The organism is Caulobacter sp. Root655 (genome assembly GCF_001427665.1).
In the GTDB taxonomy this organism is placed as follows: domain Bacteria; phylum Pseudomonadota; class Alphaproteobacteria; order Caulobacterales; family Caulobacteraceae; genus Caulobacter.
Window position 1 is genome coordinate 282,253 of record NZ_LMHC01000001.1, and the last position, 114,078, is coordinate 396,330.

The following is a 114,078-nucleotide window of genomic DNA, read 5'->3' on the forward strand; positions in this document are numbered from 1 at the left end:
TTCGTCGTGCATGCGCGGGCCGATGATCGTGCCGATCCCGCTGAAGGTGACGCCGTCGTTCTCGTCCTGGAAGGCTTCGGGAATGAAGCGATTCCAGAGCCAGGCGTTGACGTCGTCGCCGAAATTGCCGTGCGGATCCTGATAGTAGAAAAGCTTCATGACCCTATCCGTTAGGCGAGGCGGCGACCGGCGCGGTCGCGCGGCGGCGTTGCAGGAGTTCTTTGGCCAGGGTGGCCATGTCGGCGACGAAGCCGCGCCAGACGCCCAACCGGTCGCCCGCGAACAGGGCGCCGAAATAGACGATCGCGCCGACGCCCGCCACAGCGGCGATGCGCGCCAGCAGCGGCCAGTCGGCCGAGACCCGGCCGCAGGCGAAGCAGGCCGCGGCCATGATGGCGGTCGCGGCGAGGGGCGGGGTGATGCGGGCCAGGAACGGCCGCGCCTCCACGCCGAGCGAGCGGTTCATGATCACCAGGTTGATGATGGCGAACAGGTAGATGCGGGCCACATGGGCCACGACCACGGCCAGCAGGCTGAACTGCGCCGCGACACCGATGACGATGATGGTGAAGGCGGTCTGCCAGAGGGCCTGCGACCGGATCGCCTGGGTGCGCCCCTGGACGATCATCACCGGGCCGAAGATCAGGCCCAGGCATCCGCCCAGCGCCGAAAGACTCAGCAGCGAGAGCACCGACGCCGACTCCGCCCACTTCGCTCCCGCCATCAGCAGGACCACGTCCTTGGACAGCAGGCTGATCCCCACGAACAGCGGCGCGGTGGAGAGGAAGATCAGCTCGACATACCGCAGATAGGCGTTGCGCAGGGCGACGGGCGCTTCGCTGAGGCGCGAGAGCGAGCTGATCGCCACCGAGGTGATCGGGGTGACAACCAGTTGCAGCGCGAATTCGTAAAGCCGCCAGGCGACGCGCGACACGCCCAGGGTCACGACGCCCAGGAAGAAGGCGACGTTGAAGTCGACGATGCGGCCGTTGGCGATCTGCAGCGTGTTGCTGATGGTCACGTCGAGCCCGGTCCGCAGCAGGCGCGGGCATTCGGCGCGTTCGAACACCCGGCTCGGCTTCCAGGGCTGGGCGATCCACACCGCGGCCGTGTAGGTGACGGTGTAGACCAGCTTCTGCGCGGCCAGGGCGAAGACGCCGTAGCCGAGGCTGGCCAGGATCACCGCCGCGACCGCGCCCAGCAGGGTGGCGACGACGTTGCGGACGGCGATGCCCTTGTAGCGGAAGTCGCGCCGGAGGATGGCCTCGTTCACCTGGCCCAGGTTCTGGATCAGCGGCACGGCCGCCAGCATCAGCAGCACCAGGGCGATGACCGGGGTCTTGCTGACGGCGGCGAACGGATAGGCCGTGCCCCCGACCAGGGCGAGGATCGCCACGCCGATGGTCGTCAGGATCCAGAAGGCGGTCGAGAGGGTCTTCTGGTCGTCCGAGCCCTTCTGCAGCAGAGCCTCCACCTGGCCGAAACGGCCAAACAGCGTCAGCAGGTCGATGAAGGCGGCCGCCAGGGCCATGACGCCGAAGTCGCGGGGCGACAGGATGCGCGCCAGGTAGAGGAACGTGCCCAGAGAGACGGCCAGCTGTCCGCCGTTGCCGACGACCGTCCAGAGCGAGTTGAAGAAGGCGGAACGCTTGAGCATGGGCTGTCCTACGCGGCCCGCTTCACGTCTGCCGCGGGGGCCAGGGCGTTGGCGAGCTTCCGCTTGAGCATGTCGACGGCGGCCATGGCAAGGTCGGGCTGCAGGGTCACGGCCTTGAGCGCGCCGCCGAAGTCGCGGTCGCTGATCGCCACCCGCACGTCGTGCAGGCCGGCCAGGCGGCTCATCAATTGCTTGCGCGCGCGCAGGCTGGCGGCCGCCTGGGCGGACAGCTTGTCGCCGTATCGCTCGACGATCACGTCCGACAGAAGGGCCTGGGCGCGCAGGTGCTCGCCGCCGGCCCGGCTGAGCGAGCCCTCGCGGCGGCGATAGACGTAGCCGGCGAAGGCGCAGGCCACGAACCGGGGCCGGTCGACCAGGGCGTCGGCGTAGAGCAGGAAGTCCTCGCCGGTCTTGAAGCGCGGGTCGAACCGCAGGTTCAGCGCGCGCACAAGATCGGCGCGGAACATCGGCTTCATGTAGCCGGGGCTGAGCCAGCGGCCGAACTTGGCGGCTTCGGCGAAATAGAGTTCCGGAGTGACCTGCGTCGGGTCCTCGTGGATGAACCCGAAGGCCAGCTGCGTCGAGGACGTGGCGGGAAAGGCGCAGACCTGCTGGTTGTCGACCACCACGGCCGCGTCGGCCGCCAGCGCCGTCGCCAGAAGCCGTTCCAGACGCGTGGGCCTATAGAGGTCGTCGGCGTCGAGCAGGGTGATCCAGTCACCGGAGGCCACGGCCAGGCCCGCGTTGCGAGCGCCCGACGCGCCGAGGTTCTCGGGGAGGAACACCGGTTTGACGCGGGGGTCGCCGGCGGCGGCCTGGGCGATGATCGCGACCGAATCGTCCGTCGAGCGGTCGTCCACCACGATGCATTCGACATCGGCATGGCTTTGGGCCAATGCTGAAGCTATAGCATCACCGATGAACGCCTCGGCGTTATAGCAAGGGATGACGATGGATATCTTCGTCAACGTCGGTTCCCCAAAACACTAAAGACGCGCCGACCTTACTTGGCGCGACGCACGGATGACCTATCACGCGTTCGCCCGCTAGGGGCGAGGCGCGGTCATTTCACACCAGGCAATCATCAAATCGCCTTATCGCGGCCCAAGGCGCCTCCATTGAAGGCGCCCGATCCCCACCGCTCGCGAGCCTTGTCGTAGGGTGACCGCTGGAGCCGTCCGCGTCGGGGGAATATCACGACGAAGGAGATCGAATTATGACAAGGGCGGGCGACCCTGTTCCATCGGTCCGCGAGATCATCCGGCTCGGGCGCCTTTAGGCGTAGAATGAACGGTACCACTCGGCGAATCGCTCAAGGCCCTGGGTGAGCTTGACCTTGGGCCTGTAGCCGGTGAGGGCGTGCAGCTTGGAGATGTCGGCGTAGGTGGCCGTGACGTCGCCGGGCTGCATGGGGCGCATGACCTTGACCGCCTCGCGGCCCAGGGCCTCTTCCAGGGTCGAGATCATCTCCATCAACCCGACGGGGTCGTTGTCGCCGATGTTGTAGATCTCGTGCCCGCCCGCGGCCGGCGGGTGGTCGAGCACCCCGACGACGCCATCGACGATGTCGTCGATATAGGTGAAGTCGCGGGCCATCCGGCCCTGGCCAAAGACCTCGATCGGCTGGCCGGCGAGAATCTTCTGGGTGAAGCTGAAATAGGCCATGTCTGGCCGGCCCCACGGTCCATAGACCGTGAAGAACCGCAGGCCCGACATCGGGAAGCCGTAGAGCTTGGCGTAGCTGATGCTCATCAGTTCGTTGGCCCGCTTGGTGGCCGCGTACAGCGACACCGGCTCGTCGACCGGGTCGGTCTCCTTGAAGCCCGCGCCAGGCTCGCCGTCGAGCGACTGGAGACGGTCGCCATAGACCGAGCTGGACGAGGCGTAGACCAGGTGGGTGACGCCGTTGCGCCGCGCGGCCTCCAGCACCGACAGGTGGCCGGCCAGGTTCGAGCGCTCGTAGGCGAAGGGGTTGTCGATCGAGTAGCGCACGCCGGCCTGGGCGGCCAGGTGGACGATCCGCTTGGCGCCGCTGTCGTGGACCAGCGCCTCGAAGGCCGCGCCGTCGGCGATGTCCATGCGGACCATGGTGAAGCCCGGACGGGCCTCCAGCCGCGCCGCCCGCGCCGCTTTCAGCGCCGGGTCGTAATAGTCGGTGAACACGTCGACCCCGATGACGGTCTCGCCCCGGTCGAGCAGGCGGTGAGCGACATGGGCCCCGACGAAGCCGGCGGCGCCGGTGATGATAACGGTCATGGCTCGCCGTCTGTACCCCTGACGCTCAGCCGCGTCCAATGCTGGCGTCCGTGAGCCGATGGATCACCGACGTGTCAGGATCACGGCCTGGGTCTCGGCGCTGACGGTGTCCAGGCTTCCCTGCAGGGGTTTGGCGTCGGCGCAGGTGTCGGTCCAGCGCGAGTCGGCCGTCTTGCCCAGTTCCACCAGTTCGGTCGTGCTGACGATGAAGAACCGCTCGCGACGGGTATTGTGGGTCAGCAGGATGTAGCGGCCGCAGACCCAGGCCTGGTCGACACCCCGGTTGACCGCCTGGTCGGCCAGGATGACGCGGGCGTCCGGGTGGCGGCGTTCGAGCGAGCGCTGGGCCACGCCCGAAAGCGCCGCCGGGACCGGATCGCTCGGGAGCGTTTCCGCCACCTCAGCCGGTGGCACAGCGACTTCCCGGGCCGGCCCGCAAGCGGTGGTCACCAGGCAAAGCAGGGCTGTGGCGGGGATGAGGCGGTGAAGCACGGCTGCGCTCGTAGGATGAGAGTCACAGTATAGCTTGAATAGAGGCTACGGCATAGCTTTCCGGGAAGGTGTTTTCATCACGAAAAGGGGCCTGGCGTCGCCGCCAGGCCCCTCCGTCGTCGCGTGGGCGCGGCGTTTAGGCGGCGGCCTTGGTCTTGACGCCGAAGCGGCTGTAGAAGGTCTCGCCCTTGGCGGCCATGTCGCGCAGGAGCTGGGGCGGGGCGAACCGCGCGCCGTACTTCTGGGCCAGGGCGTCGCAGGCCTCGACGAACTTGGCCACGCCGACGCCGTCGATCAGGCTGACCGGGCCGCCGGTCCAGGGCGCGAAGCCCCAGCCCAGGATGGCCCCGACGTCGGCTTCACGCGGGTCGGTGATCACGCCTTCCTCGAAGCAGCGGGCGGCTTCCACGGCCTGGCGGTAGAGCAGCCGGGTGCGGATCTCCTCGATGCCAGCCTTGTCGACTTCGGCGATCTTCACCGGCGCGAGGTCGGCCAGGCCCTTCCACAGGACCTTGGGGCCGCTCTCCGGATAGTCGTAGAAGCCCTTGCCGTTCTTGCGGCCGTAGCGGCCCTCGCCCTCGACCATCTTCTCGATGATCGTGGTGAAGGGGCGCTCCTCGTACTTGTCGCCGAGGTCCTTCTTGGTCTGCTGGGCGATCTTGTAGGAGAGGTCCAGCGCGACGTCGTCGTGCATCTCCAGCGGACCGCGCGGCATGCCGGTGGCCCGGCCGACATTGTCGATGATGGCCGGGGCGTAGCCGTCGGACAGCAGCTCCATGCCTTCCTGCACGAACGTGCCGAAGCAGCGCGACGTGTAGAAACCGCGGCTGTCGTTGACGACGATCGGGGTCTTTTTGATCTTCAGGACGTAGTCGATCGACTTGGCCAAGGCCTCCTGCGAGGTTTCTTCGCCCATGATCAGCTCGACCAGGCCCATCTTGTCGACCGGCGAGAAGAAGTGGATGCCGATGAACGAGGCGGGACGCACGCTGGCCTTGGCCAGGCCGGTGATCGGCAGGGTCGAGGTGTTGGAGCCGAAGATCGCGGTGTCGGCCAGCTGGGCCTCGGCCAGCTTGGTGACCGACGCCTTGACGTCGCGGTTCTCGAACACCGCCTCGACGACCAGGTCGCTGCCCTTGACGTTGGCGTAGTCGGCGGTCGGGTGGATCAGGGCCAGGATGCCCTCGCCCTTTTCCTTGGTCATCTTGCCGCGCGAGACGGCCTTGTTGACCAGGGCCTCGGCGTAGCCCTTGCCCTTGTCGGCGGCTTCTTGCGTCTGGTCGATCAGCACGGTCTCGATGCCGGCCATGGCTTGGACATAGGCGATGCCCGCGCCCATCATGCCGGCGCCCAGCACGGCGACCTTCTTGACGTCGTAGTGCGGCACGCCGGCCGGGCGGCCCGAGCCTTTGCCCAGTTCCTGCAGGCTGAGGAACAGGGTGCGGATCATGCCCTTGGCCTGGGGCGACATCAGGGTCTTGAGGAAGTAGCGGGTCTCGATGCGGATGGCCGCGTCGAACGGCACCTGCAGGCCCTCATAGACGGCCTTCATGATGTTCAGCTGGGCGGGATAGTTGCCATAGGTCTGCTTGCGCAGCATGGCGTTGCCCATGACGAACACCTGGCTGCCGCCAGCCGTGTAGGGACCGCCGCCGGGCAGCTTGAAGTCTTTCTTGTCCCACGGCGCGACCGGGTCGCCCTTGGTCTTGACCCAGGTCTTGGCCGCCTCGATCAGCTGATCGGCGGGGACGACCTCATGCACGACCTTGAAGCCCAGGGCTTCGGCCGGCTTCATCGACTTGCCTTCCAGCAAGAACGGGGCCGCCGCCATCACGCCCATCAGGCGGGTCAGGCGCTGGGTGCCGCCGCCGCCGGGCAGCAGGCCGACCTTGGCTTCCGGCAGCGACAACTGGATCTTCGGGTTGTCGGCCACCACGCGGTAGTGGCAGGCCAGGGTCATTTCCAGGCCGCCGCCCATGGCCAGGCCGTTGATCGCCGCGGCGATCGGCTTGCCGCCGGTCTCCAGGGCGCGGAACGCCTTGTTCAGCGCGAAGCCGGCGTCGAACGCCGCCTTCAGGTCGCCGCCGCCGATCCCGCCTTCACTGCCGCCCAGTTCGCCGAGGTCGGCGCCAGCGCAGAAGCCGGTGGTCTTGCCCGAGGTCAGGACGGCGCCCTTGATGGCGTCGTTGGTCTTGATGGCCTCGACCACCTCGCCGATCTCGCGGATCACCGAGGCGGTCAGGGTGTTCATCGTCCGGCCGGGCACGTCGAAGGTGACCAGGGCGATCCCGTCGCCGTCGACCTCGATCTTGAAGTTTTCCATCGGAATTTCCTTTGAATTTCCGTTGTCATCCCGGCCGAAGCGGAGCGGAGAGCCGGGACCCAGGGGCAGTGCGCACCGCCCCTGGGTCCCGGACAGCGCTGCGCGCTTCCGGGATGACAACCCTTGTTGCTATCAGACGCGTTCGATGACGGTGGCGGTGCCCATGCCGGCCCCGACGCACAGGGTGATCAGGGCGGTCTCCTTGTCGGAGCGCTCCAGCTCATCCAGCATGGTGCTGACCAGCATCGCGCCGGTGGCGCCCAGCGGATGGCCCATGGCGATGGCGCCGCCGTTCACGTTCATCTTGTCGTGCGGGATGTTCAGGGCCTGCATCATGCGCAGGACGACGGCGGCGAAGGCTTCGTTCAGCTCGTAGAGGTCGATGTCGCCGACCGCCATGCCCAGGCGCCCCAGCAGCTTCTCGGTGACCAGCGACGGGCCGGTCAGCATGATCGACGGCTCCGAACCGATCGAGGCCATGCCCTTGATGCGGCCGCGAGCCTTGAGGCCCAGGGCTTCGCCCATTTCCTTGGTGCCGATCAGCACGCCGGCCGCGCCATCGACGATGCCCGAGCTGTTGCCGGCGTGGTGGACATGGTTGACCTTCTCCACCTGCGGATAGCGCTGCTGCGCCACGGCGTCGAAGGCCATCTCGCCCATGCCGGCGAACGAGGCGTTCAGCGAGGCCAGGGTCTGCATGGTGGTGTTGCCGCGCACGGTTTCGTCGTGGTCCAGGATGGTCAGGCCCAGCTGGTCCTTGACCGAGATCACCGATTTCTTGAACCGGCCGTCGGCCCACGAGGCGGCGGCCCGCTTCTGGCTTTCCACGGCGTAGGCGTCGACGTCGTCGCGAGAGAAGCCGTAGAGGGTGGCGATCAGGTCGGCGCTGACGCCCTGCGGGGTGAAGTAGGTCTTGAAGGCCGAAGACGGGTCGGTCGGCCAGGCGCCGCCGTCGCTGCCCATCGGCACGCGGCTCATGCTCTCGACGCCGCCGCCGATCGCCAGGTTGGCTTCGCCCGACATAACCTTGGCCGCGGCCATGTTCACGGCTTCCAGGCCCGAGGCGCAGAAGCGGTTGATCTGCACGCCGGCGACGCTCTCGGCGTAGTCGGCGGTCAGCACGGCGGTGCGGGCCACGTCGGCGCCCTGCTCGCCCACCGGCGAGACGCAGCCCAGGACGACGTCGTCGACCTTGGAGGTGTCCAGGCCATTGCGGTCGCGGAGGTTCTCGAGAACCTGGGTGGCCAGGGACAGGGCGGTGATCTCGTGCAGAGACCCGTCCTTCTTGCCCTTGCCGCGCGGGGTGCGCACGGCGTCAAAGATGTAAGCGTCGGCCATTTGATGGCTCCTTCCTGCGTAGGCTTGGATGGTTCGTTAACCAAAAAGGCGTCTGTTTCCGGTGGCTTGGAGAACAGGACGATGACGGCAGCTGAGCGCTCGACGGACGCGGCCCACCCGGTGGTGAGCGACTTCATCGCGCGCGGCTATCATGTGTTCGAGGGTGGTGTGGATCCGGCGACGGCCGGCGATCTGCTGGCCAAGATCCGGGCTCTGCGGACCTTCGATACGGACCTCTTCCTCGGCGAGGCCGAGTTCGACGCCGACCCGCAATATATCGGGGTCAATCCCGCGCCCGGCCGCAACCTGCTGGAGCGGTTCGAGGCCGAGCTGGCCTTCGTCGAGAACGACCCGGCCATCGTTTCGGCCCTGACCGCCCTGCTGGGCGAGAGCTACGAGATCCTGCTCAAGAAACTGATCTGCGGCGTGCCGGCCAGTGTCGTGCCCGACTGGCTGAAGACCCGCATCGCCGGCAACCCGGTCAACAACCTGGGCGCCTATGTGAAGGCCCCGTTCCGGGACATCACCTATTTCTACGGCATCGACTTCCACCAGGACCTGATCGACTACAAGGACCGGGAAGCCGACTTCATCACCCTGTACATCTACCTGCACGACGTCGGCGCGCATGACGCGCCGCTGTTCCTGCTGGAGGACAGCCACAAGCTGGGCGGGACGCTGTTCCCGCACGACCTGGCCAAGAACGACGGTGGTTGGCTGTATCGCGACGGGCGGGGCAATGCGGTCCAGACCCGGCAGCACCTGCTGACCGGCCAGACCGGCTACGCGGCCATGTGGCACGCCTGCACCCTGCACGGCACCCAGCCCGACGCCGCCGACAACGAGCGCCTGAGCCTGCGCTACCTGATCGCCCGCAAGCCAGGCGTTCCCGCCCCGGGCATGGACGCCGTCAACGCCACCCTGCTGGGCCCGCTCAGCCTGGAGGCCACGCGCCAGGACCTGGACGCGCGCGGGGCGGCCCAGATCAAGGCGAACAGCGTCAACAAGGCCTGAGGCGCGGGTCATTTTTTCCACGGCCCGATCGGCGCGTGAGCCGTTTGCGCGCAGGACAGGCCGCGCGCGCCGGACTTGGCGCTGTAGGTGACGCGGTAGCCGAACTCCGGCGCGGCCAGCTTGCAGGCGGTGAAGCCCGGCGTGGTGACCGACAGCGACCAGTCGGCGACCTTCGAGCGCAGCAGGGTGATGCACCGGGGCGAGCCCGCCGTCAGCGGCGTCTCGAAATCGCCCGGGAACTTCGAGCCCGGCTTCTTGCCCACCAGCTTGCCCGAGAAGAACAGCGGCCGCCGCCCTTCGGGGCGAACGCAGACGACCGCCGCTCGGGCGTCCTGAGGGGGAGCATCGGCCAGCATGATCATCACAGCGTCCTCGCGATCAGCAGTTTCATGATCTCGTTGGTGCCGCCGTAGATGCGCTGCACGCGGCTGTCGCGGTACATCCGGGCGATCGGATATTCGTTCATGAAGCCATAGCCGCCGAACAGCTGCAGGCAGCGGTCGACGATCTTGTTCTCCAGGTCGCTGACCCAGTACTTGGCCATCGAGGCGGTGGCGGCGTCGAGCTTGCCGGCCAGGTGCTGCTCGATGCAGTGGTTGACGAACACCTTGGCGACGGTCGCCTCGGTCTTGCATTCGGCCAGCACGAACTGGGTGTTCTGGAAGTCGATGATCGCCTTGCCGAACGCCTTGCGCTGCTTGACGTAGTCGATGGTCAGCTCCAGGGCCCGCTCGATGGTGGCCATGCCCTGGACGGCGATGTTCAGCCGCTCCTGGGGCAGCTGGCCCATCAGCTGGAAGAAGCCCTGGCCCTCGTCGGAGCCCAGCAGGTTCTCGGTCGGCGCCTTGACGTCGTTGAAGAACAGCTCGGACGTGTCTTGGGCCTCGTGGCCCAGTTTGTCGAGGTTGCGGCCGCGCTCGAAGCCTTCGGCTCCGTCGGTCTCGACCACCAGCAGCGAGACACCACGCGCCCCGAGAGTCGTATCGGTCTTGGCGACCACGATGATCAGGTTGGCGGTCTGGCCGTTGGTGATGAAGGTCTTTGAACCATTGATCACGTACTGGTTGCCGGCCTGTTTGGCGGTGGTCTTGACCCCCTGCAGGTCCGAGCCCGCGCCTGGCTCGGTCATGGCGATGGCCCCGACCAGCTCGCCGGTGCAGAGCCTGGGCAGCCAGCGCTGCTTCTGCTCTTCCGTGCCGTAGTGCAGAATGTAGGGGGCGACGATAGCGTTGTGCAGGCTGATGCCGAAGCCGTCGACGCCCTTCAGGCCCAACTGCTCCATCAGCACGGCCTCGTGGCGATAGTCGCCGCCGGCCCCGCCGTATTCTTCCGGCAGGGAAAGGCCCAGTAGCCCGGCCTCCCCCGCCTTGTTCCACATGGCCCGGTCGACGATGTGGTTCTTGCGCCACGTCGCCACCACGGCCTCGGGGGCGTGCTCGTCGAAGAACTTGCCGACCGCGTCCTCGAAGATCGCGATGTCTTCCTCGGCCATGAAGGCCGGCTTTTCGACGTTGAGCACGCCCATGGTCAGAAGGCCTCCGCGGGCAGGGCCATCAGGGTGGCCGAACCGGTCTTCAGTTTGGCCAGGTGGGCGCCAGCGTCGGGCAGCACGCGCTCGATGAAGTAGCGGGCGGTGACGATCTTGGTCGAATAGAACGGGTCGGACGAGCCGGCCGCGATCTTGGCGTTGGCGGCCTTGACCATCAGCGTCCACATGTAGGCCAGGCCCGTCAGGCCGAACAGGTGCATGTAGTCGGTCGAGGCGGCGCCGGCGTTGTCGGGGTTCTGCAGGCCGTTCTGCATCAGCCACATGGTGCCGTCCTGCAGCTGGGCCTTCACCCCGGCCAGGGCCTCGACGAACGGCTTGAGGGCCTCGTCGCTGTCGTTCTCGCCGATGAACTGGTCGATTTCCTGGAAGAAGGTCATCACGCCGCGGCCACCCTTGGAGGCCAGCTTGCGGCCCACCAGGTCCAGCGCCTGGATGCCGTTCGTGCCCTCGTAGATCAGGGCGATGCGGACGTCGCGCAGGTATTGGCTGGCCGGGAAGTGCTCGGTGAAGCCGCTGCCGCCGTGCACCTGCATGGCGTCAGAGCAGATCTTGAAGCCCTTGTCGGTCAGGTAGCCTTTCAGCACCGGCGTCATCAGGCCCATATAGTCCTCGGCCTTGGTGCGGGTGGCCTCGTCCGGGTGATGGTGGGCCAGGTCGCCGTGCAGGGCGGTCCAGAACAGGAAGGCGCGACCGCCTTCGATCAGGGCCTTGCTCTCCAGCAGCATGCGACGCACGTCCGGGTGGACGATGATCGGGTCGGCCGGGCCGTCCGGGCTCTTCGGGCCGGTCAGCGAGCGGCCCTGCAGGCGGTCCTTGGCGAAGGCGGCGGCGGCCTGGTAGGCGGCCTCGGCCTGGGCGACGCCCTGCAGGCCGACGCCAATGCGGGCCTCGTTCATCATCACGAACATCAGCTTCAGGCCGCTGTTCTCTTCGCCGATCAACCAGCCCTTGGCGTCCTCGTACTGCATGACGCAGGTGGCGTTGCCGTGGATGCCCATCTTCTCTTCGAGGCCGACGCACTTGGCGCCCTCGTTGCGGTCGCCGACCGAGCCGTCTTCCTTGGGCAGGAACTTGGGCACGATGAACAGGCTGATGCCCTTGACGCCGGCCGGGGCGCCCTCGATGCGGGCCAGCACCAGGTGGACGATGTTGTCGGCCATGTCGTGCTCGCCGGCCGAGATCCAGATCTTCTGGCCGGTGATGCGATAGCTGCCGTCGGCCTGCGGAACCGCCTTGGTGCGCAGCAGGCCCAGGTCCGTGCCGCAATGCGGCTCGGTCAGGTTCATGGTGCCGGTCCACTCGCCCGAGACCATCTTGGGCAGGTAGAGGTTCTTCTGCTCGTCGCTGCCGCCGGTGTGGATGGCCGAATAGGCGCCGTGCGCCAGGCCCGGATACATCGAGAAGGCCATGTTGGCCGACGAGCTCATCTCGCTGAAGGCCAGGTTGACGACGTGCGGCAGGCCCTGGCCGCCATAGGTCGGGTCCGAACCCAGGCCGGTCCAGCCGCCTTCGCACAGTTGCTTGTAGGCTTCCTTGAAGCCGTCCGGCGTCTTGACCGTGAAGTCCTTGTTCCAGACGCAGCCCTGCTTGTCGCCGACGGGGTTCAGCGGGGCCAGCACCTCACCGGTGAACTGGGCGGCGGCGTCGAGAATCTGCTCGACCGTCTCGAACGGCGCGTCGGCGAAGCCGGGCAGGTTGCCGTGCTGATCGATGTTGAGCACGTCGCGCAGGATGAAGGCGTGTTCGCGAACGGGCGGCTGGTAGGTCATGGATCAGTCCTGGTCAGGCGGGGGTCGGGGAGGGAGAGGGGCTCTCGCCCGCTTCGCCGTCCGGCGAAAGCGGGCGAAGGGCGGGTTATTTCCCGAGGGCGGCGTCGGCGTGACCGTCGAGCCGGGCGCGCAGCACCTGGTCGTAGTCAGCGGCGCGGGGCAGCAGGTCGGGGCGGATCTCGGCCAGGCGCCGCTCGAGGCGGGCGCAGGCTTCGCGCAGTTCGATCAGGGCGCCGTCGATGTCCTCGCGCTGCTGCTCCAGCGCCGTGGCGCGTTCGCGGAACTTCTTCAGCGAACGGGCCATCTGGGCCGCGCCGTCGTCGTTCTCGTCATAGAGGTCGAGCAGTTCGCGGATTTCCGACAACGACAGGCCCACGCGCTTGCCGCGCAGGATCAGCTGCAGGCGGACGCGGTCCTTGTGGGAATAGACGCGGTTGAGGCCCTCGCGGGCCGGGGTCAACAGACCCTTGTCTTCATAAAAGCGCAGCGCGCGCGGCGTGGCTTTGAACTCGTTGCACAACTGGCGGATTGTAAAGGTGCGCTCTGGACGTCGCAGGTCGGCCAACATCGAAACCCTCCCTGGGCAGGCCCGACTTCTGCGGACGGGCCGGTTGGTTATCGTCGATCACCATATGCTCGCGACAAACCGCCGTCAACGTTTACGTAAACGTCAACTTGATCGGAGTCGCTTAGGTTTACTTTCCTAGGGCCGAGGCATATTTTCCGTAGGCCCATCGTCCTGGGGCCAGCGCCAGGAAATCGCCATGTCGTCGCTCTCGCACACCGAAATCTGGACCGCGATCGACGCCCTGGCCAAGCGCTTCGACATGAGTCCGTCGGCCATGGCCAGGATGGCGGGGCTGGATCCGACCAGCTTCAACCGCTCCAAGCGCGGCGACGGCGATAACCGCCCGCGCTGGCCCTCGACCGAGAGCCTGGCCAAGGTTCTGGAAGCCACCGGGGTGGGGTTTTCGGAGTTCGCGGCCCTGACCGAGCGGGCGCGGCCGCCCAGTCCGCGCGCCGTGCCGCTGATCGGCTTCGCCCAGGCCGAGGCGCCCGGGATGTTCGACGAGGCCGGCGCGCCAGTCGGCGAGGGTTGGGACGAGATCGATTTCCCGGGTCAGGGCGAGGACGGGGTCTATGCCCTGGAGATCACCGGCGACGCCCTGGCCCCGGTCTATCGCGACGGCGACCGCGTCCTGGTCTCGCCGTCGGTCGAGCCGCGACGCGGTGACCGGGTGGTGGTCAAGACCACGGGCGGCGAATTGCTGGTCAAGGAACTGGCGCGGGTCACGGCCCGCAGCGTCGAGCTGGCCTCTCTGACGCCGGGCGGCCAGGATCGCACGCTGGACCTGGCCGAGGTGGTGTGGATCGCCCGCATCCTCTGGGCCAGCCAGTAGGCTCGCGGGCTATCAGATCCTAGGTGCGGGGGCAGTCGGCGTGCTTGCTCTGCAGCCAGGCGGTCAGGTCGCCCTCCCAAGGGGCGTCGCACGAGATGTCGACGCGATAGGAGTGCCAGGTGTCGTTGTGCGCCGCCTCGATGTGGGCCGAGGGGAACTGGGACGCCAACTCGCCGAGCAACGTGTCGAATTCCGAGCGATCTGACGGGCGGAGGGTGAAGCAAGCCATCGGTCTAACCTTGGTTCTGATGACCACAGACTAGACGCTCAATTACGAGCAGACCCTTAACCGCCAGTTCAGACTTCGTTCATCTGTTGAGGCATGGTGTCGCGGGGGCCGATCAGCCAGCCAGCGCGCCGGCCACCACTTCGCGCGCGGCGGCCTGCACTTCGCGCAGATGGTCCGGGCCGAGAAACGACTCCGCGTAGATCTTGTAGACGTCCTCGGTGCCCGACGGGCGGGCGGCGAACCAGGCGTTCTCGGTCACCACCTTGAGGCCGCCGATCGCCTCGTCGTTGCCGGGGGCCCGGGTCAGGATGTGCTGGATCGGCTCGCCCGCCAGCTGGCTGGCGGTGACGTCGGCGGGGCTCAGCGAACCCAGGCGGGCCTTCTCCTCGCGCGAGGCCGGGGCGTCGACGCGGGCATAGGCGGGCGCGCCGTGCTCGGCGGTGAGTTCCGCATAGGCCTGGCTGGGGCTGCGTCCGGTGACGCCCTGGATCTCGGCGGCCAGCAGGCCCAGCAGCAGGCCGTCCTTGTCGGTGGTCCAGACGCTTCCGTCGTGGCGCAGGAACGACGCGCCGGCCGATTCCTCGCCGCCGAAGCCGACGCCGCCGTCCAGCAGGCCGGGGACGAAGTGCTTGAAGCCGACCGGCGTTTCCAGCAGGCGGCGGCCCAGCTTGGCGACCACGCGGTCGATCATCGACGACGACACCAGGGTCTTGCCGACGGCGACGTCGGCGGCCCACCGCGGCCGATGGCTGAACAGATAGGCGATGGCCACGGCCAGGTAGTGGTTGGGGTTCATCAGCCCGGCGTCCGGGGTGACGATCCCGTGGCGGTCGGCGTCGGCGTCGTTGCCGATCGCGATGTCGAAGGCGCCGCCGCCCTGCATGGTGCGGATCAGGTTGGCCATGGCGCTGGCCGACGAGCAGTCCATGCGGATCTTGCCGTCGGTGTCGAGCGGCATGAACGCCCAGCGCGGATCGACCCGGTCGTTGACCACGGTCAGGTCCAGCCGGTGGCGGTCGGCGATCTCGCCCCAATAGGCGACGCTGGCGCCGCCCAGCGGATCGGCCGCGATCTTCACGCCGGCCGACCGGATGGCGTCCAGGTCCAGCACGCTGGGCAGGTCGTCGACGTAGTGGGCCAGGAAGTCGTACTCGCCGACCGTGGCGCGGGCTCGCTCGAACGGCACGCGACGCACGCCGTTCAGGCCGTCCCTCAGCAATTGGTTGGCCCGCGCCGCGATTGGCGTGGTGGCGTCCGAGCCGGCAGGGCCGCCAGTGGGGGGGTTGTACTTGAAGCCGCCGTCGCGGGGCGGGTTGTGCGACGGGGTGATCAGGATGCCGTCGGACGATCCCGGGGCGGCGCGGTTATGCCTGAGGATGGCGTGCGACACCGCCGGGGTCGGGGTGTAGCCGTCGCGCGAATCGACCAGCACCTCGACCCCATTGCCGACCAGCACCTCCAGCGTCGTGCGCCAGGCGGGTTCGGACAGTCCGTGGGTGTCGCGGCCGATGAACAGCGGGCCTGTGATCCCCGCGCTGGCGCGGTGCTCGACGATCGCCTGGGTGATGGCCAGGATGTGGTTCTCGTTGAACGCCCCGTCGAGGCTGGAGCCCCGGTGGCCTGAGGTGCCGAACACCACCTTCTGATTGACGTCGGAAACGTCGGGCTGGATGTCGCGATAGGCGGCGATCAAGGCGGCCAGGTCGACAAGGTCTTCGGGACGGGCCTGGAGGCCGGCGTGGCTATGCATGTCTTGACCCTACTCAGCACTCAAGTGTGGTGGCAACGCCGGCCGCATGGCCCGGCGCCGCAACAGCGATGTAGCCGCGAAATGCGTCATTCTTCCGAGACGCTGAATCCGCATGGACGATTTGAAGCCAGACGCCGTGCGTCCTTCGAGGCCCGCCTTCGGCGCGCACCTCAGGATGAGGAGCGCTGTTGCCGAAGTCCTCATCCTGAGGCGCCCTCCAGAGGAGGGCCTCGAAGGACGCAAGACGGTTCCGCTTCACGTCCGCCCCACCGACCATTGCCCTAGGCGGCCAGCTTCTCCTCGATCAGGGCGATCGTGCGGTCCAGGCCGAAGATCGCCGCGAACGAGCCGAAGCGCGGACCCTGGCTCTGGCCCAGCAGCACCTCGTAGAGGGCCTGGAACCAGGCGCGCAGCGGGTCGAATTCGTGGTCCTTGCCGACCGCGAACACCTCGTTCTGGATCAGCTCGGCGTCCTGGCAGCCGGCCGGCAGGGCCCTGAGGCGCGCCAGCAGGTCGACGATTGCGGCGCGCTCCTTGTCGTCCGGGGCGCGGAAGGTCTTCGAGGGCTTCACGAAGTCCTCGTAGTAGTTGATCGCATAGCCGGCCAGGCGGTCCAGCAGCGGATGGCTCTCCGGCGTCGCGCCGCCGACATAGCGGCCCAGGAACCCCCAGAGGATGTCCTTGGTCGAGGCGTCGGCGGCCGAGACCAGGTTCAGCATCAGGCTGAACGACACCGGCGAGCCCTGCTCGGGCGGCTGGCCGGAGTGGACGTGCCAGGCGGGGTTGTCGACCTGCTTGGCCGGCTCCTGCTTTTGGTAGGCGTCCAGCTGTTGCAGATACTCGTCCGTCGCCTTGGGGATGACGTCGAAATAGAGCTTCTTGGCCGATTTCGGGCTCTGGAACATGTAGTAGGACAGGCTCTCCGGCGCGCCATAGCGCAGCCAGTCTTCCATGGTCAGGCCGTTGCCCTTGGTCTTGGAGATCTTCTGGTTGTTCTCGTCCATGAAGAGCTCGTAGTGGAACCCTTCGGGCGGCGAGCCGCCCAGGACCTTGCAGACCTGATTGGACAGGCGGACGCTGTCGATCAGGTCCTTGCCGCTCATCTCGTAGTCGACGCCCAGGGCCGTCCAGCGCATCGCCCAGTCGGGCCGCCACTGCATCTTGACGCCGCCGCCGGTCACCGGGACCTCGGTCAGCTGGCCGTCCTCGTCGCGGAACACGATCGTGCCCTTGGCGACGTTGCGTTCAAGGGTCGGGACCTGCAGCACCTTGCCGGTCCTGGGGCTGATCGGCAGGAACGGCGAATAGGTCGCCCGGCGCTCCTCGCCCAGCGAGGGCAGCATGATCTTCTGGATGGCGTCAAAACGCTCCAGGGCGATCAACAGGGTCTCGTCGAACCGGCCGCCGCGATAGCAGTCGGTCGAGGACACGAACTCGTAGTCGAAGCCGAAGCCGTCGAGAAAGGCCCGCAGGCGGGCGTTGTTGTGGTGGCCGAAGCTCTCGTGCTCGCCGTAGGGGTCGCGGACCACGGTCAGCGGCTTGTCGAGGTCGGGGATCATGACCTCGCCATTGGGCACATTCGGCGGAATCTTGCGCAGGCCGTCCATGTCGTCGCTGAACGAGATCAGGCGCGTGGGGATGGCATTGTCGGTCAGGGCGCGGAACGCCGCGCGGACCATGGTCGTGCGCGCCACCTCGCCGAAGGTGCCCATGTGCGGCAGGCCCGACGGGCCGTAGCCGGTCTCCAGCACCACCGGTTTGCGCAGGGCTTCCAGGGTCTTGACCGCTTCGTCGGTCTTGCCGGCGTTGATCAGGGTCGAGGCGAAGTCGCGCTCGGTGTCGGTCAGGCGCAGACGCAGGGTGCGGGCGAGCAGGGCGCGCGCCTGCTCGAACGGCCAGGCGCGAGCGTCGCGGGCGAGGGGGGAGAGGCCTTGGAACATGGGGGCGGTATAGGGGGAACCGGCGGCGGAGGCTAGGTTCGGGGAAGGAAAGGCGGTTGGACGAGGATGGGCGCGCCTCAGAACGCCGCGCTGAACACCGTGCCGTCCGGCATCAGGGCCGCACGCTTCACGCCGTCGGATGCGAAGGGCATGCTGACATTGCCGTCCCGGTCGACCGCGATCAGCCCGCCGTCCCCGCCCAGGGCCGCGACCCCGGCGATCGCCGCCGCCGCCGCGCTCTCAAGGCTCTCGCCGCCGAACCGCATGCGGTGGGCGATCTGCACGGCCACCGCCGTGCGGATGAAATATTCGCCCTGGCCGGTGCAGGAGACCGCCGCGTGGTCGTCAGCCCAGGCTCCGGCCCCGATGATCGGCGAATCCCCAACTCGACCAGGAAGTTTTCCGAACACCCCCGCCGTCGAGGTCGCCGCCGCCAGCCGGCCCTCGGCGTCGCGGACCACGCAGCCGACGGTGCCGGTGGGAAGTTCCGGCGGATGGTTGGACTCGAAAGCCCCCGCCTGGGTGAACCAGCTTCCGGGGTCTTCGATCTCCTTCAGCCCTTGCGAGCGTGCGAAGGCCATTGCCCCCTCGCCGGCCAGCATCACGTGAGGCGTCTTTTCCATCACCGCCCGGGCTGCCAGGATCGGGCTCTCGAAGCCCTGCAGGGCGGCGATCGAGCCGGCACGGCCGGTGGTCCCGTCCATCAGGCAGGCGTCCAGTTCATAGGCGCCGGCGGCGTTGGGCGAGGCGCCCTTGCCGGCGATGTAGAGGCCGCTGGCCTCCAGGGCGACGACGGTCTCGACGGCGACGTCCAGGGCGCTGGCCCCCGCCGCCAGCCGGTCACGAGCCGCCTCGACCAGGCCGCGCATGTGGGCGATCTCGACGCCGTAGTCGTGACCCGGGGCGGAGCCGGCGCCGCCGTGCAGGGCGAGACTAAAACGTTTGTTTGACATTCCGCTTCCTTGGTCCGGCGCCCTGCGCTAGCGTCCGCGCTCTTAAAGACAAAAGACGGGAGAAGCGAGATGAAGGCGGTGCTCAGCAAGGCGGTCGGCGGACCCGAGACCCTGGTGCTGGAGGAGCTTCCCGACCCCGTCGCCGGCCCCGGCCAGGTGGTGCTGGCGGTCAAGGCCTGCGGCGTCAACTATCCCGACGTGCTGATCATCGAGGACAAGTACCAGTTCAAGCCGCAGCGCCCGTTCGCGCCCGGCGGCGAGGTGTCCGGCGTGGTCGAGTCGCTGGGCGAGGGCGTCACCACCCTGAAGGTCGGCCAGCGGGTGCTGGCCTCGAGCGGCCACGGCGGCATGGCCGAGAAGCTGCTGGTCGACGCCGTGCGCTGCACGCCGATCCCCGACTCCATGCCCTTCGACGAGGCCGCCGCCTTCATCCTGACCTACGGCACTTCGTACTACGCCCTGAAGGACCGCGGCCAGCTGAAGGCCGGCGAGACCGTGCTGGTGCTGGGCGCGGCCGGCGGTGTCGGCCTGGCGGCCGTCGAACTGGCCAAGGCGGCTGGAGCGCGGGTCATCGCGGCGGCTTCCAGCCAGGAGAAAGTCGACCTGGCCATCGCCCACGGCGCCGACGCCGGGGTGGTCTATCCGCGCGGCCCGTTCGACAAGGACGGCCAGAAGGCGTTGGCCAACCTGATCAAGGAGGCCTGCGGCCCCAATGGCTGGGACGTGGCCTATGACGCGGTCGGCGGCGACTATTCGGAGGCCACCATCCGGGCCGCCGGCTGGAACGGCCGTTTCCTGGTCATCGGCTTTCCGTCGGGCATCCCGAAGATCCCGCTGAACCTGACCCTGCTGAAGTCCTGCGACATCCGCGGGGTGTTCTGGGGCGCTTCGGTGGCCCGCGAGCCCAAGCTGCACGTCCAGAACGTCAAGGACCTGATGGGCCTGTACGCCGAGGGCAAGATCAGGCCGCACGTGTCCGAGCGCTTTCCCCTGGCCAAGGCCGGCGACGCCATCGCCCATCTGGCCAGCCGCAAGGCGATGGGCAAGGTCGTGGTGGTCAACGACTAGGGACGGGGATGAGATTGGGGACGCACACTCACGGCAATGCCGTGGTCTACCTGGCTGAGACGGTGCCCTGAGTGTGTGTCCCTTGTCGTCCAATAATGGTGAACAGTCTATAAACCAAGAATTCAAGGTTAAATCCTGCTAAGGATCCTTATTGGCAAACACATAACGCTGTTGCTCTAAAAGCTGTCCTTCGAATAGTCGGAGGCGGCGTTCAGATGTTCCTACCCGCACGCGACGCGTTCTCTCCCGAGGCGCGTCGACCTTTTCGCATGAGCCGGCGTCCCGAAGAGCGGGTGCGGGTTCTGGGCGGCGCGATGGACCTTGTCCGGCCGGAGGAGGTTTTCCATTTCGTGGCGGGCAAGATCGCCGCGCGTGAAGGGGCGATCGTCGCCAACCACAACCTCCACAGCCTCTATCTGATCCGCAAGGACGAGAAGATCGCCGAATTCTACCAGCGGTCGGACCTGATCGAGGTCGACTCGGTGCCGCTGATCTTCTGGGCGCGCATCGTCGGCCGGGCCAGCCGGCGGTTCCATCGCTGCACCTATCTCGACTGGCGCGACGCTTTCTGGGAGCGCGCGATCGCCGAGAACTGGAAGGTGTTCTTCGTCGGCGGCGCGCCGGGCGTCGGCGAGAAGGCCGTCGAGCGCATCCAGGCCGACTGGCCGGGCGCCCAGATCCAGACTCACCACGGCTATTTCGACGTCGCGCAGGGGGTGGCGGAGAACCAGGCGGTGGTCGAGGCGATCCAGGCCTACAAGCCCGACATCGTGCTGGTCGGCATGGGTATGCCGCGCCAGGAGGTCTGGGTCCTGGAGAACCAGGCCCAACTGGGGCCCTGCGTGACCTTCACGGTCGGCGGAGCCTTCGACTACGAGGCCGGCGTCCAGCGCCCCTCGCCCCGCTGGATGGGGCAGGTGGGTATGGAGTGGCTGTTCCGGCTGATGGTCGATCCGCAGCGCTTGTTCACCCGCTACTGCCTGGAACCGTGGCACCTGATGGGTCCGGCCCTGCATGACTTGCGAAAAGCCCTTGTGAGACAGGTGGTTTCTCGTAAGGCTCCCGACACCGCTAGCGTGGAATATACGCGTGCGGCCGATTTGGCGCGCTCTGACAGTCTGGGGGGACGATGAGCTTGAATATCTATTTGCCGCCGCCGACCGTGAAGGTCGAGCGTCCGGGCATCCTGCAACGTGTCGCGGCGATCCTTGGCTTGGCCGGTCTGATCCTGGCCTGGGCCGTGCTGCTGCTGCCCTGCGCGCTCTGGCTGCTGGCCAGCCTGGTGGTCAACCGCCTGACGACGACGCCCGTTCGCCAGCAGGCTCGCCAACAAGCCTGAACGTTGTTCACTTATCCCTAGCCAGGCGCGCTCCGGCGCGCCAGGATGGCCGCGCCTAGCGTAGCGGCCCGATCCCAGAGGCCGCGCCGGGCTATGGGAGCGACGCATGACGGGACGTCTGGACGGCAAGGTTGCGGTGATCACCGGCGGATGTTCGGGCATCGGACTGGGGGCGGTCGAACTGTTCGTGGCGCAAGGCGCGCGCGTCGTGGCGGCCGACCTGCAGGCCGAGAAGGGCGCGATCCTGGAACGGCGCTTCCCCGACAAGGTCCGGTTCTCGCGCTGCGACGTCACCGACGAGGCCCAGATCGCCGCGACCATGGCCCTGGCCCAGGAGGCCTTTGGCGGCCTCGACATCCTGTTCAACAACGCTGGCCACGGCGGCGCGCCCAACGGCGTGGCCGACATGACCGCCGAGGGATGGGACGCCACCTTCGCCCTGCTGCTGCGCGGCCCGGTGCTGGGCATGAAGCACGCCCTGCCGCTGATGCTGGCGCGCGGCGGCGGCAGCATCATCAACACCGCCTCGATCGCCGGCCTGCAGGCGGGGTTCGGGCCGCTGGCCTATTCCACCGCCAAGTGCGCGGTGATCCACCTGAGCCGCTGCGCGGCGGCCGAGCTGTCGCCGCAGAAGATCCGGGTCAACGCCATCTGCCCGGGCCTGATCGCCACCTCGATCTTCGGGGCCTCGATGGGCCTGCCGCGCGAGGTCGCCGACCAGATGGCCGCCCGCGTCGCCGAGGTCGGGCCCAAGATCCAGCCGGTCCCCAAGTCCGGCCTGCCCGAGGACATCGCCCGCGCCGCCCTCTACCTGGCCAGCGACGACTCCGAGTTCGTCACCGGCACGCACATCGTGGTCGACGGCGGCCTGACCATCGGCGGCCGCAGCAGCTGGGATTCCACGGCGCCGTCGCCGCTGCTGTCGGCGATGGGCATCACTCCCGAGCAGGCCGAGCAGATGCGGGCGGCGGTGATCGCCTCGCAAGCCCACGCATGACGGCGACTCCCCCCATCATGGCCAAGTCGTGAGCCTGCTGGCCGCGAGGCGCGGGTTCGGGGCCCGGCTGACCCCCAATCTGCGCGGCGCGCTGTGGATGCTGGCCTCGGCGGTGCTGTTCACCGCCATGACCACGCTGATCAAGTATCTGGGGGCGGGCTATCCGGCCGCGCTGCAGACCTTCTATCGCCAGTTGGCCGGGGTGATCGTGCTGCTGCCCCTGGTGGCGCGCGACTGGCGCGGGGCGTTGCGCACCACGCGCCCGGGCATCCTGATCTTCCGCTCCAGCGCCGGCGTGCTGGCGATGATCCTGGCCTTCTATGCCTATCAGGAACTGCCGCTGGCCGACGCCAACGCCCTGTCGTTCACTCGCACTCTGTGGCTCGTCCCGCTGGCGGCCCTGGTGCTGCGCGAGCCGCTGGGCCCGATGCGGATCGCCGCCGCCGGGGTCGGCTTCGTCGGCGTGCTGATCATGCTCAAGCCGGGCGGCGATGGCGCCCACTGGCTGGGCTGGCCGCAGGCGGCGGCCCTGGCCTCGGCCCTGCTGTTCGCCCTGACCATCACCGGCATGAAGGTGATGACCCGCGACCACTCGCCCTTCACCCTGCTGGTCTACGCGGCGGGGCTGGGCCTGGTGTTCTCGATCCCGCCAGCCCTGTTCGTCTGGCGCTGGCCCAACTGGCCCGACCTGGGCCTGCTGGCCCTGATGGGGGTGATCGGCACCCTGACCCAGGGCTGCTACATCAAAGGCATGGAGGCCGGCGAGGCGGCGGTGATGGCGCCCATCGACTATACCCGCCTGGTGTTCGCGGTGGCCGCCGGCTTCCTGCTGTTCCACGAGACGCCCAGTCCGGCCGTGCTGGCGGGCGCGGCCGTCGTCGTGGCCTCGACCCTCTATATCAGCGTGCGCGAGCACCGGCTGTCGCGCCTCAAGGCGGCGGCCGAGCCGCCGCCCTAGGCTGACAAGCGGCCGCGAATGTCGTCATCAACCTGTCCATATCGTCCCGTAACAGGGGCGGGGACCAAAGATGTCGGTCGTCGCGTCGCGCGCGGGCTTGACCTCGGCGGCCATTGGCGGCACGGCGGTTTGGCGATCCCGGGATTCATCGTTCGCGCGGCGACGTACGATGGCGGTCTCTTCGGCGCCGCCAAGAAGTCCGCGAATCGGGGGAGGGGAAGGATCGGGCGGGCCTTGAGCGCGCCCTTCTCGACGACGATCATTCGACCACGGATGGAGACCTTCTGATGCAGACCGTATTGGTGGCCGGCGGCGCCGGCTATGTCGGATCGCACACCTGCCTGCGCCTGGCGCAGGAGGGCTTCCTGCCCGTGGTGTTCGACGACCTGTCCAACGGTCACCGCGAGCACGTGCAATGGGGCCCCCTCGAGCAGGGCGACATCCGCGACGGCGCGCGCCTGGACGCGGTGTTCGCCGCCCACAAGCCGGTGGCCGTGCTGCACTTCGCCGCCAGCATCGAGGTGGGGGAATCCACCAAGAACCCGGGCAAGTTCTTCGACAACAACGTCGGCGGGGCGATCTCGCTGATCGAGGCGACCCGGCGCGCCGGCGTCGAGGCCCTGGTGTTCTCCTCGACCTGCGCCACCTTCGGCGATCCGATCGGCCTGCCGATGGCCGAGGACCACCCGCAGAACCCGCTCAATCCCTACGGCCGCAGCAAGCTGATGGTCGAACAGGCCTTGGCCGACTATGCGCGCTATGTGGGCTTCCGCAGCGTGGCCCTGCGCTACTTCAACGCCGCCGGGGCCGATCCCGAAGGCCGCATCGGCGAGTGGCACGAGCCCGAGACCCACGCCATCCCCCTGGCCATCGACGTGGCCCTGGGGCGTCGGGAGCATTTCACGATCTTCGGCGACGACTACGACACCCGCGACGGCACCGCCGTGCGCGACTACGTCCACGTGCTCGACCTGGCCGACGCCCACGTCCTGGCCCTGCGCCACCTGCTGGGCGGCGGCGAGGCGGCGATGTTCAACCTGGGCACGGGGCACGGCACGACCGTCCGCGAGATGATCGCCGGCGTCGAGCGGGTGTCGGGCCGGTCCCTGCCGGTGGTCAACGCCCCCCGGCGGCTGGGCGACGCGCCGGTGCTGGTGGGCGACAACGCCCTGGCCCGCCAACGCCTGGGCTGGGCGCCGACCCGCGACCTGGACGCCATCCTGGGCAGCGCCTGGCGCTGGCACTCCGGGCGCGCGAGCCAGGTTGCAACCCCAGCGGTCGCACGCCGATAGCGCGCATTTCGCGAAACGCTTTTTTTGCACCTTCACCGTTATTGCTAGCAGGAACTCCCTGGGGGACCTGCGTGTGTTGAAGGTTTTGACCTGCCTGACGACGGAGCATGACCTTCGTCTGGTCGTCGTCGCCGGCCTGATCTGTTTCGCCGCGTGCTTCACGGCGTTTCGGCTCTATTCACGCATGCGCGGCGCCACGGGCGTGGTGCGGGCCGCCTGGCTGCTGCTGACCGGCCTGGTGTCGGGATCGGGCGTCTGGGCCACCCACTTCATCGCCATGGTCGCCTACGATCCCGGCCTGAAGACCGGCTACAGCCCCAGCGGCACCCTGCTGTCGCTGATGATCTCGGTGATGTTCATGGCCGGCGGCTTCGCCGTGGCCTCGGCCCAGCGCACTCGCACCAACGACTTCGCCGGCGGCCTGATCCTGGGCATGGGCATCGCGGCGATGCACTACACCGGCATGTCGGCCTTCGTGACCCAGGGCTTCGTGCAGTGGGAACAGGCCACCGTGGCGGCTTCGGTGCTGCTGGGCGTCTGCGGCGCCGCCCTGGCCCTGACCGTGGGCGGACGCGCCCGCACCCTACTCAAGCAGCTCGGCGGCGGCGCGATCCTGACGGTCGGCGTCTGCGCCCTGCACTTCGTCGGCATGGGCGCGATCACCATCGTCCCCGACCCCGCCATCGTCGTGCCCGAGCAGATGCTGTCGGGCGCCATCCTGACGCTGGCGGTGACCTCCATCACCGGCATGATCATCCTCGGCGGCCTGGGCGCCGTGGCCATCGAATCCCAGACCAGCCGCTCGGCTCTGGACCGTATCCGCCGCCTGGCCAACGCTGCCTATGAAGGCATCATCGTCGTCCAGGACGGCCTCATCAACGACGCCAACGCCGCCTTCTGCGAGCTGGCCGGGGTCGAACTGGACACCTTGCTGGGCACGCCGGTCTCGAACCTGCTGACCTTCGACACCGAAGCCCCGACCCGCGAGGGCGTGCGTCGCGAAGGCGCGCTGCAACCGGTCGACGGCGGACGGCAGATCCCCATCGAGGTGTTCTCCCGCCTGATGGACGACGGCGCGCGTCGCGAGACCTCGGGCCTCACCGTCCTGGCGGTCCGTGACCTGCGCGAGCGCCGCTCGGCCGAGGAGAAGATCCGCTACCTGGCCGAACATGACGGCCTGACCGGCCTGCCCAACCGCAACTCGTTGCAATCGCGCCTGGCCGCGGCCTTGGACCGGGTCGAGGCTTCGGGCGAGAGCCTGTCGCTGGTCTGCATCGACCTGGACCATTTCAAGGAAGCCAACGACCTGCACGGTCACCTGGCGGGCGACGCCCTGCTGGTCGAGACCGCTCGCCGTCTGCAGGATTCGGTGACCGCGCCGTCCTTCGCCGCCCGTCTGGGTGGCGACGAGTTCATCGTCGTCCAGATCGCCGCCGGCGACCAGCCGGGCGCGGCCGCCGAACTGGCCGGCCACCTGCTCGAGGCGTTGTCGGTTCCCGCTTCCTACGAAGGCCAGGAGCTGGCCATGGGCGCCAGCCTGGGGGTCTCGCTGTTCCCCGACGACGGTCGCACCGCCGAAGCCCTGTTGGCCAACGCCGACATGGCGCTCTATCGCGCCAAGGAAAGCGGCCGCGGCGCCTATCGCTTCTTCAAGCGCGAGATGGACGAGTCGATCCGCGAGCGCCGGACCATGGCGCGGGAGTTGCGCCAGTCGATCATCGATGAGGATCTGGTCGTCCATTACCAGCCGTTGGCCACGGCCTCGGACGGCGTGGTCTGCGGCTTCGAGGCCCTGGTGCGCTGGAACCACCCGGTGCGCGGCATGATCCCGCCGCTGGAGTTCATTCCGATCGCCGAGGAAAACGGCCTGATCACCCAGCTGGGCGAGTGGGTGCTGCGTCGCGCCTGCGCCGACGCCGTCACCTGGGAGCGTCCGCTGCGCATCGCCGTCAACCTGTCGCCGCTGCAGCTGAACCAGCCCAACCTGTCGACCGTCGTGCACGAAATCCTGATCCAGACGGGGCTGGCCCCCAAGCGGCTGGAGCTCGAGGTCACCGAGAGCGCCCTGTTCAAGGACTATCAGCGGGCGCTCGACAACCTGCGCCGGCTGAAGGCGTTGGGCGTGCGCATCGCCATGGACGACTTCGGCACCGGCTTCTCGTCACTGTCGACCTTGCAGTCGTTCCCGTTCGACAAGATCAAGATCGACAAGAGCTTCGTCGAGAACATCCACCGCCACGACCGGGCGACGGTGATCGTCCGGGCCGTGCTGGGCCTGGGCCGCAGCCTGGACATCCCGTGCGTCGCCGAGGGCGTCGAGACCCAGGAACAGATCGACTTCCTGCGCGGCGAGGATTGCGCCGAACTGCAGGGCTACGCGATCGGCCGCCCGGCCCCGGTCGACACCCTGTCGGCCTGGACCCTGGCTAGCGTGGCCGCCGCCGCACCCAAGAAACGCAAGGCGGCTTCGACCAAGACGGAAGAGGTCCCGGCGAAAGAGGCCAAGGCGGCCGACCGCGACGCGGCTTGAGCAGCGGCCTGCGCTAATAGCCTGTCATCCCGGATCGTCCCTTCGGGCCGTCCGGAATGACATCGATAGCGGCGGTCGCGCCTACCGCCGCCGCGTCAGTCCGCCCAGGACGCCGCGCATGATCTCGCGACCGGCCTGGCTGGCCAGGGTGCGCAGCAACGACTTGGCGAAGGTCTCGCCCATCGACTGACGACTCGAGGCGCGGGGCTTGGGCGCGGCGCGGGCGGCCTGGGCCGCCTCGCGTTCACGAACCTTTTCCGCCGCCGCGTCCTGGCGCTCCAGCTCGGCCTGGTCGGCGGCCGCGTCGGCCTGCTGCTGGACCTGGGCCGCGCGGCCCTGCAGCGTCTCGTAGGCCGAGGCGCGGTCCAGGGTGGTGTCGTAGAGGCCGGCGACCGGGCTCTTGGCGATCAGGGCGACGCGCTCCTCGGGGGTCAGCGGACCCAGGCGCGAGGCCGGCGGGCGGATCAAGGTCTTCTGCACCACGCAGGGCGCGCCCTTGGCGTCCAGGGTCGAGACCAGGGCCTCGCCGACCCCCAGGGCCTGGATGGTCTCGGCGGTGTCGAAGCCGGGATTGACCCGGAACGACTGGGCCGCCGCTCGGAGCCCCTTCTGGTCGGCGGGGGTGTAGGCGCGCAGGGCGTGCTGGACGCGCGCGCCCAGTTGGCCCAGCACCGCGTCGGGGATGTCGGCCGGGTTCTGGGTGACGAAATAGATGCCCACGCCCTTGGAGCGGATCAGCCGCACGACCTGCTCGATCTTCTCCAGCAGCGGCTTCTCGGCGTCGTTGAACAGCAGGTGGGCCTCGTCGAAGAAGAACACCAGCTTGGGTTTGTCCGGGTCGCCGATCTCGGGCAGTTCCTCGAACAGCTCCGACAACAGCCACAGCAGGAAGGTGGAATAGAGCTTGGGCGACTGGATCAGCGTGTCGGCGGCCAGGATGTTCACATAGCCGCGGCCGGCCGCGTCGGTGCGCATGAGGTCGGTCAGCTTCAGGGCCGGCTCGCCGAAGAAGTTCTCGGCCCCCTGGCTTTGCAGGGTCAGCAGCTTGCGCTGGATCGAGCCGACCGTGGCCGGGGCGACGTTGCCGTACTGGGTGCCGATGTCGGCGGCGTGGTCGGCGACGTATTTCAGCGCCGCCTGCAGGTCCTTGAGGTCCAAAAGCAGCAGGCCGTCCTTGTCGGCGACGTGGAAGACCACGGTCAGCACGCCCTCCTGCACGTCGTTCAGTTCCAGCAGCCGCGACAGCAGCACCGGGCCCATCTCGGAGATGGTGGTGCGGATCGGGTGGCCCTTCTGGCCGAACAGGTCCCAGAACATGGTCGGCGGCGCGGCCGGGGTCAGGGCCAGGTCCATCGAGGCGGCGCGGGCCAGCATCTTCTCGTTCGGCGCGCCCAGGGCGGCGATGCCCGAAAGGTCGCCCTTCACGTCGGCGGCGAACACCGGCACCCCGGCGTCGGAAAAGGCCTGGGCCATGATCTGCAGGGTCACGGTCTTGCCCGTGCCCGTCGCCCCGGCCACCACGCCGTGGCGGTTGGACCGGTCAAGCCGCTGGGTCACGGCCCCTTCGCCGAGCCCGATCAGGATTTCGCCTTCGCCGATCACCAGGGTCATACGCAACGTCCTTCATATTGAGGGTGTAACCGTAGCCTCGGCCTTGCGCCGCGCCAATCGCGTCGCGCAAAGTGGCGCAAGTCTTTTACAGACCTTTCAAGAGAGATACCGCCGATGTCCATTTCGCCCTCGATCACCGGCCGCAACGCCCTGGTGTTCCTGGCGGTCGTCGCCGGGGGGGCCGCGCTGTACTGGATGCGCGGAATCCTCACGCCCCTGGCCATGGCGGTGTTCCTGGCGGTGATGATCGACAGCTTCGCCCGGGTCCTGCTGCAACGCGTGCCGCGCTTCCCCAAGGACCTGGCCCTGCCCAGCGCCATCCTGCTGTCGATCGCCATGTTCGGCCTGTCGGTCTGGGTGGTGACGGCCAATGGCGCCAGCTTCGTCGGGCAGATGCGCGACTACGCGCCGCGCCTCAACGACGTGATCGCCCAGGTCGCCTCGCTGGTCGGGGTCAAGGTGGCGCCGACCATCGGCGACCTGATCAACCAGCTCAATCCGACCCGCTACGCCGGGGCGGCCGCCCAGAGCCTGCAGAACTTCGCCTCCAACGCGGTGCTGGTCCTGATCTATCTGGGTTTCATCATCGCTTCGCGGCGCGGCTTCAGCCGCAAGATCGTGGCCCTCTACCCCCACCACGCCGAGCGCGACGGGGCCATGCAGCTGTTCCAGCGCATCCGCAACGGCATCGAGCAGTACCTGTGGATCCAGACCGTCACCGGCCTGATCATCGCCGTCGCCGCCTGGGCGGTGATGATGCTGGTCGGCCTGGACAACGCCATGTTCTGGGCCTTCCTGATCTTCATCGCCGCCTATATCCCCATACTCGGCGGGGCGATCGGCTGCATCCTGCCGCCGCTGTTCGCCTTGGTGCAGTTCCCCCACAGCTTCTGGCCGGCCGTGATCCTGTTCGCCGCGCTCGAGGTCATCTATTTCGTGGTCGGCAACGTGATCCTGCCGCGCATGCAGGGCGACACCCTGAACATGGACCCGACGGTGGTGCTGCTGTCGCTGGCGGTCTGGGGCGCCCTGTGGGGCGTCACCGGCATGTTCCTGTCGACGCCGCTGACCGTGGCGGTGATGCTGATCCTGGCCCAGTTCGACGGCACGCGCTGGATCGCCATCCTGTTGTCGGAGGACGGGGACCCCAGCGGCGCGGCCCTGGACACCCCTCCGCCGGGCGCGGCGCCAAAAAAGCGCGGCGTTCGGGCGGCTTCTCGACAGAACTCGATCAAGGGGACTTAACATCCCAAATGGCCTTCCTATCTAGGTCCTGTCGGTGTCCCCCCACGCCGACCCCCGCGCGACGCAGACCGATTTTCCGGAGCGTCCGATGCGGAACCGCCCGTCGCCCCCCCGGCGGGCCTGCGCCGCCGGTTCCCCCACCGGCGGCGCTTCCGTGTCCGAGTGATCGCGGCAAGATCTTCGCCCATTTTTTCCGGTTACGGTTGAAACCAGGCCTGAAAGGGCTAGGTTGTCGCCAAAAATTCGCGAGGAAATCCCATGGTCGGTGAAAAACTTGACCCCAAGGCGGCCGCAGCTCAATCGGAAGGCCTGATCACAGCCTTCGGCGCGGCTCTGGGGCAGGGGGCGCTGACCGAGCCGCTACGCCAGTTCGTCGCTCAGGCGCAGGAAGACTGGTCGGCCGAGGAACTGCCGGGCTTCGCCGCCGACGACATCGCCCACGGCCTGATCGACTTCTGGCGCTTCGGCGAAACCGCTCCAAACACGGGCGAACAGCCCGTCTCGCTGCGCATCCGCCGCGCCCGCCGCGCCGACGGGACCGACCTGAAGAGCGACCTGCTGGAGATCGTCCAGCCCGACCGTCCGTTCCTGGTCGACAGCATCATGGGCGCCATCGCCGAGCAGGGCTTCTCGGTCCGCGCCATGTTCCACCCGGTGGTCGAGACCGCCGCCGGCCGCCGCTCGATGATCCAGGTCTATCTGGCCCCGGTCGGTGAAGACCGCGAGGCCGCCCTGATCGCCGCCGTCCGCGAGACCCTGGCCGACGTCCAGCTGGCGGTCGACGACTCCGACGGCATGAAGGCGCTGATGCGCCGCACGATCGACGCCCTGCGCGACTCGCCCGTCGCCATCCCGGAGGTCGAACGGGCCGAGGGCCTGGCCTTCCTCGACTGGCTGGAAGGCGACCACTTCGTGTTCCTGGGGGCCCGGGTCTACGAATATCCCCGCACCGCCGACGGCGGTTATGCGGCCGAGGAGCCGCTGTACCAGCCCGAGGGCAGTCTGGGCGTGCTGCGCGACCAGACCCGCACCGTCCTGCGGCGTGAGAGCGAGCCGGCGATCCTGTCGCCCCAGGTCCGCGACCACCTGCTGCTGGGCGCGCCCCTGGTGGTGGCCAAGTCGAACCTGCGCTCCAAGGTCCACCGCCGCGGCTACATGGACTATGTCGGCGTGCGGCGTTACGGCGCCGACGGCAAGGCGTCGGGCGAGGTCCGCTTCGTCGGCCTGTTCACCGCCGAGGCCTACGAGACCCCCGCCCACGAGGTGCCGGTGATCCGCCGCAAGGTCGAGCACGTGCTCGACCAGGCCGGCAAGGACCCCGACAGCCACAATGGCAAGCGCCTGCGCAACATCCTCGAGACCTGGCCGCGCGACGAGCTGTTCCAGATTCCCGAGGGCGAGCTGCTGACCATGGCGCTGGGGGTGCTGCACCTCTACGATCGGCCGCGCGTGCGGCTGTTCGCCCGCCGCGACCCGTTCGACCGCTTCATATCGGTGCTGATGTTCGTGCCGCGCGAGCGCTACGATTCCGGCGTCCGCGAACGGGCCGGCAAGATCCTGGCTCAGGCCTTCGAGGGCCGCGTTTCGGCCTATTATCCCAGCTTCTCCGACGCCCCGCTGGCCCGGGTGCACTATGTTCTGGGCGTCACGCCCGGCAAGCATGGCGACCCGGACCTGGCCGACCTGGAAGCCGCCGTCGCCGAAACCGCCCGCACCTGGGAAGACCGCTTCGAGGTCGCCGTGCGCGAGGGCGGAGCCCCCGGCCGCGTGGCCGAGACCCTGGCCCGCTACCTGACCGCCTTCCCGCCCGGCTATCGCGACCAGTACGACGCCGCCGAGGCCCTGGCCGACATCGCGGTCATCGACGATCTGGCGCAGGGCGAGGCCGTCCGCGTGCGCGGCTTCCGCCACGCCGACGACGACAAGCTGACCTTCCGCTTCAAGCTCTACCGGCCCGGCGCCGCCGCGCCCCTGGCCGACGTTCTGCCGATCCTCGAGCACATGGGGCTGAAGGCCCTGATCGAGGACGGCTTCAAGCTGACCCCGGCCGCCAATACCAGTGTAGGGAGCACGCACGGCAAGGTCTGGGTGCACGAGTTCACCCTGCGCGACGAGCAGGGCGAACACCTGTCGTTCGGCGACGTGAAGTCGGCCTTCGAGGCCGCCTTCGTCGCCATCTGGACCGGTCGCGCCGAGAGCGACGGCTTCAACCGCCTGGTGCTGGAACTGGGCGTCGGCTGGCGCGAGGCCGCCCTGGTCCGCGCCCTGGCCCGCTACCGCCAGCAGACCGGCCTGGACCCCAGCCAGGGCGTGCAGGAGCAGGCGCTGTCGGACAATCCCGGCGTCACCCGGCTGATCCTCGACCTGTTCCGCATCAAGTTCGATCCGGCCGTCCGCGCCGACCTCAAGGCCAGGGAAGAGCAGGCCAAGGCGGTGGAGGCCAAGATCGGCGAGGCCCTGCAGGCGGTGGAAAGCCTGGACGCCGACCGCGTCCTGCGCCGTATCGCCGCCCTGGTCGGCGCCATCCAGCGCACCAACTTCTTCCAGGTGGGCGAGGACGGCGAGCCCAAGCCCTATATCAGCTACAAGATAGCGTCGCGGGAACTGGACGACCTGCCGGCCCCCAAGCCCTATCGCGAAATCTACGTCTCGGCCCCGCACGTCGAGGGCGTGCATCTGCGCTTTGGGCCCGTGGCCCGGGGCGGCCTGCGCTGGAGCGACCGTCGCGACGACTTCCGCACCGAGGTGCTCGGCCTGGTCAAGGCCCAGCAGGTCAAGAACGCGGTGATCGTGCCGGTCGGCTCCAAGGGCGGCTTCTTCCCGAAAAACCTGCCGCGCGGCGGCACGCCGGACGCCATCCGGGCCGAGGCGATCCGCGCCTACAAGACCTTCCTGTCGGGCCTGCTCGACATCACCGACAACATCGACGCCGACAACAAGGTCGTGCCGCCGGTCGGGGTGATCAGCCATGACGGCGAGGACCCCTATCTGGTCGTCGCCGCCGACAAGGGCACGGCCACCTTCTCCGACATCGCCAACGGCGTGGCCGAGGACTACGGCTTCTGGCTGGGCGACGCCTTCGCCTCGGGTGGGTCGGTCGGCTACGACCACAAGGTCATGGGCATTACCGCCCGCGGGGCCTGGGAAGCGGTCAAGCGCCACTTCCGCGAACTGGGCAAGGACATCCAGGCCGAACCGTTCACCGTGGTCGGGGTCGGCGACATGAGCGGCGACGTGTTCGGCAACGGCATGCTGCTGTCCAGGCAGACCAGGCTGCTGGCCGCCTTCGACCACCGCCACATCTTCGTCGACCCCGATCCGGACGTGGCGACCTCGTGGGCCGAACGCGACCGGATGTTCAAGCTGCCGCGCTCGTCGTGGGACGATTACGACAAGAGCCTGATCTCCAAGGGCGGCGGGGTGTTCGCCCGCTCGCTGAAGACCATCACCCTGTCGCCCGAGGTGCGGGCCCTGTTCGAGATCAAGGCCGAGACGGTGACGCCGGCCGAACTGCTGACCGCGATCCTCAAGTCAAAGGCCGAGCTGCTCTATCTCGGCGGCATCGGCACCTATGTGAAGGCCAGGGGCGAGAGCCAGGCCGAAGCCGGCGACAAGGCCAATGACGCCATCCGCGTCAACGGCGCCGACCTGCGGGTCAAGGTGGTGGGCGAGGGGGCCAATCTGGGTCTCACCCAGGCCGGCCGCATCGAGTTCGCGCAAATGGGCGCGGGCGGGGCGGGCGGCCACATCAACACCGACGCCATCGACAACTCGGCCGGGGTCGACAGTTCCGACCACGAGGTCAACATCAAGATCCTCACCGGGATCCTGGAGCGCGGCGGCAAGCTGACGCGCGACAGCCGCAATCAGCTGCTGCCGACCATGACCGACGACGTGGCGAGCCACGTCCTGGCCGACAACTACGACCAGACCCTGGCCCTGACGCTGATGGAAAGCGACGCGGTGTCGGAAGTCGATTCCCACGCCCGGTTCATGGCCGAGCTGGAGGCCAAGGGCCGGCTGGACCGCCGGGTCGAGGGCCTGCCCGAGGCCGCCGTGCTGTCCGAGCGCGCCAAGGTCGGCAAGGGCCTGACCCGGCCGGAACTGGCGGTGCTGCTGGCCTATGGCAAGATCGACCTGTTCGACGACATCGTCGCGTCGGCCGCGCCGGACGATTCGTGGTTCGAGGCGACGCTGCTGGGCTATTTCCCGCCCGCGCTGGGCAAATATGCCAACGAGATGCAGCGCCACCGGCTGAAGCGCGAGATCATCGCCACGGTGCTCGACAACCAGATGATCAACATGTGCGGCCCGACCTTCCCGAGCCGCCTGCGGGCCGCCGCCGGCTGCGACACCACGGCCCTGGTCACGGCCTTCGCCGCCGCCCGCGAGATTCTCGGGATCGACGCCCTGTGGGACCAGGTCTCGGCCCTGGACGGCAAGGCCTCGGCCGCCGGCCAGACGGCGCTGTACAAGGCCCTGGCCTACGCCTTGCGCAGCCTGACCTTCTGGCTGGCCCGGCGGGCGTTCCGCGACAAGCTGACGGTCGACAAGCTGGTCGAGGCCTACGGCCCGTCGGTGAAGGCGCTCAGCGCTCTGACCCCGGCCATCCTGTCGTCGTTCGAGCAGAAGGCCTCGGCCAAGCGAGCCAAGTTCTACATGGCCGACGGCGCGCCGGAGGCCCTGGCCCAGGCCGTGGCGGCCCTGCAACCCCTGACCACGGCGGCCGACCTGGTCGATCTGGGCAACGCCTCCAGCTGGCCGGTCGAGAACGTCGCCCGCCTCTACCACCAGGTTGGCGCGGCCTTCGGCTTCGACCGCCTGCGCGGCGCGGCCGGCTCGTTCGTCGGCGGCGACCCCTTCGAGCGGCTGGCCGTGCGCCGGCTGATCGAGGACATGCTCGGCGAGCAGACGGCCATCACCCAGGCGGTGCTGAAGTTCTCGGCCAACGCCCAGGCCGGCGACGACGAGGCCTCGGCCAAGGCGGCGACCACCTCGTGGGCGGCCCTGCGCACCGACACCGTCCGCGCCGCCAAGCGCACGGTCGAGGACATCGAGCAGGCCGGCGGCGGCTGGACCTTCGCCAAGCTGACCATCGCCAACGCGGCGCTGCGCGGGCTGGCGACGGCGTCGTAGAAGGGGCGCCGTACTGAAACCCTCTCCCGGCGGGAGAGGGTTCGTCTATAACCGTCTCCAGTTTGGGGGACGCCTATGGACCAAGGCGATCGGCGGCGGGCCGCGTGGGCGCTCTACGAATGGGCCCAGCAGCCCTATTGGGCGCTGATCGCCACCTTCATCTTCACCCCCTATTTCGCCGCCGGCTTCGTCGGTGACGCGGCGCGGGGCCAGAGCCTGCTGGGCTATGCCGGCGCGGTCTCGGGCCTGCTGATCGCGGTGTTCAGCCCGCTGGTCGGAGCTTCGGTCGACGCCCGGCGCAATCCGCGCGCCTGGCTGGTCGGCCTGGCCTTTCCCTTCGTCCTCGCCAGCGCCGCCCTGTGGTTCGCCGTGCCCGGCGCCCAGGACCGCGTCCTGCCGATCCTGGCCTGCCTGGTGGTGGCCGGCGTGGCGGCCGAACTCAGCAGCGCGGTGATGAACGCCCTGCTGCCGCTGGTCGCCAAGCCGGGCGAGGTGGGGCGGCTGTCGGGCTCGGCCTGGGCCCTGGCCTATGTCGGAGCCTTGATCTCGCTGTTCATCGTGCTGCTGTGCTTCTCGCTGCCGCAGGTCCCGATGCTGGGGCTGTCAAAGGCGCTGCACGAGCCCGACCGGATGGTCGGCCCGCTGGTGGCCCTGTGGTTCCTGCTGTTCGCCTGGCCGCTGATCCTCACCGCGCCCCAGCCGCCGGAAACCGGCGCCAGGAAGCCCCTGGCCGAGCTGTGGTCGACGATCCGCTCGCTGCCCGGCAAGCCGTGGATGCTGCGCTTTCTGATTGGCCGGATGCTGATCGGCGACGGCATCTCCAGCTTCATCGCCTTCGGCGGCGTGCTGGCCGCCGGCCTGTTCGGCTGGACCACGACCCAGCTGGGCCTCTACGCCATCGCCCTGTCGATCACCGCCGGGATCGGCACTTTCATCGGCGGGCGCGTGGACCAGAAGCTGGGCTCCAAGGCCACGGTGCTGATCGCCGTCTGCGTGGTGCTGTTCGGGGCGTTCGGGGTCGGCTGCGTCGGCCGCGACAGCCTGTTCTTCGTGTGGCCGGTCGCCGCGCCGGTTCCCGGCGGAGCGCTGTTCTCCAGCCTGCCCGAGCGGGTGTTCCTCGGCTTTTCCCTGTTCGTCGGCCTGACCTTCGGTCCGGCCCAGGCCAGCCTGCGGGCCTGGATGGCGCAACTGGCGCCGGCCGGCGAGAGCGGGCGGTGGTTCGGGCTCTATGCCCTGTCGGGCAAGGCCACGGCCTTCCTGGCTCCCTTGGTCATCGCCATCGGCACCCGCCTGGTCGGCGATCAGCGCATCGCCGTCGCGGTCTCGGCCCTGTTCATGATCGCCGGGGCGGCGGTCCTGGCCCGCGTGCCGCGCCAGGGCCCGGAAGCAGCCTGACATAATTTCGACCTGAAAACCCTGGGTTGTTCCTTTCGCGGTCACGGTTAGGATCGCGTCATTGGCGGGGCCTGGGGGCGTGATGACCAAAGACCGTATCGCGATGCTGGATTCCCTCCGGGGTCTGGCGGTCCTGGGCATCCTGCTCTGCAACATCCCGCTGGCGGCGGTTCCCGAGGCGGTCGGCACCAGCCTGACCCATTGGCCGCACGGCCAGCAGCCGGCCTCGGTCGCGGTCTGGCTGGTCACCCAGGTCTTCTTCCAGCAGAAGTTCTATTCGCTGTTCGCGATGCTGTTCGGCGCCTCGATGCTGCTGGTCGGCGGCGAAGGGGGAGACGGCTCGCGGACCCGGATCCTGGTCCTGCGCCTGGTCAGCCTGCTGGCCATCGGCCTGGCCCACGGCTTTCTGATCTGGCAGGGCGACGTGCTCCACACCTACGCCCTGGTCGGGCTGCTGGCCATGTGGGCGAGGCCGTGGCCGGCCAGGCGCCTGCTGGCGGCGGGGATCGGCCTGCACCTGATCCTGTCGGGCTGGACCGTCTTCAACATCCTGCGGCAGGCGGCCAAGGGCGGCGGCGGTCCGCCGGCCGCGGCCATGGCCAAGTTCACCGCCGAGAACCACGCCAAGACCATCGAATACGCCGGCGGCTTTACCCAGTCGTTCGTCCAGAACGCCAAGGACTATGCCGACTTCGTCGTCGGCTCCTTCAGCCATTGGCCGCCGACCTGGCCGTTGCTGGTGCTGTCGCTGATGCTGATCGGCATGGGCCTCTACAAGCTGGGCGTTCTGAGCGGCAAGGCCTCGATCGGGGTCTATCGCGCCCTGGTCGCCGTGGGCCTCGGCGCCCTCGCGGTCGTCGGCTTCGCCGAGGCGTTTTATGCCACCCTGCCCGACCATCCCCGGGCGATGGGCGCCCTGGCCCGCTGGATGCAGAGCGCTACCGCGCCGGTGGTCAGCCTGGGCTATGTCGGCCTGATGGTCCTGGCGGCGCGGGCCAAGGTCTGGAAGGCGATCCCGGCGGCGCTGGCCCCGGTCGGCCAGATGGCCTTCACCAACTATCTGACCCAGTCGATCCTGATGACCGCGATCTTCTACGGCGGGCGCGGCCCTGGCCTGTTCGGCAAGGTCGACCGGCCGGCCCTGGCGGGGATCGTCGTGGCGATCTGGGCCTTGCAGATCCTCTGGTCGCGCTGGTGGATGGCGCGCTTCACCATGGGGCCGCTGGAGTGGCTGTGGCGCCTGGCCTATCGCGGGCCGATGCCGCTGCGGCGGGAGCCGGCCAAGGTTCCGGCCACCGCCTAGAGCGCCTCCCGGCCTGATTGCATCAGACTGGGCGCTCTAGGTCTTTGTCTTTGCGCATTTTCTTGACGCGAACCGGTATCCACTTCGCTCGAAAATGCTCTAGACCGCCCGCAGCGCCTTGGCGAAATAGTTCTGGGTCTGGGCGAACAGGTCGGGGCGGTACTTGGCCCGCGGGTCGTTGGCGCGGTTGTCGTCGAAGGCGTGGGTGGCGTCGGGATAGAAGGCCGTGTCGACCGACAGCCCGTCGCGCCTCAGCCGCTCCAGCGCCTTTTGCGGGTTCTTCCAGCCGACCACCTGGTCCTTGCCGGCCACCACCGAATAGACCTTGGGCCCCTGGGCGCCCCAGCCCCGGCTGGAGGTCAGCGAGGGGTAGCTGGAATAGGGATAGACCAGCAGGGCGCCCTTGACCCGGGCCCGCAGCTTCAGCGGGTCGGCGTCGCTGACGCCGGTGGCGCGGGCCGCGTTCACCCCGATCGCATAGCCGTCCATGATCGACCAGGCCCCATGGCTCCAGCCGGCCAGGAACAGGCGGTTGTGGTCGGCCCAGGGCTGGCGCTCCAGCCAGGTCATCACCGCGAAGATGTCGCCCGAACGCTTCAGCCCCTGCAGCACCGTGCCGGTGCAGACCAGCAGCTTGGCGTCGAGGCTCGACATGCCGCGTGGCTTGAACGAGTCGACGACGATCGCGGCGTAGCCGGCCTGGACTGCGACCTTGGCGTAGTCCTCGAGGAACGGAGTCTTGCCGCCGCAGCCGTGCAGGATCAGCGCCACCGGAAACGGGCCGGGCCCCGAAGGCTTGAACACCTTCGAGGCGTCGGCGACCTTGGCTCCCCAGGTGGCGCTGTCCATGTCGGTTTCTCGCGGCTAGAGCATTTTCGAGCGAAGTGGATACCGGTTCGCGTGAAGAAAATGCGCCAAACAAGGATGACTAGTGTCGGAACACTCGCACGCCGGTGAAGGCCATTGTAAGGCCCAGCTTGTCGGCGGCCTCGATGACTTCGCCGTCGCGCATTGAGCCGCCGGGCTGGATGATCGCCGTGGCTCCGGCCTCCGCCGCCTGGATCAGGCCGTCGGCGAACGGGAAGAAGGCTTCCGAGGCGCAGGCGCAGCCCTTGAGGTCCAGGCCGAAATCGGCGGCGCGCAGCGCCGCGATGCGGGCGGAGTCCTTGCGGTTCATCTGGCCGGCCCCGACGCCCAGGGTCTGGCCGGCGCGGGCGTAGACGATGGCGTTGGACTTGACGTGCTTGCCGACGGTGAAGGCGAACAGCATGTCGCGCACTTCTTCCTCGGTCGGCTGGCGCTTCGTCACGATCTTCAGATCGCCAGCCCTGATCCGCGCGTCGTCGCGCGACTGGACGAGAAAGCCGCCGGCCACCGACTTGAAGGTGTCGCCGGTCGACAGCGCGTCGGGCAGGCCGCCGGTCACCAGCAGACGCAGGTTCTTCTTGGCGGCGAACACTTCGATGGCGTCGTCGTCGGCCTCGGGGGCGATCACCACCTCGGTGAAGATCTCGACCATGGCCAGGGCCGCCTCGCGGGTCAGGCGGCTGTTGACGGCGACGATGCCGCCGAAGGCCGAGGTCGGGTCGCAGGCCAGGGCCCGCTCATAGGCCTCGCGCTGGTTGCCGCCCACCGCCACGCCGCAGGGGTTGGCGTGCTTGATGATCGCCACCGCCGGGCCCTGGGCCGGGTCGAACTCGGCGATCAGCTCGAAGGCCGCGTCGGTGTCGTTGATGTTGTTGTAGCTGAGCTCCTTGCCCTGCAGCTGGGTGGCGGTGGCCACCCCGGTGCGCGGGTTGGGGAACGCGTAGAAGGCCGCTTTCTGGTGCGGGTTCTCGCCATAGCGCATGACCTGGCGCAACTCGCCGGCGATCGCCTTGCGGGCCGGGAAGTCCTGACCCAGCTGGGCGGCGAACCAGGCGCCGATCGCCGCGTCATAGGCCGCCGTGCGAGCATAGGCGCGGGCCGCCAGGCTCTGGCGGAGTTCCAACGAAGTCGCGCCGCCGACCTTCAGGGCCTCCAGCACTTGCGCCAGGTCCGACGGGTCGGTGCAGACGGCGACATAGCCGTGGTTCTTGGCCGCCGAGCGGATCATGGCCGGGCCGCCGATGTCGATGTTCTCGACGCATTCGGCATAGGTTCCGCCCTTGGCGACGGTGGCCTCGAACGGATAGAGGTTCACATAGAGGATATCGATGCCGCCGATCCCGTGCTCGGCCATGGCCTGGGCATGTTCGGGGGCGTCGCGCACGCCCAGCAGCCCGCCATGGACGATCGGGTGCAGGGTCTTGACCCGGCCGTCCATCATCTCGGGGAAGCCCGTCAGGTCCGAGACGTCCTTGACCGGGATCCCCGCCGCCGCGATCGCCGCCTTGGTGCCACCGGTCGAGACCAGCTCGACGCCGGCCGCGTGCAGGAGCTCGGCCGCCTCGACCAGGCCGGTCTTGTCGGAGACCGACAGCAGGGCGCGCTTGGGGGCGACGAGGTCGGGGGCGGACGGATAGTCGGGGGCGGCGGGCACGGCGGGACTCCTGGTCTGGTGAAAAGACGGTTTCGAGGAGCCCAGGCGCGCGGCGCCGGCTTGCGATCAGCAAGCCAACTTTTAGACGCGCGCGGTTAAGCGCGCGACGTTCGAGCTCCCCGGTGGTTGCCCACCTCCAGCGCCAGTCACCCGAACGGCGCGGAAAATAGGCGGGTCGGCGGGGGAGTCAATGCGGCGTGCATCTTAGGTCCTCCCCCCGTGGGGGAGGCGGCCGAAGGCCGGTGGGGGGAGTTTAGGGGCGTCGATCCAGGGCGTGGCATCGGCCGACCACTCCCCCCTCCGATCGCTGCGCGATCACCTCCCCCACAGGGGGAGGACTTTGTCCTAGTGGTCCGTCGCCCGGGCCAGCTTCCAGCGGATCTTGGCGCCCTTTTCCGGTCGCACCTGGCTCTTCAGCACGATGGTCCCGGCCCGCCGGGCGTGGCCGTGGTCGAAGTGGGCCGAGGGGGCGATCGCCACGTCGACCGCGTCGTTGCGCAGCCACCAGCCGACATTGGACGGGCCCTTGATCAGCACGCTCCTGCCGTCGCGGGCCAGGGAGGCGCGGGCGTCGGGGTGGAGGTGGAAGCTGACCATGAACGGCAGGTAGCGGCGCGGGCCGTCCTCGGCGCCGGCGACAATCGGGATCAGGCTGTCCTCGCCGCGCAGCTCGTCGGCCTTGAGGTCGAGGAACAGGCGGCGGGCGTGGGTCAGGCCCAGGCGCTTCCAACCGTCGTGGACGACGTCCAGCCACACCCCGGTGTCGGCGACGTCGTGGCGCTTGACCTCGACCTGCGTCGCGCCGTCGACCAGCCAGGGGCCCAGCGCCTCGGCGCGCCAGCCCGACAGCGGCCGCCCGGCCGAGCCGTCGCCGACCGACACGGTGGAGGCGGCGTCCGACAGGCGGAAGGCGTTGGCCCCGGTGGCTTCCGGGCTCCAGCCGCAACTGGTGATCAACCGGTCCTTGCCGCAGACGATCTCGACGGCGGCCGGCTGGGCGCAGGCGGCGACGCTGAGCACGCGGATGGCCGGCGGGCCGGCGTCGGCCATCACCTGGATGCTGCCGCCCTGCATCTTCTGGTAGCCGACGTGCGGCGCGCTCTGCGGCGGGCGTGGACCGTGGTCGTCATGGGCCAGGGCCGCGGCCACCCGGCGCGGCTCCACGGCCTCGCCACCCTGGAAGGCCGCCAGATGGCCGTCGGCCAGGGTGAAGAACCGCACCGACGAGGACAGGCGATCGATGGCTCGGGTCAAGGCCTCTGGCGCGGGCCGGCCGCGCTGGCCCAGGGCGTCGTCCAGGGTCAGCAGGTCGAACAGCAGTTCCAGCCCGGCCTCGGGCGAGCGGCTGGCGTGGCCGCCGTCGGGCAGGACGATGGCGTCGAGCCTGGCCATGACCTTCTTGAGGCCGACGGCGATCAACCGGTCGCTGGCCTTGCCGGTCAGGGCGCAGCCGGCGATCGTCGCCACCACGGCGCGTTCCAGCTTGCGGTCGGGGGCGTCGGAGGCCTTGAGCAGCTGGCGGGCCCCGCGGGCGATGTCCAGGGCCATGGCCGAGATCTCGGCGTCCGAGGCCTCGGGCGCCAGGGCCTTGGCGGCGCAGGCCAGGTGGAAGGTGCGGCGCTCCAGGCGCTCGCCGCTCCACGAGAACCCGTTCCAGGTCCCGAACACCCGCCGCCAGTCCTGCAGCAGCCGCAGGGCCAGGCGCGACGCGCCGGGGCCGGCCGCCATCAGGTGCGGCAGCCAGTCGAAGCCGTGCAGGGCGATGGCGAACTGCCGGGTCGGGCTGGGCTGGTCGAAGGGGTCGCCGGTCTCGCCCAGGCGCAGCACGCCGCCGTCGAGCACCAGCACGCCCTCCAGCAATTGGCGGCCGCGTTCGGCGTCGAGCGGGCGGGGGTCGTGCGGATGGGCGGCCAGGCCGACCGGGCGCGGCCGGGTGATGGTGGCGCGGTGTGGCGGCGAGCCGAACCATTCGCGTTCGACGTTGCCGCGGATCGAAGCGCCCAGGGCCTTGAGGAACAGGCCCTTGGTGCGCGCCCCCCATCTTGCGCCAGTATGGGCACGGGCTTTAGGACCGCCGGCGAGGGCGGACGGCTTGCGGACGGAACCTGTCGCGGGAGCCCCCTCCATGCCGCTGGATCAGCCGCCCTTCAGGGCGCGGATGTTGTCGGCATAGGCCGAGGGCCCGCCCTTGAACACCGCCGAGCCGGCGACCAGGGCCGTGGCCCCGGCCGCCACGCACTGTGGCGCGGTGGCCGGGGTGACCCCGCCGTCGACCTCGATGATGATGTCCAGGCCCTGGGCGTCGACCATCCTGCGCAGGGCCTCGACCTTGCGCAGCTGGCCGGGAATGAAGCTCTGGCCGCCGAAGCCGGGATTGACGCTCATCACCAGCAGCAGGTCGACGTCTTCCAGGATCCATTCGACGTGGTCGATGGAGGTCGAGGGGTTGAACACCACCCCGGCCTTGGCCCCCAGCTCGCGGATGCGCTTGAGCGAACGGTGCAGGTGCGGGCCGGCTTCCGGGTGGATGCTCATCAGGTCGGCCCCGGCCGCCCGGAAGGCTTCCAGGTAGGGGTCGGCCGGGCTGATCATCAGGTGGACGTCGAAGGGGATCCTGGCGTGCGGCCGCAGCGCTTTGACGACGTCCGGGCCGATCGTGATGTTGGGCACGAAATGGCCGTCCATCACGTCGACATGCACCCAGTCGGCGCCGGCCGCCTCGATGGCGGCGACTTCCTCGCCCAGCTTGGCGAAGTCGGAGGCGAGGATGGAGGGGGCGATCAGTGGCGCGGTCATGCCCATGGCTTAGCGGGCTTGGGCTCGCGCGACAAGCGAGCCCATTGTCGCGTGGGGGTTTGAGGCGCGTTGTACCTTCAAACTGTCGTTCCGCTTCCCAAAGGGTTGTCATCCCGGAAGCGCGTAGCGCTGTCCGGGACCCAGGGGCCGGCGCAGTGCGGTGGCCCTGGGTCCCGGCTCTACGCTTCGCTTCGGCCGGGATGACAACTTTTTGAGCGGCTACTTCAGCTTCACGAACCGCGCCGCGAAGAACCCGTCCAGGCCCCCCTCGCGGTGGTGCGGCAGGATCCGCAGCGTGCCGCGCGGGGTCAGGCTGGCGGCGGGAGCGCCGCCTTCTTCCGGGGCGATCGGGTCGAGCTTGATGTCCGGCCGGCGGGCCAGGAAGGCCTCGACCTGGGCCTCGCCCTCTTCGGGCTCCAGCGAGCAGACGCAATAGACCAGGCGGCCGCCGGACTTGAGGCGGCCGGCGGCGCTGTCCAGCAGCTTGCTTTGCACGCCGGCCAGGCTGGCCACGTCGCCGGGGCGGGCGGCCCACAGCACGTCGGGGTGGCGGCGGAAGGTGCCGGTGGCCGAGCAGGGGGCGTCCAGCAGCACGGCGTCGAAGGTCCGGGTGTCCTCCCAGACCCCGGCGTCGGCGGCGATCACCTCGGCCGTCAGCTTCATGCGGGCCAGGTTCTCGGTGACCCGGCCCAGGCGGGCGGGCGAACGGTCGACGGCAACGACCTGGGCGCCGGCCGCGACCATCTGCAGGGTCTTGCCACCGGGCGCGGCGCAGAGGTCGAGCGCGGTCTCGCCGGGCTGGAGGTTCAGCAGGCGGGCGGGAATGGCGGCGGCGGCGTCCTGGATCCACCAGACGCCGTCCTCGAAGGCCGGCCAGGCCGAGACGTCGCCGCGCCGCTCGGTGCGCAGCGTGCCGCCGGGCAGGATCTCGCCCTCCAGTTCGGCGGCCAGGGCGGCGGCGTCGAAATCGGGCTTCAGCGACAGGTCGGTGGCCGGCTCGAAGCCGATCTGGGCGGCGATGGCGTCGGCGGTGTCGCGGCCGAAGGCGCTGACCCAGCGGGCGTACAGCCACGGCGGGGCCAGGTGCTCGGAGGCGTCTGACAGGCCGCCGTCGCGCAACAGGCCGCGCAGCACGGCGTTGACCAGGCCCTTGAACGGCCGGCTGGTCTTGTTGGCGGCGGCCAGCTCGACGCTGGTGGCGACGGCGGCGAAGGCCGGGACCTCCAGGAAGAAGGCCTGGGTCGCGCCCAGGCGCAGCAGGTTGCGGACGCGCGGCGGCGGCTCCTTGGCCAGCTTGCCGGCCAGGGCGCGGTCGATGGGTCCCAGATGGCGCAGCGCGGCCATGGCCAGGGCGCGGGCGAAGGCGCGCTCCCGGGGTTCGAGAAAGCGGAAAGCGTTGGCCGAGGCGGCTTCGTCGAGGCCGCCGCGCCGCGACAGGGCCGCTTCGATGAGGGCGAGGGCGCCTTCCCGTGCCGGGAGGCCGTCATTGAGTTCCTGAGTCACCGCCCCGCCGTGCCCCGAGGCGACGGCGAGCGCAAGCCTTTTGGACGAATTGATGCTAGGAAGCCGTCATGTCCGAGACCGATCTGCCGCCCGGCGCGGCCACCGACAAACCGCTGTCCCCCGCCGCCCGCCGGGCGCTGGAAGAGGCCGCCGCCCGTCACGCCGCGCAGCACGCGGCGGCCCTGCCGACCGAGGAAGGCGGCCGCGACGGCCCCGAGCCGACGCGGTTCGGTGACTGGGAACGCAAGGGCGTGGCGGTGGATTTCTAGCGCCTCCCCCCGTGGGGGAGGTGTCGGCGTAGCCGACGGAGGGGGGCGTGTTCGGTCGATGGACGCGTTCCGGATCGACGATCCTAAAACTCCCCCCACCGATCGCTGCGCGATCGCCTCCCCCACGGGGGGAGGACCTTGGATTATGCCCCCGCCATCTCCGCCACCACCTTCAGCGCCGCCTCGCGCGGGTCGTTGGCCGCGGTGATCGGGCGGCCGCAGACCAGGTGGCTGGCGCCGGCCTTCAGGGCGTCGGACGGGGTTGCGGCGCGGGCCTGGTCGTTCTTGGCCGACCAGAAAGGCCGCACGCCGGGCGTCACCACCAGGAAGTCGGGGCCGGCGATCTCGCGGGCCAGGGCCGCTTCCTGCGGCGAGGAGACGATGCCGTCGACGCCGCATTCCACGGCTTGCCGGATGCGCCGGGCGACCAGGTCGCGGGCCGAAAAAGCATAACCCAGTTCGATCAGGTCGGCGTCGGTCAGGCTGGTCAGCACGGTGACGGCCAGAATCTTCAGGTCCGAGCCGCCCTTGGCCTTGACGGCCGCCGCCATCACCTGCGGCTCGGCATGGACGGTCAGCAGGTCGCAGCCCGATCCGGCCAGCACCCGGGCCGAGCGCTCCACGGTCGCGCCGATGTCGTGCAGCTTCCAGTCCAGGAACACCGACTTGCCCTGGCGCTTGAGGTCGCCGGCGAAGGCCATGCCGTCGGTGGCCAGCAGCTCCAGGCCGATCTTGTAGAACGACACCGCGTCGTCCAGCCGCTCGACCATGGCGCGGGCCTCGGCGACGCTGGGCAGGTCGAGCGGGATGATCAGGCGCGGATCGGCGGTCATGGGCGGTTCCCCGGGGTGTGGCGCGCGGCGGCGCTTCACCCTAAGAAGGGCGGGCGATCGCGCGGATTGAAGGCTGAGGACGTCGAATGAGCCAGGCAGAACTCGCCGTCAACTTCTTCGTGGCCCTGTTCGCCCTGATCGACCCGATCGGCAACGTGCCGCTGTTCGCCGCCGCCACCCTGGGCGCGGCCGCGGCCGGCCGGCGGATCGTGGCGGTCTATATCGGGCTGTTCGTCGCCGCCTTCCTGATCTTCTTTTATTTCACCGGCGTTTCCCTGCTGGAGTTCTTCGGCATCTCGATGCCGGCCTTCCGCATCGCCGGCGGCATCATCCTGTTCATCCTGGGCCTGGACATGGTGCGCGACGACTTCACCACCATGTTCGCCGACGCCGCCGAGGGCATCGAGGGCCAGTCGGCGCGGGTCTACGCCAAGCAGCGCTTCGAGCGGCTGATCGTGCCGTTCGCCATGCCGCTGCTGATCGGGCCCGGCGCGATCTCGACGGTGATCATCTACGCCAGCGAGGCCAAGAGCTTCGGCCTGGCGGGGATGGCGGCGGGGGTCGGGGTGATCACCGCCGTGGCCTTCGTCACCGTGGTCACCTTCTGGGCCGCGCCCCTGATCAGCAAGGTGCTGGGTCGGATCGGCATGAGCATCGTGGTGCGGGTGCTGGGCCTGATCCTCTGCGCCCTGGCGGTGCAGTTCGTGATGATCGGGGTTGGGGATGCGACGCGGGGCCTGATCCGGGCGGACGCCAAGGCGCCTTACGCGGAGCATCGCTAACGTCCCTCCCTCCCCCTTGTGGGGAGGGTGGCCCCGAAGGGGTCGGGTGGGGTTTGATGAGTCAAAAGGGCGGTGAAGCCCCACCCACCAGCTTCGCTGGTCCCCCCTCCCCATAAGGGGGAGGGAAAGTCGATAACCTACACCTTCCGAAACCGCGATCCCTGGCTGGCCATCAGCGCCAGGGCCCAGTCGTCCGGGATCAGCTTGGCCAACACCGCGATGGCCTTGTTCGGGGCGCCCGGCACGCAGACCGCGCGGTTGGCCTCGGCGGCCTCGTAGCCGGCGGCGGCGACCTCGTCGGCCCCGAGCCACAGCCAGGTCGGCAGCGACTGGCTGACCTGGGCGCGGGTGCCGTTGACGTCGTGGAATTCCGAATAGGTGAAGCCGGGGCACAGGGCGCTGACGTGGACGCCGGTCGCCTGGTTCTCCAGGTGTAGGCTCTGCGAGAACTTGACGAGGAAGCTCTTGGTCGCCGCGTAGAGGGTGTGTCCCGCCGCGCCGGGCGTCAGGCCGGCCAGGGAGGCGACGTTGACGATGCGGCCGTAGCCGCGCTCGACCATGCCCGGCAGCACCTTGTGGGTCAGGCCGCAGACCGAGGTCAGCAGCACTTGCAGGAAGGCGCTCTGGTCCTCCCAACGGGTGGCGGCGTAGGTCCCAGGCAGGCCGTAGCCGGCGTTGTTGACCAGGGCGTCGACGACCCGGCCCTGGGCTTCGATCCCGGCCAGCACCGCGTCGACCCCGGCAGGGTCGGACAGGTCGGCGGCGATCGGATAGGCCTCGACCCCGAACCGCAGGCGGATCTCGGCGGCCAGGGCCTCCAGCCGGTCCAGCCGCCGCGCGGTCAGGGCCACGTCATAGCCGTGGCTGGCGTAGATGCGGGCGAAGGCGGCCCCGATGCCGGCGGAGGCGCCGGTGATCAGGGCGAGACGGCGGGCCATGCGGCGTGTGTCCAGAGCAACTGTGAACGTCACCGAAGACGAAGCACGGCCGGTGATTTGGTTCAAGCAGGGGACGTTGATCCACCGCCCATACCCACAACCACCGTCATCCCGGGCGCTGTGCCGGGATGGCGGAAGAAAAATGGAGGAGGGCGCGCAGGGGCTAGCGCGCGCCTCTCCCGGCGGGGCCGGAGCGCCGCGGGCCCGTCCTTCGGGGCTGAGGGGACAGGGAAGGGCGGGATTTCGGTCGTTACGCCGCTTCGCTGAGCGCCGGCTGGGCGCGTCCACCGTCTTGTGACAACGTTGTCAATGCCCTATCTAGCGACTTTGTTTTGCACCGCAGCATAAGCTGACCCACCACGCGACGGGCGGCGCGCGGCGCGCTTGCCCAGAGGCGACAGGATATGACTTCCCACCCGACGACCGATCCGGTCCCTTCGCCCCGTCCCTATCCGGTGGCGCTGGTCCTGGCGGTCCTGGCCCTGGGCGGTTTCGCGATCGGCACGACCGAGTTCGCCTCGATGAGCCTGCTGCCCTATTTCGCCGCCAGCCTCGGCGTCGACGCGCCGACCGCCGGCCACGCGATCAGCGCCTACGCCCTGGGCGTGGTGGTCGGGGCCCCGGTGATCGCGGTGCTGGCCGCTCGCCTGCCCCGGCGGCTGATCCTGGTGGCCCTGATGGCGGTGTTCGCGGTCGGCAACCTGCTCAGCGCCCTGTCGCCGAGCTTTGGCTGGATGCTGGTGTTCCGGTTCTTCAGCGGCCTGCCGCACGGCGCCTATTTCGGCGTCGCGGCCCTGGTCGCGGCAGGCGTCGCGCCGCCCGAGCGCCGGGCCCGGGCGGTGGCCATGGTGATGATCGGCCTGACCGTGGCGACGATCGTCGGCGTGCCGACGGCCAACGCCGTCGGCCAGTGGATCGGCTGGCGCTGGGGCTTCGTGATCGTCGCCGTGCTGGCCGCCCTGACCGCCATGGCGGTGTTCCTGTTCGCGCCGCGCGACGCGGCCCACCCCGACGCCAGCCCGTTGCGCGAGCTGGGCGCTCTGGGACGCGGCCGGGTGTGGCTGACCCTGGGCATCGGGGCCATCGGCTTTGGCGGCATGTTCTGCGTCTACACCTACCTGGCGTCGACGATGGCGGAGGTCACCCACGCCTCGCCGGCCGCCCTGCCGCTGGTGCTGGCGGTGTTCGGGGTCGGCATGACGGTCGGCACCCTGGTCTGCGCCTGGGCCGCCGACCGGGCCCAGATGCCGGCGATCGGCGCGGTGCTGCTGTGGAGCGCGGCGTCCCTGGCCCTCTATCCGATGGCGGTGCACAGCCTGTGGACCCTGGTCCCGGTGGTGTTCCTGATCGGCTGCGGCGGCGGGCTGGGCGCGGTGCTGCAAACCCGGCTGATGGACGTGGCCGGCGACGCCCAGACCCTGGCGGCGGCCCTCAACCACTCGGCTTTCAACTTCGCCAACGCCCTGGGCCCGTGGCTGGGCGGCCTGGCCATCGCCGCCGGCTATGGCTGGACCTCGACCGGCTATGTGGGCGCGGCCCTGGCCCTGGGCGGCTTCGCGATCTGGGCGGTGGCGGCGCTGGACGTGCGGCTGGAGCGCCGGCGGACGCTGGCGGCGGCGGAGTAGGGGGCGCCTCGCCTCTTAAATTCCGCTCATCCCGGCATCCGTCGGGATGAGCGGAGTTTTGGGCTTGGGCCGGCTTTAGCAAGCAAGGCTCTAGCGCGCTGGAGCCGGCGCCACGACGACCTCGTCTTCCGCGTCGTCGTTGAGCGCGCCCAGCTCGCCGCGTTCGCGGGCCTTCTTGCCGTAGACCAGCTCGAACAGCGGCGAGGCCATCAGGGTGGTGACGAGGGCCATCACCACCAGCATCGAGAACAGGGCCGGGCCGATGATGCCCTTCTGCAGGCCGATATTGATGATGATCAACTCCATCAGGCCGCGGGCGTTCATCAGGGCGCCGATGCCCATGGCCGTGGCGTTGTCCTGGCCGGTCAGGCGGGCGGCGGCCCAGCAGGCCCCGCCCTTGGCCAGGATCGAGCCTGCCAGGATGACCGCGGCGACGGCGGCCAGGCCCAGGCTGTTGACCAGGTTCATCTGCGTGTTGAGGCCCGAGAAGGTGAAGAACATCGGCACCAGCAAGGCGATGGTGAACGGCTCCAGCTGCTTCTTCAGCTCGCGGGTCAGCAGGCCGCGCGGCATGGCCGTGCCCAGCAGGAAGCCGCCGAACACCGAGTGCAGGCCGGCCGCGTCCATGGCCCAGGCGCTGAGCATGAACAGCATGACCACCACGCCCAGCAGGGCCGGGGTGACCTTGCCCTCGCGCTCGGCCCAGCGGCCCAGCGGGGCCAGGAGCCTGGGGGCCAGGGTCAGCATGAACAGGGCGAACAGGCCGCCGCCGACGGCCGCCTTGACCGCCACCATCGGGCCGCCGCCGAAGCTGGCCAGCACGATGGCCAGCACCGTCCAGGCGCCGGCGTCGTCGATGGCGCCGGCCGACAGCGACAGCGAGCCGAGCGGCGTCTTGGTCAGGCCCCGTTCCTGGACGATGCGGGCCAGCACCGGAAAGGCGGTGATCGAGATCGCCGCGCCCATGAACAGCATGGCCTGGAAGGGCGCGACGCCCTTGCCGAACAGGTTCATGCCGAGCAGCCAGGGCGTCAGGGCGATGGCCACCAGGAATGGCGCGGCCATGCCCGACAGCGACACGGCCAGGGCGCTCTTGGCGTTGCTCTTGAAGTGGTCGGCGCGGAAACCGACGCCGACCAGGAACATGTAGAGGCCGACGCCCAGCTGGGCGCCGACGAACAGCACCGACTTGGTCTCCTTGGGGAACAGCATGTGTTGCAGGTCGGGGGTCAGCAAACCAAACAGCGACGGACCCAGGATGATGCCGGCGATCATCTCGCCCACCACCTGTGGCTGGTCGAAGAACCGCTTCACCAGCCAGCCCACCGTCCGGCACGCCGCGACGATGACGAACATCTGCAAGAAAAAAGCTACGCTCAACTCAGCCGGCGTCATGGCTTCCCCCAAATGCCTGCGCCGCCCGAGGTGGTCGCGTTTCTTTTCCTGGAAATACGCTAGCACCCCGCGCGCCGGCCTGACAACGCTCGACAGACAGCGTTGTCAGGCCAAGGTTGGCGCCGAGCCAAGGCGACGCTGGGCCAGCATCGCTTCGCGATAGGGATGAAGTTCTTAGGCCGCGACCGAGGCCGTCGACGCGCCCGACAGCAAGTCGGCGACCGAAATCAGCGCCAGCCGTTCGGCCACGGCGGTGTCGGCGGCGACCATCGCGCCGCGCACGGCGTCGGGAATCTTCTCGCCCACCGGGCAGCCCTTGACGCCCTTGGGCGCCACGCCGAGGTGGGCGCAGCCGTTCACGGCCCGCAGCACCACGTCCAGGGTGATCTCCTCGGCGGGCTTCAGCAGCCAGGCGCCGCCGTTGGCCCCGGCCCGCGCGCCGATCAGCCCGGCCTTGCCGAGCATGGCGGTCACGCGGCGCACCACCACCGGGTTGGTCGGCACCGAGGCGGCGAGCTCGGCGCTGGCCACGGCGCGGTCCGCCGAGAAGGCGCTCTTGTGCGCCAGATAGGCGAGGGCGTGGGCCGCCACTGGGAATTTCTGACTATCGGACATTTTTCTGTGGCAGGACCCTAGGGGCGTGGCGCGTGCGTTCAACCTAAAAGCATAGTCGGCGAAAAGTATCGGCGGTATCCCGGTTCAGGTCGCGATTGAACCGGAGCGGGATTGGGTGTATCGCGCCCCGCTTGATCGATATGGGGCTCCGCACCGCGATTTGCGAGGGCGACCCCGGAGGGATTGAATGGCTTCCGAAGCCTCTGGCGCACCCGCTCCCAACAGCGCCGCCTCATGTGACGTCCCTCCGCAAGCTGGCCATGACCTGAAAGGGCATAGCTTCCTGGCGCTCGCGGTCGGTTCGGTCGGCGTCGTGTTCGGCGATATCGGCACGAGTCCGCTGTACGCCTTCAAGGAAGCGCTGCACGCCACCGCCAAGGACGGGGTGACCCGTCCCGAGATCCTGGGCGTGGTGTCGCTGGCCCTGTGGGCGCTGATCCTGGTCGTCACGATCAAGTACGTGCTGTTCATCATGCGCGCCGACAACAAGGGCGAGGGCGGGGTGCTGTCGCTGATGGCCCTGGCCCAGCACGCCATCGGCAAACGCACCACCCTGGTCTTCGTGCTCGGGGTCACCGGGGCGGCGCTGTTCTACGGCGACGCGGTGATCACCCCGGCGATCTCGGTGCTGTCGGCGGTGGAAGGCCTGCGGACCATTCCGATGTTCGAGACCAGCGTCACCACGCAGATGGTGCTGCTGATCGCCACGGTCATGCTGCTGGGCCTGTTCTTCATCCAGAGCCGGGGCACGGCCGTGGTCGGCAGGCTGTTCGGCCCGGTGTGCGCCGTCTGGTTCGCGGTGATGTTCGCCCTGGGCGCCTATCATCTGGCCGACAATCCCGGCGTGTTCGCGGCGATCAGCCCCCACTACGCCGTCTCCTTCCTGATGCACCACGGCATGGCCGGCTTCATCGTGCTGGGCGCGGTGTTCCTGACCGTGACCGGCGCCGAGGCCCTGTCGGCCGACATGGGCCACTTCGGGCGCTGGCCGATCCAGGCCGCCTGGCTGTTCTTCGTGCTGCCCTGCCTGGCGGTGAACTATCTGGGCCAGGGCGCCTTCGCCCTGCAGACCCTGGAAACCGCCAACGCCGCCGGCCTGCCGATGCCGGAGCTGAACTGGTTCTTCGAGATGGCCCCGGAATTCCTGCGCCTGCCGCTGGTGTTCCTGGCCGGCGCGGCCACGGTCATCGCCAGCCAGGCGGTGATCACCGGCGCCTTCTCGCTGACCCAGCAGGCCATCCAGCTGGGCCTGCTGCCCCGCCAGGACATCAAGCGCACCTCCGAGACCCAGTCGGGCCAGATCTTCGTGCCGCAGCTCAACACCATGCTGCTGGTCGGGGTGCTGGCGATCATGTTCACCTTCCAGACCTCCTCGGCCCTGGCCCACGCCTATGGCCTGGCGGTGACCGGCACCATGGTGGTCACCACCTGCATGGCCTTCATCGTCATGCGCCGACTGTGGAACTGGAAGACCCCGGCCGCCCTGGCCTTCCTGATCCCGTTCATGGCCCTGGACCTGACCTTCCTGTCGGCCAACGCCCTGCGGTTCTTCACCGGCGGCTGGCTGCCGGTGCTGATCGGGGCCGTGCTGTTCACGATCATGGCCACCTGGGTGCGCGGCAGCCAGATCCTCACCGAGAAGACCCGTCGCGACAGCGTGCCCCTGGTCGACCTGATGGAGATTCTACGGGCCCGCGCCCCGCACCGCGCCCCCGGCACGGCGATCTTCCTGACCTCCGACCCGGACATGACCCCGGTCGCTCTCATGCATAACCTGAAGCACAACAAGGTGCTGCACGAGCGCAACGTGGTGCTGACCGTCCGCACGGCCGACACGCCGCGGGTGGCCGAGGAGGACCGGATCCGCACCCAGGCGATCAACGCCGACTTCAAGAAGGTCGAGATCTTCTACGGCTTCATGGAAAGCCCCAACGTGCCCAAGGCCCTGGCCTTGCTGCGCAAGCAGCAGGGGCTGAAGTTCGACATCATGGCCACCAGCTTCTTCCTGGGCCGCCGCTCGATCGTGCCGTCGGCCAATTCGGGCATGCCGTTGTGGCAGGACCGCATCTACATCTTCCTGATGAAGAACGCCGCCAACCCCACCGACTTCTTCAAGATCCCCCCCGGCCGCGTGGTCGAGCTGGGCGCCCAGGTGACCGTCTAGATGAATTTCCTCGGCGTCATCGGCGACGTTCTGTGGATTCTGGCGCTGTCGATCATGGCCGGCGCCTCGCGAATGTCGTGGGGCAAGATCGGCAAGGACCTGAAGGTTCCGGTACTGTGGTCGCCGTCGGGCGCGACCGTGTGGCGGGCCCCGCGCGTGGTGGCGCTGGTGTTCCTGCCGCTCTTCGCCTTCCTGCTCAGCCTGTGGCTGATGCTGGGCAGCCGCGAGCCGATGGGCCTGGAGCTGGCGATCATCCTGCTGTGCGTGCGCGCCACCCTGGCGGCGATCTTCGCGGTGGTCCACCTGGCCCAGATCCGCCGGGCCCTCAACCAGCTGGTCGACGAAGGCCAGATCAAGCTCTGACGGCGACGGAGCCCGGAAGGTTCCCATCCCACCGTTTCCCCGGCGAAGGCCGGGGCCCAGGTGAAACCCACGAGCCGCTCCTGGTGAATCTGGGTCCCGGCCTTCGCCGGGAAAGCGGATTTGGGACGGCTGGCCACGGTTCCTCCAACACCCGCGTTTCAATCGACACGAAACCGCGCTAAACGCCCCGCGACTTGGTGTTTCTCCGAAGGAGAAACACTCTGCGACTTTGTGTTTCCTCGGAAGGACCCCCGCTCATGGCCACCAAGCCCGTGAAGAAGGTCGTGCTCGCCTATTCGGGCGGTCTCGACACCTCGATCATCCTCAAGTGGCTGCAGACCGAGTATGGGGCGGAGGTCGTCACCTTCACCGCCGACCTCGGCCAGGGCGAGGAAATCGAACCGGCGCGGGCCAAGGCGCTGGCGGCCGGCGTCAAGCCGGAGAACATCTTCATCGAGGACGTGCGCGAGGAGTTCGTCCGCGACTACGTCTTCCCGATGTTCCGGGCCAACACGGTCTATGAGGGCCAGTACCTGCTGGGCACCTCGATCGCCCGGCCGCTGATCGCCAAGAAGCAGATCGAGATCGCCCGCAAGGTCGGCGCCGACGCGGTCAGCCACGGCGCGACCGGCAAGGGCAACGACCAGGTCCGCTTCGAGCTGGGCTACTACGCGCTCGAGCCCGACATCCACGTGATCGCCCCCTGGCGCGAATGGGACTTCAAGTCCCGCGAGGCCCTGCTGGAATTCGCCGAGAAGCATCAAATCCAGATCGCCAAGGACAAGCGCGGCGAGGCCCCGTTCAGCGTCGACGCCAACCTGCTGCACAGCTCGTCGGAAGGTAAGGTCCTGGAGGACCCCGCCGTCGAGGCTCCCGAATTCGTCCACATGCGCACCATCGCCCCGGAAGACGCGCCCGATAAGCCGCACGTCTTCACGATCGACTTCGAGAAGGGCGACGCGGTGGCCATCGACGGCGTCGCCATGTCGCCGGCCACGCTGCTGACCAAGCTCAACGAACTGGGCCACGACAACGGCGTGGGCCGGCTGGACCTGGTCGAGAACCGCTTCGTCGGCATGAAGTCGCGCGGCGTCTACGAGACCCCGGGCGGCACGATCCTGCTGGCCGCCCACCGCGGCGTCGAGTCGATCACCCTGGACCGCGGGTCGATGCACCTGAAGGACGAGCTGATGCCGAAATATGCGTCGCTGGTCTATAACGGCTTCTGGTTCGCCCCCGAGCGCGAGATGCTGCAGGCGGCCATCGACTACAGCCAGCAGAAGGTCACCGGCCAGGTGCGGGTCAAGCTCTACAAGGGCAATGTCTCGATCATCGGTCGCGAAAGCCCCTACAGCCTCTACGACCAGGACCTGGTCACCTTCGAGGAAGGCAAGGTCGCCTACGACCACCGCGACGCCGGCGGCTTCATCAAGCTCAACGCCCTGCGCCTGCGCGTGCTGGCCAAGCGCGACAAGCGCTAGCGGGGTCAAGGTCGAGCTTTCGGGCTGGATCGGATACGGACAAGCCCCGCCGGCGACGGCGGGGCTTTTTTTGTTGGGTCGGCTTCCGACCCTGAACGGACGTTCGAACGGTCAGCGTCCGAAACCCAAAACCATCCCGTCCCTCCCCCCTGTGGGGAGGGTGGCCCGCGCAGCGGGTCGGGTGGGGGTTCGGTGCAGAGAGCTTGGGGGGCGGTGAAGCCCCACCCACCAGCTTCGCTGGTCCCCCCTCCCCATAAAGGGGAGGGAAGAACGGTTGTCCGACATTCACCAATTCCGGATCCCGGACGCGATCAGGCCTCCGGCCGCACCAGGTTCGGCGCCAGGTTGATCCCCGTCTTGTTGAAGATCACCCAGCCGATCACCGTGAACGCGGCGTTGAGCAGCTGCTGGGCCAGGACCAGGGTCATTAGCTTGGTGAACTGCAGGGTCTGGTTGAAGGCCAGTTCCTGGTTGTGCAGGATCATGTCGGCCGCCTCGGGCGGGATGAGACCGTTGGCCAGGGCCGTGCGCGTCTGGATCGACGCCTCGGCCAGGCTGCGCAGATAGCCCGGCAGCACCACCTTGTTGGCCTTCCACCAGGCGGCGGACACCCCCTTCAACTCGTCCTCCAGCGCGGAGACCAGCTGGTCGACGGTGTCGATGTTCAGGTTCGCGAAATCGACCATGGTCCTATCCGCCGTTCTTCATGGCGCCGACGGCCTTGGCCGCCTGGTCGCAGCTGACCATCATCGCGGTGGTCGCGCCCGTCGCCGGGACGACGCCGAAGGCCTTGTGGAGGGTCGCCAGGCCGGAGACCTGGCCGCCGCAGCCCTTGATCAGCCCGACCGTGATGTCGCGCGCCTCGCCGGCCCGCTTGCCGCCCACTGGCGCCGTGCTGGCCCGGATGGCCGCCACGGCCAGGGCGGCCTGGATGTCGGCATAGGTCCCGATCTTGCCGGCATAGGTCGCCTTGTCCTGGTAGAGGCCCATCTCCGCCTCGGCCGCCAGCCGGGCCACGCCCTCGTAGGCGGTGGTGGTCTTCTGGTCGAGTGTCGGGTCATAGGGCGGGGCGAACAGCGCGCACCCCGCCAGGGCCGTCGCCAGGGCGAAGGCCGTCGCGGCGCGGAGGGCGTTGACTGTCGACATGCGGGTTCTCCAGAAGCTGGAGCATGGCCCGGTTGGCGGGATCGCTCAAGTCCAGGGTGAACGACCCCGCGACTAGAGCAAGTCGTGCGGAACCGCTCGACTTGCTCTAGTTTTTTATTTTCGCATCGTTTTCGCGGAAAACCGGTCTCCACTTTTCCGCACGATGCTCTACGCCTGAGGTCGATAGCTCATCGCCACGTCGCATCGCGCGTAGCGGCCGCCGAACGTGGCCATGATCTCGGCGTCGTGCTGGAAGCCCAGCTTCTCGTAGAGGTGGATCGCGGCGGCGCATTGGGTGTTGGTCAGCAGGTACAGATGCTCGACGCCCATCGCCGTGGCCCGCTCCAGGGCCTGGGCGAGCAGGAATTCGCCGACCTTGCGCCCGCGCGCCGCCTTCGAGACCCCCATCTTGGTCAGCTCGAACCAGCCGTCCTTCATCTTCATCAGGGCGCAGGTGCCGACCACGCCGAGGTCCGGCGTGTCGGCGAACAGGATGACGCCGCCTTTGTCGATGATCAGTTCGCGGGGGTTGGACAGCAGCCGGATGTCGTTGTCCTCGAGCGCGAACATCTCCTCGATCCATTCGGCGTTGATCCGGTAGAACGGCTCGGCCAGGTCGTCGGCGAAGTCGCGGATCGTCAGCCCGCCGTCGGCCGGCTGCGCCAGGGCCTCGACCCGCCGGGTCAGGGATTGCTTGTCCAGTTCAGCTTCCAGCATGGCGATCTGCTCCAGGAAGGATCCGCGCAAGCCGCGGCACATCTCGACGGCCGCGGCCTCGACGCGCGGCCACAGGTCGCGTTCGGCGCGGGCGATCAGCGCCTCGCCCTCCGGGCTGAGGGTGAGGGTCTTGTGACGCTGGTCGCGGCCTTCGCGGCTGGCGGTGATCAGGCCCTGGTCGACCAGGGCCAGGATGGTGCGGGTGATGGTGGGTTGGCTGATGCGCAGGTGCTGGGCGATCGCCCCGACCGTCAGCGGTCCTTGACGCCGCAAGGTGGCCAGCAGCAGCTGCTGGGCCGGCTGGATCGGCAGGTTCGTCGCCTGCAGGGTGGCGGCGGCGTCGGCCTGGAAACGATCGGCCAGCCGCTTGAGGCGGCTGCCCAGGAACAGGGGGCCCAGCTCGGCGAGCACGTCGGTCGTCATGGTCAGGTTCCGGAATCTCAATCTATATGTTGCGCTATATACATCGCTATGTGGTGGCTCTGGCAACCCTGAAAACGGCCTGCCGGACGTTTCCAGCCCGGAGCAGGCGCGCAACACGTTGTTCGACGAACCGTGGCCCGAGCGCAACAATAGCCAGGCCGTGTCGCCGGTTCGTGGCTGTCGACCTTGTTCCAGGCGGAGGATCGTGGGATCAGCACCCACCCATCAACGCTCCCCGGAGACCACCGCTCGCATGACTTTCGACGCCACACAGCCACACAAGCCCCCGATCCGGGTGCGATGGCGCGCGTCGAGCGAGCCGTGTCCGCCCCTTCGAGTCCAACACCGCTAGGCGGCCGTTCCCGGCCGTCGCCGGGAGCCCAAGATGTCCACCCTGTCCCTGGCCCGGGCGACCGAGGTCGCCTCGCCCCTGCTGCGCCTGATCGCGCCCGCCTATGCGGACGTCCTGGCCGCGCTGTGGCCCGCGCCCCATACCGCCTTCGTCACCGCTCCGACGGCGCGACGACACCTGATCTGCCTGATGCTGGCCCTGGAGCTGGACCATCGGGAACCTGTCGACGTCACCCAGCTGCTGGCGGCGCCGCTGCGCAAGGCCGTGCGCCTGGTCGTCGATCCTGCCCCGGACGGCCTGTGCCGCGCCCTGGAACGGTTGGGCGAGATCGCCTGGGAGCCGCGGGACTATCGCGGCCTGGTGGCGCTGCTGGCCGACCCGGCCCCGGCCAAGACCCTGCGCCACGCGGTCCAGATCACCTCGGCCCAGGTCCAGACCCTGGACGCCCTGCCGCGACCGCTGCGCGACGTCGGCGGCGTCATGGTGCGGGTGACCCCCGGCCAAGCCGGATTGCTGGCCGAGGCGCACGCCCTGCTGGCCCGCAGGCTGCCCGAGGATGTCCTGGCCCAGCGGATCGCCGCCTGGGGGCGGGCGGCCAGCGCCAAGGCGCTGTTCCACCTGGTGGCCGACGACTTCCGCCACCAGCTGCCCAAGCCGCCCCATCCGGGCACGGAGCGCCTGCGGCCGCTGGAGACGGCGGCGGCGATCCGCGACGCCGCGCGACGCTATCGCAACTGCCTGGCCGACTATGTCGACTACGCCCTCGACCACCGGGCCGCGATCTACGAGTGGCTGCCCGCCCCGGGCGCGGTGATCGAGGTGACGCCCGACAGCTATTTCGGCTGGCGGCTCGACCAGGCGCGGCTGGAGAACAACAAGGCGGTGGACGAGGCGACCCGGGCGGCGATCGTCGCCGAGCTGCGCGGCATGGGCATCCATGTGGGCCGCAGCGCCTGGCAGATCCGCCGGGCGCTCGAACGGGCAGGATCGCCGACCTTCGCGCTGGAACCCCTGGACGCGGCGATCGCCGATTACTTCACGGATGATTGACCCAAACCGTCGCCATCCCGGACAGCGGCGCTGAAGGCGGCGAGCCGCATCAGATGCCTCCGGCGGAAGTCGTCCCCACGGACCGGCTCGACTATCTCCTGGGCAGGCGGGTCGGCTTGGATTTAAAGCCTGGGATCGATCGGCTCGCTCTCCAGCGCCAGGACGGCGAAGACGCACTCGTGCACCCGGCGCAGCGGCTCGCGGGCGACGAAGCGCTTGAGGCCTTCGTGGCCGAGCGCGAACTCGCGCAGGGCCAGGTTGCGCTTGCCGGCCAGGCCGCGCTCGCGCAGGCGTTCGAGGTGCTCGGGCGCGTCGTACTCCGGACCGTAGATGATCCGCAGATATTCACGGCCGCGCACCTTCAGGGCCGGCTGGACAAGACCCTTCTTGCCGCGCACCACGAAGTCGCGCGGCTTGACGACCATGCCCTCGCCGCCGGCGGCCGTGAGGGTTTCCCACCACAGGGTCGCGTCGGCGCACGCGGCTTCGTCGGCGAGGTCCACTTCCCGCCAGCGGGTCGGCGCGATGACCGCGTCGGCGACGGCTCCCACGGGCGCGCCCAGCCGATCGGCCAGGCCCATGTGCCAGAGGTGGTCGCGGTCGAACCACACCCGGCCCTCGCTGGCCAGCAGGTGGAACGGCGCGACCTTCAGGTCGTCGACGCCCGACACCGGCCAGACATAGGGCTCCCAGGCGTGGGCGTAGAGATCGGCCCTTGCCCCACGATCCTGGAAGCGGGCCAGCAGGTCGCCGACCGGCGCGCCGTGGGCCGCAGCCCGCGCCAGGGCGTCCGACGCCGCCGAGAGCCCGGCCTTGGCCGAGGCCGCGACGGGCGCGTACTGGGCGTCGATCAGCGCGCCGGCCTTGGCCGACCACGGCATGATCTCGGCGTCCAGCAGCAGCCAGTCGGTGGACAGCTCGTCCCACAGACCCGCCGCGTCGACCGCGCCGCGCAGCCGGGCCAGCAGGCCTTCGGTGGTGGCGGGGTCGTTGAAGAACGAGCGACCGGTGCGGGTCCAGATGGCTCCGGTCTCGCCCGCGGACGCATCGAACCGCGCCTGGGCGGCGGCCTGGTCACGGCACAGGGCGATCACCGCCCGCGAGCCCATGTGCTTTTCCTGACAGACCACGCTGGCGACGCCGCGCTCGCGATAGTGGGCCAAGGCCTCTTCAGGCCGTTCCAGCCAGCCTTCCCGGCCGCTGGTCTCGCTGGGCGACATGGTCGGCGGCAGGTAGGCCAGCCACTGGGGCGCCAGGGCAAAACGGCTCATCACCTCGATCGCGGCCGAAGCGTTCTCCTCGGCCACCACCACGCGACCGCGGAATTCGGTGTCGATCCAGCGACGGCCGCTGACGTCCTCCATGTCGAGCAGGTCGTCGGCCAGGGCCTGGTTGGAGCGACCGCCGTCGGCCGCAGCCAGGGGGCGCACGGACTCACACCACACCTGACGGGCGGGGATCTCGACTAGGGTCTTTTCAGGCCAGCGCAGGGCCGTCAGCTTGCCGCCGAACACGCAGCCGGTGTCGATACACAGCGTGTTGTTGACCCACTGGGCTTCGGGCATGGGCGTGTGGCCGTAGATCACCGCCGTCTCGCCGCGATAGGACGCGGCCCAGTCGGCGCGCACGGGCAGACCGAACTCGTCGATCTCGCCGGTCGTCTCGCCATAGAGGGCGAACTCGCGCACCGCGCCCGAGCCACGGCCGATCATCTCGGCCTTCAGCCCGGCGTGGGCGACGGCCAGCCGGCCGCCGTCCAGCCACAGGTGACTGCGCAGGTCATCGAGGAAGGCCGGCAGAGCCGCCTTGAAGCCGCGGTCCACACCCTCAAGCTGGTCGATGGTCTGCTGCAGACCATGGGCGATGGTGACCTTGCGGCCCTCCAGCCAGCGCCCCAGCTTGCGCTCGTGATTGCCCTGCACGCAGTAGCCCGCGCCGGCCGCCACCATGCTCATGGCGATCCGCAGGGCGTCGGGCGAATTGGGCCCGCGATCGACCAGGTCGCCGAGGAAGACCGCCTTGCGGCCCTCCGGCGGCGTGACCGTCACCGACCGTTCGCCCAGGACCTCGCCCCAGGCCACCTGGTAGCCCAGGACGGTCAGCAGCTCTTCCAGTTCGACCGCGCAGCCATGCACGTCGCCGATGATGTCGAACGGCCCGTGATCGTCGCGCTTGTCGGTCCACAGCGGCTTGCGTTCGACCGTGGCGGCGTCGATCTGCGCCGCGCTGGTCAGCTTCCACACGTGGCGGAAGCCCTCGCGCTGCAGGCCGCCCTGGCCCTTGCGGATCTCCGAGACCATGCGCTGGACGACATTGGCCCCGAACGGCCGGTCGGGCCGCGCGCGGTTGCGCTCGACGCAGACGTCGATACCCGGATCGACGACCACGGCGATCGGCAGGGCGTGCCAGCGGCGAGCCAGCTCGACCCAGGCCTTGCGATCGGCCATGCGGACATTGGTGGCGTCGATCACCGTCAGCTTGCGGTGCTTCAACCGCTTCTCGGCGATGGCCTTGACCAGGTCGAAGGCGTCGGCGCTGACCGACTGATCCGTCTCGTCGTCGGACACCAGGGCGCGGCAATGGTCCGACGAGATCACCTCGGTCGGCGCGAAATGCTTGGCGGCGAAGGTCGACTTGCCGGAGCCCGAGGCGCCGATCAGCACGACCAGGGCGAAGTCGGGGATTTCAAGAGTGGTCATGCTTGGTCTCGAGTAAAGATCGCCATCTGGGTCGGGGCGCCCAGCGCCTCGTCCGTCTTGCCGATGCCGTCGAACACGGCGGTGTAGCCCCAGGTCGTCTCGATCGCCGCCGCCCAGGCGCGGAACTGCTCGCGCGTCCACTCGAAGCGGTGATCGGGATGGCGGAACGCGCCGGCCGCGAGGTTGGGGAACAGCGCGTTGTATTCGACGTTGGGCGTGGTCACGACCACCGTGGCCGGGCGCGCCGCGCCGAACACCACCTTTTCCAGGGCCGGCAGGCGGTCCGGGTCCAGGTGCTCGATCACCTCCACCAGGGCGGCGGCGTCGATGCCTTCCCAGCGGCGGTCGCGATAGGTGATCGAACCGTGCAGCAGGGTGACGCGACCTTCGGGCGGCCCGCCGACCATGTGCAGCTTCAACCGCTTGGCCGCCCATTCCAGATCGCGGGCGGCGGCGTCGACGCCGATCAGGCGCTCGACCCAGCGCTCCTTCAGCAGCCTGGCCAGCAGCTTGCCCTCGCCGCAACCCAGGTCGGCGATCGTCTTGGCCCCGCTGGCGCGCAGGGCGTCGACCACGGCGACCATCCGCTCGTCGTTCAGGCGCAGCGGCGCCTCCAGCGCATCCTCGGGCGCGGGCTTGCGGGCGGCGGGCTCCACAGCTTCGTCACGGGTCTCGGGCGCCAGGCGCTCCAGCGCGTCGCGCGCCAGGGCCCGACGGTGGATCAGGTAGCGCTGGACGATCAGGTCGCGCGAGGGATGCCCCTCCAGCCAGCCCTCGCCGCGCTTCATCAGCTTGGTGATCTCGTCCTCGCCGACCCAGTAGTGCTTGTCGTCGTCGAGCACCGGGATCAGCACATAGAGGTGATTGAGCAGGTCGCGCAGGCGCGCGGTTCCGGCCAGTCGAAGCGTGACATAACGAGAAGTGTCGGAGTCGACGCCAGGGACGGGATCGATGTCGACGGTCCAGCCCAGGGGCTCGAACAGCGCCCGGACGAGCACGGCGCCGCCGCCCCGAGCCGGCAGCGGTGTGACGACGACTTCCAGCGGGATCGCCTGCTCGGCCAGCTCCGGCCGCTCGCGCGAGGTTCCGGCCATGGCGGTGCGCAGGGCCCGGGCCATGGCGACCGACAGGAAGGACGACGCGGCATAGGGGCGATCGTTGACGTACTGGTCCAGCAGGCCGTCGGCGCGGCCCTTGCCGCGCACCAGCGCCACGGGGTCGATATCCAGCACCAGCGCCGCCTCGCAGCGCGCCTCGGACACTTCAGGATAGAACACGTGCGCCTTGCCGAACGGCAGCTCGGTCTCATGGGCGCGGCCGGGGTGCTTGTGCAGCAGGAAGCCCAGGTCGCTAGCCGGCTGGTGGGTGGTCGCGATGGACAGGTACATGGAAAGCTTTCGCGAGGAGAACGCGGGGGCGGGGTGTCAGGCGTCGCCGGAGGGATCGTTGAAGGGATCGGGGGCCGGGCCAAGTTCGTCGAACTCGCCCGGCCGACGACCGGTCAGTCTGTAGATCACCAGCCAGGCCTCGACGGCGGCGGCGACCGGACCGGGCACCGGCAATCCCGCGAACCAGCGAGACACCGATGACCGGTCCACACCCAGGGCCTCGGAGAGCCGGGACATCCAGCCCCGTTCTCCGAAGAGGGTGATCGCCGCCTGCCGAAGGACCTCCGGGGTCATCCTATCGGGCCTCGCTCATGAGCCGTTCGTGCTCACGCATAAAGCCCAGGACCGCCTCGGAGAAGCCGTCGATGTGCGTCCAGCGGCCCCCAGAACCGTCGGCGTAGCCGACACCGTTCCGGGCGCTGGCGACATTGACCATGTAGGCCTTGGCCGCCTTCGGATCCGGGACCTTGTCGGCGGACTGCTCGTCGGTGATGACGATCAGCCGGTCGTGCGGCACGCCGTTGACCCGCTTGATCGCCGCGCCCAGGAGCGTGCCCCCGTGCGCCTGCGAGCGGATCACCGCATCGACCCCGGCCATGCCCCGACGGGGCGGAACCTCCACCACCTCCTGGGAGAAGGTGAAGACCCGCACGTCGCCTGGGATGATCGAGGCCAGGGTGGCGGCCGCGTCCATCCGGGTCAGGTCCGACTTGGCCGACAGCTTCCAGTCCATCGAACCGGAGACATCGACCAGGACGAGGGTGCGTCCCTCGAACACCGGACCTTCCAGCACGGTCTCAGCCAGGGCCTGGTCGAGCCAGAGCTCGAACCGGGGCGCCGCCCGGGCGGCCGCCACGTAGCGGAAGGGCAGAACCCGTTCCGCGCCGCGCCGGGCCAGGATGGCGTCTTTGACCAGGGCCTCATCGACGCCGGCCTGGTCCATGTTCCGCAGGTTCCGGAGCAGGGCCAGGTAGCCGAGCTTGCGTTCGGCCAGCAGGCGCTCGAAGCTGGTCTTCTTGTCGGCCCCGCCCGAAAGGGCGACCTCCCAGGTGTCCGGAGACGGCAAGGACCGTTCGGCCACCTGCTTCCACAGGGCGGCCTGGGCCTCGTCCCTGGGCTTGGCGTGAACCAGGAACAGGACGTCGCGCAGCTTCACCGGCCCGTCGCGGTCGTACTTGGCCAGCTGGTAGGCGTCGAACTTGCCGAAGGCGGCCGCGAGGCCCTTCTTCATCTGCTTGCTCAACGGCTTGCGGCCGTGGCGCCAGTAGAGGCTCAGGAACTCGCTCAGCTCGTCGGCCCGCCGGATGACCCGCGCGATGGTCTCCGAGACCAGCGACGTGCCCGAGCCGGTCCGCGCCAGGGCGCAGAGCAGCATCAGCGGCGCGTGGCGCAGGTTGAAGCGCTCGCGGGCCTCGATCGCCAGTTCGGCGACGACGTTGGGGGCGACCTCGGCGGCCAGCGCCGCGATGCGGTCGGCGATGGCCAGGCCGTCCTCGTAGAACTCGTCCTCCCACAGGAGGCACGAGAGCACGGACCGGCGCAGCGACTGCTCCGCGGTGAGCTTGATGGCCGGGGCGCCCTCGAAGGTGACGTCGGGGCGCTTGGCGAAGATATTGAAGCGCATGGCGCGCCTCCTTCCTGACGTCGTGTTGCGGGGCCGATCGGAGCGGGACGAGACGTCCAGAACCCCGATCGCCAGGCGGCGTCGGGGTTTAGGGTTTCAAACCCTCTGGACGGTATGGCTTCATCATCGAAGTCAGGTTCTCGTCTTCACCAAATCGGATCTTCGTCCAGCGGGCGTCATCAGCGCCACCTGTCGAAGACCGGGGTTCTATAGTCCAGCTTGTTGCATCATGCAACAAGCTGGACGGAAAAAGTTGTCGGCGGGGAATGAGCGGATCGGGAGGGCGCTTCCGCCGGACGTGTCAGCGTCCAGACCCAGTTGAGCTTGCGCTCCGGCCGCCCTTTGCTCTGGTGACGAAGGACCCGATACCTGTCGCCGCCGCCGACGACCCGCCAGGGAAAATCGCATTCCGGACTGTCTCCTCGCGGAGACAACGGGGCCTGGCTTTCGCCCGCATACCGTCACCCGAAGAACCCGAAATGCTGCGCCACTGGCGGACTTTGGAAACCCGATGGGGAAAATCGGAAGCGGACGGTGCTCTACCAGACTGAGCTACATGCGACTTGCGTCGCACGGGAGGATTCGAACCTCCGACCACCTCGTTATGAGCGATGAAACCGCTTCCTGCACCACCATCGGTCCCGACGTCGAAACGCCGGGAGCGGTCGTATAACGACGGTCGTTGCGCTGTGCAACAAGAAATTGGGAGATAGGCGACGGCGGGGAATAAGTCGGAAGCGGACTGCTGCTCTACCCACTGAGCTACGACAGGCTTGCGCCCATCGGCGAGATTCGAACCCGCGACACGAAGAAACCGCTTCCTGCGCCACCGCCGTCGAGCTCCAATACGTCGCCACGTTGCAGAATGCAACAAGTCACCTGGTGCCCACTACGCGCCAGCTGCGGCTGTCGGATTTTGAATTTTCGACTTGGCCTAGCGGCTCACAAAGCCAGCTTCAATCTCGCATGCCAGCCGTCCAGAGATGGGAAGACGAAAGGGCCAGCTGTGCTGGCCCTTTCGTGAAACTCGGCGTACCGCCAATTACCGACCATGTGGCTGCGCTCAAAGTCCCGCGGCATGACCCAGCCTGCGGTCCAGTTTTCAAATGCGTGACACGCAGTCTCATCTATCGTGGATCAATTCTCATCTATCGTGACACGGACCACAACGAGAGAGTGGTCTTAAACGTCCACCTCGGCGTCCAGCGCGTTCTCCTGGATGAACTCGCGGCGCGGCTCGACCAGGTCGCCCATCAGGCGGCTGAACATGTCGTCGGCGTCGTCGGCGTGGTTGACGCGCACCTGCAGCAGGGTGCGGGCCTCGACGTCCAGGGTGGTTTCCCACAGCTGGTCGGGGTTCATTTCGCCCAGGCCCTTGTAGCGCTGGATCGACAGGCCCTTGCGGCCGGCGTCCAGCACCGCGCCCAGCAGGTCGAGCGGACCGCGCACGGTGGTCGACTTGTCCTTGCGGCGGAAGATCGCCGCGCCGGCGAACACCTCGGCCAGGGCCCCGGCCCGTTCGGCCAGGCGGCGGGCGTCGGCGGCGTGCAGCAGGCCGTCGTCCAGGACGACGCTTTCGGTGACGCCGCGACGGACCCGCTTGAACACATAGGCGGTGTCGCCCCGCTCGCCGGTCCACGCGCCGTCGCCTTCTTCCGCGTACAGATCAAGGCGCTTGGCGGCGGCGGCGATGTCGGGCTTGTCGCCGAACAGGCCGGCCAGGGCCGCCTGTTCGATGGCGAAGGCCGGCGCGCGCTGCGACAGGCGGTCGATATTGCCCTTGGCCTGGCGGCACAGCTGGACCAGGGCCAGCAGGTCCTGGCTGGTGCGGCGCTCGCCCGACGACAGGTCGAGTTCGGCGCCCTCGACGCCCTCGTCGACCAGGAAGGCGTCCATCTCGAAGTCGTCCTTCAGGTAGCGCGACGACTTGCCCTTGGCGGCTTTGTAGAGCGGCGGCTGGGCGATGTAGATGTAGCCGCGCTCGATCAGCTCCGGCATCTGCCGGTAGAAGAAGGTCAGCAGCAGGGTGCGGATGTGGGCGCCGTCGACGTCGGCGTCGGTCATCAGCACGATCTTGTGGTAGCGCACCTTGTCCGGGTTGAAGTCGTCGCGGCCGATGCCGGCCCCCAGGGCGGTGATCAGGGTGCCGATCTGGTCGGACGACAGCATCTTGTCGAACCGGGCCCGCTCGACATTGAGGATCTTGCCGCGCAGCGGCAGGACGGCCTGGTTCTCGCGGTTGCGGGCCTGTTTGGCCGAGCCGCCGGCCGAGTCGCCCTCGACGATGAAGATTTCGGACTTGGCCGGGTCGCGCTCGGAGCAATCCGCGAGCTTGCCCGGCAACGAAGTGATGTCGAGCGCGCTCTTGCGGCGGGTCAGTTCGCGGGCCTTGCGGGCGGCCTCGCGCGCGGCGGCGGCCTCGGCGATCTTGCCGACGATGGCCTTGGCCTCGTTGGGGTGCTCCTCGAACCAGGTGGCCAGGCCTTCCTGCACCAGGCCCTCGACGGCCGGGCGGACTTCCGACGAGACCAGCTTGTCCTTGGTCTGCGAGCTGAACTTGGGGTCCGGCACCTTGACCGACAGCACGCAGGTCAGGCCTTCGCGGGCGTCCTCGCCGCCGACGCTGACCTTCTCCTTCTTGGTGATGCCCGAGCTCTCGGCGTAGTTGGTGATGATCCGGGTCAGGGCCCCGCGGAAGGCCGAAAGGTGGGTGCCGCCATCCCGCTGCGGGATGTTGTTTGTGAAGCACAGCATGTGCTCGTGGTAGCTGTCGTTCCACCACAGGGCCAGGTCGACCTCGACCTTGTCCTTGCGGCCGCGGATGACGATCGGCATTTTCAGCAGCGGGGTCTTGGCCTTGTCGAGGTGGCGCACGAAGGCCTCGATGCCGCCCTCGTAATGCAGCTTTTCTTCCCACGGCTCGGCGTCGCGCAGGTCGCGGAAATAGATCGTCACGCCCGAGTTCAGGAACGCCAGCTCGCGCAGGCGGTGCTCCAGCGTCTTGCGGTCGAACTCGATGAAGGCGAAGGTTTCCAGGCTAGGGAAGAAGGTCACCTCGGTGCCGGTCAGATATTCACCGGCCTTGGGCGTGCCCTCGGCCCGGATCGGCGAATCGCCGGTTTCCTTCAGCGAGCTGACCGCGTCGCCGCGCTCGAACCGCATCTGGTGGGCCTTGCCGTCGCGGTGGATCTTCAGTTCCAGCCAGTCGCTCAGCGCGTTGACCACCGAAACGCCGACCCCGTGCAGGCCGCCGGAGACCTTGTAGCTGTTCTGGTCGAACTTACCGCCGGCGTGCAGCTGGGTCATGATGACCTCGGCCGCCGAGACGCCTTCGCCCTCGTGGATGCCGACCGGGATGCCGCGGCCGTCATCGGTGACCGTCACCGAGCCGTCGGCGTTGAGGATCACCTCGACCTTGGTGGCGTGACCGGCCAGGGCCTCGTCGATGGCGTTGTCGACCACCTCATAGACCATGTGGTGCAGGCCCGAGCCGTCATCGGTGTCGCCGATGTACATGCCGGGGCGCTTGCGCACCGCGTCCAGGCCCTTGAGCACCTTGATGGAATCGGCGCTGTACTCGCCGCTCATCACTTCGGGGGCCGCCATCTCCGAGCCGTCGGCGGTGGTCAGACGGTCGCCGGAGTTGTCGTCGGCGGGGCCTTTGGTCTCTTCGGTCATACGTCTTCCAATGCGGTCAGGCCGAGTTCGCTGACGCGAACGCCGAGAGCCCGACCCTTCAGGTGGTCGAACAGCGACTCGTCCGTGCCTGTGAGAAAGGCCTGGAGCCCGAGCGCCGTGAGTTCGTCGGCCAGGGCGGCCCGCCTTTTCAGGTCGAGATGCGCGGCGACTTCGTCGAGCAACAATATAGGATTCGGCGCGTCTTTCGCACGTGAAAGTCGCGCCGCCTGGGCCAAAACCAGGTTCAGAATCAGCGCTTTCTGCTCGCCGGTCGAACATTCCGCGGCCGGACGGTCCTTGTCGGCGTGGATGATGGCCAGATCGCCGCGATGTGGGCCGGTCAGGGCCCGCCCAGCGGCCCCGTCGCGCAGCCGCGCGGCGGCCAGGGCGGCGGCCAGGCGCGGCTCGATTTCGGCGGTTTCCACGCCCTCCAGCGCCATCTTCTCCCATTCGCCGGTCAACGACAGGTGGGCCCGGGGGAAGGGCCGGTCGCCCCGCCCGTCGATCTCGGTCTGCAGGGCCAGCAGGGTGCGGGCCCGGGCCTGGGCCATCAGGGCGCCGGCCTGGGCCAGGCGGGCCTCCAGGGCGGTCAGCCAGACGGCGTCGGCCGGCGCGCCGAGCTCGGCGGCGTCGGTCAGCAGCCGCATCCGCTCGCGCTGGGCCTTGTCATAGGCGTTGGCGTGGCTGGCGTGGGCGGGTTCGCCGGCGAACACCAGGCGGTCGAAGAACCGGCGCCGCTCGGAGGCGGCCTCGAGGAACAAGCGGTCCTGGGTGGGGGTCAGCCAGATCGGGCGGATGTGGTCTGGCAGGCGTCCGGGCGGCACGGTCTCGCCCTCGATCCGCACCAGGCGGCGGGTGGCGCCGGCCGTCTCGACGCCGGCGCCCAGGCGGACGGGCTGGTCGTCGCCCAGCCCGGTCTCGGCGGCCTCGACCTCGGCGGCCACCGCCCAGGCGCGGCCGACCGCCTCGCCAGGCAGCCGGCGGCCGACCTCGGTCAGGCTGGCGCCGCGCAGGCCCTTGCCCGGCGACAGCAGGCTGATGGCCTCCAGCAGGTTGGTCTTGCCGGCCCCGTTGGCCCCGAACAGGTAGACGCTGCGGCCGTCGGGACGCAGGGTCGCGCGCTCGTAGGAGCGGAAGTCGGTCAGGGTCAGGGACAGAAGGGCGGCGTGGCTCACAGCGCCTTCTAGCCTATTCGCGGCCGGCGTCTAAATCCGCCGGCCGCGAAGGGGGTCAGCCCTGCTCGCGACGTCGGCCGGCGGTGGCGTGGGCCATCAGGCGCGGCGGACCGCGCAAGGCGTGCAGCATGTGCGGCGCCCCCAGCAGGATCAGCAGCCAGGCGGCTCCACTGAACAGGACGGCGGTGATTCGTTCCCAGGCCACGCGCATGGCGGACTCCTTTGGAGGAGCCTGCTGAGCTAGGCCCGCATCGTGGCCAACTGGGGTTGGGACGAAGGCCGAATCTGGGCCTTAGGCCTTGATGCTCGACCCTACACCCGCAGCGGCATCAGCACGTACTTCACACCGGGGTCGGTCGGGTCGACCACCAGGGTCGGCGAGGCCGGGTCGGCGAAGCGGAATTCGGCGATCGGGCCGCCGATCTGGCCGCAGACGTCCAGCAGGTAGCGGGCGTTGAAGCCGATCTCGAAGGGCTCGCCGTCGTAATCGACCTCGACCTCTTCCACCGCCTGGCCGGCTTCCATGTTGCGCACCGTCAGGGTGATTCGGCCCGGCTCGACCGCTAGCTTCACCGAGCGGCTCTTCTCGGCCGAGATGGTGGCCACCCGGTCGACGGCCTTGGCGAACAGGTCGTTGTCCAGCGTCAGGATCTTGGCGTTGTCGCGCGGGATGACCCGCAGATAGTCGGGGAAGGCCCCGTCGATGACCTTGGAGGTCAGGGCCGCGCGGCCGAATTCGAAGCGCACCTTCTGGGCGCTGACCTGCAGGTCGACCTGTTCGCCGGCCGATTCCATCAGGCGGCGGGCCTCCTGGATGGTCTTGCGGGGCACGATGATGCCGGGCAGGCCGGCGGCGCCCTCGGGGGCGGTCATCTCGGCCAGGGCCAGGCGGTGGCCGTCGGTGGCCACGGCGCGCAGCTTGACCTCGCCGCCGTCGTTGACGGTGTGGAGGTACAGGCCGTTCAGATAGTAGCGGGTCTCTTCGGTCGAGATCGCGAAGCGGGTCTTGTCGATCAGCCGGATCAGCTCGTTGGTGTCGACCGAGATGCGGCCCGACAGGCCGTCGCTGCTCATCACCGGGAAGTCGCCGGCCGGCAGCACCGGCAGGTTGAAGCGCGAGCGGCCGGCCTGGATCACCAGGCGGGGGTCGTCGCCGCTGAACGACAGCGAGACGTCCGAACCGTCGGGCAGTTTGCGGACGATTTCATAGAGGGTGTGGGCCGGGGCGGTGATCTGGCCAGGCTGGTCGATCTGGGCCAGGCCCTCGTCGATGATCTCCATGTCCAGGTCGGTGGCCGAGAACGACAGGGTGTCGCGCTCGGCCGATAGCAGGATGTTCGACAGGATCGGGATGGTGTTGCGGCGTTCGACGACGCTCTGCACGTGACCCAGCGCTTTCAGCAGCGCCGCCCGCTCGATGGTAAGCTTCATGTCTCGGTCCAGGTCCCAGGGTCGCGGCGATTAGAGAATCCCCCGCGCGGCCCCGCAATGAATGGACTTGCGACATTAGCGTAATCGCGCCGGGGGGGAAGAGGGGGCGCGAGACTGGGCGCGGCGAAATGCGCGCGACGGTCGTGGCGCCCTCGCGCGCCTCAGCCGGCCGCGGCGCGATCGGCCCGGGTCGGCAGCTTCCAGTCGGGCCGGATGAAGTGGCAGGTGTAGCCGTTGGGGATGCGCTCCAGATAGTCCTGGTGCTCCGGTTCGGCCTCCCAGAAGTCGCCGGCCGGCTCCACCTCGGTGACCACCTTGCCGGGCCACAGGTTCGAGGCGTCGACGTCGGCGATGGTCTCCAGGGCCACGGCCTTCTGTTCGTCGCTCGTATAGTAGATCGCCGAGCGGTAGCTGAGGCCCAGGTCGTTGCCCTGGCGGTTCAGCGTGGTCGGATCGTGGATCTGGAAGAAGAACTCCAGCAGTCGTCGATAGCTGATGGTCGCCGGGTCGAAGACGATCTCGATCGCCTCGGCGTGGGTCCCGTGGTTGCGGTAGGTGGCGTTGGGCACGTCGCCGCCCGAATAGCCGACCCGCGTCGAGATCACGCCGGGATAGCGCCGCAGCAGGTCCTGGACGCCCCAGAAGCAGCCCCCGGCCAGGATCGCGGTTTCGGTGGTGGCGGCCATGGCAAGGGTCCTGTTCAAGAGCGTCGGTCGAGGCCACATGTTGGACGTCTCGGCGTCGCGCGCAAGCGCGGCCGCCCCGGATCGAAAGGCTTCCCGTGACGCGACCCGCCGTCTTGTTCGTCTGCCTGGGCAATATTTGTCGTTCGCCCCTGGCCGAGGCCGCCTTTCGGCTGGAAGCCGAACACCGGAGCCTCGATGTCGAGATCGACTCGGCGGGCACCGGCGACTGGCACGTCGGCGGTCCGCCGGACCGGCGCGCCCAGGCGGTGGCGCGTCGCAACGGCGTCGACATCGGCCACTATCGCGCCCGCCAGGTTCGCCCCGAGGATTTCCGGCGCTTCACCCACATCGTCGCCCTCGACCGCGACAACCTCGCGGCGTTGAAGGCGCTGCGTCCGCGCGACGGGACGGCCGAACTCCTGCTGCTGCTCGACGTGGTCGAGGGGCGGCGCGGCGAGGCGGTGACCGATCCCTATTTCGGCGACGACACCGGGTTCGACGCGACCTGGGCCGACGCGGTGGCGGGGGCGAGGGGGCTGGCGGATTTGATCGAGGGAGAAACCTAAAACCGCAAGGCCAGCTTGGCCCCGACGAACTTGCCGTCCGGGTCGTAGCCGCGCGCCATCGCCGCGCCACTGGTGTCGGCGCTGGGCTGGATGCCGCACAGCAGGCCGGCCGCGCCGGTGACACCGTCCGCCTGACGCTCCATCGCGGTTCGGGCGATCCCGCGCGGTAGCGGCGTCGGCGCGCGCTGGGCGTAGCGGAGAGCGCTGGACGCGGAGAGATCGAGCACGAAGGTGCCCGGCTTGACCTGCGAGAACGCCGGGGTCTTGGGCACGGCCGACATCAGGGTCTGAGCGTGGCCGGCGCCGGCGAGCGCCAGGGCGGTGACGAGGGCGATCGGGGCGGCTTGTGCAAGGCGTGGGCGAGGCATCGACTTCCCTTCGTTGGACCGACCGTCAGTTAGCGCCGCGCCATCACAGGCTCCGAGGCGGCGACCGCCTCGGAGCCCGGACGATCAGGCCTTGGTGTCGAAGGCCCCGCCGGCGCCGTTGCCGGTCGAGGCGTAGGGGTTGGCGGCGGCGGTCGGTTCGGCCGGGGCTTCGGGACCCTTGGAGCCCTTGGCGGCCACCGCCACCATGGCCGGACGGACCAGGCGGCCCATCAGCTCGTAGCCGGCCTGCAGGACCTGGATGACGCCGCCGGCCGCGACCTCGTCCGAGGCCTGTTCCATCACCGCCTGATGCAGGTGGGGATCGAACTTCTCGCCCTTGGTCGGGTCGATCTTCTTCAGGCCATTGCGCTCGAAGGCGTCTTGCAGCGCCTTCTCGGTCATCTCGACGCCGATGATGTAGTTGGTCACCGCCGCGTCCTGCGAGTCGCGCGGGCTCATGGCCGTGGCGCGCGACAGGTTGTCGGCCGCGGCCAGCAGGTCGCGGGCGAACTTCTGGATCGCGTAGGCGCGGGCGTCGTTCGACTCGCGCTCGGCTCGGCGCTTGGTGTTCTCGGCCTCGGCCGCGTAGCGCAGCGCCTGATCCTTCAGGGCGACCACTTCCAGCTTCAGCGCCTCGATTTCCTGCGCCGCGTCATCGGCCTCCAGGGCCACGTCTTCGGCCGGCGTTTCGTCGTCGGTCATTTCGTCAGTCCTCATCCGTCCATCATCCGGCCGAGCACGCGGGCGGTATAGTCCACCAGCGGGATCACCCGGGCGTAGTTTAAGCGGGTGGGCCCGATCACGCCGATCGCGCCCAACACCTTCTGTCGGCCCGTCATATAGGGCGCCGCGATCAGGGAGGAACCCGAAAGCGAAAAGAGTCGCGTTTCGGCCCCGATGAAAATGCGCACGCCCTCGGCGGTTCGCACGTCGTCCAGCAGGCCGATCAGCTGTCCCTTCTGCTCCAGGTCGTCGAACAGCCGCCGCACGCGCTCCAGATCCTCCCGGGCGCTGGCGTCGGCCAGCAGGTTGGCCCGGCCCCGGACGATCAGGGCGCGGTCGGGGTCGTCGCCGCCGCTCCAGGCCGCCAGGCCGTCCTCGACCAAACGCGCCGCGGTGGCGTCCAGTTCACGCCGGGCGGTGGCCAGTTCGGCGGCCATCTCGGCCTTGGCCTCGTTCAGGGTGCGGCCACGCAGGCGGGCGTTGAGGAAGTTGGAGGCCTCCTGCAGCGAGGCGGGGGTGACCCCGGCCGCGCGCTTCATCAGCCGGTTCTCGACCGTGCCGTCGTCGAACACCATGATCGCCAGGGCCTGGTCGGCGCCCAGGGCCACGAACTCCACGTGCTTGACCCCGCCCTCGCGGGCCGGGGTGACGACGATGCCCGCCCCGCCGGCCAGGCCCGACAGGATGGCGCTGGCCTCGCCCATGGCGTCCTCGAACGAGCGGCCGTGGGCGAACAGGCGCGACTCGATGGTCCGCCGCTCCTCCTCGCCGATGTCGCCCACCTCCAGCAGGCCGTCGACGAACATCCTCAGGCCGGCATGGGTGGGGATGCGGCCGGCGCTGCTGTGCGGGGCGTCGAGCAGGCCCAACTGGGCCAAGTCCTGCATGGTGTTGCGGATCGAGGCCGGCGACAGCTGCACCCCGCCGCGCGAGATGGTCCGCGACCCCACGGGCTCGCCGGTTTCCAGATAGGACTCGACCACGCGCCGGAAGATGTCGCGCGCCCGGGCGTCCAGGTCGGTGAGACTGGGCGTCTGAGCGGAAAACCCCGAAAAAAGCTGTGTCATGAAGCCTTCGAACGCGCCCGGCCGGGCCCTCCAGGGTTCGACGGGATTGGACGAGCCCGTCTTAACTAGGATAAGCGGCGCCATCCTATCACGCAAAGCCCCGGAGTTTCCCATGCGTCCGTCCGAACGCGCCCCCGACGTCCTTCGCGCCGTCATCCTGGAAACGGGCGTCAACCGCTATGCCGAAGGCTCGTGCCTGATCAGCTTCGGCCACACCAAGGTGCTGGTCACCGCCACGGTCGAGGAGAACGTCCCCGGCTGGATGCGCAACAAGGGCGCCGGCTGGGTCACCGCCGAATACGGCATGCTTCCCCGGGCTACGCATACGCGCGGGCGCCGTGAAGCCGCGCAAGGCAAGCAGAGCGGTCGCACCCAGGAAATCCAGCGGCTGATCGGCCGCTCCCTGCGCGCCGTCGTCGACCTCAAGGCCCTGGGCGAGCGCCAGATCAGCCTCGACTGCGACGTCATCCAGGCCGACGGCGGCACCCGGACCGCCGCCATCACCGGCGCCTGGGTCGCCCTGCGCCTGGCGGTCAACTACCTGATCGCGGAGGGCGTGCTGAAGACCGACCCGATCGTCGGCCAGGTGGCCGCCGTGTCGTGCGGCGTGTTCAAGGACACCCCGGTGCTCGACCTCGACTACGAGGAAGACAGCCAGGCCGAGGCCGACAGCAACTTCGTGCTGACCGGCGTCGGCGACATCGTCGAGATCCAGGCCACCGGCGAGAAGCGGGGCTTCTCGCGCGGGGAGTTCGAGCAGCTGTTCGCCCTGGCGGAGAAGGGGATCGGCGAGCTGTTCGTGAAGCAGCGGGAAGCGGTTTCGGCCGCGAAGCCGCGGTAGGGTTATAGCCCCTCTCCCCATGCGGGAGAGAGTGGTGTATTTCACTCGGACTTGGCGGCGTCCCTCGTAACAGGGCATCGAACGGGAATACGTTTGGGCAGGAAAAGGACGCCGACTTCAACCGAAGCTGAGGTTCTGGTTGAATGCCGTCGGCGCTGTTGCGCTTGCTTCGGACTGCACCGCGATCTGGATATCAAGAAAGGCCAGATCGCGCATCTCGACCACGATCCGAGCAACAGCAACCGGCAGAATCTCGCCTTCCTCTGCCTTGATCACCACGACGAGTACGATTCTAAAACCAGCCAGAGCAAAAAGCTGACGAAGGCGGAGCTTGAGGTCTTTCAACGAGAGCTGATCGAGCACTTCAGCCACTGGTCGACAAACGCCGGCCGAGAGCAGCTTCTGAATTTTCTGGCATTTTCGGCTGATAACGACGCCATGGCGGCGGCGGCGGTGAAGGCCGCAGGTACATCAGTCTGGTATGCGAAGGAGCTTGCAATCCAGGTCCTGAGTTCGGACGAGTTTGGGTCGGTCGATGGTGATCTTTGGGTGCCCTACCTACACACGTTGGACCTCTACGCCGCGTGGGGCCTTCTCACCTTCAGTTGTCAGGAAGTTCCCGACCCTGACGGGTTTACCGCAATGGAAATCAAGATTGAACGAAAGCCAATCTGCAACGTCCTAGTCGAGAAAATCAAGGCGATTCCGCAGTAAAAACAACGTAGTAAATCATTCTAATTTCCCCGTAACAGGGAGAGATTAAGCGCTCAGTCCTCCTCGGACCCGCCATCCCCCGGCCCCGGCTCGAACGTCATCAGATCCCCCGGCTGGCATTCCAGCTCGCGGCACAGCGCGTCCAGCGTCGAGAACCGCACCGCGCGGGCCTTGCCGGTCTTGAGGATCGACAGGTTGGCGATGGTCACTCCCACCCGGTCGGACAGCTCGGTGAGCGACATGCGTCGCTCCAGCAGGACGCGGTCCAGTTGCACGCGGATGGCCATGGGTCTCTCGTCTCCGCGTCAGATTGTCAGTTCAGCTTCCCGGCGAAGGCGGGCGCCCTCGCGGAAGACCTCGGCCAGAACGAAGACCACCAGCACCGGGAACCAGGCGCTGAGGCTGAAGCCCCCGCCGATGTCCTTGGCCTCGTCCGGCGCCAGCCAATGGGCCAGGGCCGAAAAGATGTAGTGGCCGATCTCCAGGGCGGCGAGCATCAGGCCCACCACGCGCAGGCGCAGCACATTGTCGGGATGGAAGGGGTCGCCGGCCGTCAGGGTGGCGAAGATCTTGCGCAGGCGCTCGACGATCACCATCCAGCCACCCGACAGCAGCGCCCAGGCCGCCAGGGCCCCGGCGAACAGCGGACCCTTGGAGATCAGTTCGTCGGCCGAGCCGCCGATATGCAGCTTGTCGGTGATCAGCTCGGGATTGAAGCTGAGCAGCAGCACGGCGATGGTGAACACCGCCAGCAGGCTGACCCAGACCCACAGACCGACATAGATCACGTCGAGAATGATCTTCAGAAAGCTCGATACCGAGCCAGGCCCCAACGCGCGCATCCGCTCTCCCCCTACGCAGAACGCCGACCATGCCCCAGCGGATCGGGGCGGGTCAAAGTGGGTTAGAACGTCTTGATGGCGAAGGTCACGGCCGCGAGCGGCAGACCGGCGATCAGCGTCAGGGTCGCGAAACGGGTGGCGACGGCGTCGGCGATGCGGAACAGTCTGGCGGCGGACATGACGGGCCTTCGATCGGGGTGCGGGACCGCGCCGATATGGCTTGGCTCCCATGCAGCCAAGATAGGGAGCGATTTCGTCAGCGCCAATGTCGCTTATCGATAAACGATATTAAACCTCTGTAATGATCGCGCTCATCGAACAGGTTCACGCCAGCTGTGGCGCCGTCGCCACCATCGACGTCCGGCGGCTGGCGGTTTCGTACCAGGCGGCCAGGTTCGGACGGCCTTCGCGCCACGCCAGCACCACGCGGCCGTCGAGATAGGCCAGCTGGGCGGCCACCGCGATCTCGCCGATCTGGAAGCGGTCGGCGGGCAAGCCCTCGGCTTCCAGCTTGTCGAGCGCGGCGTTCAGGGCGGCGGCCTGGCGGTCGAACAGGTCCTGGCGCCCAGGGCCCTTGCCTTCGCCGTCGCGCAGGCGTTCGCGGACGATGGCCAGGGCCGCGTCGCCCATGCCGTCGGCCAGGGCCTGCTGGGTCAGGGCCGCCCAGCGCTCGGGTCCCGAAGCGGGGGTCAGGCTGACGCCGGCCAGATGCTCCAGATATTCGCAGATCACCGGCGAGTCGAAGATCGGTGAGCCTTCATCCGGGATCAGGACCGGGATCTTCGACAGCGGATTGATCGCCCGCAGGCTCTCGTCGGTGTAGGGGGTGGCGGGAACCAGCTCCAGCCGTTCGGCCAGCCCCAGCTCGAAAGCGACCACGCGAACCTTGCGGGCGAAGGGCGACATGGCGGAATAGAGGAGCTGCATGTGGATTGTCCGAGAGGAGACGCGCGATGACGCTGAAGCTGGAAGCAGGACTTAAGCTCGTCGCGGCGACGCACAACCCCGGCAAGGCCAAGGAATTGCATGCCCTGCTCGACGGACGCTTCGAGGTGCTGACCGCCGGGGCCCTGAACATCCCCGAACCGGACGAGACCGAGATGACTTTCGCCGGCAACGCCCTGCTGAAGGCCCGCCACGCCGCCGACCTGTCGGGCCACGTCGCCCTGGCCGACGACTCCGGCCTGTCGGTCGCCGCTCTGGACGGCGCGCCGGGCATCTATTCGGCGCGCTGGGCCGGGCCGACCAAGGATTTCGCCATGGCCATGGACAAGGTGGCCGAGCGCCTCGAGGAGACGGGTTCGGAGGACCGCGCCGCCTGGTTCACCTGCGCCCTGGCCGTGGCCTGGCCGAACGGTCCGGCGGTGGTCGTGCAGGGCGAGGCGCACGGAACCCTGACCTTCCCGCCGCGCGGCGACCGGGGCTTCGGCTATGACCCGATCTTCGTCCCCGCCGGCTTCGACCAGACGTTCGGCGAGATGGAGCCGGCGGCCAAGGACGGCATGAGCCACCGGGCCATCGCCTTCGCGAAGCTGAAGGCGGCGCTGTTTGATTAGAGCACCCTATCGTTGTCATCCCGGAAAGCGCGCAGCGCTTGTCCGGGACCCAGGGGCGGCTGCACCGCATCGGCCCAGTCACCTGGGTCCTGGACAGCCTCTGCGAGGCTTCCGGGATGACAACCGTGATGGGGTCGGGACGTGAACACCCAGCCTCCCCCCCTCGGCGTCTACGTCCACTGGCCCTACTGCGCCAGGATCTGTCCCTATTGCGACTTCAATGTCGTCCGCGACCGGGGGCGGACCGACGAGCAGTCGGCCCTGGCCGACGCCATCGTCGCCGACCTCGCGGCCCAGCGCGCCTTGACCGGCCCGCGAACCCTGTTGTCGATCTTCTTCGGCGGCGGCACGCCGTCGCTGATGGACCCCGCCCAGGTGGCGCGGGTGATCGAGGCGGCCAAGGCGCTGTGGACCCCGGCCGCCGACCTGGAGATCAGCCTCGAGGCCAACCCGACCGACGCCGAGACCGACCGCTTCGAAGCCCTGGCGGCGGCGGGGGTGGCGCGATTGTCCCTGGGCGTCCAGGCGCTGGATGACGCGGCCTTGGCCCTGCTGGGCCGCAACCACGACGCCGGCTCGGCCCGCCGGGCGATCGCCGTGGCGGCCAAGGCCTTTCCGCGCCTGTCGGCCGACCTGATCTACGCCCGGCCCGGCCAGACCGTCGCGGCCTGGACGGCGGAGCTCGGCGCGCTGCTGGCCTACGGGCCCGAGCACGTCTCGCCCTACCAGCTGACCATCGAGGCCGGCACCGCCTTCGACCGCGCGGTCGGCCGGGGCAAGCTGGTCGTGCCCGACGAGGACCTGGCCGCCGCCCTGTTCGAGACCACGCAAGAGGTGCTGGAGGCCGCCGGCTTCGACGCCTACGAGGTGTCCAACCACGCCCGGGGCGCGGCGGCCCGCTCGCGCCACAACCTCGTCTACTGGCGCGGCCACGACTATGTCGGGGTCGGCCCCGGGGCGCATGGTCGCCTGAGTCTAGGCGGCGCCAAGCTGGCGACCACGGCCCATCGCGCGATCACCGACTACATCCGCGCGGTGGCGCGGACCGGCGTCGGCTTCGAGCGCGAGGACCTCACCCCGCTGGAGGCGGCGCAGGAGCGCCTGCTGCTGGGCCTGCGCATCGACGACGGCGTGACCTTCGCCGAGATCGCCCCCTTGGGCCTGTCGCCAGACACGCCCAAGGTGAAATCCCTGGTCGAGGACGGCCTGCTGGCCGACGATCCCCAACGCTTGCGCGCCACCCGATCGGGCCGTCTTGTGCTGGACCGGCTGACAGGAACGCTCGCGACCTGATATCCCTGCGAAACGCGCCGCGTCGTTGGTGCGTCGTTCGCGTCGGAAAGACAGCCCTTGAGCCGTTTGCTTGCCCCGCCCGCCCTGTCCGACGCACCGCTGGCGCCCGGCCTTTATCTGGTGGCGACGCCGATCGGCAACCTGCGCGACATCACCCTGCGGGCCCTGGACGTGCTGAACGCCTGCGACGTGCTGCTGGCCGAAGACACCCGCGTTTCTGGCAAGCTGCTGGCCGCCTATTCGATTTCCAAGCGTCTCCAGCGCTATGACGAGCACGTCGCCGACCGCGAGACCCCGAGGATTCTCGAGCGGCTCGAGGCTGGCGAGCGCGTCGCCCTGGTCTCCGACGCCGGTACGCCGATGGTCTCCGATCCCGGCTACCGCCTGGCCCAGGCGGCGATCGCGGCCGGCCATCCGGTGTTTCCGATCCCCGGCGCCTCGGCGGCCCTGGCGGCCCTGACCCTGGCCGGCCTGCCCACCGACCGCTTCCTGTTCGCCGGCTTCCCGCCGCCCAAGAGCGCGGCGCGCAAGACCTTCTTCGCCGAACTGGCCAATGTCCGCGCCACCCTGATCTTCTACGAGGGCGCCTCGCGGGTGGCCGACAGCCTGGTCGACATGGCCGCCGTGTTCGGACCCCGGCAGGGCGCGGTGGCCCGCGAACTGACCAAGCTCTACGAGACCTGCATCCGCGGCCGGCTCGACGAACTGGCCGCCGATCCGCGCTTCGCGGCCCCCAAGGGCGAGATCGTCATTCTGGTCGGTCCCGGCGAGGAGGCGCCGGTGCGGGAAGGCGACGCCGAGGCCGCCCTGCGCGAGGCCATGGCCCGCCTGCCGCTGGGAGAGGCGGCTTCGGAAGTGGCCAGGGCCCTGGGCCTGCCGCGCCGCGACCTCTATCGCCAGGCTCTGGCCTTGAAGGACGCCGGATGACGGCCGTTCGCCCTCCGCGTCCCGAAAAGCGGGCTCGGGGCGCCGCCGCCAGGCTGTCGGGCCGGCGCGCCGAGGTGGTGGCGGCGTTGTGGCTGATGGCCAAGGGCTACCGCATCCTGGGCTTCCGCCTGGCCACGCCGCTCGGTGAGATTGACCTGCTGGCGCAACGTGGAGGCGTGTTGGCCGTTGTGGAAGTCAAGCGCAGGACCAGCCTGGAGACGGCTCTGGAAGCGGTGACCCACGAACAGCGCGCGCGCCTGCGCCGCGCCGGCGCCCACATCGCCGCCAGCCGCGCCGGCCTGCAGGGCGCCGTGGTGCGCCTGGACCTGATCGCCCTGGCCCCGGGACGTCGGCCGCGTCACCTCCCCGACGCCTGGCCCAACACCTGGAACCCCGCTTCATGACGCGAGACGAGGCCGAAGCCCTGTTGACCGACGCCGGCGAGCGTTCGGACAAGGCCTTTCCGTTGTTCGAGGCGGCCCTGGCCTGCGCGGTGCACGACGACCCCGACCGCGACCTGGGCGGGACCCTCGACCTGGCGCGGCTGTCGGTCGATCGCCTGACCGATCGCCTGAAGCTGGAATCGCCGGAGGAGGCCCTGGCCGAGACCATGGCCGGCGACCTGCGGCTGTCGGGCGACCTGATCACCTACGACCACCCCGACAACGCCGACATCGTCGCCGTCGCCGAGCGCCGCAAGGGCCTGCCGGTGGCGCTGGGGGTGTTCTATCTGCACGCCGCCCGCGCCTGCGGCCTGGACCTGCACGGCGTCGATTTTCCGGGCCACTTCCTGCTGCGCATCGAGACCGATGAGGGGCCGCTGGCCCTGGACCCGTTCAGCGAGGGCCGGGTGGTGCTGCCCTCGGAGCTGTCGCGGCGGGCCCTGCGCACCGGCCTGATGCCCGACGTCGCCGCCAAGCTCGACGTGCTGATGCGGCCGATCGCGGACCGCGCCGTGCTGATCCGCCTGCAGAACAACATCTTCGCCCGCGCCCAGCAGGCCCGCGACTGGGCTCGGGCCGAGCGCTCGGCCCTGCGCCGCGCCCTGCTCGACCCCACCGACCACCACCCCTGGCTCGACGTCGCCGCGGCCCGCGAAGGCCAGGGCGCCCTGGCCGGGGCCCTGCAGGCCCTGTCGCGCGCCCAGATCCTCGACGGCGGCGCGACCATCGCCGCCCGAGCCGCGCGAGAGCGGATGCGGATGCGGCTGAACTAGGGGCTGTGGACAGCTAAGGGTTTGGCGCCGTGGGGCCGCCCTCGTCCTTCGACAGGCTCAGGATGAGGGCGAGTTTGACGGCGGTTCAGTAGAATTCCTCATCCTGAGCTTGTCGAAGGACGAGGAATTCGGCCCAAGATCGTCAGCTGTCCACAGAACCTGGCGCCTCATGGCTGGGGCCGCGAAACGACGAACCGCGCGACCGAGTCGCGGAAGGCCTGCACGTCCCTGTTCAACTGCACCAGCTTTTCGACGCTCATTTCGGCGGACGCGAACAGCGTCTGACCCAGGCAGGCGCTGCGGGCCTGCATGTCGCGACCGTGGTCGGTCAAGCTGACGACGACCTGGCGCTCGTCGGCGGGGTTGCGCTCGCGCGACAGCAGGCCCGCCGCCTCCATGCGCTTGACCAGGGGCGTGACGTTGCTCGAGTCCAGGCCCAGGCGTTCGGCGATCGCGCCGACGCTCTGGCCGTCGATCTCCCACAGCGCGCTCAGCACCAGATATTGCGGATAGGTGATCTCCAGCGCGTCGAGCAGCGGCTTGTAGGCGCGATTGATCGCCAGGCTGGCCCCGTACAGCGAAAAGCAGAGCTGGTCGTCGAGCGTGAGGGTGCGGGCGGCGTCTGACACGGGAGGCTCCTGGGAACGCGTCCGCTTTTAGTGCGAAAATAGATGTCGTGACAAATAATGACTCGACAGGGATCGGATCGGTCGGTTAATTGCGATCATATGTCGCGGCATCAAATGTCGCGACATTCATCGACATCCTCGATCTTCCGCAACCATCCTGATGGAGGCCTGCATGGCCAACGACACGCTCTCCTCGCGCGCCGGCGCCGAGGCGCTGATGCGCTATTACTTCCTGCGAGCCTTCGCGGCCGCCGTCTGGGTCGTGGCCGCCTTCACGATCGCGCGGTCCAGCACGGTCGTGGCGGGCGCGCTGCTGGCGATCTATCCGGCCTGGGACGCGTTCGCGAACGCCCGGGACGCCCGGGCCAACGGCGGTTTCCGCGCCAACCTCCCGCAAGCCCTAAACACCGCCGTCAGCGGCGCGGTCGCGCTGGCGGTGCTGGTCGCCCTGCGGATCGACATGGGCCTGGTGCTGGTGCTGTTCGGCGTCTGGGCGATCCTCGCGGGCCTCCTGCAACTGGTGGTCGGCGTGCGCCGGTGGCGCGCCTACGGCGCCCAGTGGGCGATGGTCCTGAGCGGCGCCCAGTCGGCCCTGGCGGGCGGGTTTTTCATAAAGAGCGCCGCCGCCGCCCCCGCCGCCCCGGCCATCACCATCATCGCGCCCTATGCGGCGTTCGGGGCGTTCTATTTTCTCGTCTCGGCGATCCTCCTGGCCGTGAAGATCCGCCGGCGCGCCCGATCCGCCTGAGTCGTGGCCGCGTCCGGGAAGTCGCCCCTCGCATTCACGCCTTTGCCGCCTTAACTAGGCAGTCGTCGCGAGGGACCACGTCCGTCTCCGCCAAAGCCACACCGGAGTCGTCATGTCGCTGAGAGTCGCCGTCCAGATGGATCCCGTGCTGGGGATCAATATCGAAACCGACACCACCTTCCTGATGATGATGGAGGCCCAGAACCGCGGCCACCGCCTGTGGTTCTACACGCCCGACAAGCTGTCGATGGAGGACGGCCGGGTGTTCGCTCGCGCCCAGTCGCTGGTGCTGACCAAGAACCAGGGCGCCCACGCGACCCTGGGCGAGGTCCAGCTGCTGGACATGAAGGACGACGTCGACGTGGTGCTGATGCGCCAGGATCCGCCGTTCGACATGGCCTACATCACCGCCACGCATTTCCTCGAAAAGGTTCATCCACACACGCTCGTGGTCAACAATCCGGCGGAAGTGCGCAACGCGCCGGAGAAGCTGTTCGTCACCGACTTCCCGGGCGTGCAGCCGCCGACCCTGATCACCAGCGACCACGAGGCGATCTACGACTTCCGCGCCCGGCACGGCGACATCGTGCTCAAGCCGCTGTACGGCGGCGGCGGCTCGGGCGTGGCGCGGCTGCTGGCCGACGACCCCAATCTCGACGCCCTGCTCGAACTGCACGCCATGATCGGCCGCGAGCAGGTGATCGCCCAGAAGTTCGTCCCGGCGGTGAGCAAGGGCGACAAGCGCGTGCTGCTGGTCGACGGCGAGCCGGTGGGCGCCATCAACCGGGTGCCGGCCGCCGGCCAGGTGCGCTCCAACCTGCGGGTCGGCGGCCGGGCCGAGGCGGTCGAACTGACCAAGCGCGACCTGGAGCTCTGCGCGATCATCGCCCCGGAGCTGAAGCGGCGCGGTCTGCTGTTCGTCGGCATCGACGTGATCGGAGAATACCTCACCGAGATCAACGTCACCTCGCCGACCGGGGCCCAGCAGCTCAAGCGTTTCGGCGGCGCCGACGCCGCGGCGATCCTCTGGGATCGGATCGAAACCCTAAGTTCCAGCGCCGGATGAGGAACGTCTTCTAGTATATTGAACCGTCACACTTTCCTGAAACGTTCGTTTTTTGTTCTTGCTCCGCTCCAACGGCCATGCTTGGCTTGTGGATAAATCGAGGGACGGGGGCGGAAGGCTATGGCGGCAAAGGTCGTCACGGTGGCGTTTGAGGGGGTCGAGGCGCGCCGCGTCGACGTCGAGGTGCAGCTGACCGGCGGCGCGCAGGTCATGGTCATCGTCGGCCTGGGCGACAAGGCGGTGGCCGAGAGCAAGGAACGGGTGCGCGGGGCCTTCGCGGGGCTGGGCCTGGCCTTGCCGCCCAAGCGCATCGTCGCCAACCTGGCCCCGGCGGACATGCCCAAGGAGGGGTCGCACTATGACCTGCCGATCGCCCTGGCGGTGATGGCGGCCATGGGAGTGATCCCGATCGACGCCCTCGACGGCTGGGCGGCGATGGGCGAACTGTCCCTGGACGGACGGATCGCGCCCACCGCCGGAGCCTTGCCCGCCGCCATGGCGGCCGGGGCGATGGACCTGGGCCTGATCTGCCCCGAGGCCAGCGGGCCCGAGGCGGCCTGGGCGGGCGGCACGCGGATCCTGGCGCCGCGCTCGCTGGTGGCGCTGATCAATCATTTCCGGGGCAGCCAGATCCTGTCGGCCCCGACGCCCGGACCGGTGATCGAGGGCGAGGGCTTCCGCGACCTGCGCGACGTCAAGGGCCAGGAGCACGCCAAGCGGGCCCTGGAGATCGCCGCGGCCGGCGGTCACAACCTGCTGTTCTGCGGCCCACCGGGCTCGGGCAAGTCGATGCTGGCCCAGCGCCTGCCGGGGCTCTTGCCCCCCTTGAGCTCGCACGAACTGCTGGAGACCTCGATGGTCCATTCGGTGGCCGGGCTGATCGCCAAGGGCGCCCTGACCCGAGCCCGGCCGTTCCGCAGTCCCCACCACAGCGCCAGCATGGCGGCCCTGACCGGCGGCGGGCTGAAGGCCAAGCCGGGCGAGGTGTCGCTGGCCCACAACGGCGTGCTGTTCCTCGATGAACTGCCGGAATTCGGGGTCCAGGCCCTGGATAGCCTGCGGGGGCCGCTGGAAACCGGCGAGGTGATGGTGGCCCGCGCCAACGCCCATGTCCGCTACCCGGCCCGGGTGCAGCTGGTGGCGGCGATGAACCCCTGCCGCTGCGGCCACGGCGGGACGGGGCGCGGGGCGTGCGGCAAGGCGCCTCGCTGCATCCGCGACTACCAGGGCCGGGTCAGCGGCCCGCTGATGGACCGCATCGACCTGGCCGTCGACATGCCCGCCGTCACCGCCGCCGACCTGGCCCTGCCGCCGCCGTCCGAGGGCACGGCCGAGGTCGCCGCCCGCGTTGCCAGGGCTCGCCGGCTGCAACTGGAACGGGCCGAGGCCATGGAGGGCGCGCCGAGCGGCGCGGAGGCCCTGAATGGCCGGGCCGAGGGACGTTTCCTGGAGGCGATCGCCGACCTCGACGACACCGGTCGCGGCCTGCTGGCCCGCGCCGCCGAGGCCGGCCAGATCAGCGCCCGGGGCTGGACCCGCGTCCTGCGCCTGGCCCGCACCATCGCCGACCTGGAGGGCGCGGCCAGCGTTCGCCGCGTCCACGTGGCCGAAGCCCTGGCCCACCGCCGGACCAGCGCGCCGGGCGCGGCGGTGGGAGAGGGGGTGTTCTAGGGGGTATCGACATTCAGCGCCTCGAGCTGGATGGCCAACCTCACCATCCCTTTCTATCCGTCATTCCCGCCCTGAAATGACGGCGATACACCGCTACCGACAACCGCGGTCGCCCACGCCGACAGCGGACATGCCGATGGTCTGTTCGGGGTGGGTGGCGGAAGTTGGCCCACGGCCTGAAACTAGCCCCCACACTCCAACCATTGGGAACGTGGCCCTGCGCTTTTCCGACGAAGCCGAAGCGGCAAGCCTCAGGTTGCTCGCGTCACTCCACCCGACCGATCCTTTTCCAACTCTAGCTCGACATAGATATTTCCGATTATCCGCTGCGCTGTGGACGCGAAGACGCACCAAAGCTGACGCGCTATTCCGAGTTGAGCTGGGCGAACGATCCCTTCGTATTTCGTCCAGTCACCGCCTTTTTCCGGCGGAACGAAACGCCGGAACATAAAGGCAGCGTCGCCGCCCGCCGTGTGCAAGAAAGTCGTATGGCCGTGTACGAACATGTGACGTGGCTCAGAGAGCTCATCAAGCCGGCCCATTAGCAAATTGAGGTCGGTCGCATGGGCGCTCAAAGGTCCAGCCTCAGTCAGTAGCTGACGAAGAAGTTTAGCGCGCTGATCTAGGCCCATTGGCAGCATGCGGGCGAACTTGCTGTACTCTGGCATCTGCCACGCGTGCCAGAGCAAGTCCGCAACGAGATATTCGATCTGGCCATAGCTGTTGATGCACCAGCCAAGGTCGGCAATCATCGCCGATATGGCAGCAGCCCTAGGGTCGCTTGCGTCGATTTCGCCCACGGTCCAAGTCAAGGGATCGACCCGTGAAGCAGGGTAAAGACACTAGAGGATAAATTGTCGGCCCCCATTGAACCAGCTTAGCTCCGAGTGATCAGCGTCGGAAGCCCGGCGGTAACGAGTGTCGCCCAACCGCCATCACCTCCCCCGAACACCCGTGTATAGGAGGTCCGCGTAGCGGGCCTTCCCGATACTTGTACCGACGGGCGTGTTGTACTTGACGTACCGATCGCCGCTTTGACGCCGCGCCCTGGAGGCGCTGAATCTACAGGCGGACGAGAATATATCCTCCAGCGCCCGCGATCAGAAACCCTGTTATGGCTCCCGCAGGACCGCCAACAAAACCACCAAGCACCGTGAGAAGCAGCGCGGCGGGCCAGAAGATAAAGGCCGATATCGTCGCGTAAAGCATGAGTCTGCCGACGTGCCATAGAACCCATAGGACGGCGCAGATTGCTGCGCCCCACAGCCCGAACTTGATGACAGGATTAGAGAAGAATTCGAGCTGAGCAGCGGGATCTGTCGCGAAGCCGTAGAAAGCTATCAAAGCTGCAAGGATGCCGCCGCAACATATGAGCTTGTCGAGCCGCCCCAAGCCGTTCCAGAAACTTTTGACGCGCTCTCGCCAAGAAGGCGCTTCCCCCTCGAGCTCGGACATCATCCACCCCTGTGCATCCCGGCTCTCACTGGAGCAGGCAGCGGACGGACCATGTCACATGGCCGCAACGGAGGCGAGCCGCTCATCTCGGCAAGGTCCGCCACGGGTCGAAATTCACCGTCGGCGCCCTGCCGACAAGTCGACCTTCAGATCGCCACCTCCAGGAATTGTCGAGTTCGGTGAGCTCCCGCCCTTGTGGCGGAATCCCTCGTTCGACTGACGATGAGTTTGGGGGATCACACCTGAATGTCGATCCGTCCTAGGGGGTGGAGGTCGGCCGGCCCGATCCTCAGGCCACCCGTGGCCGCCAGGCGATGATCCCTTCGGTGCGGGCCCGCACCTGGGGCGAGGCCAGGCAGCTGGCGACCGCCTCGTAGCCCGGCGCGCCGGGACGCGGGGCGACCTCGGTCGGTGGGCTGTGGTTGGCGGGGCAGAACAGGATCGTCTCGTCAGGCCCCAGGGCGGTCAGGTCGAGGATCGCGCGGGACCGGGTCAGCAGGAACAACGTCCGTCCACCGGCCCCGCCACGGCGCAGATGGGCGACCAGGGCCTCCTGGGTGGCCTGGTCCAGTCCCTGTTCGACCAGGTCGACCACCAGGGCGGTCGGGCCGTCGGCCTCCAGTCCGACCAGCAGGGCGATCAGGGCGTCGGACGTCTGGGCGCCGTCATCGACGAGCCAGGCCAGGGCCCGGTCGACCCGCGCCCCGAGGACGGGATCCGCGTCCAGCCGCGCCCGGGCCGCCGCACCGCCGTCCGCCGCCCGCTCCAGGCCCAGGAAGGCGGCGCCGGGCAGGGTCTCGCCGATGCGCAGGGCCAGCCGGGTCTTGCCGCTGCCCAGCGGGCCGGTGATGTAGTTCAGCCGGCGGACGACCCGCAGCTCGAAGTGCTCGCCGCCCCATGGCCAAGGCAGGTCGAAGGCGACGACGGCCTGGGCGGCCGGCTCCAGCAGGCGCGCGAGTTCGCCCCGAGCCGGCGCCTGGCCGCGCGCCAGGTCCGCCCGCAGCGCGCGGACCTTCTCGACCGCGCCGGTCAGCTGGCGCAGCTGGCCTTCCAGCGTCGCCTGGTGCGCGGCGAGGGCCGACTCCAGGCCTTCCGGCTGGCCGGCCAGCACCCGCGCCACCTGGGCGAGGCTGAGGCCCAGCGCGCGGAGCGCCGCGATCTCGCCGGCCCGCGCCATCTCGTCGGGACCATAGGCCCGCCATCCCGCCCCGGTCCGCAGCGGCGCGACCAGGCCGCGCTGCTCGTAGAGACGCAGGGCCTTGGCGGAGACGCCCAGCCGCCGGGCGGCTTCGGAAGGGCTCAGGAATTGGACGGAAGCGTTCACGACTCACCTCGTTGCCGGCTGACCCTTGTCCCTATCGGGGCGGCCCCAGGGTCCGGGTCAAGTCCGTGGTTCGGTGTCGGCGCTTCATTGGCTTGGCGGCCCGCCCGCGATATGCAGGCCGCCGACAGGGCGCGCCCGCCGCCGGGAGGACCACGACGTGATCATCGAACCCAGGATCCGGGGCTTTATCTGCACCACCGCCCATCCCGCCGGTTGCGCCATGAACGTCCGCCGGCAGGTGGCCCACGTGACGGCCCAGGGGCCGATCGCCGGCGGCCCCAAGCGGGTCCTGATCCTTGGATGCTCGGCGGGATACGGCCTGGCCTCGCGGATCGTCGCCACCTTCGGGTGCGACGCCGACACGGTCGGCGTCTCGTTCGAGAAGGAGCCCACCGAAACCAGGACCGCCAGCGCGGGCTGGTACAACAATCGCGCCTTCGAGGCGCAGGCCCAGGCTCGGGGCCGCAAGGCCGTCACCCTGGACGGCGACGCCTTCTCCGACGAAATGAAGGCCAAGGTGGTCGCCGCCGTGCGCGAGGAACTGGGCCAGATCGACATGCTGATCTACAGCATGGCGGCCCCGGTCCGGACCGATCCCCGCACCGGCCAGACGCACCGGTCGGTCATCAAGCCCCTGGGCGAACCGGTGCGGGTCAAGACCCTGAACACCGACAAGGGCGAGGTGTTCGAAACCGAGCTGGCCCCCGCCACGCCCGAAGAGACGGCCGCGACGGTCGCCGTCATGGGCGGCGAGGACTGGGAAATGTGGGTCGCCGCCCTGGCCGAGGCCGGCCTGCTGGCCGCCGGCTTCCAGACCCTGGACTACACCTATATCGGCTCGAAGCTGACCTGGCCGATCTACTGGCACGCCACGCTGGGCAAGGCCAAGGAAGACGTGGACCGCGCGGCGGCGGCGATCCGCGATCGTCTGGGACCCGACGCGGCGCGGGTGGTGTCGCTGAAGGCGGTGGTCACCCAGGCCAGCTCGGCCATTCCGGTGGTGCCGCTGTACGGCGTGGTCCTGTTCCGGGTGATGAAGGACATGGGCCTGCACGAAGGCTGCATCGGACAGATCGACCGCCTGTTCCGCGACGCCCTGCCGCGCGGCGAGCTCGACGAGGCCGGGCGCATTCGCCTCGACGACTGGGAGCTGTCGGAGCCGGTCCAGGCGGAGGTCAATCGACGCTGGGCCCTGATCAGCACGCAGACCTTGCCGACCCTGGGGGACCTGGAAGGCTTCCGAAGCGATTTTCTCCGCATCTTCGGCTTCGGCCTGCCGGACGTGGCCTATGACCAGGACGTGGATCCCCTCACGGTCTAGGCGCCGTGGGCCGTTGGACGGTTTCGGCAGGGAAGCGCCGTGCGTCCTTCGAGGCCCTCCTTCGGAGGGCGCCTCAGGAAGAGGAACTCTGTGCTGCTTTCCTCATCCTGAGGTGCGTAGCGCAGCGAAGCCTCGAAGGACGCACGGCCCGCGCCGAAAAACGGCCTTCAAGGTCTACTGTCCACGACGTCTAGGCGATATCGACCGCACCGCGCGGATCGGGACGGCTCCGCGCCGGGCGGTCAGGGGCGGCGCGGACGTCGTGATGGCGTGCGCCAAGGCCTTGGCGAAGCGGGCGTGCGAACTGTCGACGCGCCAGGCAAGGCCAATCGTGCGGCTGGCCGCGACGTCGGACGCAAGCAGGCGCACCACCACGCCCGGGGCGCCGTCGGCGTGGCTGGCGGGCGCGATGGCGAGGCCCACGCCAAGTTCCACCAGCGTCACGACCGCGTCCTCGTCGGTGGTGGTCGCGCGAATGTCCGGCTTGACGCCGAGGGTGGAAAGATGGGCCTCGAACCTGGCCTGTAAACGACATTGGGTTCGCTCGATCATCGGCTGGCCTTCCAGGTCCCGAGGCCCCACCTCGGCCTTGAAGCGAAGAGGGTGGTCGGCCGGGACCAGGACGACGTAGGGCTCGGTCCAGAGCGGCAGGAAGTCCATCCCGTCTTCGACGCAGCCGTCCGCTCCGACCACCAGATCCGCCTGGTTCGGGTCGGCGACGAGGCGGATCACGATGCCGGGCGAGGTCTCGTAGGCCGCTCGAAGGATGGGCGCGGCGCGGCGGAGGCTGATGTCCGGCTGGACGTGGATCGACAGGGTTCGTGGGGCCCTGCCACGGAATTCACGCTCAATGGCCGCCGCCTCGGCCAGCAATCCCACCGCCCGACCATGGAGGATCTCGGCGTCGCGGGTGGGGGCCAGGCCCTGGCGTGTTCGCGCGAAGAGCCGCACGCCCAGGCTGGCCTCCAGGCCCTGCAGCGCGGCCGTGATCGACGGCTGGGAGATCGCGCATCGTCGCGCCGCGGCTGTCACCGAGCGCTCTTCGAAGGCGGCGACGAAGTAGCGAAGGGCCCTGAGGTCGATCATGGCAATCCATAGGGATAATATCGAAGATGGATCAGTATAGAATATTTTCCTGATGTGTTCTCCCGCAATAGGTTGGCGGTGACGTAGGGAGCGCGCGCATGACTGTTCACAAGGCGATGAGACGAGCTTGGGTTGGCGTGGTCGCCGCCCTGGCCTTGGCGTCGGCAGCCGCCGCCGCCGCCCCGAACGACAAGGTTGGCTTCTCGATCATCAGGACCGGCGGCAGGTTGACGTCCGAGTCGATGCTTTACCAGGGCGGGGGAAAGGCCAAGGTCGATGTCGTCTATTCGGCCATCCTGGTTCGCCACGGCGGCCAGGCCTTCCTGTTCGACACCGGTCTCGGGGCTCGCATCGACGCGCAGTACGGCCGCGACATGCCACGCTGGAAGCGACCGTTCTTTCACTACGACAAGCCGATCGTTCCGGTACGCGACCAGCTCGCCAGGGCGGGCCTTCCCGCCGTGCGGCGCATCGTGCTCAGCCACAGCCATTGGGACCATGCCAGCGGCGTCGTGGACTTTCCGGGCGCGGAGGTCTGGGTCGCGCCTCCGGAGCGGGCGCTTGTCGGGAAGGCGGGCCATGGGGCCGACAACATCTGGCCGAGCCAGGTCGGCGATCCCGGCATCGCTTGGACGTCGATCGACTTCCGGTCGGGGCCCTATCGCGGGTTCGAGCGCAGTCTCGACGTCTATGCCGACGGGACCGTGGTCCTGGTCCCCCAGTATGGCCACACCGCCGGCTCGATCGGCATGTTCGTGACCACCTCCTCCGGGCGCCGCTTCTTCTTCTGCGGCGACACGGTGTGGTCGGCGGCGGCGATCGACGCCGGCCGGCCCAAGTTCTGGCTGGCCCGCGCCCTGGTGGACGCCGACGCCCGAGCGACGCTGTCGCAAGTTCGGAGGATGGAGGCTCTGCGAAAGCACGATCCCGGCTTGACCATCGTTCCCGCCCATGACGGCCGGGTGCAGGCGCGCCTTGGCTTCTTCCCGGGCTGGGTCGAGTAGGGCGGGGGGCGGACGGTCAGCGTTGGATCCAGGTTGGGGACAGGCCCATGGGCCTGTCCCCGCCATGTTCGCCGCCCGCTACTGCGTCAGCGGGCGCAGGACGATCTCCACCCGGCGGTTCTGGGCGCGGCCCTCGGCTGTGTCGTTGGAGGCGATCGGCTGGCGCTCGCCCTGGCCGGCCACGAACACCCGGTCGCCCAGCACCCGGTCGGTATTGACCAGATAGCTGGCCACCGAGCTGGCCCGGCGCTCCGACAGGGCCTGGTTGTAGTCGTCCGGGCCGCTGCTGTCGGCGTGGCCGACGATGTCGATGGTGGTCTGGGGATAGGCGTTCAGGGTGCGGCCGACGTCGTCCAGCACGCGGGTGAACTGCGGCTGGACCTCGGACTTGTCGACCGCGAAGGTGACGTCGCTGGGCATGACCAGCACGATCTGGTCGCCGTTGCGGCGGATCATCACGCCCGAGCCTTCCAGGCTGCGACGGAAATCGGCCTGCTGGCGGTCCATGTAGTTGCCGACCGCGCCGCCGGCCAGGGCCCCGATGCCCGCGCCGATCAGAGCGTTCTTGCGGCCCTGCTCGCCCTTGTTGGTGTTGGTCAGGTAGCCCAGAACCGCGCCGATGCCCGCGCCGCTCAGAGCGCCCGTGCCGGTGTTGTTGCGGACCGGCATGCCGGTATAGGGGTCGGTGGTGGTGCAGGCGGCGGCCAGGGCGGCGACGCCCATCAGCGCGATCCAGGGTGCGGTCTTCTTCATCATGGTCGGTGTTTCCCTCGTCAGTCGCCTTGGGCGGCCTTGATCCCGCGCGCCAAGATGCTCTTGATGGCGCGTGATCCCTCGCTGGAAGGAACGCTCCTTCCATGGTCAAGTTCCAACACCGCGCATGACCCTTCGATGAACGGGCGGCATGAACGGTTCTCGCCGCCCGGACTGGCCCTGAGCAGGGGGGCGGTGTAGTAAGTCCAGTCTTACTAATTCCCCCTTGCCAACTTCAAGGCTCCAGCCCGTGTCCGCATCCGCCATCGAACCCGTCTCGTTCACCCTGTATTCGAAGGATTTCGACAGGTTCGCCCAGGAACTGGGCGCGTCGTTCCAGCGCTACGGCTTCGCGGTGATCTCGGACCACGACCTGGCCCAGGCCCGCATCGACGCGGCCATCGCCGACGCCAAGGCCTTCTTCGCCCTGCCGGAGGAGATCAAGAAGCAGTACGCCGGCGCGTCGGGCGGGTCGCGCGGCTACATCCCGTTCGGCATCGAGACCGCCAAGGGCGCCACCCACTTCGACCTGAAGGAATTCTGGCACGTGGGCCGCGACCTGCCGCCCGGCCATCCGTTCCGCACCAACATGGCCGACAACGTCTGGCCGGCCGAGATTCCCAGCTTCCACCACAATGTCGGCTGGCTGTACGGCGCGCTCGACAGCCTGGGCGTGCGGGTGCTGAAGGCCATCGCCACCTATCTGGACCTGGGCCGCGACTTCTTCGACCCGACGGTCAAGGACGGCAACAGCGTGCTGCGCCTGCTGCACTATCCGCCGATCCCGGCCGACGCCGTCGGCGTGCGGGCCGGCGCCCACGGCGACATCAACACCATCACCCTGCTGCTAGGCGCCGAAGAGGGTGGGCTGGAGCTGCTGGATCGCAACGGCGAGTGGCTGCCGATCAACCCGCCGCCGGGCTGCATCGTCTGCAACATCGGCGACATGCTGGAGCGGCTGACCAACCACGTCCTGCCCTCGACCATCCACCGGGTGGTCAACCCGCCGCCCGAACGCCGCGGCGTGGCGCGCTACTCGACGCCGTTCTTCCTGCATTTCGCGTCGGATTATCTGATCAAGACCCTGCCCAGCTGCGTGACGGACGAAAACCCCGACCGCTATCCCGAGCCGATCACCGCCGACGCCTTCCTCCAGCAGCGCCTGCGCGAGATCAAGCTGGCCTGACGCATGTTTGCTTCAGATTGAATCGTGCTTCTCAAATCTCCGTTTCCCCGACGAAGGTCGGGGCCCAGGTGAAACCCACGAGCCGCTCTGGATGAATCTGGGTCCCGGCCTTCGTCGGGAAAACGGGCGTTTGGGGCGGACGCTTCAATGTAAGCCAAACGCGCTCTAGGCGGCGCATCGGCCCTCCATCAGGCTCCGGACGAGCCGGAGGCGAGGAACCGCCAAGCAAAGACCAGCCCCCGGCGTCCAGCGCCGGGGGCTTTCCCTATTTGGCGATGCGCAGGGACGAGATTTCCTGGCCGATGGCCCGGAACGCGGTCTTCAGGTCCGCGCCGGTGTCGGGGAAGAAGGCGTGATCCCTGTCGGTGGCGCAGGTGGTCAGCATCTCCGTGGCGGCGGCGTCGTCGCCGACGTCGAAGCCCACGGTGTAGAGGATGATCCCCTTGGCCCTGATGTTCTCGCACAAGGTCGCGGCCTGGGTGAAGGCGTTGCCGTTGGTGGCGTCGCAGTTGATGTGCTGGTTCGTGGCGCCGCTGCCCGAACCGGCGTTCTTGGCGATCACCCCGTTACAGTAGTTGGTGTTGAAGGCTCCGTCGGTCATCAGGATGACCACCTTCATCAGCTCCTTGCGGCCATAGGGCGCCGGCCTCTGGCTGGCCTGTGGCCACAGCTCGCCGAAGTTTGGCGAAACCATGTTCCAGCCCCAGGCCAGGCCGATCTGGCCGGCGGTCGATCCGGCCGGCGCCAGCTTGGCGATCTCGGCCTTCAGCGTGGCCTTGTCGCTGGACAGCGGGCTGATCTTCACCTTGGGGCAGGTGTTGTTCAAAGTCGGATCCGGATTCCCATAGTTGCGGCCGACATAGGACGTGCTGGGCGCGGCGTCCGTATAGGCCTCGGTTCCCGTTCGCTCGGTGGCGCAATTGTTGATCGGCCAGGTCAGGGTTCCGCCGCTGGCGTTGGTGAAGGTGAAGTTCCGGCAGCCCGGCGTGGTGCTGGTGTCGCAGGTCGCCGTGCCGCCCGAGGTATAGGCGGCATAGGCCGTGCCGATCGCCCCGGTGTCGAAACTGGTCGCGTCGAGGGGGGAGATCGTGAACTTCTTGCCGTTCAGCTCGGTCATCCCCTGCATGTTCGCGATCTCGATGAGGTCGCCCGTGGTGAAGTGGTTGACGGTGCTGGTGGTGACCACCACCGAGCAGTTCGCGGTGCGGCAGCGGGTGACGGTCCCTCCCGAGGTATATTTCGTGTAGAAGGTGCTGTTGACGTTGGTCAGCGTGAACGTGGTGGTCGAGGGCACTTTGGCGACGGTGAAGGTCTTGTTGTTGACCTGCGTCATGCCGACGACGCCCTTGATATAGACGGTGGCGCCCACCGGAAGTCCGTGCGCGGCGGACGTGGTGAACACGGCCGGGCTGGCCTTGGTGATGGCCGAGAGGTTGACCGGCGCCTGCTGCTGCCAGGCCGCGCCCGAGATCGTGGCCGCCCGCACCGGGCCACGGGCCGCGTCGGCATAGGTGTCGACAAAGACGCCCGCCGAATAGGGCACCAGGGCCACCTTCGAATAGTAGGGCGCCTGGACATCGCGAACCACCAGGTCGACCAGGTCGGCGGCGCCGGTCTTCAGATCGGTGATGCGGCTACCCGACATCGATCCCGTGGTGTCGAGCACCAACGCCACTTCCAGGTCCTGCGAGGCCCGGACCACCTCGGTGCGCACGGTGACCTTGGAATCATTTTTCGTCCACAGCGTGGTGACGATCGGCTTGAGGTCGACCGACACGGCGCCGGTGATGGTGTTGCCGCTGATCGAGAACGTCGAGTTCGCGGCCGTCAGGGGCACGCCCAGGCCGTCCATCTCCGTCGCGAACGCGGCGTCGCCGATCAGGTCGACAGCAGCGCTGGTGGTCGCGGTCGAACGCGCCGCCATCAGGGTGGCGGCGTCCAGGGCGTCCTGCATCTGGCGCTTCTGGACACTGACCCAGCCGATATCGAGTAGGCTGAAGGTCAGGAAGCCGATCGGGATCACCAGCAGCGCGAACTGAATCGCCACGGCTCCACGCGCGTCGGCACGGAGGCGCGTCGCCAGCCGGTTCAACATGGTCATGAGCAACGCCCGATACCCCCCAGAAGATCGGACATCCTCGCAGAGGACGGTGAACAGCAGGCAAACGACGATGGTGAATCCCATCGCCGTCATCCGGAGCGTCGGACGGGCTACCAGCCGCAGCTCTGGCCCTTGTTCTGCCGGGTCAGCCAGACGTTCAGCGGCGCGAAATAGTCGGCGATGGCGCTGGCGTCCAAGTCCTTCTCGCCGGTGAAGGCTTCCAGCGCCTCGGGCCAGGGCTTGGACTGGCCCATGGCCAGCATCTTCTCGAACTTCTCGCCCACGGCCTTGTCGCCATAGACCGAGCAGCGGTTCAGCGGCCCCTTCCAGCCGGCCTGGCGGCAGGCGGCCCGGTAGAACTGGAACTGATAGACCTGGGCCAGGAAGTAGCGGGTGTAGGGCGTGCTGTCGGCGACATGGTACTTGGCGCCGGGGTCGAAGGCGTCGGCCGGGCGCGGGCCGGGCGGGGTGATGCCCTGGTACTGGGTGCGCAGCTTCCACCAGGCCGCGTTGTAGTGGGCCGGATCGACCTGGCCCGAAAACACCTGCCACCGCCACTTGTCGACCAGCAGGCCGAACGGCAGGAAGGCGATCTTGTCCATCGACATCTTCAGCAGATAGGGGATGTCGGCCTCCGCGCCGGGCACGGTGTCGATCACCTCGACCTGCTTGAGGTAGGTGGGCGTCAGGGCCGACAGGCCGACGAAGTCGCCGATCGCTTCGTGGAACCCATCGTTTGCTCCGCCCCTAAAGAGGAACGGCTGGCCGGCATAGGCCCGCTGGTAGAAGTTGTGCCCCAGCTCGTGGTGCACCGTATAGAAGTCGTCGGCATTGACCCGGGTGCACATCTTCACTCGGATGTCCTGGTCGTTGTCGACGTCCCAGGCCGAGGCGTGGCAGACCACCTCGCGGTCCCGGGGACGGGTGATCATCGACCGCTCCCAGAAGGTCTGGGGCAGGGGCGGCATGCCCAGCGAGGTGTAGAAGCCCTCGCCGGTCTTCATCATCCGGGTGGCGTCATAGCCCTTGGCGACCAGCGACTGGGTCAGGTCGTAGCCCGGACCCGGAACGCCCTTGGGGGCGGCGATGTCGTAGATGTTGCCCCAGCTCTGGGTCCACATGTTGCCGGTCAGGTCGGCGCGGATCGGGCCGGTCTTCGGCTGCACCGCGTCGCCATACTGGGCGTTGAGGCGTCCACGCACATAGCAGTGCAGGTTCTTGTAGAACGGGGCGACCTGGGCCCACAGGGCGTCGGTCTTGGCCGCGAAGGCGTCGGGCTCCATGTCGTACCACGAGCGCCACAGGGCCCCGGTGTCCTTGTAGCCCAGCTCGACCGAGCCTTCGTTGGCCAGCTTCACCAGCTTGGGATAGTCGGCGGCCATCGGCTTGGCCACGGCGTGCCAGGCCTCCCACATCGCCTGGATCCTGGCCGGGTCGCGCTCGGTGCGCAGGCGGTCGTCCAGGTCGTCCAGGGTCAGGGTCTCGCCGCCGATCGTCACCTTGCCGGTCGAATACAGCGTGCGCATCCGCGACTGGACGTCGGCCAGCTCCTGGGCCGCGCCCGGGCGGTCGGAGGCCGGCAGGACCAGGCCGGCCTTGAGCAGCATCAGCTTGCGGCGGATGACCGGATCGACCTGGACCTTGTCGAAGCGGGCGGCCTGCTTGGCGTATTTCACCGACAGGGTGTTGGCCTGGGCCTCGGCCCGGGCGTTCAGCCAGTTGGTGTCCTGCGTGATGTAGGTGGCCTGCACCCAGGCGACGCGGGCTCCGTATTCGCTCATCGCCATCAGCTCGGCCTCGGCGGCCTCGACGAAGGCCTTGGCCTCCCCGGCGGTCGGCGTGGCGGACGCGGCGGTCTGGGCGTGGACCGAGGACGCGGCCAGCGGACCGGCGCAAAGGGCCAGCGCGGCGCAGGCGGCCAGCAATCGGGTCTTCATGGAAGCTTCCCCCAGCAAACGATCCGGTCCTTGGACCGGGCAGCGCATGGGAGATCGCCCGCGCCGAGCCGTCAACCCAGGGGCGCGCGACGCCGCGTCCTTTTGGAAAAACCGCCGCCTTCTGCTATAGGCTGGCCTCGATCCTGAAATGTCTTGCCCCTGGACCTCCCCTTGAGCGTCACCCTCGACCTGTCGCGCATCACCCCCGCGACGCCCGCCCAGAAGCCGCCGATCAACCTCTCGGGCCTGACCCGGGCGCAGCTGGTCGTCGCCCTGACCGAGTCCGGCGTGGTCGAGCACGGCAAGGCCAGGATGCGCGCCACCCAGCTGTTCCGCTGGATGCACCATCGCGGCGTCACCGATTTTTCGATGATGACCGACGTCGCCAAGGAAACCCGCGCCCGCCTGGCCGAACAGTTCACCGTGTCGCGCCCCGAGGTGGTCGAGCGCCAGGTGTCCAAGGACGGCACCCGCAAGTGGCTGCTGCGCATGGGACCCGGCATTGAGGTCGAGACCGTCTACATCCCGTCGGTCGGACGGGCCGGGGCGCTGTGCGTCTCCAGCCAGGTCGGCTGCACCCTGAACTGCAGCTTCTGCCACACCGGCACCCAGGCCCTGGTCCGCAACCTGACCGCCGCCGAGATCGTCGCCCAGGTGCAGATCGCCAAGGACGACCTGGCCGAATGGCCGTCGGACAAGGAAGACCGCCTGCTCAGCAACATCGTGTTCATGGGCATGGGCGAGCCGCTGTACAATCTGGGCCAGGTGGCCGACGCCATCGAGATCATCAGCGACAACGAGGGCATCGGCATCTCGCGTCGCCGGATCACCGTCTCGACCTCCGGCGTCGTGCCGCAGCTCGACGCGCTGGGCGACAAGACCCAGGCGATGCTGGCCATCAGCCTGCACGCCACCAACGACGCCCTGCGCGACGAACTGGTGCCGCTGAACAAGAAATACCCGCTGGAGCAGCTGATGGCCGGCATCCGCGCCTATCCGGGCATCAGCAACGCCCGCCGGGTGACCTTCGAATATGTGATGCTCAAGGGCGTCAACGACAGCCCTGACGAGGCCCGCGCCCTGGTCAAGCTGATCAAGGGCGTCCCCGCCAAGGTCAACCTGATCCCGTTCAACCCGTGGCCGGGCAGCGACTACGAGTGCTCCGACTGGGCGACGATCGAGGCGTTCGGGGCGATCCTCAACAAGGCCGGCTACTCCTCGCCGATCCGCACGCCGCGCGGCCGCGACATCCTCGCCGCCTGCGGCCAGCTGAAGAGCGAGAGCGAGAAGGTCCGGGCCTCGGCGATGCGCAAGCTGTCGATGGCGGCCATGGCCGGCGTGCTGGACGACGAGGACGAGGCGGCGGCTTGATGTCGGACGTCGCCGGGCCGGACGCCGCCATGATGGCGGGCCCGGAGGCGCTGGCGCGGTTCCTCCGGACGGCCGACGAAACCGTCCTGCGGGGCGTGTTCTCGACCGGCGAGGTGACCATCCTCGAGAATTTCCCGCCGCACGTCTTCACGGGCCAGGCGGGGCTGGCCCATTGGCGCGCCCTGATGGCCCGGCACGTGGGCGCGATCGAAGACCTGAGTCACACGTTCGGGCCGCCGCAGGATTTTGGACGGACGGACGACACGGTCTATTTCTCCCTGCCCACCCGCTGGACCGGCGTGCGGGACGGCGCGCCGTTCGACGAGCACGGCGGATGGTCCTTCGTGCTGGTGCGCGAAGACGGAGGCTGGCGAATCCGCGCCTATGGCTGGTCGGTGGTGAGCTTCGCGCAGTGACGCGTGGCGACGTTTGCTTCCGACCCTGAGCGGACGCTCCCGTATCCCTCTCTCCTAGAGAGAGGGAGGGGCCCGCCGCGAAGCGGTGGGAGGGTGAGAGGTTACACCCTGTCCGACCGGAGCACCGCCAGGATGTCGTCCGCTGTTCCACCCGGATCGGCCAGGACCTGCGNCGCCGCGAAGCGGTGGGAGGGTGAGAGGTTACACCCTGTCCGACCGGAGCACCGCCAGGATGTCGTCCGCTGTTCCACCCGGATCGGCCAGGACCTGCGCGTTGCGGAACCTCACCACGATGTATCCGAATAACGCCAGGATCTGGGTGCGACGACCGTCATAGGCCTCGCGACCCTCATGGGTCGGGCCATCCAGCTCGACGATCACCTTGGCCGCCTCGCAGACGAAATCGGCGAAATAGCGGTCGATCGCCACCTGCCGCAGGAACTTGAACCCGCCCAGGCGGCGATTGCGCACCACCAGGGTCCAGAGCGTCTTCTCGGCCAGGGTCTGGTTGCGGCGCAGACGACGGGCGTTGGCGGTCTTGTCCATGGCCAGAGCCTGGCCGCGAGACTTGGGCCGATCAACGAAAGGAATCGAGATTTTTCGGCAGCGGTGAAACCTCTCACCCTCCCACCGCCTGCGGCGGCGGGCCCCTCCCTCTCTCAAAGAGAGAGGGGTTCCGTGTGCACGTCCATCCCCGGAGCGTCCGACATAAAACCCCACGAAATCAACACCCTAGAAAATCTCGACCCAATCTCGTCCTCCCCCTCAAAACCTCCCGCATAATCTTCCTCGCCCCACCGCTGGGGAGGCCGTCCAGCTGGCGACCTGACGGGCGGTGCGGGGCGGTCGAGCGGGGCGTGTCCGTCGGCCGGTTTCGAAGGGCCTGGATGGCCCGGTCGGCGGAGCGTGGGGTCCTGGATGGGGCTTCGGGCGGTCCGGACCGGACGGCGGGAACACCCCCTCGGGGCCGAAAGACGGGCGCCACAGGCGCGGGCTGAAATCGCCCGCGCGGTCCGGACGGGGTCGCTTCCCCTCCGCCCGCCGGAGGCCTCCATCGGAGCGGGTTAAAAATCCGCGACCCGAAGGCTTTCGTCCACCGATCGCGCGGAGCGCCCGTGACGTGTCGAAACGGTATTCTCCAAACTCTACCTCCGGGCATGGCCCGGACGCTTCGCCGCCTCCCCACACCTCAGCGGGTTTCCGCGTGAGATCACACGCACTTGCCCCCACCTGACCGCTGCGCGGTCTGTCAGCGGCGAGGGGGCGGAGCCGCGCGCTCTGGGCTCTTCCCCCTATGGGGGAAGACGGCCGGAGGCCCGTAGGGGGCAAGTGATCAGGCGCCCCCTACGCACGGCCCCAGAACCCGTGCTAGCAATGCCGTCCTCAAGTTTCGGGGTTCACCGTTTCCATGCCTCCTCAACTCCAATCGCCCGAGATCCTGGCCTTCGCCAAGGGACTGCCCCTGACCCTGGGCCACGCCGCCATCACCCTGGCGATGCTGGTGCTGGGCACCGCGCTCTACGCCCTGCTGACCCCGCACAAGGAGATCAAGCTGATCCGCGAGGGCAACGCCGCCGCCGCCCTGTCGCTGGGCGGGGTGATGGTCGGCCTGGCTATTCCGCTGGCCACCTCGCTGTCGGCTTCGGTGTCGCCGCTGGAGATCGTGCTGTGGGGCGTCTCGACCATCGCCGTCCAGCTGCTGGTGTTCCGGGTCACCGACATGCTGCTCAAGGGCCTGCCCGAGCGGATCAACGAGGGCGAGGTCGCCGCCGCCGCCCTGCTGGTCGGGGCCAAGCTCGCCACCGCCCTGATCCTCGCCGCCGCCGTGGCCGGCTGACGGCGGGGGACCCGGGGGCGATCCAGTGCATTTCCCGAGACTTCCGGACTGGCTGATCTACGGCGCGGTCGTCGCCGCCCTGCTGGTCGTGGCCGTCGGCCGGCAGGAGCGTTCCGACGCCCCGTCGCCGCCGCCGCCCGTGCCCGGCGGCGAAGGCCTGCCGCTGGGCCCGGCCTCGCCGTTCGACCCGTCGATCGTCGTCCAGGTGCCCGACAACGGCCAGCCGGGCAGCGGCACCGCCTTCTCGGTCGACGACGGCGGCTCGTGGCTGACCGCCCGCCACGTGGTCGACGGCTGCAAGGAGGCGGCCATCGTCGTCGCCGACGGCCGGGGCGTGGCCGCCAGGATCACCCTCGACCCCGCCGGCGACGCCGCCATCCTGACCACCGAGGGCGGGGCTCCGGCCGTGCCGATGCGCGGCGTCGGCGACCCGCCGCGCCGGGGCGAGCGCGCCTTCCACCCCGGCTTCCCGCAGGGCCATCCCGGCGAGGTCACCTCTCGCCTTCTGGGCCGCGAGAACCTGGTGATCCGGGGGCGCGGGGCCCGCACCGAACCGGTGCTGGTCTGGGCCGAGGTCGGCCGCACCGACACCCTGAAGGGCACGCTGTCGGGCCTGTCGGGCGCCCCGGCCCTCGACAGCGCCGGGCGGGTGATCGGGGTCACCGTGGCCGAGTCGCCGCGCCGGGGCCGAATCTACACGACCGCGCCGGAGACCGTCCGCGACCTGCTGGTCCAGGGCCGCCGCCGCACCGCCGGCTTCGCCCTGGGCGAGCAGATCACCACCGAGAACTACGGCCGCGTCGCCGACGGCCTGCGCCGCGACCTGCGGGTGGCCCAGGTGGTGTGCTTGAAGGTCTAGGCTATCGGTTCCTCGGCCGGCGGAATCTCGGCCGCTCGTTTTTCCCGCCGCGCCACGGCGAAGGTCAGGAAAACAGCGAACACCCCGATCACGGTCGAGTAGAGAAAGAAAACCAGGTAGCCGCTGCCCAGGGCGGCGGGCGAGACGCCGGTCTTGGCCGCGCCCGACACCAACGAGCCGGGTGTCATGGCGCCGAACAACGGCTTGAACATCGCCAACGGGCCGCCGAGCTCGGCCGCCCGGGCCGAACCCTCGACGATCCGCCCCGACATGGTGGCGATCACCTTGCCCGGCAGGGCGTAGAGCGATGAGAACAGCGCGTACTGGGTGGCCGTGAAGCCCTGGCCCGTAAGGCTGGACATGTAGGCGATCAAGGCCGTGCCCGAATAGCCCTGGGCGATGTTGTCGAAGCCGATGGCGATGGCCAGCGCCCCGACGTCGTGGCCGCGCATGGCCAGCCACGCGAAGACCATGTTGCTGAGCGGCCCAGCGAAGGCGCCGATCACCAGCGAGCGCATCAGCCCCAGCCGCGCCACCGAGATGCCGCCGGCCAGGACGCCCAGCATCGACATCAGCATGCCGAACACCTTGCGGATCTCGGCGATCTCGACCTTGCTGAACCCCAGGTCGAGGTAGAACGGGTTCATGATGTTGAGAACGAAATCCGACAGGCGGTAGAGGCAGATTAGGGCCAGGATCAAAGCCGCCGTGCCCTTGTAGCGCTGGAAGAAGTCGATCAGCGGCGAGCCGAACGACTGCGACAGATAGGCGCCGGCCCGGGTCGGGGTGCGGGGGATCGGCCAGCAGGCGGCGACGATGATCGCCAGGCCGAGCACCACGGCCGTGAACTGCAGCAACGTGCCGATCGGCGGAGTCTTCCATGCGTCGGCCAGCCCGAAGGCGTCGGCCGAGCCCAGCAGGGTCAACGGGGTTGGGTTACCTGATAGTCCGGACCCGGCGATCAGGGCCCCGACCACGAAGATCGCGCCGCGCACGATCCATTCGACAACGTCGAGCACCGGTCGGGCCGGCACGCCTTCGGTGTGAATCGGGCGGATGACGTGGGCCTTCTCACGGGGCGCGCCCAGCACGCCCAGCACGCCGATGAGCATCAAACAGGCCATCACCGCATAGGAGAAGTTCCAGCCCCGGACCTCGGCCAGCAGCAGGGGAGCGGCCCCCGCCACCACGATGGCGATGCGGTAGCCCCACTGATAGGCGGCGGCCATCGCGCCCTGACGCTCGTTCTCGGCGGCCTCGATGCGCCAGGCGTCGATGACGATGTCCTGGGTCGCGCCGGAAAAGCCAACGAAGACCGCCATGGCGGCGATCGCCCCCAGGCCGGTCATCGGCGACTGGCCGGAGATCAGCCACAAGCCCAGCATCACGCAGGCCTGGGCCACCAGCATCCATGAGCGGCGATGGCCCAGCCATTTGGTCAGGAACGGGATGCGCACCCGATCGACCAGCGGCGCCCACAGGAACTTGGCGGCGTAGGCCATGGTCGCCAGGCTGAAGAAGCCGATGACCTCCAGCGAGACGCCGCTGTCACGCAGCCAAGCCGACAGGGTGTCGAAGACCAGCAAGTTGGGCAGGCCGGCCGAAAAGCCCAGGGCCAACATCACCAGGATGCGACGGTCGGCGAAGGCCCCCAGGATGGTGAGCTTCTTTTCGGTTGGCGTGGTGTTCACGATGGCGTTCCCCGGTGCGGGGACCGCCCCGCCTTAGCCGGCGACCTTGGCGCGCGTCGCGGCTTTCGTCCAGCCGAGCCCGGTCCAGTTGGTGAGCACCCCCCGCAACGCCGACGGCGTCAGGGGCTTGGCCAGGAAGTCGTTCATGCCCGCCGCCAGGCAGGCGCGGCGGTCCTCGTCGAAGGCGTCGGCGGTCAGGGCGACGATCGGGGTGTTGACGCCGCGTTCGCGCAGGGCCCGGGTCGCCTCGATGCCGTTCAGGCCGGGCATCCGCAGGTCCATCAGGATCAGGTCGTAGAAGCCGCGCGACAGGGCCGAGACGGCCTCGTCGCCGCTGGCGATGCGGTCGACCTTGCAGCCTTCGCGCTCCAGCAGGGCGCGGGCCAGCAGGGCGTTGATCGGGTTGTCCTCGGCCAGCAGCACGCGGACGCCGGGCGCGGCGGCCGGGGCGATGCGGTCGTCGTCGGGGGCCCGGGAGGCGGTCGGCGTCGCGACCTCGACCGAGGTGGTGCGGCTGGCTGCCCCAACCCTCGTGATTTTGGCTTCCAGCACCTGGGCGATCAGCGAGGCGCGGCGCAGCGGTTTGATCAGGTAGCCGCTGAAGCCGGCGGCCTTCAGCTTGCCGATGCGATCGCGCTGATCGGGGGTCAGCAGCACCACGCAGGCCCGGCCGGCCGGTGGCCTGAGCGCGCCGCGCGGTCCGGCCAGCACGGCGTCGAGCAGCAGCACGGCCTCGGCCGGCGCGCCCTTCAGGGCCTCGGCGACGCTGGACCCGGAGAGGGCCTGGCCGCCGCTGGCCCGGATCTGGCGGATGGCGGCTTCGCGGATCATGGCGTTGGGCGAGGCGATGGCCACGCAGCGGCCCCCAAGCGGCAGGTTGGCGAGCGGCAGCTCGGCCAGCCCTTCCGGCGCGGTTTCGAACGGGGCCTCGAACCAGAAGTCGGCGCCCTGGCCCAGCTCGCCGCCGACCCCGGCCTCGCCCCGCATGGCGGCGGCCAGGCGGGCGACGATGGCCAGGCCCAGCCCGGCGCCGCCCAGCTGGGCCTGGTGCGAGGGGTCGGTCTGGACGAAGGCCTCGAAGATCGCGGCCCGCTTTTCGGGCTCGACGCCCGGCCCGGTGTCGCGGACCGAGAAGCGGACGCGACCGCCCGCTGTCAGGTCGGCGCTCAGCAGCACTCCGCCGGTTTCGGTGAACTTGATGGCGTTGCCGGCGTAGTTCAGCAGCACCTGCCGCAGGCGGCCCTCGTCGGCCAGGATGGTCGGCAGGCCCGGCGCGGCGGCCCAGGCGATCTCGACGCCCTTTTCGTGAGCCCGCGGGCTCAGCAGCTCGGACACCTGGCGCAGCAGGTTCTCGACGTCGACCGGGGCGGTGTGCAGGTCGATCGCCGTCGCCCCCAGCCGCGCGAAGTCGAGCACGTCATTGACCAGCGACAGCAGGTGGTCGCCGCTTTCCCGCAGCGCCGCGACATAGGCCCGCTGCTCGGCGGTCAGGCGCGTGCCCTCCAGCAGCCGGGCCATGCCCAGCACGCCGTTCAGCGGGGTGCGGAACTCGTGGCTGAGGGTGGCCAGCTGTTCGGGGGTGACCCCGGTGGAGGAAGGACGGTTGCTCATGGGCGACGATCCTAGCGCCCACGGCTTAACGACGGGTCAAGCGGCGGAACGAAGTTCGGTAGGCGGGCGCGCCCTTAAAGTCCTCCCCCCGTGGGGGAGGCGATCACGAAGTGATCGGTGGGGGGACGTTGGTGGAGGTGGGATCGCTCCCCCCACCGGCGCTGCGCGCCACCTCCCCCACAGGGGGAGGACTTGGACTTCTACTTCGCCCCCTCGCGCCTTGACGCGTCCCGTTCGGCCCGCTCCTTCAGTTCCTCGTCCAGGCTGGCGGTGTCCCACGCCCCGCCGGCGTCGCCGGGCCGCAGCCGCGCCAGGTCGGTGGCCAGCAGGCGGTCCATGGTCTGGGCGGCGTCGCGCGAGGCCAGGATGTAGGCCTCCTCCTGGCCCCAGATCGGGCGCAGTTCCTCGAACGACTTGCGGTCGTGGCGGCGGAAGAACGAGGCGGCGCGATAGGCGCGGTGGGCGCGGTAGCCCAGCTTCTGCAGGGCCGTCGTGCCCAGCGCCAGGGCGGACTCGAAGGTCTCGCGCTCCACCGCGTCGGCGCCGTTGGCCAGCAGGTCGTAGGCGTGGCGACGGTCCCAGGCGCGGGCCAGGATCACCAGGTCAGGATAGGCCTTGCGGGCGGTCTCCACCAGTTCGACGGTCTTCTCGCGGTCGTCCAGGGCGACGATCAGCATCCGGGCCCGCTCGATGCCGGCGGCCCGCAGCAGGTCCATCCGCGTGGCGTCGCCATAGTGCACCCGGCGGCCGAACCGGCGCAGCAGGTCGATCTGCTCGATGTCGCTGTCCAGCACCGTCGAGCGGAAGCCGTTGGCGGTCAGCAGGCGGCCGGTGATCTGGCCGAAGCGGCCGAAGCCGGCGATGATGATGTCGGGCTCGCTGTCGTCGAACTCGCCGGTGTCGGGGACCACCTTGGGGATGGCGGCGTCCATCATCGCCGCGATCCGCTCGTAGAGGATCATCGCCACCGGGGTGAGGGCCATGGAGACGGCGACGGCGGCGGTCAGCAAGGCCGCCAGGGTGGCGCCGATCACGCCGGCCCCGACCGTGAAGGTCAGCAGCACGAAGGCGAACTCGCCGCCCTGGGCCAGGGCGGTGGCGACCGCCGCCGCGCCTCGGGCCGGCGCGCCGAACAGCCGGGCCAGGCCGAACATCACCAGGAACTTCAGGCTCATCAGCCCGACCACCAGGCCGATCAGCACCAGGGGCTGGCGAGCCACCAGGCCCAGGTCGATGCCGGCTCCGACGGTGATGAAGAACAGGCCCAGCAGCAGGCCGCGGAACGGCTCGATGTCGCTTTCCAGCTCGCGCCGGAACTCGCTTTCGGCCAGCACGACGCCGGCCAGGAAGGCGCCCAGGGCGGGGGACAGCCCGACCATCTGCATGATGCTGGCCACCCCGACCACGATCAGCAGGGCGGCGGCGGTGAAGATCTCGCGCAACCGCGCTTCGGCGATGAAGCGGAAGATCGGCCGCACCAGGTAGCGGCCGCCGCCGACCACGATGCCAACGGCCGCCAGCACCGACAGGCCCTGGGCCCAGGTCGGCAGGTGGGCCACCAGGCTGCCGCCGCCGTGGCCGGCGGCCTCGGCGTGGACGCTGGGGGCGATGGTCGCCAGGGTCGGCAGCAGAGCGAACATCGGGATCACCGCCAGGTCCTGCAGCAGCAGAATCCCGAAGGCGGCGCGGCCGACCGGACCTTGCCTCAGGCCTTTCTCGTCGAGGGTCTGCAGCACGATGGCGGTGGACGACATGGCCAGCACCATCCCGACGGCCAGGGCCGTCTGCCAGGGCAGCCCCAGCAGCATCGAGAAACCGGCGATGGCGACCGAGGTGCCGACCACCTGGGCGCCGCCGAACCCGAAGATCGCCTTGCGCATGTCCCACAGGGTGGAGGGCTGGACCTCCAGCCCGATCAGGAACAGCAGGATGACGACGCCGAACTCGGCGAACTTCATGACGTCGGTCTGCTCGCCGACCAGCGACAGGGCGAAGGGGCCGATCAGCACCCCGGCGATCAGGTAGCCCAGCACCGAGCCGAGGCCGAGGCGCTTGGCGATCGGCACGGAGATGACGGCGGCGCCGAGATAGACCAGGGCCTGCAACAGGAAAGGCATCTCCTACGCCCCCATCTCGGCGTCGGCCGGCGTGGTCATCAACGAGGCGATGCGGGCCTTGTAGCGGCCGGCCTCCGCCTTGAGGTCCTCGTCGTTCTTGAGCGCCGCGCCATGCACCACGAAGGGCGTCTCCCAGACCATGCCGCACAGATAGGCCGTCTGCTCCAGCGGGCGCAGGAAGTCGTCCATGCTGAAGCGGTTGTAGCCGTGGGCGTGATAGGCCTTGGCCGCCCCGCCGGTGGTGCAGGCGGCGAACAGGCGCTTGCCGGCCAGGGCGTTGCCGTCGATGCCGTAGGCGAAGCCGTGCAGCCACACCAGGTCGAACCACTCCTTCAGCAGGGCCGGGGTCGAGTACCAGTAGAGCGGGAACTGCAGGGCGATGACGTCGTGGGCCAGCAGCTTTTCCTGCTCGGCCTCGATGTCGATCGCGAAGTCGGGATAGGTCTCGTAGAGGTCGTGGAAGGTGACCCCGGCCAGCCCCTTGGCGGCCTTGGCCAGGGCGCGGTTGGCGCGGGAGCGTTCAAGCGCCGGGTGGGCGAGGGTCAGCAGCACGCCCGAGGTGGCGGCCGCTTCCGTCCCGGTGCTAACTTCCCCTGGTTCAAGCTGGTCCGTCACGCCGCCACTCCAAGCATCGAAATTTTATTCATCAAGGGTTGAATTTCTTCGGCCGGCGGCTCAGAGCAATCGGCGAACGTCGCTCCGGGAGGAACCATGGTCGACAAGGTGAAGTCCACAGCCGCCGAAGCGCTGGCGGGTCTTTTGTTCGATGGCATGACCATCATGGCCGGAGGCTTCGGCCTGTGCGGCATTCCCGAGAACCTGATCGCGGCGATCCGCGAAGCGGGAGTCAAGGACCTCACGGTGGTCTCCAACAACTGCGGCGTCGACGGCTTCGGCCTGGGGATCCTGCTGGAGAACCGCCAGATCAAGAAGATGGTCTCGTCCTATGTGGGTGAGAACAAGCTGTTCGAACAGCTCTACCTGTCCGGCGAGCTGGAACTGGAGTTCAATCCGCAGGGCACCCTGGCCGAACGCATCCGCGCCGGCGGGGCGGGCATCCCCGCCTTCTTCACGCGCACCGGGGTCGGCACCCTGGTCGCCGAGGGCAAGGAAGTGCGCGACTTCGACGGCGAGCTCTATGTGATGGAGCGCGGCCTGGTCGCCGACCTGTCGATCGTCAAGGCCTGGAAGGCCGACGCGGAGGGCAACCTCGTCTACCGGAAGACCGCCCGCAACTTCAACCCGATGATGGCCACGGCCGGCAAGGCCACCGTCGTCGAGGTCGAGGAGATCGTGGCGATCGGCGCGCTCGACAAGGACGGTATCCACACGCCGGGCATCTATGTCGACCGCCTGATCCAGGGCGCCAGGTTCGAGAAACGCATCGAGCGGGTCACCACCCGTCCTCGTGACGAGAAGATTGGGGAGTCCGTGTAATGGCCTGGACGCGTGACCAGATGGCCGAGCGGGCCGCCAAGGAGCTGCGGGACGGCTTCTACGTGAACCTCGGCATCGGCATCCCGACCCTGGTGGCCAACTACATCCCGCGAGGCATGTCGGTGACCTTGCAGAGCGAGAACGGCATGCTGGGCATGGGCCCCTTCCCCTATGAGGGCGAGGAGGACGCCGACCTGATCAACGCCGGCAAGCAGACGATCACCGAGCTGGACTCCAGCTCGTACTTCTCGTCGGCCGACAGCTTCGCGATGATCCGCGGCGGCCACATCGCCCTGTCGATCCTGGGCGGCATGCAGGTCGGCGAGAACGGTGACCTAGCCAACTGGATGGTGCCCGGCAAGATGGTCAAGGGCATGGGCGGGGCCATGGACCTGGTGGCCGGCGTCAAGCGGGTGGTGGTGGTCATGGACCACTGCGAGAAGTCCGGCGCGCCCAAGCTGCTGCACCGCTGCTCGCTGCCGCTGACCGGCGCGGGCGTGGTCGACCTGCTGATCACCGAACTGGGCGTCTTCGAGATCAACCGCGGCAAGACGCCGGTGAAGCTGATCGAGCTGGCCCCGGGGGTGAGCGTCGACGAGGTCCGGGCCAAGACCGAGGCGGACTTCGAGGTCGGGGTCTAGCAAGCCTCCCCCTGTGGGGGAGGTGATCGCGAAGCGATCGGTGGGGGGAGGGATCGGCGGGCGATCCGATCTGAGGCGATCTTCCTAAAAATCCCCCACCGGCCTTCGGCCGCCTCCCCCACGGGGGGAGGATTTACTTCTCCGCCTTCCACGGCGTATCCGGCGGCAGCCCGGTCACCGGATCGCGCGGTACGGGCGCGAACCCCTGGGCGATGAACAGATCCGTGCGCCGCGAGCGCTTCCTGTCCAGCCGTATACTGACGATCTGCAGGTCCGACGTCGCCGCGAAATCCTGCTGGATCTTGCCGCGATAGGTTCCTTCCAGGCTGGCGATCAGCGCCCGCCGGCCCAGGGGCTCGGCCATCGGGGCCTCGGCCTCGGCCTGGTTGCGAGCGGCGATCTCGTGGACCCACATCCGCAGCGGCGGGGCCTTGGACGTGCCGAAATAGTCGCGGCCGTAATAGGCGGCGACGTTGAACAGGAAGCGGTCGTCGACGGCCACGGCGGTCAGGCCCTTGCCGGCCTTCTCCTCCTCGGCCCGGGCGATGATCGCCTGGACGGTCTGGTCCCAGCCGCGGGCCCGCTTGAAGCTGTTGGCCATGCCCATCGCCTCGGCGGTGCGCGGATTGATCACCCAGGTCAGGAACACCGCCGCCAGCACGGCCTGCAGGGCCAGGCCGCCGACCAGCCAGCGGCGGGCTTCCCAGCGCAGCAGCCAGGCCGCCACCAGCACCGAGCCGGCCACATAGGACGCGCCGGCCCAGTTGGCGTTGGCGCGCGACACGAAGGCCTGGGCCGCCACGGTGACCAGCGGCGGCAGGGCGAAGCACAGCAGCGTCACGTCGGCCGGCGCCAACCGCTTACGCGCCGCCAGCAGCAGGCCGCCGACCGCCAGCACGGCGAACGGCACGGGCCCGAACACCCCGAACTGCGAGCCGACGAACTGGACCAGCTCCATCGGGTTGAACAGCTTGCCCGACTTCCAGTTGGCGTTGGCGGCGGTGTGCTCCAGCGTCGAGAAATGATGATCGAGGTTCCACAGCATGTTCGGCGCGAAGACCAGGAACAGCACGGCGAAGAAGGCCGCCGCCATGGCCGGGGTCCAGGCCCGCCGGGCCTCGCGCGACAGGAACAGGTGGGCGCCCAGGCTGGCCAGGGCGTAGATCGCCGCGTACTTGCTGAGGAACGCCAGGCCCAGCGCCGCGCCCATGCCGGCCGCCACCCAGACGCGGACGCGGGGCGAGGCGGCGGGCAGGGCCACGCAGGCCCAGACCGTCAGGGCCAGGAAGAACAGCAGCGGCGTGTCGGTGGTGATCAGCACCGACGACAGCTGGATGCCCGGCATCAGGCTGAACACCGCCGCGGCCGCCAGTCCGACCCAGGTTCCCCCGCGCTGGTCGCCATAGAGCCGCGCGGCGATGCGCGAGACCGCCAGGGCCGTGCCGGCGTTGAGCAGGGGCGAGCTGATCCGCAACCAGGCCTCGGCGTCGCCGCCGATGTGGGTGGTCGCCCAGATCAGCCAGGCGATCATCGGCGGCTTGGAGAAATAGCCGAAATCCAGGTGGCGCGACCACAGCCAGTACTGGGCTTCGTCCGGGTACAGTTCCAGCGGTGTCAGGAACAGCGCCAGCACCCGGAATAGCGTCAGGGCGCCCACCAGAATCAGCGTCAGCCGCCAGGCGCGCGCTTCGGTCGGCCGCGCCATTTCATCAAGGGCCACGCTGATTTCTCCCGCATAAGTAAGAGGACGCTGACTAAATGTGTTGCAACGGCGCCGTCTACGTTGGGTTTATCGGCGATCGTGGCTATTCCGTCACCAAACCTTCTAAATACGCCGCTAAAGAGCCTCTCAATGACGTGGTCAGATGGGCTTCATGCACCCCGCCACGTCCGGAATGAGGGGTAGATCAAAATGATGACGAAAAAGCTCGCCTGTCTGGCGTCGACCGCCCTGGTCGGTTGCCTGCTGAGCGCCACCGCCGCCATGGCCCAATCGACCGGCACCGAGGCCGTCGAACAGGTCGTGGTCACCGCTTCGACGCTCAAGAACCAGAATGGCACGATCGTCGCGCAGACGGTTCCGAAGTCGCGCTCGACCATCACGCAAGACTTCATTGCGCGCCAAGTGCCGGGCCAGACCGTCCTGGATTCCCTGAACCTGCTGCCGGGCGTCAACTTCACCAACAACGACGCCTACGGCTCGGCCGGCGGCGACATCACCATTCGCGGCTTCGACTCGCAACGCGTCGCCCTGCTGCAAGACGGCATCCCGCTGAACGACAGCGGCAACTACGCCATCTATCCGAACCAGCAGATGGACTCGGAACTGATCTCCAAGGTCGACGTCAACCTGGGCACCACCGATGTCGACAGCCCCACGGCCGCGGCGGCCGGCGGCACCATCAACTACATGACCCGCAAGCCGAAAGACGACTTCGGTGGCGTGTTCGAAGCCCAGGCCGGCGACGGCAACTTCCGCCGCTTCTTCGGCGTGATCGACACCGGCAAGATCGGCCCCTGGGGCACCAGCGCCTGGTTCAGCGCCGCCGACGCCATCAACGACGTGTTCAACGGCCCGGGCAAGATTCACAAGACGCAGTACAACGCGCGAATCTATCAGCCGTTCGGCGACAACGGCGACTTCATCAGCCTGATCGCCAACTACAACAAAAACCGCAACAACTTCATCAACCGCATGACGCTGGCCCAGTTCCAGGCCGGAACCGGCATCGGCTACAGCCGCGCCACCTGCGCGCGTCCGACCCCGGTCGCCGGCACGGCTCAGGTCGATTTCAACGCCAGCACCTGCTACAAGAACAACATCAACCCGTCGAACACCGGCAACCTGCGCGGTCAGTCGTTGTTCCACCTCGGCGACAGCTTCATCCTGACCGTCGACCCCTCGTTCCAGTACACCCTGGCCAACGGCGGCGGTCGCACGCTGTTCAATGAAAACGGCAACGGCACCGGCAACGGCATCATCCGCGGCAGCGCCCTGACCGGCGGCCAGGACCTGAACGGCGACGGCGACATCCTCGACTCCGTGCTGCTGTATTCGCCGAACACGACGAACACCCGCCGCTACGGCGTCACCTCGTCGCTGATCTGGAAGTTCGCCGACAATCAGAGCTTCCGCCTGGCCTACACCTACGACGAAGCCCATCACCGTCAGACCGGCGAGTACACGACGTTCAACTCGGACGGCACGCCCAGCAACGTGTTCGGTGGCAAGGACGGCTACGGCAAGTCGATCAAGCTCTCGGACGGCAGCATCCTGCGTCGTCGCGATCGCGTCTCGATCGCCACCCTGAACCAGTTCTCGGCCGAGTACCGCGGCCGGTTCATGGAAGACAAGCTGCTGCTGAACGTCGGTCTGCGCGCCCCGTTCTTCAAGCGCCAGCTGCACAACTTCTGCTACCAGCTCGATACGTTCAACGCCTACTGCACCAACCAGGCGCCGATCACCCTCGCGGGCACCAACGACGGCAACGGCCAAACGCTGGTCAACCTGCCGGGTCAGCCCCTGGCCAACCAGTACGGCCGTCCGCGCGAGTTCACCCGCAAGTACGACAAGGTCCTGCCGAACGTCGGCGTCAGCTATAACCTGACCGACCGCCAGTCGGTGTACTTCAGCTACGCCGAGACCCTGTCGGCGCCGCGCACCGACGACCTGTACGATAAGAAGCTGACGAACCCGGACCCGGAAATCGCCCACGTCTACGACCTGGGCTATCGCTTCCAGTCGCCGACCGTCCTGCTGGCCGCCTCGGCCTACTACAACGACTTCACCAACCGCATCGAACGCGCCTTCAACGAGCAGGACAACATCGCCTTCTCGGTCAATGTCGGCGATGTGGTTCTGAAGGGCTTCGACGCCCAGTTCGGCTTCAAGCCGGAAGAATATCTCAGCTTCTACGCCTCGTTCTCGTACGTGGACTCCGAGCTGAAGGCGAACATCCCCGGCACCACCCTGAACTCGGTGCTGCCGACCAAGGGCAAGGAACTGTACGAAACCCCGAAGTATCAGGGCGCCGTGCGGGTCGACTGGGACATCACCGAAGCGCTCAGCGTCGGCGTCCAAGCCAAATATGTCGGCGAGCGTTGGACCAACCTGACCAACACCGAGAAGGTGCCGAGCTACGCGCTGCTGGACCTCGACGCCCGCTACCAGTTGGACGGCTTGGGCCTGAAGGACACGTACGTCCAGATCAACGTCAAGAACCTGGCCGACGAGAAGTACCTCGGCGACCTGGCGGTGAACCCGTCGGGCACGGGCCTGGGCCAACCGGGCTATCCGCGTACGGCCAGCATCACCCTGCACGCCGCGTTCTAAGAACGACCCGCAGCGGAACGGAAATGGGGGCGGTCCGGAAACGGATCGCCCTTTTTCTTTTGTCGCACCAGTTTGCTAGAAGGGCGGCTTGACCCGAGGGCCATCTCGGCCCATTTGCGCCTCCCTCCTTGATCCAGGTTCCGTTCATGATTTCGACCGTTCCCGCCGAGTGG

The 114,078-nt window shown here is 68.7% G+C and carries 99 protein-coding genes and 1 riboswitch (2 of these 100 cut by a window edge); of the genes, 42 read left to right on the plus strand and 57 right to left on the minus strand.

The features are described 5' to 3' along the window. From ASD79_RS01310 to ASD79_RS01340, 7 genes are all read right to left on the minus strand, one after another. Nucleotides 1–159 carry the start of a polysaccharide pyruvyl transferase family protein gene (locus ASD79_RS01310; RefSeq protein ID WP_056719254.1) on the minus strand. Its footprint begins 870 nt before the window's first position, so 159 of the gene's 1,029 nt are visible here — the first part of the coding sequence; it begins with the start codon at nt 157–159; its stop codon lies beyond the left edge, outside the window. A 4-nt stretch (nt 160–163) separates the two neighbouring features. Then, on the minus strand, nt 164–1,657 hold the full coding sequence (locus tag ASD79_RS01315) for a lipopolysaccharide biosynthesis protein (protein WP_056719255.1): 1,494 nt from the start codon (nt 1,655–1,657) through the stop codon (nt 164–166). Nucleotides 1,658–1,665: 8 nt separating this feature from the next. Further along, complete coding sequence (locus ASD79_RS01320) at nt 1,666–2,625, minus strand: glycosyltransferase family 2 protein (RefSeq protein WP_082584766.1); 960 nt, start codon at nt 2,623–2,625, stop codon at nt 1,666–1,668. A gap of 307 nt (nt 2,626–2,932) precedes the next feature. After that, nucleotides 2,933–3,913 carry an NAD-dependent epimerase/dehydratase family protein gene (locus ASD79_RS01325; protein WP_056719257.1) on the minus strand — a complete coding sequence of 327 codons (981 nt, stop codon included), beginning with the start codon at nt 3,911–3,913 and terminating at the stop codon, nt 2,933–2,935. Between the two features lie 63 nt (nt 3,914–3,976). Next, entirely contained in the window at nt 3,977–4,264 is a 288-nt protein-coding gene (locus tag ASD79_RS01330; protein ID WP_162252326.1) for a hypothetical protein, read from the minus strand. Nucleotides 4,265–4,541: 277 nt separating this feature from the next. After that, a complete protein-coding gene (locus ASD79_RS01335; RefSeq protein ID WP_056719259.1) occupies nt 4,542–6,728 on the minus strand; it encodes a 3-hydroxyacyl-CoA dehydrogenase NAD-binding domain-containing protein in 2,187 nt (728 codons plus the stop codon). A gap of 132 nt (nt 6,729–6,860) precedes the next feature. Continuing rightward, nucleotides 6,861–8,066 (minus strand): acetyl-CoA C-acetyltransferase, encoded by a 1,206-nt coding sequence (locus ASD79_RS01340; RefSeq protein ID WP_056719260.1) that lies wholly within the window; start codon nt 8,064–8,066, stop codon nt 6,861–6,863. A gap of 81 nt (nt 8,067–8,147) precedes the next feature. Here ASD79_RS01340 and ASD79_RS01345 point away from each other — a divergent pair, with 81 nt between their 5' ends. Beyond that, on the plus strand, nt 8,148–9,080 hold the full coding sequence (locus tag ASD79_RS01345) for a phytanoyl-CoA dioxygenase family protein (protein WP_056719261.1): 933 nt from the start codon (nt 8,148–8,150) through the stop codon (nt 9,078–9,080). Between the two features lie 8 nt (nt 9,081–9,088). Here the strand turns inward: ASD79_RS01345 and ASD79_RS01350 are convergent, their stop codons facing one another. From ASD79_RS01350 to ASD79_RS01365, 4 genes are all read right to left on the minus strand, one after another. Next, nucleotides 9,089–9,436 carry a hypothetical protein gene (locus tag ASD79_RS01350; RefSeq protein ID WP_082584798.1) on the minus strand — a complete coding sequence of 116 codons (348 nt, stop codon included), beginning with the start codon at nt 9,434–9,436 and terminating at the stop codon, nt 9,089–9,091. A 5-nt stretch (nt 9,437–9,441) separates the two neighbouring features. Then, the gene (locus tag ASD79_RS01355) at nt 9,442–10,605 is read right to left on the minus strand and encodes an acyl-CoA dehydrogenase family protein (RefSeq protein ID WP_056719263.1); all 1,164 of its coding nucleotides are present in this window, start codon (nt 10,603–10,605) and stop codon (nt 9,442–9,444) included. A gap of 2 nt (nt 10,606–10,607) precedes the next feature. Next, on the minus strand, nt 10,608–12,398 hold the full coding sequence (locus ASD79_RS01360) for an acyl-CoA dehydrogenase C-terminal domain-containing protein (RefSeq protein WP_056719264.1): 1,791 nt from the start codon (nt 12,396–12,398) through the stop codon (nt 10,608–10,610). Between the two features lie 85 nt (nt 12,399–12,483). Further along, a complete protein-coding gene (locus tag ASD79_RS01365) occupies nt 12,484–12,963 on the minus strand; it encodes a MerR family DNA-binding transcriptional regulator (RefSeq protein ID WP_035035461.1) in 480 nt (159 codons plus the stop codon). Nucleotides 12,964–13,162: 199 nt separating this feature from the next. On the opposite strand from ASD79_RS01365, the gene ASD79_RS01370 reads away from it, so the two are divergent. Continuing rightward, a complete protein-coding gene (locus ASD79_RS01370; RefSeq protein WP_056719265.1) occupies nt 13,163–13,798 on the plus strand; it encodes a helix-turn-helix transcriptional regulator in 636 nt (211 codons plus the stop codon). A gap of 19 nt (nt 13,799–13,817) precedes the next feature. Here ASD79_RS01370 and ASD79_RS01375 read toward each other — a convergent pair whose 3' ends face one another. The 4 genes from ASD79_RS01375 to ASD79_RS01390 form a co-directional block, all read right to left on the minus strand. Beyond that, nucleotides 13,818–14,027, minus strand: a complete 210-nt coding sequence (locus tag ASD79_RS01375; RefSeq protein ID WP_056719266.1) for a hypothetical protein — start codon at nt 14,025–14,027, stop codon at nt 13,818–13,820. 112 nt (nt 14,028–14,139) lie between these two features. Next, complete coding sequence (pgm, locus tag ASD79_RS01380; RefSeq protein WP_056719267.1) at nt 14,140–15,777, minus strand: phosphoglucomutase (alpha-D-glucose-1,6-bisphosphate-dependent); 1,638 nt, start codon at nt 15,775–15,777, stop codon at nt 14,140–14,142. A gap of 281 nt (nt 15,778–16,058) precedes the next feature. Then, entirely contained in the window at nt 16,059–17,717 is a 1,659-nt protein-coding gene (locus ASD79_RS01385; RefSeq protein ID WP_056719268.1) for a lysine--tRNA ligase, read from the minus strand. A gap of 77 nt (nt 17,718–17,794) precedes the next feature. After that, nucleotides 17,795–18,670, minus strand: coding sequence for an isoaspartyl peptidase/L-asparaginase family protein (locus tag ASD79_RS01390; protein ID WP_056719269.1), 876 nt, complete (start codon nt 18,668–18,670; stop codon nt 17,795–17,797). 69 nt (nt 18,671–18,739) lie between these two features. Between ASD79_RS01390 and ASD79_RS01395 the strand changes: the two genes are divergently transcribed. The 7 genes from ASD79_RS01395 (at nt 18,740) to ASD79_RS01425 (ending at nt 26,854) form a co-directional block, all read left to right on the plus strand. Continuing rightward, the gene (locus ASD79_RS01395; protein ID WP_056719270.1) at nt 18,740–19,738 is read left to right on the plus strand and encodes an NADPH:quinone oxidoreductase family protein; all 999 of its coding nucleotides are present in this window, start codon (nt 18,740–18,742) and stop codon (nt 19,736–19,738) included. Nucleotides 19,739–19,953: 215 nt separating this feature from the next. Then, complete coding sequence (locus tag ASD79_RS01400) at nt 19,954–20,871, plus strand: WecB/TagA/CpsF family glycosyltransferase (RefSeq protein WP_056719271.1); 918 nt, start codon at nt 19,954–19,956, stop codon at nt 20,869–20,871. Further along, nucleotides 20,868–21,077, plus strand: a complete 210-nt coding sequence (locus ASD79_RS01405) for a hypothetical protein (RefSeq protein ID WP_056719272.1) — start codon at nt 20,868–20,870, stop codon at nt 21,075–21,077. Before ASD79_RS01400 ends, ASD79_RS01405 begins: the two co-directional genes overlap by 4 nt. Nucleotides 21,078–21,183: 106 nt before the next feature. Continuing rightward, nucleotides 21,184–22,074, plus strand: coding sequence for an SDR family NAD(P)-dependent oxidoreductase (locus tag ASD79_RS01410; protein ID WP_056719273.1), 891 nt, complete (start codon nt 21,184–21,186; stop codon nt 22,072–22,074). A 67-nt stretch (nt 22,075–22,141) separates the two neighbouring features. Then, the gene (locus ASD79_RS01415) at nt 22,142–23,032 is read left to right on the plus strand and encodes a DMT family transporter (protein ID WP_255356961.1); all 891 of its coding nucleotides are present in this window, start codon (nt 22,142–22,144) and stop codon (nt 23,030–23,032) included. Nucleotides 23,033–23,319: 287 nt separating this feature from the next. Continuing rightward, a complete protein-coding gene (gene galE / locus ASD79_RS01420; protein ID WP_056719274.1) occupies nt 23,320–24,324 on the plus strand; it encodes a UDP-glucose 4-epimerase GalE in 1,005 nt (334 codons plus the stop codon). A 40-nt stretch (nt 24,325–24,364) separates the two neighbouring features. Continuing rightward, the gene (locus ASD79_RS01425; RefSeq protein WP_235524322.1) at nt 24,365–26,854 is read left to right on the plus strand and encodes an EAL domain-containing protein; all 2,490 of its coding nucleotides are present in this window, start codon (nt 24,365–24,367) and stop codon (nt 26,852–26,854) included. Nucleotides 26,855–26,935: 81 nt separating this feature from the next. Here ASD79_RS01425 and ASD79_RS01430 read toward each other — a convergent pair whose 3' ends face one another. Further along, nucleotides 26,936–28,465: a helicase HerA-like domain-containing protein gene (locus ASD79_RS01430; protein ID WP_156400315.1), complete on the minus strand. Its 1,530-nt coding sequence runs from the start codon at nt 28,463–28,465 to the stop codon at nt 26,936–26,938. A 114-nt stretch (nt 28,466–28,579) separates the two neighbouring features. Between ASD79_RS01430 and ASD79_RS01435 the strand changes: the two genes are divergently transcribed. From ASD79_RS01435 to ASD79_RS01450, 4 genes are all read left to right on the plus strand, one after another. Then, the gene (locus ASD79_RS01435) at nt 28,580–29,710 is read left to right on the plus strand and encodes an AI-2E family transporter (protein ID WP_056719277.1); all 1,131 of its coding nucleotides are present in this window, start codon (nt 28,580–28,582) and stop codon (nt 29,708–29,710) included. Between the two features lie 258 nt (nt 29,711–29,968). Continuing rightward, a complete protein-coding gene (locus ASD79_RS01440; RefSeq protein WP_056719278.1) occupies nt 29,969–34,846 on the plus strand; it encodes an NAD-glutamate dehydrogenase in 4,878 nt (1,625 codons plus the stop codon). 75 nt (nt 34,847–34,921) lie between these two features. After that, entirely contained in the window at nt 34,922–36,241 is a 1,320-nt protein-coding gene (locus ASD79_RS01445) for an MFS transporter (protein ID WP_056719279.1), read from the plus strand. An 82-nt stretch (nt 36,242–36,323) separates the two neighbouring features. Continuing rightward, complete coding sequence (locus ASD79_RS01450) at nt 36,324–37,544, plus strand: DUF418 domain-containing protein (protein WP_056719280.1); 1,221 nt, start codon at nt 36,324–36,326, stop codon at nt 37,542–37,544. 99 nt (nt 37,545–37,643) lie between these two features. Here the strand turns inward: ASD79_RS01450 and ASD79_RS01455 are convergent, their stop codons facing one another. The 5 genes from ASD79_RS01455 to ASD79_RS01475 form a co-directional block, all read right to left on the minus strand. Further along, complete coding sequence (locus tag ASD79_RS01455; RefSeq protein WP_056719281.1) at nt 37,644–38,393, minus strand: dienelactone hydrolase family protein; 750 nt, start codon at nt 38,391–38,393, stop codon at nt 37,644–37,646. A 79-nt stretch (nt 38,394–38,472) separates the two neighbouring features. Further along, on the minus strand, nt 38,473–40,065 hold the full coding sequence (gene purH, locus ASD79_RS01460) for a bifunctional phosphoribosylaminoimidazolecarboxamide formyltransferase/IMP cyclohydrolase (RefSeq protein ID WP_056719282.1): 1,593 nt from the start codon (nt 40,063–40,065) through the stop codon (nt 38,473–38,475). A gap of 32 nt (nt 40,066–40,097) precedes the next feature. Continuing rightward, nucleotides 40,098–40,225: riboswitch (ZMP/ZTP riboswitch) on the minus strand. A 185-nt stretch (nt 40,226–40,410) separates the two neighbouring features. Beyond that, complete coding sequence (locus tag ASD79_RS01465; protein ID WP_156400316.1) at nt 40,411–42,192, minus strand: heparinase II/III family protein; 1,782 nt, start codon at nt 42,190–42,192, stop codon at nt 40,411–40,413. Nucleotides 42,193–42,201: 9 nt separating this feature from the next. Next, complete coding sequence (rpe, locus tag ASD79_RS01470; RefSeq protein WP_056719851.1) at nt 42,202–42,861, minus strand: ribulose-phosphate 3-epimerase; 660 nt, start codon at nt 42,859–42,861, stop codon at nt 42,202–42,204. A gap of 219 nt (nt 42,862–43,080) precedes the next feature. Continuing rightward, complete coding sequence (locus tag ASD79_RS01475) at nt 43,081–44,364, minus strand: RsmB/NOP family class I SAM-dependent RNA methyltransferase (protein WP_056719283.1); 1,284 nt, start codon at nt 44,362–44,364, stop codon at nt 43,081–43,083. Nucleotides 44,365–44,432: 68 nt separating this feature from the next. On the opposite strand from ASD79_RS01475, the gene ASD79_RS01480 reads away from it, so the two are divergent. Further along, on the plus strand, nt 44,433–44,633 hold the full coding sequence (locus ASD79_RS01480; RefSeq protein ID WP_007673482.1) for a DUF1674 domain-containing protein: 201 nt from the start codon (nt 44,433–44,435) through the stop codon (nt 44,631–44,633). A 143-nt stretch (nt 44,634–44,776) separates the two neighbouring features. Here ASD79_RS01480 and pyrF read toward each other — a convergent pair whose 3' ends face one another. Next, on the minus strand, nt 44,777–45,466 hold the full coding sequence (gene pyrF / locus ASD79_RS01485; protein WP_056719284.1) for an orotidine-5'-phosphate decarboxylase: 690 nt from the start codon (nt 45,464–45,466) through the stop codon (nt 44,777–44,779). Between the two features lie 86 nt (nt 45,467–45,552). On the opposite strand from pyrF, the gene ASD79_RS01490 reads away from it, so the two are divergent. Further along, nucleotides 45,553–46,248 (plus strand): MarC family protein, encoded by a 696-nt coding sequence (locus ASD79_RS01490; protein WP_056719285.1) that lies wholly within the window; start codon nt 45,553–45,555, stop codon nt 46,246–46,248. Between the two features lie 137 nt (nt 46,249–46,385). On the opposite strand, the gene ASD79_RS01495 is transcribed toward ASD79_RS01490, so the two are convergent. Next, nucleotides 46,386–47,186, minus strand: a complete 801-nt coding sequence (locus tag ASD79_RS01495; protein ID WP_056719286.1) for an SDR family oxidoreductase — start codon at nt 47,184–47,186, stop codon at nt 46,386–46,388. Nucleotides 47,187–47,590: 404 nt separating this feature from the next. Between ASD79_RS01495 and ASD79_RS01500 the strand changes: the two genes are divergently transcribed. Then, nucleotides 47,591–48,811: an MFS transporter gene (locus tag ASD79_RS01500; RefSeq protein ID WP_056719287.1), complete on the plus strand. Its 1,221-nt coding sequence runs from the start codon at nt 47,591–47,593 to the stop codon at nt 48,809–48,811. A 90-nt stretch (nt 48,812–48,901) separates the two neighbouring features. Here the strand turns inward: ASD79_RS01500 and ASD79_RS01505 are convergent, their stop codons facing one another. Together ASD79_RS01505 and ASD79_RS01510 are read right to left on the minus strand one after the other, a co-directional pair. Beyond that, nucleotides 48,902–50,167 carry a cation:proton antiporter gene (locus tag ASD79_RS01505; RefSeq protein ID WP_368664855.1) on the minus strand — a complete coding sequence of 422 codons (1,266 nt, stop codon included), beginning with the start codon at nt 50,165–50,167 and terminating at the stop codon, nt 48,902–48,904. Between the two features lie 213 nt (nt 50,168–50,380). Continuing rightward, nucleotides 50,381–50,821 (minus strand): Rrf2 family transcriptional regulator, encoded by a 441-nt coding sequence (locus tag ASD79_RS01510; RefSeq protein ID WP_056719289.1) that lies wholly within the window; start codon nt 50,819–50,821, stop codon nt 50,381–50,383. Between the two features lie 187 nt (nt 50,822–51,008). On the opposite strand from ASD79_RS01510, the gene ASD79_RS01515 reads away from it, so the two are divergent. The 3 genes from ASD79_RS01515 to ASD79_RS01525 all read left to right on the plus strand — a co-directional run bounded on the left by ASD79_RS01515 (nt 51,009) and on the right by ASD79_RS01525 (nt 54,829). Beyond that, nucleotides 51,009–52,985 carry a potassium transporter Kup gene (locus ASD79_RS01515; RefSeq protein ID WP_056719290.1) on the plus strand — a complete coding sequence of 659 codons (1,977 nt, stop codon included), beginning with the start codon at nt 51,009–51,011 and terminating at the stop codon, nt 52,983–52,985. Further along, on the plus strand, nt 52,986–53,348 hold the full coding sequence (locus tag ASD79_RS01520) for a hypothetical protein (protein WP_056719291.1): 363 nt from the start codon (nt 52,986–52,988) through the stop codon (nt 53,346–53,348). A 257-nt stretch (nt 53,349–53,605) separates the two neighbouring features. Continuing rightward, a complete protein-coding gene (locus tag ASD79_RS01525; RefSeq protein ID WP_056719292.1) occupies nt 53,606–54,829 on the plus strand; it encodes an argininosuccinate synthase in 1,224 nt (407 codons plus the stop codon). Nucleotides 54,830–55,140: 311 nt separating this feature from the next. Here ASD79_RS01525 and ASD79_RS01530 read toward each other — a convergent pair whose 3' ends face one another. The 3 genes from ASD79_RS01530 to ASD79_RS01540 all read right to left on the minus strand — a co-directional run bounded on the left by ASD79_RS01530 (nt 55,141) and on the right by ASD79_RS01540 (nt 57,115). Continuing rightward, complete coding sequence (locus ASD79_RS01530) at nt 55,141–55,515, minus strand: hypothetical protein (protein WP_056719293.1); 375 nt, start codon at nt 55,513–55,515, stop codon at nt 55,141–55,143. A gap of 4 nt (nt 55,516–55,519) precedes the next feature. Further along, nucleotides 55,520–55,975 carry a hypothetical protein gene (locus tag ASD79_RS01535; protein ID WP_056719294.1) on the minus strand — a complete coding sequence of 152 codons (456 nt, stop codon included), beginning with the start codon at nt 55,973–55,975 and terminating at the stop codon, nt 55,520–55,522. A gap of 168 nt (nt 55,976–56,143) precedes the next feature. Continuing rightward, complete coding sequence (locus ASD79_RS01540) at nt 56,144–57,115, minus strand: bifunctional helix-turn-helix transcriptional regulator/GNAT family N-acetyltransferase (protein ID WP_056719295.1); 972 nt, start codon at nt 57,113–57,115, stop codon at nt 56,144–56,146. 385 nt (nt 57,116–57,500) lie between these two features. Here ASD79_RS01540 and ASD79_RS01545 point away from each other — a divergent pair, with 385 nt between their 5' ends. Continuing rightward, nucleotides 57,501–58,517, plus strand: a complete 1,017-nt coding sequence (locus ASD79_RS01545) for a hypothetical protein (protein WP_056719296.1) — start codon at nt 57,501–57,503, stop codon at nt 58,515–58,517. 122 nt (nt 58,518–58,639) lie between these two features. On the opposite strand, the gene ASD79_RS01550 is transcribed toward ASD79_RS01545, so the two are convergent. The 9 genes from ASD79_RS01550 to msrA all read right to left on the minus strand — a co-directional run bounded on the left by ASD79_RS01550 (nt 58,640) and on the right by msrA (nt 71,198). Then, on the minus strand, nt 58,640–61,216 hold the full coding sequence (locus ASD79_RS01550; RefSeq protein WP_056719297.1) for a polynucleotide kinase-phosphatase: 2,577 nt from the start codon (nt 61,214–61,216) through the stop codon (nt 58,640–58,642). After that, on the minus strand, nt 61,213–62,604 hold the full coding sequence (locus tag ASD79_RS01555; RefSeq protein ID WP_056719298.1) for a 3' terminal RNA ribose 2'-O-methyltransferase Hen1: 1,392 nt from the start codon (nt 62,602–62,604) through the stop codon (nt 61,213–61,215). The genes ASD79_RS01550 and ASD79_RS01555 overlap by 4 nt, the downstream gene beginning before the upstream one ends. Nucleotides 62,605–62,640: 36 nt before the next feature. Further along, entirely contained in the window at nt 62,641–62,841 is a 201-nt protein-coding gene (locus ASD79_RS01560; RefSeq protein ID WP_235524294.1) for a hypothetical protein, read from the minus strand. Between the two features lie 58 nt (nt 62,842–62,899). Further along, a complete protein-coding gene (locus ASD79_RS01565; protein ID WP_056719300.1) occupies nt 62,900–64,228 on the minus strand; it encodes a TROVE domain-containing protein in 1,329 nt (442 codons plus the stop codon). A 1,182-nt stretch (nt 64,229–65,410) separates the two neighbouring features. Further along, nucleotides 65,411–67,834, minus strand: coding sequence for a DNA topoisomerase (ATP-hydrolyzing) subunit B (gene gyrB / locus ASD79_RS01570; RefSeq protein ID WP_056719852.1), 2,424 nt, complete (start codon nt 67,832–67,834; stop codon nt 65,411–65,413). A 68-nt stretch (nt 67,835–67,902) separates the two neighbouring features. Continuing rightward, the gene (gene recF / locus ASD79_RS01575; RefSeq protein ID WP_056719301.1) at nt 67,903–69,081 is read right to left on the minus strand and encodes a DNA replication/repair protein RecF; all 1,179 of its coding nucleotides are present in this window, start codon (nt 69,079–69,081) and stop codon (nt 67,903–67,905) included. Nucleotides 69,082–69,136: 55 nt separating this feature from the next. Continuing rightward, complete coding sequence (locus tag ASD79_RS24505; RefSeq protein ID WP_200952263.1) at nt 69,137–69,292, minus strand: hypothetical protein; 156 nt, start codon at nt 69,290–69,292, stop codon at nt 69,137–69,139. 101 nt (nt 69,293–69,393) lie between these two features. After that, nucleotides 69,394–70,512: a DNA polymerase III subunit beta gene (dnaN, locus tag ASD79_RS01580; RefSeq protein WP_007668938.1), complete on the minus strand. Its 1,119-nt coding sequence runs from the start codon at nt 70,510–70,512 to the stop codon at nt 69,394–69,396. A gap of 161 nt (nt 70,513–70,673) precedes the next feature. Then, nucleotides 70,674–71,198 carry a peptide-methionine (S)-S-oxide reductase MsrA gene (msrA, locus tag ASD79_RS01585; RefSeq protein WP_056719302.1) on the minus strand — a complete coding sequence of 175 codons (525 nt, stop codon included), beginning with the start codon at nt 71,196–71,198 and terminating at the stop codon, nt 70,674–70,676. 95 nt (nt 71,199–71,293) lie between these two features. On the opposite strand from msrA, the gene ASD79_RS01590 reads away from it, so the two are divergent. Continuing rightward, a complete protein-coding gene (locus ASD79_RS01590; protein ID WP_056719303.1) occupies nt 71,294–71,764 on the plus strand; it encodes a low molecular weight protein-tyrosine-phosphatase in 471 nt (156 codons plus the stop codon). Here ASD79_RS01590 and ASD79_RS01595 read toward each other — a convergent pair. The 3 genes from ASD79_RS01595 to hrcA all read right to left on the minus strand — a co-directional run bounded on the left by ASD79_RS01595 (nt 71,761) and on the right by hrcA (nt 73,922). After that, nucleotides 71,761–72,132, minus strand: a complete 372-nt coding sequence (locus ASD79_RS01595; RefSeq protein ID WP_056719304.1) for a hypothetical protein — start codon at nt 72,130–72,132, stop codon at nt 71,761–71,763. The two genes, ASD79_RS01590 and ASD79_RS01595, sit on opposite strands and share 4 nt — an antisense overlap. Before the next feature lie 84 nt (nt 72,133–72,216). After that, nucleotides 72,217–72,834: a nucleotide exchange factor GrpE gene (gene grpE / locus ASD79_RS01600; protein ID WP_007668925.1), complete on the minus strand. Its 618-nt coding sequence runs from the start codon at nt 72,832–72,834 to the stop codon at nt 72,217–72,219. Nucleotides 72,835–72,845: 11 nt separating this feature from the next. After that, nucleotides 72,846–73,922, minus strand: coding sequence for a heat-inducible transcriptional repressor HrcA (gene hrcA / locus ASD79_RS01605; RefSeq protein WP_056719305.1), 1,077 nt, complete (start codon nt 73,920–73,922; stop codon nt 72,846–72,848). A 112-nt stretch (nt 73,923–74,034) separates the two neighbouring features. On the opposite strand from hrcA, the gene rph reads away from it, so the two are divergent. Both rph and ASD79_RS01615 read left to right on the plus strand, forming a co-directional pair. Next, nucleotides 74,035–74,763: a ribonuclease PH gene (gene rph, locus ASD79_RS01610; RefSeq protein ID WP_056719306.1), complete on the plus strand. Its 729-nt coding sequence runs from the start codon at nt 74,035–74,037 to the stop codon at nt 74,761–74,763. Nucleotides 74,764–74,856: 93 nt separating this feature from the next. Continuing rightward, nucleotides 74,857–75,477: a hypothetical protein gene (locus ASD79_RS01615; protein ID WP_056719307.1), complete on the plus strand. Its 621-nt coding sequence runs from the start codon at nt 74,857–74,859 to the stop codon at nt 75,475–75,477. Between the two features lie 53 nt (nt 75,478–75,530). On the opposite strand, the gene ASD79_RS01620 is transcribed toward ASD79_RS01615, so the two are convergent. The 3 genes from ASD79_RS01620 to ASD79_RS01630 all read right to left on the minus strand — a co-directional run bounded on the left by ASD79_RS01620 (nt 75,531) and on the right by ASD79_RS01630 (nt 77,246). Next, nucleotides 75,531–75,764 carry a helix-turn-helix transcriptional regulator gene (locus ASD79_RS01620; protein WP_056719308.1) on the minus strand — a complete coding sequence of 78 codons (234 nt, stop codon included), beginning with the start codon at nt 75,762–75,764 and terminating at the stop codon, nt 75,531–75,533. Nucleotides 75,765–75,782: 18 nt separating this feature from the next. After that, nucleotides 75,783–76,319 carry a DUF2975 domain-containing protein gene (locus ASD79_RS01625; protein ID WP_056719309.1) on the minus strand — a complete coding sequence of 179 codons (537 nt, stop codon included), beginning with the start codon at nt 76,317–76,319 and terminating at the stop codon, nt 75,783–75,785. 324 nt (nt 76,320–76,643) lie between these two features. Next, the gene (locus ASD79_RS01630; RefSeq protein ID WP_056719310.1) at nt 76,644–77,246 is read right to left on the minus strand and encodes a glutathione S-transferase N-terminal domain-containing protein; all 603 of its coding nucleotides are present in this window, start codon (nt 77,244–77,246) and stop codon (nt 76,644–76,646) included. Nucleotides 77,247–77,272: 26 nt separating this feature from the next. On the opposite strand from ASD79_RS01630, the gene rdgB reads away from it, so the two are divergent. From rdgB to ASD79_RS01655, 5 genes are all read left to right on the plus strand, one after another. Further along, on the plus strand, nt 77,273–77,875 hold the full coding sequence (gene rdgB / locus ASD79_RS01635; RefSeq protein WP_056719311.1) for an RdgB/HAM1 family non-canonical purine NTP pyrophosphatase: 603 nt from the start codon (nt 77,273–77,275) through the stop codon (nt 77,873–77,875). Nucleotides 77,876–78,016: 141 nt separating this feature from the next. Then, a complete protein-coding gene (gene hemW, locus ASD79_RS01640; RefSeq protein WP_056719312.1) occupies nt 78,017–79,168 on the plus strand; it encodes a radical SAM family heme chaperone HemW in 1,152 nt (383 codons plus the stop codon). A gap of 57 nt (nt 79,169–79,225) precedes the next feature. After that, the gene (rsmI, locus tag ASD79_RS01645; protein ID WP_056719313.1) at nt 79,226–80,095 is read left to right on the plus strand and encodes a 16S rRNA (cytidine(1402)-2'-O)-methyltransferase; all 870 of its coding nucleotides are present in this window, start codon (nt 79,226–79,228) and stop codon (nt 80,093–80,095) included. After that, a complete protein-coding gene (locus tag ASD79_RS01650) occupies nt 80,092–80,499 on the plus strand; it encodes a YraN family protein (protein ID WP_056719314.1) in 408 nt (135 codons plus the stop codon). The genes rsmI and ASD79_RS01650 overlap by 4 nt, the downstream gene beginning before the upstream one ends. Continuing rightward, nucleotides 80,496–81,311 carry a SirB1 family protein gene (locus ASD79_RS01655; RefSeq protein WP_056719315.1) on the plus strand — a complete coding sequence of 272 codons (816 nt, stop codon included), beginning with the start codon at nt 80,496–80,498 and terminating at the stop codon, nt 81,309–81,311. Before ASD79_RS01650 ends, ASD79_RS01655 begins: the two co-directional genes overlap by 4 nt. A 167-nt stretch (nt 81,312–81,478) precedes the next feature. Here ASD79_RS01655 and ASD79_RS01660 read toward each other — a convergent pair whose 3' ends face one another. Further along, nucleotides 81,479–81,940 carry a MarR family winged helix-turn-helix transcriptional regulator gene (locus ASD79_RS01660; protein ID WP_056719316.1) on the minus strand — a complete coding sequence of 154 codons (462 nt, stop codon included), beginning with the start codon at nt 81,938–81,940 and terminating at the stop codon, nt 81,479–81,481. Nucleotides 81,941–82,112: 172 nt separating this feature from the next. Between ASD79_RS01660 and ASD79_RS01665 the strand changes: the two genes are divergently transcribed. The 3 genes from ASD79_RS01665 to ASD79_RS01675 all read left to right on the plus strand — a co-directional run bounded on the left by ASD79_RS01665 (nt 82,113) and on the right by ASD79_RS01675 (nt 85,425). Then, complete coding sequence (locus tag ASD79_RS01665; protein ID WP_056719853.1) at nt 82,113–82,688, plus strand: hypothetical protein; 576 nt, start codon at nt 82,113–82,115, stop codon at nt 82,686–82,688. 112 nt (nt 82,689–82,800) lie between these two features. Further along, nucleotides 82,801–83,754, plus strand: a complete 954-nt coding sequence (gene gshB / locus ASD79_RS01670) for a glutathione synthase (protein ID WP_056719317.1) — start codon at nt 82,801–82,803, stop codon at nt 83,752–83,754. 120 nt (nt 83,755–83,874) lie between these two features. Beyond that, nucleotides 83,875–85,425: a YifB family Mg chelatase-like AAA ATPase gene (locus ASD79_RS01675; RefSeq protein WP_056719318.1), complete on the plus strand. Its 1,551-nt coding sequence runs from the start codon at nt 83,875–83,877 to the stop codon at nt 85,423–85,425. 251 nt (nt 85,426–85,676) lie between these two features. Here ASD79_RS01675 and ASD79_RS01680 read toward each other — a convergent pair whose 3' ends face one another. The 3 genes from ASD79_RS01680 to ASD79_RS01690 form a co-directional block, all read right to left on the minus strand. After that, nucleotides 85,677–86,225 (minus strand): hypothetical protein, encoded by a 549-nt coding sequence (locus ASD79_RS01680; RefSeq protein WP_156400317.1) that lies wholly within the window; start codon nt 86,223–86,225, stop codon nt 85,677–85,679. A gap of 262 nt (nt 86,226–86,487) precedes the next feature. Beyond that, on the minus strand, nt 86,488–86,880 hold the full coding sequence (locus tag ASD79_RS01685) for a hypothetical protein (RefSeq protein ID WP_156400318.1): 393 nt from the start codon (nt 86,878–86,880) through the stop codon (nt 86,488–86,490). A 289-nt stretch (nt 86,881–87,169) separates the two neighbouring features. Next, complete coding sequence (locus ASD79_RS01690) at nt 87,170–88,204, minus strand: MerR family transcriptional regulator (protein WP_056719321.1); 1,035 nt, start codon at nt 88,202–88,204, stop codon at nt 87,170–87,172. Between the two features lie 157 nt (nt 88,205–88,361). Between ASD79_RS01690 and fabV the strand changes: the two genes are divergently transcribed. Beyond that, nucleotides 88,362–89,525 (plus strand): enoyl-ACP reductase FabV, encoded by a 1,164-nt coding sequence (gene fabV / locus ASD79_RS01695; RefSeq protein ID WP_056719322.1) that lies wholly within the window; start codon nt 88,362–88,364, stop codon nt 89,523–89,525. Nucleotides 89,526–89,699: 174 nt separating this feature from the next. On the opposite strand, the gene ASD79_RS01700 is transcribed toward fabV, so the two are convergent. Continuing rightward, the gene (locus tag ASD79_RS01700) at nt 89,700–90,611 is read right to left on the minus strand and encodes a LysR family transcriptional regulator (protein ID WP_056719323.1); all 912 of its coding nucleotides are present in this window, start codon (nt 90,609–90,611) and stop codon (nt 89,700–89,702) included. 98 nt (nt 90,612–90,709) lie between these two features. On the opposite strand from ASD79_RS01700, the gene ASD79_RS01705 reads away from it, so the two are divergent. Beyond that, nucleotides 90,710–91,615, plus strand: a complete 906-nt coding sequence (locus tag ASD79_RS01705; RefSeq protein WP_082584768.1) for an MBL fold metallo-hydrolase — start codon at nt 90,710–90,712, stop codon at nt 91,613–91,615. A gap of 78 nt (nt 91,616–91,693) precedes the next feature. On the opposite strand, the gene ASD79_RS01710 is transcribed toward ASD79_RS01705, so the two are convergent. Beyond that, nucleotides 91,694–92,371 carry an OmpA family protein gene (locus ASD79_RS01710; RefSeq protein WP_056719325.1) on the minus strand — a complete coding sequence of 226 codons (678 nt, stop codon included), beginning with the start codon at nt 92,369–92,371 and terminating at the stop codon, nt 91,694–91,696. A 247-nt stretch (nt 92,372–92,618) separates the two neighbouring features. Here ASD79_RS01710 and ASD79_RS01715 point away from each other — a divergent pair, with 247 nt between their 5' ends. After that, nucleotides 92,619–93,554 carry an isopenicillin N synthase family oxygenase gene (locus ASD79_RS01715; protein WP_056719326.1) on the plus strand — a complete coding sequence of 312 codons (936 nt, stop codon included), beginning with the start codon at nt 92,619–92,621 and terminating at the stop codon, nt 93,552–93,554. Between the two features lie 265 nt (nt 93,555–93,819). On the opposite strand, the gene ASD79_RS01720 is transcribed toward ASD79_RS01715, so the two are convergent. Both ASD79_RS01720 and ASD79_RS01725 read right to left on the minus strand, forming a co-directional pair. Further along, the gene (locus tag ASD79_RS01720; protein ID WP_235524296.1) at nt 93,820–95,601 is read right to left on the minus strand and encodes a ubiquitin-activating E1 FCCH domain-containing protein; all 1,782 of its coding nucleotides are present in this window, start codon (nt 95,599–95,601) and stop codon (nt 93,820–93,822) included. A 164-nt stretch (nt 95,602–95,765) separates the two neighbouring features. Next, a complete protein-coding gene (locus ASD79_RS01725) occupies nt 95,766–97,592 on the minus strand; it encodes a M2 family metallopeptidase (RefSeq protein ID WP_056719327.1) in 1,827 nt (608 codons plus the stop codon). 171 nt (nt 97,593–97,763) lie between these two features. Between ASD79_RS01725 and rlmN the strand changes: the two genes are divergently transcribed. Both rlmN and ASD79_RS01735 read left to right on the plus strand, forming a co-directional pair. Beyond that, complete coding sequence (gene rlmN / locus ASD79_RS01730; RefSeq protein ID WP_056719328.1) at nt 97,764–98,963, plus strand: 23S rRNA (adenine(2503)-C(2))-methyltransferase RlmN; 1,200 nt, start codon at nt 97,764–97,766, stop codon at nt 98,961–98,963. Next, on the plus strand, nt 98,963–99,379 hold the full coding sequence (locus ASD79_RS01735; protein ID WP_056719329.1) for a hypothetical protein: 417 nt from the start codon (nt 98,963–98,965) through the stop codon (nt 99,377–99,379). Before rlmN ends, ASD79_RS01735 begins: the two co-directional genes overlap by 1 nt. 201 nt (nt 99,380–99,580) lie before the next feature. On the opposite strand, the gene ASD79_RS01740 is transcribed toward ASD79_RS01735, so the two are convergent. Continuing rightward, nucleotides 99,581–99,925, minus strand: coding sequence for an endonuclease domain-containing protein (locus ASD79_RS01740; RefSeq protein ID WP_056719330.1), 345 nt, complete (start codon nt 99,923–99,925; stop codon nt 99,581–99,583). A gap of 862 nt (nt 99,926–100,787) precedes the next feature. Here ASD79_RS01740 and ASD79_RS01745 point away from each other — a divergent pair. Together ASD79_RS01745 and ASD79_RS01750 are read left to right on the plus strand one after the other, a co-directional pair. Continuing rightward, nucleotides 100,788–101,216 (plus strand): DUF350 domain-containing protein, encoded by a 429-nt coding sequence (locus ASD79_RS01745; protein WP_056719331.1) that lies wholly within the window; start codon nt 100,788–100,790, stop codon nt 101,214–101,216. A gap of 25 nt (nt 101,217–101,241) precedes the next feature. Continuing rightward, nucleotides 101,242–102,075: a serine protease gene (locus tag ASD79_RS01750; RefSeq protein ID WP_056719332.1), complete on the plus strand. Its 834-nt coding sequence runs from the start codon at nt 101,242–101,244 to the stop codon at nt 102,073–102,075. On the opposite strand, the gene ASD79_RS01755 is transcribed toward ASD79_RS01750, so the two are convergent. The 4 genes from ASD79_RS01755 to ASD79_RS01770 form a co-directional block, all read right to left on the minus strand. Beyond that, nucleotides 102,072–103,766 (minus strand): MFS transporter, encoded by a 1,695-nt coding sequence (locus ASD79_RS01755; RefSeq protein WP_235524297.1) that lies wholly within the window; start codon nt 103,764–103,766, stop codon nt 102,072–102,074. The genes ASD79_RS01750 and ASD79_RS01755 overlap by 4 nt on opposite strands. 33 nt (nt 103,767–103,799) lie before the next feature. Then, on the minus strand, nt 103,800–105,377 hold the full coding sequence (locus ASD79_RS01760; RefSeq protein ID WP_056719334.1) for a response regulator: 1,578 nt from the start codon (nt 105,375–105,377) through the stop codon (nt 103,800–103,802). Nucleotides 105,378–105,577: 200 nt separating this feature from the next. Beyond that, complete coding sequence (locus ASD79_RS01765; protein WP_056719335.1) at nt 105,578–107,494, minus strand: monovalent cation:proton antiporter-2 (CPA2) family protein; 1,917 nt, start codon at nt 107,492–107,494, stop codon at nt 105,578–105,580. 3 nt (nt 107,495–107,497) lie between these two features. Then, nucleotides 107,498–108,109 (minus strand): NAD(P)H-dependent oxidoreductase, encoded by a 612-nt coding sequence (locus ASD79_RS01770; RefSeq protein ID WP_056719336.1) that lies wholly within the window; start codon nt 108,107–108,109, stop codon nt 107,498–107,500. A gap of 96 nt (nt 108,110–108,205) precedes the next feature. On the opposite strand from ASD79_RS01770, the gene ASD79_RS01775 reads away from it, so the two are divergent. After that, nucleotides 108,206–108,931, plus strand: coding sequence for a CoA transferase subunit A (locus tag ASD79_RS01775; RefSeq protein ID WP_056719337.1), 726 nt, complete (start codon nt 108,206–108,208; stop codon nt 108,929–108,931). Then, complete coding sequence (locus ASD79_RS01780) at nt 108,931–109,572, plus strand: 3-oxoacid CoA-transferase subunit B (RefSeq protein ID WP_056719338.1); 642 nt, start codon at nt 108,931–108,933, stop codon at nt 109,570–109,572. The genes ASD79_RS01775 and ASD79_RS01780 overlap by 1 nt, the downstream gene beginning before the upstream one ends. 133 nt (nt 109,573–109,705) lie before the next feature. Here ASD79_RS01780 and ASD79_RS01785 read toward each other — a convergent pair whose 3' ends face one another. Next, complete coding sequence (locus ASD79_RS01785) at nt 109,706–111,292, minus strand: glycosyltransferase family 39 protein (protein WP_082584769.1); 1,587 nt, start codon at nt 111,290–111,292, stop codon at nt 109,706–109,708. Between the two features lie 195 nt (nt 111,293–111,487). On the opposite strand from ASD79_RS01785, the gene ASD79_RS01790 reads away from it, so the two are divergent. After that, nucleotides 111,488–113,905 (plus strand): TonB-dependent receptor, encoded by a 2,418-nt coding sequence (locus tag ASD79_RS01790; RefSeq protein ID WP_156400362.1) that lies wholly within the window; start codon nt 111,488–111,490, stop codon nt 113,903–113,905. Between the two features lie 146 nt (nt 113,906–114,051). After that, nucleotides 114,052–114,078: the start of an agmatine deiminase family protein gene (locus ASD79_RS01795; protein WP_056719855.1), read on the plus strand. It continues 978 nt past the right edge of the window; only the first 27 of its 1,005 coding nucleotides appear in the window; its start codon is at nt 114,052–114,054; its stop codon lies off the right edge, out of view.

Bases quoted from the DNA above. Each gene is read 5' to 3' on its own strand.
- ASD79_RS01340 (WP_056719260.1), bottom strand. From the start codon at position 8,066: ATGGCCGACGCTTACATCTTTGACGCCGTGCGCACCCCGCGCGGCAAG.
- ASD79_RS01700 (WP_056719323.1), bottom strand. From the start codon at position 90,611: ATGATCGACCTCAGGGCCCTTCGCTACTTCGTCGCCGCCTTCGAAGAG.
- ASD79_RS01620 (WP_056719308.1), bottom strand. From the start codon at position 75,764: ATGGCCATCCGCGTGCAACTGGACCGCGTCCTGCTGGAGCGACGCATG.
- ASD79_RS24505 (WP_200952263.1), bottom strand. From the start codon at position 69,292: ATGCGCGTGGCCTGGGAACGAATCACCGCCGTCCTGTTCAGTGGAGCC.
- msrA (WP_056719302.1), bottom strand. From the start codon at position 71,198: ATGGCCGCCACCACCGAAACCGCGATCCTGGCCGGGGGCTGCTTCTGG.
- ASD79_RS01675 (WP_056719318.1), top strand. From the start codon at position 83,875: ATGGCGGCAAAGGTCGTCACGGTGGCGTTTGAGGGGGTCGAGGCGCGC.
- ASD79_RS01655 (WP_056719315.1), top strand. From the start codon at position 80,496: ATGACGCGAGACGAGGCCGAAGCCCTGTTGACCGACGCCGGCGAGCGT.
- ASD79_RS01400 (WP_056719271.1), top strand. From the start codon at position 19,954: ATGTTCCTACCCGCACGCGACGCGTTCTCTCCCGAGGCGCGTCGACCT.
- ASD79_RS01335 (WP_056719259.1), bottom strand. From the start codon at position 6,728: ATGGAAAACTTCAAGATCGAGGTCGACGGCGACGGGATCGCCCTGGTC.
- ASD79_RS01375 (WP_056719266.1), bottom strand. From the start codon at position 14,027: ATGGCTTGCTTCACCCTCCGCCCGTCAGATCGCTCGGAATTCGACACG.
- ASD79_RS01765 (WP_056719335.1), bottom strand. From the start codon at position 107,494: ATGCCTTTCCTGTTGCAGGCCCTGGTCTATCTCGGCGCCGCCGTCATC.
- ASD79_RS01385 (WP_056719268.1), bottom strand. From the start codon at position 17,717: ATGTTCCAAGGCCTCTCCCCCCTCGCCCGCGACGCTCGCGCCTGGCCG.
- ASD79_RS01500 (WP_056719287.1), top strand. From the start codon at position 47,591: ATGACTTCCCACCCGACGACCGATCCGGTCCCTTCGCCCCGTCCCTAT.
- ASD79_RS01445 (WP_056719279.1), top strand. From the start codon at position 34,922: ATGGACCAAGGCGATCGGCGGCGGGCCGCGTGGGCGCTCTACGAATGG.
- dnaN (WP_007668938.1), bottom strand. From the start codon at position 70,512: ATGAAGCTTACCATCGAGCGGGCGGCGCTGCTGAAAGCGCTGGGTCAC.
- ASD79_RS01325 (WP_056719257.1), bottom strand. From the start codon at position 3,913: ATGACCGTTATCATCACCGGCGCCGCCGGCTTCGTCGGGGCCCATGTC.
- ASD79_RS01530 (WP_056719293.1), bottom strand. From the start codon at position 55,515: ATGGTCGATTTCGCGAACCTGAACATCGACACCGTCGACCAGCTGGTC.
- ASD79_RS01410 (WP_056719273.1), top strand. From the start codon at position 21,184: ATGACGGGACGTCTGGACGGCAAGGTTGCGGTGATCACCGGCGGATGT.
- rph (WP_056719306.1), top strand. From the start codon at position 74,035: ATGCGTCCGTCCGAACGCGCCCCCGACGTCCTTCGCGCCGTCATCCTG.
- ASD79_RS01360 (WP_056719264.1), bottom strand. From the start codon at position 12,398: ATGACCTACCAGCCGCCCGTTCGCGAACACGCCTTCATCCTGCGCGAC.
- ASD79_RS01685 (WP_156400318.1), bottom strand. From the start codon at position 86,880: ATGTCCGAGCTCGAGGGGGAAGCGCCTTCTTGGCGAGAGCGCGTCAAA.
- rdgB (WP_056719311.1), top strand. From the start codon at position 77,273: ATGACGCTGAAGCTGGAAGCAGGACTTAAGCTCGTCGCGGCGACGCAC.
- ASD79_RS01740 (WP_056719330.1), bottom strand. From the start codon at position 99,925: ATGGACAAGACCGCCAACGCCCGTCGTCTGCGCCGCAACCAGACCCTG.
- rpe (WP_056719851.1), bottom strand. From the start codon at position 42,861: ATGACCGCGCCACTGATCGCCCCCTCCATCCTCGCCTCCGACTTCGCC.
- ASD79_RS01480 (WP_007673482.1), top strand. From the start codon at position 44,433: ATGTCCGAGACCGATCTGCCGCCCGGCGCGGCCACCGACAAACCGCTG.
- ASD79_RS01555 (WP_056719298.1), bottom strand. From the start codon at position 62,604: ATGTACCTGTCCATCGCGACCACCCACCAGCCGGCTAGCGACCTGGGC.
- ASD79_RS01430 (WP_156400315.1), bottom strand. From the start codon at position 28,465: ATGACCCTGGTGATCGGCGAAGGCGAAATCCTGATCGGGCTCGGCGAA.
- ASD79_RS01390 (WP_056719269.1), bottom strand. From the start codon at position 18,670: ATGTCAAACAAACGTTTTAGTCTCGCCCTGCACGGCGGCGCCGGCTCC.
- ASD79_RS01735 (WP_056719329.1), top strand. From the start codon at position 98,963: ATGTCGGACGTCGCCGGGCCGGACGCCGCCATGATGGCGGGCCCGGAG.
- ASD79_RS01395 (WP_056719270.1), top strand. From the start codon at position 18,740: ATGAAGGCGGTGCTCAGCAAGGCGGTCGGCGGACCCGAGACCCTGGTG.
- ASD79_RS01450 (WP_056719280.1), top strand. From the start codon at position 36,324: ATGACCAAAGACCGTATCGCGATGCTGGATTCCCTCCGGGGTCTGGCG.
- ASD79_RS01315 (WP_056719255.1), bottom strand. From the start codon at position 1,657: ATGCTCAAGCGTTCCGCCTTCTTCAACTCGCTCTGGACGGTCGTCGGC.
- ASD79_RS01495 (WP_056719286.1), bottom strand. From the start codon at position 47,186: ATGGCCCGCCGTCTCGCCCTGATCACCGGCGCCTCCGCCGGCATCGGG.
- ASD79_RS01775 (WP_056719337.1), top strand. From the start codon at position 108,206: ATGGTCGACAAGGTGAAGTCCACAGCCGCCGAAGCGCTGGCGGGTCTT.
- grpE (WP_007668925.1), bottom strand. From the start codon at position 72,834: ATGACCGACGACGAAACGCCGGCCGAAGACGTGGCCCTGGAGGCCGAT.
- ASD79_RS01630 (WP_056719310.1), bottom strand. From the start codon at position 77,246: ATGCAGCTCCTCTATTCCGCCATGTCGCCCTTCGCCCGCAAGGTTCGC.
- ASD79_RS01490 (WP_056719285.1), top strand. From the start codon at position 45,553: ATGAGCCAGGCAGAACTCGCCGTCAACTTCTTCGTGGCCCTGTTCGCC.
- ASD79_RS01350 (WP_082584798.1), bottom strand. From the start codon at position 9,436: ATGCTGGCCGATGCTCCCCCTCAGGACGCCCGAGCGGCGGTCGTCTGC.
- ASD79_RS01550 (WP_056719297.1), bottom strand. From the start codon at position 61,216: ATGACCACTCTTGAAATCCCCGACTTCGCCCTGGTCGTGCTGATCGGC.
- ASD79_RS01525 (WP_056719292.1), top strand. From the start codon at position 53,606: ATGGCCACCAAGCCCGTGAAGAAGGTCGTGCTCGCCTATTCGGGCGGT.
- ASD79_RS01780 (WP_056719338.1), top strand. From the start codon at position 108,931: ATGGCCTGGACGCGTGACCAGATGGCCGAGCGGGCCGCCAAGGAGCTG.
- galE (WP_056719274.1), top strand. From the start codon at position 23,320: ATGCAGACCGTATTGGTGGCCGGCGGCGCCGGCTATGTCGGATCGCAC.
- ASD79_RS01745 (WP_056719331.1), top strand. From the start codon at position 100,788: ATGCCTCCTCAACTCCAATCGCCCGAGATCCTGGCCTTCGCCAAGGGA.
- gyrB (WP_056719852.1), bottom strand. From the start codon at position 67,834: ATGGCGGCCCCCGAAGTGATGAGCGGCGAGTACAGCGCCGATTCCATC.
- ASD79_RS01540 (WP_056719295.1), bottom strand. From the start codon at position 57,115: ATGACGACCGACGTGCTCGCCGAGCTGGGCCCCCTGTTCCTGGGCAGC.
- ASD79_RS01790 (WP_156400362.1), top strand. From the start codon at position 111,488: ATGACGAAAAAGCTCGCCTGTCTGGCGTCGACCGCCCTGGTCGGTTGC.
- ASD79_RS01515 (WP_056719290.1), top strand. From the start codon at position 51,009: ATGGCTTCCGAAGCCTCTGGCGCACCCGCTCCCAACAGCGCCGCCTCA.
- ASD79_RS01510 (WP_056719289.1), bottom strand. From the start codon at position 50,821: ATGTCCGATAGTCAGAAATTCCCAGTGGCGGCCCACGCCCTCGCCTAT.
- ASD79_RS01565 (WP_056719300.1), bottom strand. From the start codon at position 64,228: ATGCGCTTCAATATCTTCGCCAAGCGCCCCGACGTCACCTTCGAGGGC.
- ASD79_RS01665 (WP_056719853.1), top strand. From the start codon at position 82,113: ATGGCCAACGACACGCTCTCCTCGCGCGCCGGCGCCGAGGCGCTGATG.
- ASD79_RS01435 (WP_056719277.1), top strand. From the start codon at position 28,580: ATGTCCATTTCGCCCTCGATCACCGGCCGCAACGCCCTGGTGTTCCTG.
- ASD79_RS01455 (WP_056719281.1), bottom strand. From the start codon at position 38,393: ATGGACAGCGCCACCTGGGGAGCCAAGGTCGCCGACGCCTCGAAGGTG.
- ASD79_RS01520 (WP_056719291.1), top strand. From the start codon at position 52,986: ATGAATTTCCTCGGCGTCATCGGCGACGTTCTGTGGATTCTGGCGCTG.
- pgm (WP_056719267.1), bottom strand. From the start codon at position 15,777: ATGCATAGCCACGCCGGCCTCCAGGCCCGTCCCGAAGACCTTGTCGAC.
- ASD79_RS01760 (WP_056719334.1), bottom strand. From the start codon at position 105,377: ATGAGCAACCGTCCTTCCTCCACCGGGGTCACCCCCGAACAGCTGGCC.
- ASD79_RS01370 (WP_056719265.1), top strand. From the start codon at position 13,163: ATGTCGTCGCTCTCGCACACCGAAATCTGGACCGCGATCGACGCCCTG.
- ASD79_RS01595 (WP_056719304.1), bottom strand. From the start codon at position 72,132: ATGCCTCGCCCACGCCTTGCACAAGCCGCCCCGATCGCCCTCGTCACC.
- ASD79_RS01725 (WP_056719327.1), bottom strand. From the start codon at position 97,592: ATGAAGACCCGATTGCTGGCCGCCTGCGCCGCGCTGGCCCTTTGCGCC.
- ASD79_RS01625 (WP_056719309.1), bottom strand. From the start codon at position 76,319: ATGCGCGCGTTGGGGCCTGGCTCGGTATCGAGCTTTCTGAAGATCATT.
- ASD79_RS01535 (WP_056719294.1), bottom strand. From the start codon at position 55,975: ATGTCGACAGTCAACGCCCTCCGCGCCGCGACGGCCTTCGCCCTGGCG.
- ASD79_RS01505 (WP_368664855.1), bottom strand. From the start codon at position 50,167: ATGTTCGTCATCGTCGCGGCGTGCCGGACGGTGGGCTGGCTGGTGAAG.
- ASD79_RS01560 (WP_235524294.1), bottom strand. From the start codon at position 62,841: ATGTCCCGGCTCTCCGAGGCCCTGGGTGTGGACCGGTCATCGGTGTCT.
- ASD79_RS01440 (WP_056719278.1), top strand. From the start codon at position 29,969: ATGGTCGGTGAAAAACTTGACCCCAAGGCGGCCGCAGCTCAATCGGAA.
- ASD79_RS01345 (WP_056719261.1), top strand. From the start codon at position 8,148: ATGACGGCAGCTGAGCGCTCGACGGACGCGGCCCACCCGGTGGTGAGC.
- pyrF (WP_056719284.1), bottom strand. From the start codon at position 45,466: ATGACCGCCGATCCGCGCCTGATCATCCCGCTCGACCTGCCCAGCGTC.
- ASD79_RS01545 (WP_056719296.1), top strand. From the start codon at position 57,501: ATGTCCACCCTGTCCCTGGCCCGGGCGACCGAGGTCGCCTCGCCCCTG.
- ASD79_RS01705 (WP_082584768.1), top strand. From the start codon at position 90,710: ATGACTGTTCACAAGGCGATGAGACGAGCTTGGGTTGGCGTGGTCGCC.
- gshB (WP_056719317.1), top strand. From the start codon at position 82,801: ATGTCGCTGAGAGTCGCCGTCCAGATGGATCCCGTGCTGGGGATCAAT.
- hrcA (WP_056719305.1), bottom strand. From the start codon at position 73,922: ATGACACAGCTTTTTTCGGGGTTTTCCGCTCAGACGCCCAGTCTCACC.
- ASD79_RS01355 (WP_056719263.1), bottom strand. From the start codon at position 10,605: ATGGGCGTGCTCAACGTCGAAAAGCCGGCCTTCATGGCCGAGGAAGAC.
- ASD79_RS01710 (WP_056719325.1), bottom strand. From the start codon at position 92,371: ATGATGAAGAAGACCGCACCCTGGATCGCGCTGATGGGCGTCGCCGCC.
- ASD79_RS01650 (WP_056719314.1), top strand. From the start codon at position 80,092: ATGACGGCCGTTCGCCCTCCGCGTCCCGAAAAGCGGGCTCGGGGCGCC.
- ASD79_RS01465 (WP_156400316.1), bottom strand. From the start codon at position 42,192: ATGGAGGGGGCTCCCGCGACAGGTTCCGTCCGCAAGCCGTCCGCCCTC.
- ASD79_RS01405 (WP_056719272.1), top strand. From the start codon at position 20,868: ATGAGCTTGAATATCTATTTGCCGCCGCCGACCGTGAAGGTCGAGCGT.